Source organism: Cupriavidus sp. YAF13 (assembly GCF_052113425.1).
Lineage (GTDB): Bacteria > Pseudomonadota > Gammaproteobacteria > Burkholderiales > Burkholderiaceae > Cupriavidus.
The window spans coordinates 1-114,918 of sequence record NZ_JBFRDD010000018.1 but is presented as its reverse complement, the minus strand read 5'-3'; the positions used below and the strand labels follow the sequence as shown (position 1 = coordinate 114,918).

The 114,918-nt window shown below is 64.8% G+C and carries 102 protein-coding genes and 3 pseudogenes; 56 read left to right on the top strand and 49 right to left on the bottom strand.

Annotation, left to right across the window (positions count from 1 at the left end; genetic code table 11):
• Positions 1-60 precede the first annotated feature (60 nt).
• The 12 genes from flgB (at position 61) to AB4061_RS16720 (ending at position 13,184) form a co-directional block, all read left to right on the top strand.
• Positions 61-471 (top strand): flagellar basal body rod protein FlgB, encoded by a 411-nt coding sequence (flgB, locus tag AB4061_RS16775; protein ID WP_416051536.1) that lies wholly within the window; start codon positions 61-63, stop codon positions 469-471.
• A 7-nt stretch (positions 472-478) separates the two neighbouring features.
• Positions 479-886, top strand: a complete 408-nt coding sequence (flgC, locus tag AB4061_RS16770) for a flagellar basal body rod protein FlgC (protein WP_006162655.1) — start codon at positions 479-481, stop codon at positions 884-886.
• Between the two features lie 14 nt (positions 887-900).
• On the top strand, positions 901-1,572 hold the full coding sequence (locus tag AB4061_RS16765; RefSeq protein WP_441635665.1) for a flagellar hook assembly protein FlgD: 672 nt from the start codon (positions 901-903) through the stop codon (positions 1,570-1,572).
• A gap of 56 nt (positions 1,573-1,628) precedes the next feature.
• Positions 1,629-2,870: a flagellar hook protein FlgE gene (gene flgE / locus AB4061_RS16760; protein WP_441635663.1), complete on the top strand. Its 1,242-nt coding sequence runs from the start codon at positions 1,629-1,631 to the stop codon at positions 2,868-2,870.
• A gap of 50 nt (positions 2,871-2,920) precedes the next feature.
• Positions 2,921-3,664, top strand: coding sequence for a flagellar basal-body rod protein FlgF (gene flgF / locus AB4061_RS16755; RefSeq protein WP_416051539.1), 744 nt, complete (start codon positions 2,921-2,923; stop codon positions 3,662-3,664).
• Between the two features lie 51 nt (positions 3,665-3,715).
• Positions 3,716-4,501, top strand: coding sequence for a flagellar basal-body rod protein FlgG (gene flgG / locus AB4061_RS16750; RefSeq protein WP_043356996.1), 786 nt, complete (start codon positions 3,716-3,718; stop codon positions 4,499-4,501).
• A gap of 2 nt (positions 4,502-4,503) precedes the next feature.
• Positions 4,504-5,181, top strand: coding sequence for a flagellar basal body L-ring protein FlgH (gene flgH, locus AB4061_RS16745; protein WP_370564869.1), 678 nt, complete (start codon positions 4,504-4,506; stop codon positions 5,179-5,181).
• Positions 5,182-5,195: 14 nt separating this feature from the next.
• Positions 5,196-6,329 carry a flagellar basal body P-ring protein FlgI gene (locus AB4061_RS16740; RefSeq protein WP_416051540.1) on the top strand — a complete coding sequence of 378 codons (1,134 nt, stop codon included), beginning with the start codon at positions 5,196-5,198 and terminating at the stop codon, positions 6,327-6,329.
• 2 nt (positions 6,330-6,331) lie between these two features.
• Entirely contained in the window at positions 6,332-7,354 is a 1,023-nt protein-coding gene (flgJ, locus tag AB4061_RS16735; RefSeq protein WP_441635660.1) for a flagellar assembly peptidoglycan hydrolase FlgJ, read from the top strand.
• 215 nt (positions 7,355-7,569) lie between these two features.
• Entirely contained in the window at positions 7,570-9,483 is a 1,914-nt protein-coding gene (flgK, locus tag AB4061_RS16730) for a flagellar hook-associated protein FlgK (protein WP_441635658.1), read from the top strand.
• Positions 9,484-9,520: 37 nt separating this feature from the next.
• Positions 9,521-10,753, top strand: coding sequence for a flagellar hook-associated protein FlgL (flgL, locus tag AB4061_RS16725; protein WP_441635657.1), 1,233 nt, complete (start codon positions 9,521-9,523; stop codon positions 10,751-10,753).
• A gap of 625 nt (positions 10,754-11,378) precedes the next feature.
• Positions 11,379-13,184: a methyl-accepting chemotaxis protein gene (locus AB4061_RS16720; protein WP_441635655.1), complete on the top strand. Its 1,806-nt coding sequence runs from the start codon at positions 11,379-11,381 to the stop codon at positions 13,182-13,184.
• Between the two features lie 143 nt (positions 13,185-13,327).
• Here AB4061_RS16720 and AB4061_RS16715 read toward each other — a convergent pair whose 3' ends face one another.
• The 4 genes from AB4061_RS16715 to AB4061_RS16700 all read right to left on the bottom strand — a co-directional run bounded on the left by AB4061_RS16715 (position 13,328) and on the right by AB4061_RS16700 (position 15,187).
• The gene (locus tag AB4061_RS16715; RefSeq protein WP_441635653.1) at positions 13,328-13,489 is read right to left on the bottom strand and encodes a hypothetical protein; all 162 of its coding nucleotides are present in this window, start codon (positions 13,487-13,489) and stop codon (positions 13,328-13,330) included.
• Positions 13,490-13,515: 26 nt separating this feature from the next.
• Complete coding sequence (locus AB4061_RS16710; RefSeq protein WP_441635651.1) at positions 13,516-13,890, bottom strand: hypothetical protein; 375 nt, start codon at positions 13,888-13,890, stop codon at positions 13,516-13,518.
• An 89-nt stretch (positions 13,891-13,979) separates the two neighbouring features.
• Positions 13,980-14,168: a hypothetical protein gene (locus AB4061_RS16705; protein WP_441635649.1), complete on the bottom strand. Its 189-nt coding sequence runs from the start codon at positions 14,166-14,168 to the stop codon at positions 13,980-13,982.
• Positions 14,156-15,187: a phage tail tube protein gene (locus AB4061_RS16700; RefSeq protein WP_441635647.1), complete on the bottom strand. Its 1,032-nt coding sequence runs from the start codon at positions 15,185-15,187 to the stop codon at positions 14,156-14,158. Before AB4061_RS16700 ends, AB4061_RS16705 begins: the two co-directional genes overlap by 13 nt.
• Positions 15,188-15,372: 185 nt before the next feature.
• Here AB4061_RS16700 and AB4061_RS16695 point away from each other — a divergent pair, with 185 nt between their 5' ends.
• Entirely contained in the window at positions 15,373-15,558 is a 186-nt protein-coding gene (locus tag AB4061_RS16695; RefSeq protein WP_441635646.1) for a hypothetical protein, read from the top strand.
• Between the two features lie 131 nt (positions 15,559-15,689).
• On the opposite strand, the gene AB4061_RS16690 is transcribed toward AB4061_RS16695, so the two are convergent.
• Positions 15,690-16,511 (bottom strand): hypothetical protein, encoded by an 822-nt coding sequence (locus tag AB4061_RS16690; RefSeq protein WP_441635644.1) that lies wholly within the window; start codon positions 16,509-16,511, stop codon positions 15,690-15,692.
• Positions 16,512-16,769: 258 nt separating this feature from the next.
• A complete protein-coding gene (locus AB4061_RS16685; protein ID WP_441635642.1) occupies positions 16,770-17,852 on the bottom strand; it encodes a hypothetical protein in 1,083 nt (360 codons plus the stop codon).
• A 486-nt stretch (positions 17,853-18,338) separates the two neighbouring features.
• On the opposite strand from AB4061_RS16685, the gene AB4061_RS16680 reads away from it, so the two are divergent.
• The 3 genes and pseudogenes from AB4061_RS16680 to AB4061_RS16670 form a co-directional block, all read left to right on the top strand.
• Complete coding sequence (locus AB4061_RS16680; protein ID WP_441635640.1) at positions 18,339-18,485, top strand: hypothetical protein; 147 nt, start codon at positions 18,339-18,341, stop codon at positions 18,483-18,485.
• 181 nt (positions 18,486-18,666) lie between these two features.
• Positions 18,667-19,098 carry an SMI1/KNR4 family protein gene (locus tag AB4061_RS16675; protein WP_441635638.1) on the top strand — a complete coding sequence of 144 codons (432 nt, stop codon included), beginning with the start codon at positions 18,667-18,669 and terminating at the stop codon, positions 19,096-19,098.
• A 716-nt stretch (positions 19,099-19,814) separates the two neighbouring features.
• Positions 19,815-20,003: pseudogene (locus AB4061_RS16670) on the top strand (integrase); the annotation flags it as partial.
• A gap of 118 nt (positions 20,004-20,121) precedes the next feature.
• On the opposite strand, the gene AB4061_RS16665 reads toward AB4061_RS16670, so the two are convergent.
• Entirely contained in the window at positions 20,122-21,348 is a 1,227-nt protein-coding gene (locus AB4061_RS16665; protein ID WP_441635636.1) for an FAD-dependent monooxygenase, read from the bottom strand.
• A gap of 139 nt (positions 21,349-21,487) precedes the next feature.
• On the opposite strand from AB4061_RS16665, the gene AB4061_RS16660 reads away from it, so the two are divergent.
• Positions 21,488-22,405, top strand: a complete 918-nt coding sequence (locus tag AB4061_RS16660) for a LysR family transcriptional regulator (RefSeq protein ID WP_441635634.1) — start codon at positions 21,488-21,490, stop codon at positions 22,403-22,405.
• Positions 22,406-22,804: 399 nt separating this feature from the next.
• Here the strand turns inward: AB4061_RS16660 and AB4061_RS16655 are convergent, their stop codons facing one another.
• The 3 genes from AB4061_RS16655 to AB4061_RS16645 all read right to left on the bottom strand — a co-directional run bounded on the left by AB4061_RS16655 (position 22,805) and on the right by AB4061_RS16645 (position 24,880).
• A complete protein-coding gene (locus AB4061_RS16655) occupies positions 22,805-23,284 on the bottom strand; it encodes a hypothetical protein (RefSeq protein WP_441635632.1) in 480 nt (159 codons plus the stop codon).
• 490 nt (positions 23,285-23,774) lie between these two features.
• The gene (locus tag AB4061_RS16650; protein WP_441635631.1) at positions 23,775-24,554 is read right to left on the bottom strand and encodes an SDR family oxidoreductase; all 780 of its coding nucleotides are present in this window, start codon (positions 24,552-24,554) and stop codon (positions 23,775-23,777) included.
• Positions 24,554-24,880, bottom strand: coding sequence for a nuclear transport factor 2 family protein (locus AB4061_RS16645; protein ID WP_441635629.1), 327 nt, complete (start codon positions 24,878-24,880; stop codon positions 24,554-24,556). The genes AB4061_RS16650 and AB4061_RS16645 overlap by 1 nt, the downstream gene beginning before the upstream one ends.
• Before the next feature lie 90 nt (positions 24,881-24,970).
• On the opposite strand from AB4061_RS16645, the gene AB4061_RS16640 reads away from it, so the two are divergent.
• Positions 24,971-25,309: a winged helix-turn-helix transcriptional regulator gene (locus tag AB4061_RS16640; RefSeq protein ID WP_441635627.1), complete on the top strand. Its 339-nt coding sequence runs from the start codon at positions 24,971-24,973 to the stop codon at positions 25,307-25,309.
• Positions 25,310-25,801: 492 nt separating this feature from the next.
• Here AB4061_RS16640 and AB4061_RS16635 read toward each other — a convergent pair whose 3' ends face one another.
• Positions 25,802-26,704 carry a LysR substrate-binding domain-containing protein gene (locus tag AB4061_RS16635; protein WP_441635625.1) on the bottom strand — a complete coding sequence of 301 codons (903 nt, stop codon included), beginning with the start codon at positions 26,702-26,704 and terminating at the stop codon, positions 25,802-25,804.
• Positions 26,705-26,840: 136 nt separating this feature from the next.
• Here AB4061_RS16635 and AB4061_RS16630 point away from each other — a divergent pair, with 136 nt between their 5' ends.
• The 4 genes from AB4061_RS16630 to AB4061_RS16615 all read left to right on the top strand — a co-directional run bounded on the left by AB4061_RS16630 (position 26,841) and on the right by AB4061_RS16615 (position 31,142).
• Complete coding sequence (locus AB4061_RS16630) at positions 26,841-27,368, top strand: cysteine dioxygenase (protein ID WP_441635623.1); 528 nt, start codon at positions 26,841-26,843, stop codon at positions 27,366-27,368.
• Between the two features lie 38 nt (positions 27,369-27,406).
• Positions 27,407-28,417: a uroporphyrinogen decarboxylase family protein gene (locus AB4061_RS16625; RefSeq protein ID WP_441635621.1), complete on the top strand. Its 1,011-nt coding sequence runs from the start codon at positions 27,407-27,409 to the stop codon at positions 28,415-28,417.
• Positions 28,410-29,474: a Bug family tripartite tricarboxylate transporter substrate binding protein gene (locus tag AB4061_RS16620; protein ID WP_441635619.1), complete on the top strand. Its 1,065-nt coding sequence runs from the start codon at positions 28,410-28,412 to the stop codon at positions 29,472-29,474. Before AB4061_RS16625 ends, AB4061_RS16620 begins: the two co-directional genes overlap by 8 nt.
• Positions 29,475-29,873: 399 nt before the next feature.
• Entirely contained in the window at positions 29,874-31,142 is a 1,269-nt protein-coding gene (locus AB4061_RS16615; RefSeq protein ID WP_441635617.1) for an alginate lyase family protein, read from the top strand.
• Between the two features lie 187 nt (positions 31,143-31,329).
• Here AB4061_RS16615 and AB4061_RS16610 read toward each other — a convergent pair whose 3' ends face one another.
• The 3 genes from AB4061_RS16610 to AB4061_RS16600 form a co-directional block, all read right to left on the bottom strand.
• On the bottom strand, positions 31,330-31,773 hold the full coding sequence (locus tag AB4061_RS16610) for a GNAT family N-acetyltransferase (protein WP_441635615.1): 444 nt from the start codon (positions 31,771-31,773) through the stop codon (positions 31,330-31,332).
• 515 nt (positions 31,774-32,288) lie between these two features.
• Positions 32,289-32,720 carry a GNAT family N-acetyltransferase gene (locus tag AB4061_RS16605; RefSeq protein ID WP_441635613.1) on the bottom strand — a complete coding sequence of 144 codons (432 nt, stop codon included), beginning with the start codon at positions 32,718-32,720 and terminating at the stop codon, positions 32,289-32,291.
• A 90-nt stretch (positions 32,721-32,810) separates the two neighbouring features.
• Positions 32,811-33,128: a hypothetical protein gene (locus AB4061_RS16600; protein ID WP_441635611.1), complete on the bottom strand. Its 318-nt coding sequence runs from the start codon at positions 33,126-33,128 to the stop codon at positions 32,811-32,813.
• A 363-nt stretch (positions 33,129-33,491) separates the two neighbouring features.
• On the opposite strand from AB4061_RS16600, the gene AB4061_RS16595 reads away from it, so the two are divergent.
• The 6 genes and pseudogenes from AB4061_RS16595 to AB4061_RS16570 all read left to right on the top strand — a co-directional run bounded on the left by AB4061_RS16595 (position 33,492) and on the right by AB4061_RS16570 (position 41,483).
• Positions 33,492-33,902 carry a hypothetical protein gene (locus AB4061_RS16595; RefSeq protein ID WP_441635609.1) on the top strand — a complete coding sequence of 137 codons (411 nt, stop codon included), beginning with the start codon at positions 33,492-33,494 and terminating at the stop codon, positions 33,900-33,902.
• 810 nt (positions 33,903-34,712) lie between these two features.
• A complete protein-coding gene (locus AB4061_RS16590) occupies positions 34,713-35,054 on the top strand; it encodes a hypothetical protein (RefSeq protein ID WP_441635607.1) in 342 nt (113 codons plus the stop codon).
• A gap of 316 nt (positions 35,055-35,370) precedes the next feature.
• A pseudogene (locus AB4061_RS16585) lies at positions 35,371-35,484 on the top strand (H-NS family nucleoid-associated regulatory protein); the annotation flags it as partial.
• 477 nt (positions 35,485-35,961) lie between these two features.
• Entirely contained in the window at positions 35,962-39,360 is a 3,399-nt protein-coding gene (locus AB4061_RS16580; RefSeq protein ID WP_441635605.1) for a bifunctional diguanylate cyclase/phosphodiesterase, read from the top strand.
• A 50-nt stretch (positions 39,361-39,410) separates the two neighbouring features.
• Positions 39,411-39,989, top strand: a complete 579-nt coding sequence (locus AB4061_RS16575) for a glycine-rich domain-containing protein (RefSeq protein WP_441635603.1) — start codon at positions 39,411-39,413, stop codon at positions 39,987-39,989.
• A gap of 93 nt (positions 39,990-40,082) precedes the next feature.
• Positions 40,083-41,483 carry a hypothetical protein gene (locus AB4061_RS16570; RefSeq protein ID WP_441635601.1) on the top strand — a complete coding sequence of 467 codons (1,401 nt, stop codon included), beginning with the start codon at positions 40,083-40,085 and terminating at the stop codon, positions 41,481-41,483.
• Between the two features lie 68 nt (positions 41,484-41,551).
• Here AB4061_RS16570 and AB4061_RS16565 read toward each other — a convergent pair whose 3' ends face one another.
• The 10 genes from AB4061_RS16565 to AB4061_RS16520 all read right to left on the bottom strand — a co-directional run bounded on the left by AB4061_RS16565 (position 41,552) and on the right by AB4061_RS16520 (position 53,973).
• Complete coding sequence (locus AB4061_RS16565) at positions 41,552-42,790, bottom strand: hypothetical protein (RefSeq protein ID WP_441635599.1); 1,239 nt, start codon at positions 42,788-42,790, stop codon at positions 41,552-41,554.
• A 106-nt stretch (positions 42,791-42,896) separates the two neighbouring features.
• Positions 42,897-43,340, bottom strand: coding sequence for a hypothetical protein (locus AB4061_RS16560; RefSeq protein WP_441635597.1), 444 nt, complete (start codon positions 43,338-43,340; stop codon positions 42,897-42,899).
• 13 nt (positions 43,341-43,353) lie between these two features.
• Positions 43,354-44,676, bottom strand: a complete 1,323-nt coding sequence (gene pgaC, locus AB4061_RS16555) for a poly-beta-1,6-N-acetyl-D-glucosamine synthase (RefSeq protein ID WP_441635696.1) — start codon at positions 44,674-44,676, stop codon at positions 43,354-43,356.
• Positions 44,677-44,711: 35 nt separating this feature from the next.
• Complete coding sequence (gene pgaB / locus AB4061_RS16550) at positions 44,712-46,757, bottom strand: poly-beta-1,6-N-acetyl-D-glucosamine N-deacetylase PgaB (RefSeq protein WP_441635595.1); 2,046 nt, start codon at positions 46,755-46,757, stop codon at positions 44,712-44,714.
• 6 nt (positions 46,758-46,763) lie between these two features.
• Entirely contained in the window at positions 46,764-48,809 is a 2,046-nt protein-coding gene (gene pgaA, locus AB4061_RS16545) for a poly-beta-1,6 N-acetyl-D-glucosamine export porin PgaA (protein WP_441635593.1), read from the bottom strand.
• 1,013 nt (positions 48,810-49,822) lie between these two features.
• Positions 49,823-50,566 (bottom strand): acetoacetyl-CoA reductase, encoded by a 744-nt coding sequence (gene phbB, locus AB4061_RS16540; RefSeq protein ID WP_441635591.1) that lies wholly within the window; start codon positions 50,564-50,566, stop codon positions 49,823-49,825.
• A 147-nt stretch (positions 50,567-50,713) separates the two neighbouring features.
• Positions 50,714-51,271, bottom strand: coding sequence for a phasin family protein (locus tag AB4061_RS16535; RefSeq protein ID WP_441635589.1), 558 nt, complete (start codon positions 51,269-51,271; stop codon positions 50,714-50,716).
• 730 nt (positions 51,272-52,001) lie between these two features.
• Positions 52,002-52,136 carry a hypothetical protein gene (locus AB4061_RS16530; protein ID WP_441635587.1) on the bottom strand — a complete coding sequence of 45 codons (135 nt, stop codon included), beginning with the start codon at positions 52,134-52,136 and terminating at the stop codon, positions 52,002-52,004.
• A gap of 69 nt (positions 52,137-52,205) precedes the next feature.
• Positions 52,206-52,880 carry a M24 family metallopeptidase gene (locus tag AB4061_RS16525; protein ID WP_441635585.1) on the bottom strand — a complete coding sequence of 225 codons (675 nt, stop codon included), beginning with the start codon at positions 52,878-52,880 and terminating at the stop codon, positions 52,206-52,208.
• Positions 52,881-53,055: 175 nt separating this feature from the next.
• Positions 53,056-53,973 carry a LysR family transcriptional regulator gene (locus AB4061_RS16520; RefSeq protein ID WP_441635583.1) on the bottom strand — a complete coding sequence of 306 codons (918 nt, stop codon included), beginning with the start codon at positions 53,971-53,973 and terminating at the stop codon, positions 53,056-53,058.
• A 161-nt stretch (positions 53,974-54,134) separates the two neighbouring features.
• Here AB4061_RS16520 and AB4061_RS16515 point away from each other — a divergent pair, with 161 nt between their 5' ends.
• The 7 genes from AB4061_RS16515 to AB4061_RS16485 all read left to right on the top strand — a co-directional run bounded on the left by AB4061_RS16515 (position 54,135) and on the right by AB4061_RS16485 (position 61,888).
• Entirely contained in the window at positions 54,135-55,340 is a 1,206-nt protein-coding gene (locus tag AB4061_RS16515) for a pyridoxal phosphate-dependent aminotransferase (protein ID WP_441635581.1), read from the top strand.
• Between the two features lie 42 nt (positions 55,341-55,382).
• Entirely contained in the window at positions 55,383-56,357 is a 975-nt protein-coding gene (locus AB4061_RS16510; protein WP_441635579.1) for a Bug family tripartite tricarboxylate transporter substrate binding protein, read from the top strand.
• A gap of 35 nt (positions 56,358-56,392) precedes the next feature.
• Positions 56,393-57,091 (top strand): RraA family protein, encoded by a 699-nt coding sequence (locus AB4061_RS16505; protein WP_441635694.1) that lies wholly within the window; start codon positions 56,393-56,395, stop codon positions 57,089-57,091.
• A 243-nt stretch (positions 57,092-57,334) separates the two neighbouring features.
• Positions 57,335-58,612, top strand: a complete 1,278-nt coding sequence (gene hpnI / locus AB4061_RS16500) for a bacteriohopanetetrol glucosamine biosynthesis glycosyltransferase HpnI (RefSeq protein WP_441635577.1) — start codon at positions 57,335-57,337, stop codon at positions 58,610-58,612.
• Complete coding sequence (hpnJ, locus tag AB4061_RS16495; protein WP_441635575.1) at positions 58,609-60,030, top strand: hopanoid biosynthesis associated radical SAM protein HpnJ; 1,422 nt, start codon at positions 58,609-58,611, stop codon at positions 60,028-60,030. Before hpnI ends, hpnJ begins: the two co-directional genes overlap by 4 nt.
• 17 nt (positions 60,031-60,047) lie before the next feature.
• Positions 60,048-60,902 carry a hopanoid biosynthesis-associated protein HpnK gene (gene hpnK / locus AB4061_RS16490; protein WP_441635573.1) on the top strand — a complete coding sequence of 285 codons (855 nt, stop codon included), beginning with the start codon at positions 60,048-60,050 and terminating at the stop codon, positions 60,900-60,902.
• On the top strand, positions 60,899-61,888 hold the full coding sequence (locus AB4061_RS16485) for a lysylphosphatidylglycerol synthase domain-containing protein (RefSeq protein WP_441635571.1): 990 nt from the start codon (positions 60,899-60,901) through the stop codon (positions 61,886-61,888). The genes hpnK and AB4061_RS16485 overlap by 4 nt, the downstream gene beginning before the upstream one ends.
• A gap of 69 nt (positions 61,889-61,957) precedes the next feature.
• Here AB4061_RS16485 and AB4061_RS16480 read toward each other — a convergent pair whose 3' ends face one another.
• The 6 genes from AB4061_RS16480 to AB4061_RS16455 form a co-directional block, all read right to left on the bottom strand.
• Positions 61,958-64,039: a 3-hydroxyacyl-CoA dehydrogenase NAD-binding domain-containing protein gene (locus AB4061_RS16480; RefSeq protein ID WP_441635569.1), complete on the bottom strand. Its 2,082-nt coding sequence runs from the start codon at positions 64,037-64,039 to the stop codon at positions 61,958-61,960.
• A gap of 113 nt (positions 64,040-64,152) precedes the next feature.
• The gene (locus AB4061_RS16475; protein ID WP_441635567.1) at positions 64,153-65,355 is read right to left on the bottom strand and encodes an acetyl-CoA C-acyltransferase; all 1,203 of its coding nucleotides are present in this window, start codon (positions 65,353-65,355) and stop codon (positions 64,153-64,155) included.
• A 32-nt stretch (positions 65,356-65,387) separates the two neighbouring features.
• Positions 65,388-67,145, bottom strand: a complete 1,758-nt coding sequence (locus AB4061_RS16470) for a long-chain-fatty-acid--CoA ligase (protein WP_441635565.1) — start codon at positions 67,143-67,145, stop codon at positions 65,388-65,390.
• Positions 67,146-67,201: 56 nt separating this feature from the next.
• Complete coding sequence (locus AB4061_RS16465) at positions 67,202-68,539, bottom strand: MFS transporter (RefSeq protein ID WP_441635563.1); 1,338 nt, start codon at positions 68,537-68,539, stop codon at positions 67,202-67,204.
• Positions 68,536-69,210 (bottom strand): alpha/beta fold hydrolase, encoded by a 675-nt coding sequence (locus AB4061_RS16460; protein ID WP_441635562.1) that lies wholly within the window; start codon positions 69,208-69,210, stop codon positions 68,536-68,538. Before AB4061_RS16460 ends, AB4061_RS16465 begins: the two co-directional genes overlap by 4 nt.
• On the bottom strand, positions 69,207-70,142 hold the full coding sequence (locus AB4061_RS16455) for an alpha/beta fold hydrolase (protein WP_441635560.1): 936 nt from the start codon (positions 70,140-70,142) through the stop codon (positions 69,207-69,209). The genes AB4061_RS16460 and AB4061_RS16455 overlap by 4 nt, the downstream gene beginning before the upstream one ends.
• A gap of 241 nt (positions 70,143-70,383) precedes the next feature.
• Between AB4061_RS16455 and AB4061_RS16450 the strand changes: the two genes are divergently transcribed.
• The 8 genes and pseudogenes from AB4061_RS16450 to AB4061_RS16415 all read left to right on the top strand — a co-directional run bounded on the left by AB4061_RS16450 (position 70,384) and on the right by AB4061_RS16415 (position 78,909).
• The gene (locus AB4061_RS16450) at positions 70,384-71,568 is read left to right on the top strand and encodes an acyl-CoA dehydrogenase family protein (RefSeq protein WP_441635559.1); all 1,185 of its coding nucleotides are present in this window, start codon (positions 70,384-70,386) and stop codon (positions 71,566-71,568) included.
• 20 nt (positions 71,569-71,588) lie between these two features.
• Positions 71,589-72,221, top strand: a pseudogene (locus tag AB4061_RS16445) (acyl-CoA dehydrogenase family protein); the annotation flags it as partial.
• 15 nt (positions 72,222-72,236) lie between these two features.
• A complete protein-coding gene (locus AB4061_RS16440) occupies positions 72,237-72,773 on the top strand; it encodes an acyl-CoA dehydrogenase family protein (RefSeq protein WP_441635692.1) in 537 nt (178 codons plus the stop codon).
• Between the two features lie 438 nt (positions 72,774-73,211).
• Positions 73,212-74,168 carry an ABC transporter permease gene (locus AB4061_RS16435; RefSeq protein WP_043356856.1) on the top strand — a complete coding sequence of 319 codons (957 nt, stop codon included), beginning with the start codon at positions 73,212-73,214 and terminating at the stop codon, positions 74,166-74,168.
• On the top strand, positions 74,168-75,112 hold the full coding sequence (locus AB4061_RS16430; RefSeq protein ID WP_441635556.1) for an ABC transporter permease: 945 nt from the start codon (positions 74,168-74,170) through the stop codon (positions 75,110-75,112). The genes AB4061_RS16435 and AB4061_RS16430 overlap by 1 nt, the downstream gene beginning before the upstream one ends.
• 46 nt (positions 75,113-75,158) lie before the next feature.
• Complete coding sequence (locus AB4061_RS16425; protein WP_441635554.1) at positions 75,159-76,835, top strand: ABC transporter substrate-binding protein; 1,677 nt, start codon at positions 75,159-75,161, stop codon at positions 76,833-76,835.
• 72 nt (positions 76,836-76,907) lie between these two features.
• Complete coding sequence (locus tag AB4061_RS16420) at positions 76,908-77,891, top strand: ABC transporter ATP-binding protein (protein ID WP_441635552.1); 984 nt, start codon at positions 76,908-76,910, stop codon at positions 77,889-77,891.
• Complete coding sequence (locus AB4061_RS16415; protein WP_441635690.1) at positions 77,878-78,909, top strand: ABC transporter ATP-binding protein; 1,032 nt, start codon at positions 77,878-77,880, stop codon at positions 78,907-78,909. The genes AB4061_RS16420 and AB4061_RS16415 overlap by 14 nt, the downstream gene beginning before the upstream one ends.
• Positions 78,910-78,969: 60 nt before the next feature.
• Here the strand turns inward: AB4061_RS16415 and AB4061_RS16410 are convergent, their stop codons facing one another.
• The 11 genes from AB4061_RS16410 to AB4061_RS16360 form a co-directional block, all read right to left on the bottom strand.
• Positions 78,970-80,199: a TetR/AcrR family transcriptional regulator gene (locus AB4061_RS16410; RefSeq protein ID WP_441635550.1), complete on the bottom strand. Its 1,230-nt coding sequence runs from the start codon at positions 80,197-80,199 to the stop codon at positions 78,970-78,972.
• A gap of 110 nt (positions 80,200-80,309) precedes the next feature.
• Positions 80,310-81,779 (bottom strand): amidase, encoded by a 1,470-nt coding sequence (locus AB4061_RS16405; RefSeq protein ID WP_441635548.1) that lies wholly within the window; start codon positions 81,777-81,779, stop codon positions 80,310-80,312.
• On the bottom strand, positions 81,776-82,012 hold the full coding sequence (locus tag AB4061_RS16400) for a hypothetical protein (protein ID WP_441635546.1): 237 nt from the start codon (positions 82,010-82,012) through the stop codon (positions 81,776-81,778). The genes AB4061_RS16405 and AB4061_RS16400 overlap by 4 nt, the downstream gene beginning before the upstream one ends.
• Positions 82,005-82,700, bottom strand: a complete 696-nt coding sequence (locus AB4061_RS16395) for an RraA family protein (RefSeq protein ID WP_441635544.1) — start codon at positions 82,698-82,700, stop codon at positions 82,005-82,007. Before AB4061_RS16395 ends, AB4061_RS16400 begins: the two co-directional genes overlap by 8 nt.
• 29 nt (positions 82,701-82,729) lie before the next feature.
• Positions 82,730-83,515 (bottom strand): SDR family oxidoreductase, encoded by a 786-nt coding sequence (locus tag AB4061_RS16390; protein WP_441635542.1) that lies wholly within the window; start codon positions 83,513-83,515, stop codon positions 82,730-82,732.
• Between the two features lie 21 nt (positions 83,516-83,536).
• Positions 83,537-84,352, bottom strand: coding sequence for an aspartate dehydrogenase (locus AB4061_RS16385; RefSeq protein ID WP_441635540.1), 816 nt, complete (start codon positions 84,350-84,352; stop codon positions 83,537-83,539).
• 41 nt (positions 84,353-84,393) lie between these two features.
• Positions 84,394-85,275 (bottom strand): polysaccharide deacetylase family protein, encoded by an 882-nt coding sequence (locus AB4061_RS16380; RefSeq protein ID WP_441635538.1) that lies wholly within the window; start codon positions 85,273-85,275, stop codon positions 84,394-84,396.
• A 63-nt stretch (positions 85,276-85,338) separates the two neighbouring features.
• Positions 85,339-86,307 (bottom strand): TMAO reductase system protein TorT, encoded by a 969-nt coding sequence (locus AB4061_RS16375; RefSeq protein ID WP_441635536.1) that lies wholly within the window; start codon positions 86,305-86,307, stop codon positions 85,339-85,341.
• Between the two features lie 43 nt (positions 86,308-86,350).
• Positions 86,351-87,361 (bottom strand): ABC transporter permease, encoded by a 1,011-nt coding sequence (locus tag AB4061_RS16370; RefSeq protein WP_441635534.1) that lies wholly within the window; start codon positions 87,359-87,361, stop codon positions 86,351-86,353.
• A gap of 10 nt (positions 87,362-87,371) precedes the next feature.
• On the bottom strand, positions 87,372-88,337 hold the full coding sequence (locus AB4061_RS16365) for an ABC transporter permease (RefSeq protein WP_441635532.1): 966 nt from the start codon (positions 88,335-88,337) through the stop codon (positions 87,372-87,374).
• Positions 88,324-89,886, bottom strand: a complete 1,563-nt coding sequence (locus AB4061_RS16360; protein ID WP_441635530.1) for a sugar ABC transporter ATP-binding protein — start codon at positions 89,884-89,886, stop codon at positions 88,324-88,326. The genes AB4061_RS16365 and AB4061_RS16360 overlap by 14 nt, the downstream gene beginning before the upstream one ends.
• Before the next feature lie 173 nt (positions 89,887-90,059).
• Between AB4061_RS16360 and AB4061_RS16355 the strand changes: the two genes are divergently transcribed.
• The 9 genes from AB4061_RS16355 to AB4061_RS16315 all read left to right on the top strand — a co-directional run bounded on the left by AB4061_RS16355 (position 90,060) and on the right by AB4061_RS16315 (position 99,144).
• Positions 90,060-91,010 carry a LysR substrate-binding domain-containing protein gene (locus AB4061_RS16355; protein WP_441635529.1) on the top strand — a complete coding sequence of 317 codons (951 nt, stop codon included), beginning with the start codon at positions 90,060-90,062 and terminating at the stop codon, positions 91,008-91,010.
• A gap of 246 nt (positions 91,011-91,256) precedes the next feature.
• On the top strand, positions 91,257-91,802 hold the full coding sequence (locus AB4061_RS16350; protein WP_441635527.1) for a RidA family protein: 546 nt from the start codon (positions 91,257-91,259) through the stop codon (positions 91,800-91,802).
• 104 nt (positions 91,803-91,906) lie between these two features.
• Positions 91,907-92,677, top strand: a complete 771-nt coding sequence (locus AB4061_RS16345; RefSeq protein ID WP_441635525.1) for an ABC transporter ATP-binding protein — start codon at positions 91,907-91,909, stop codon at positions 92,675-92,677.
• Complete coding sequence (locus AB4061_RS16340; protein WP_441635523.1) at positions 92,674-93,960, top strand: ABC transporter permease; 1,287 nt, start codon at positions 92,674-92,676, stop codon at positions 93,958-93,960. The genes AB4061_RS16345 and AB4061_RS16340 overlap by 4 nt, the downstream gene beginning before the upstream one ends.
• A gap of 17 nt (positions 93,961-93,977) precedes the next feature.
• Positions 93,978-94,649 (top strand): DUF3299 domain-containing protein, encoded by a 672-nt coding sequence (locus tag AB4061_RS16335; protein ID WP_441635522.1) that lies wholly within the window; start codon positions 93,978-93,980, stop codon positions 94,647-94,649.
• Between the two features lie 305 nt (positions 94,650-94,954).
• Positions 94,955-95,857 (top strand): NAD-dependent epimerase/dehydratase family protein, encoded by a 903-nt coding sequence (locus tag AB4061_RS16330; RefSeq protein ID WP_441635520.1) that lies wholly within the window; start codon positions 94,955-94,957, stop codon positions 95,855-95,857.
• A 739-nt stretch (positions 95,858-96,596) separates the two neighbouring features.
• A complete protein-coding gene (locus AB4061_RS16325) occupies positions 96,597-97,685 on the top strand; it encodes a LacI family DNA-binding transcriptional regulator (RefSeq protein ID WP_441635518.1) in 1,089 nt (362 codons plus the stop codon).
• 106 nt (positions 97,686-97,791) lie between these two features.
• Positions 97,792-98,097, top strand: a complete 306-nt coding sequence (locus AB4061_RS16320) for a hypothetical protein (protein WP_441635516.1) — start codon at positions 97,792-97,794, stop codon at positions 98,095-98,097.
• A 192-nt stretch (positions 98,098-98,289) separates the two neighbouring features.
• The gene (locus tag AB4061_RS16315) at positions 98,290-99,144 is read left to right on the top strand and encodes a transcriptional regulator (RefSeq protein WP_441635514.1); all 855 of its coding nucleotides are present in this window, start codon (positions 98,290-98,292) and stop codon (positions 99,142-99,144) included.
• A 28-nt stretch (positions 99,145-99,172) separates the two neighbouring features.
• Here the strand turns inward: AB4061_RS16315 and AB4061_RS16310 are convergent, their stop codons facing one another.
• On the bottom strand, positions 99,173-100,171 hold the full coding sequence (locus AB4061_RS16310) for a tripartite tricarboxylate transporter substrate binding protein (protein WP_441635512.1): 999 nt from the start codon (positions 100,169-100,171) through the stop codon (positions 99,173-99,175).
• A 267-nt stretch (positions 100,172-100,438) separates the two neighbouring features.
• On the opposite strand from AB4061_RS16310, the gene AB4061_RS16305 reads away from it, so the two are divergent.
• The 3 genes from AB4061_RS16305 to AB4061_RS16295 all read left to right on the top strand — a co-directional run bounded on the left by AB4061_RS16305 (position 100,439) and on the right by AB4061_RS16295 (position 104,756).
• A complete protein-coding gene (locus AB4061_RS16305; RefSeq protein WP_441635510.1) occupies positions 100,439-100,879 on the top strand; it encodes a DoxX family protein in 441 nt (146 codons plus the stop codon).
• A gap of 51 nt (positions 100,880-100,930) precedes the next feature.
• Positions 100,931-102,538 carry an MFS transporter gene (locus tag AB4061_RS16300; protein ID WP_441635508.1) on the top strand — a complete coding sequence of 536 codons (1,608 nt, stop codon included), beginning with the start codon at positions 100,931-100,933 and terminating at the stop codon, positions 102,536-102,538.
• 154 nt (positions 102,539-102,692) lie between these two features.
• Positions 102,693-104,756: an NAD(+) synthase gene (locus AB4061_RS16295; RefSeq protein WP_441635506.1), complete on the top strand. Its 2,064-nt coding sequence runs from the start codon at positions 102,693-102,695 to the stop codon at positions 104,754-104,756.
• 57 nt (positions 104,757-104,813) lie between these two features.
• Here AB4061_RS16295 and AB4061_RS16290 read toward each other — a convergent pair whose 3' ends face one another.
• Both AB4061_RS16290 and AB4061_RS16285 read right to left on the bottom strand, forming a co-directional pair.
• A complete protein-coding gene (locus tag AB4061_RS16290; protein WP_441635504.1) occupies positions 104,814-105,332 on the bottom strand; it encodes a DUF3016 domain-containing protein in 519 nt (172 codons plus the stop codon).
• Positions 105,333-105,405: 73 nt separating this feature from the next.
• Positions 105,406-106,359 carry a LysR family transcriptional regulator gene (locus AB4061_RS16285; RefSeq protein WP_441635502.1) on the bottom strand — a complete coding sequence of 318 codons (954 nt, stop codon included), beginning with the start codon at positions 106,357-106,359 and terminating at the stop codon, positions 105,406-105,408.
• Positions 106,360-106,484: 125 nt separating this feature from the next.
• Between AB4061_RS16285 and AB4061_RS16280 the strand changes: the two genes are divergently transcribed.
• On the top strand, positions 106,485-107,732 hold the full coding sequence (locus tag AB4061_RS16280) for an MFS transporter (protein WP_441635500.1): 1,248 nt from the start codon (positions 106,485-106,487) through the stop codon (positions 107,730-107,732).
• A gap of 209 nt (positions 107,733-107,941) precedes the next feature.
• Here AB4061_RS16280 and AB4061_RS16275 read toward each other — a convergent pair whose 3' ends face one another.
• The 5 genes from AB4061_RS16275 to AB4061_RS16255 all read right to left on the bottom strand — a co-directional run bounded on the left by AB4061_RS16275 (position 107,942) and on the right by AB4061_RS16255 (position 114,687).
• On the bottom strand, positions 107,942-109,435 hold the full coding sequence (locus AB4061_RS16275; protein WP_441635498.1) for a carboxylesterase family protein: 1,494 nt from the start codon (positions 109,433-109,435) through the stop codon (positions 107,942-107,944).
• Positions 109,436-109,439: 4 nt separating this feature from the next.
• Complete coding sequence (locus AB4061_RS16270) at positions 109,440-110,777, bottom strand: MFS transporter (protein WP_441635496.1); 1,338 nt, start codon at positions 110,775-110,777, stop codon at positions 109,440-109,442.
• A gap of 18 nt (positions 110,778-110,795) precedes the next feature.
• Positions 110,796-111,941 carry a porin gene (locus tag AB4061_RS16265; RefSeq protein WP_441635494.1) on the bottom strand — a complete coding sequence of 382 codons (1,146 nt, stop codon included), beginning with the start codon at positions 111,939-111,941 and terminating at the stop codon, positions 110,796-110,798.
• 320 nt (positions 111,942-112,261) lie between these two features.
• The gene (locus AB4061_RS16260) at positions 112,262-113,194 is read right to left on the bottom strand and encodes a LysR family transcriptional regulator (protein WP_441635492.1); all 933 of its coding nucleotides are present in this window, start codon (positions 113,192-113,194) and stop codon (positions 112,262-112,264) included.
• A 113-nt stretch (positions 113,195-113,307) separates the two neighbouring features.
• Positions 113,308-114,687, bottom strand: a complete 1,380-nt coding sequence (locus AB4061_RS16255; RefSeq protein ID WP_441635490.1) for an MFS transporter — start codon at positions 114,685-114,687, stop codon at positions 113,308-113,310.
• Positions 114,688-114,918 lie beyond the last annotated feature (231 nt).

The following is a 114,918-nucleotide window of genomic DNA, read 5'->3' as shown; positions in this document are numbered from 1 at the left end:
AGATGGCACACCTGAAGAAGGTCGACCTTCGTTGCTCTCCCCCTCCAGCGAGACACAGACATGATTGACAGACTCGATGCGGCGTTGCGCTTCCAACAAGAAGCGCTGAGCTTGCGGACCCAGCGGCAATCGGTGATTGCCTCCAATATCGCCCACGCCGACACACCCGGCTACAAGGCGCGCGACTTCGATTTCTCCAGCACGCTGGCGCAAAGCGTCGAGCGCGGAAAGCAAGCCGAAGGCGTGTCGCTGTCCACCACCTCGGTGCGCCACTTGCCGGGCGTGACGTCTGCGTTTGCCGACAAGATGCAACTCGACTACCGCATCCCGATGCAGTCGAGCATCGATGGCAATACCGTCGAGATGGACACCGAGCGCGTGGCCTTTGCCGACAATGCGGTGCACTTCGAGTCCGGGCTGACCGTGATGAGCGCCAAGATCAAGACCATGCTGTCGGCCATCCAGCAGTGAGCACGCCATGCCAGCAATGAACATCTTCGAAGTCGCCGGTTCGGCCATGGCCGCGCAGTCGCAACGCATGAACGTGACCGCGTCCAACCTGGCCAATGCGGACAGTGCGGTCGGCCCTAACGGCCAGCCCTACCGCGCCAAGCAAGTGGTGTTCGGCCTTGCTGCCACGCCGGGCCAGAACGACGTGGGCGGCGTGCAGGTGGAGGGCGTGATGGAGGATCCGTCGCCCCCGCGCATGGTGCACAACCCCACGCATCCGCTCGCCAATGCCGACGGCTACGTCACGATGCCAAACGTCAACCCGGTGGAGGAGATGGTCAACATGATCTCGGCCTCGCGTTCCTACCAGGCCAACGTGGAAGTCCTCAACACCGCCAAGAACATGATGCTCAAGACGCTGACCATCGGTCAGTAAAACCGGGATACGCAATGACCACGACCTCTTCCACAAGCAGCAGCACCAGCGCTGCCGGGATCGCCAATACCCTGCAAAGCGGCAGCGCCTCCGCCGCCGACCTGCAGAACAGCTTCCTGACGATGCTGGTCACGCAGATGAACAACCAGGATCCGCTCAACCCGATGGACAACTCGCAGCTGACCTCGCAGCTCGCGCAGATCAGCCAGGTGAGCGGCATGCAGACCTTGAACACCACGCTGAACTCGCTGCTGTCGCAAGTCAGCGCGAGCCGCGCAATGGATTCGGCGGCGCTGATTGGCCACACCGTGATGGTGCCGGGCAATGCCACCACGGTGGCCAGCGGCGTGCCGGGCCAGATCGGCGTGGACCTGCCGGCGACCGCCGACGCGGTCACGGTCAGCGTGCTCGACAAGGACGGCAACGTGGTGCGCACCATCGACATGAAGGGCCAGACCGCCGGCGTGCACGACATCGCCTGGGACGGCAAGAACGACGCAGGCGTGGCGGTTGCCGACGGCGACTACAGCTTCAAGGTCGCCGCCACCGCCAACGGCAAGAGTGTCGCGCCGGTCGCGCTGGTCTACGGCAAGGTCAACAGCATCAGTGGCGACTCCACGGGCGTGCTGGTCGACATCGGCGGCGGCCGCACCGCGCCGGTCGACGGCGTTCGCCGCATTCTTTAATCACGTGGCCACGCGCGAGACGCGCCGGCAGGATGTCAGGTAACTAGGAGAAAATCATGGGTTTCGGTCAAGGGGTAAGCGGCATCAATGCCGCCGCATCGAATCTGGACGTCATCGGCAACAACATCGCCAACGCCAACACGGTCGGCTACAAGCAATCGACCGCGCAGTTCGCCGACGTGTACGCCGGCACCAAGATCGGCTTGGGCACGACCGTGAATTCGGTGGTGCAGTCGTTCAACCAGGGCAATATCGAATCGAGCGGCAGTGCGCTCGATGTAGCCATTACCAATGGCAACGGCTTCTTCCGCCTGACCGATTCCTCGGGCTCGGTCTTCTACTCGCGCAATGGCCAGTTCCAGCGCCAGCAGGACGGCAGCATCACCAACGCGCAAGGCCTGAAACTGACCGGCTACCCGGCTGGCACGACCGGCGGCGGCGCTGTGCAGCCGCAGCCGCTGGTGGTGCCGAACACCACGATGGCCGCCAAGGCGACCACCACCCTCGGCATCTCCTTCAACCTGAACTCCGGCAGCACCGTACCGACCACGCCGTTCGCCAGCACGCCGGCCGCGCTGCCGACGTCGAGCATGTACAACTACAGCTCCGGCGTCACTGTCTATGACTCGCTGGGCAACGCCAAGCAGCTCACCGCGTACTTCTCCACGGGCACGCCCGGCGCGGGCACGTTCCCGGCAGCGGGTGGCGGCGGCACCGACTGGACGATGAACCTGACCGATGCGGCGGGCAATGTGGTTGGCGCGCCGGTCACGCTCAAGTTCGACTCGAAGGGCACACTGCAGTCGCCGGCCGCCGGCGCTACCACCGCCATCAACATTGCCGCCGCCAACGGCGCGGCACCCCTGGCCATCGCGATGGACCTGACCGGCACGACGCAGTTCGCCGGCGCCAACGACACCAAGCCGCCTGTGCAGAACGGCTATACCGCGGGCAGCCTGCTGGGCTTCGCGATCCAGCCGGATGGCACCATCCTTGGCAGCTATTCGAATCAGCAGACGCAGGCGCTGGGCCAGGTCGTGATGGCCGGCTTTGGCAACGTGCAGGGCCTCAAGCCGGAGGGCAACAATGTGTGGTCCGCGACCGGCGCATCGGGCCAGGCCGTGGTCGGCGCGGCCGGCGGAAGCCTTGGCACGCTCAAGTCCAATGCGGTGGAGGCATCCAACGTGGACCTGTCCGGCCAGCTGGTCAGCCTGATCGTGGCGCAGCGCAACTACCAGGCCAACGCGCAGACCATCAAGGCGCAGGACACCGTCATGCAGACGCTGGTCAATCTGTAATGCGCAGCGTTGGCAAGACGAGCCGCACGGACAGGAACTAAAGGGACGCCATGGACCGCATGATCTATACCGCCCTGTCGGGGGCCAAGCAGACGCTCGACCAGCAGGCCGCGGTGTCCAACAACCTGGCCAATACTTCCACGCCGGGCTTCCGCGCGCAGGTCAACATGTTCCGCGCGGTGCCGGTGGTGGGGCAAGCCTCGCCAACGCGCGCATTCACGCTGGCGTCCACGCCTGGCGCCGACTTCAAGGCCGGCCCGCTGACCTACACGGAGCGCCCGCTGGACGTGGCGCTGCAGGGCAACGGCTGGCTGACGGTGCAGGCACCGGACGGCACGGAAGCCTACACCCGCGCCGGTTCGCTGCAGGTGTCGGCGGACGGGCAGCTGGTTACCAGTACCGGCTTGCAGGTGATGGGCGATGGCGGCCCGATTGCGGTGCCGCCTGGCGCGCAGGTCACCATCGGCAGCGATGGCACGATCACCGCGCGCGGCCCTGGCGAGACCTCCGCGGGCCTGGCCCAGGTGGGCAAGCTGCGGCTGGTGAATCCACCGCCCGATTCGATCGCCCGAGGCGACGATGGCCTCTTCCGGCTGCGCCCCGGCGCGCAGCCGCTGCAGGTTGACGCCAATATCCGCGTGATTTCCGGCGCGATCGAAGGCAGTAACGTCAACCCGGTCGAGGCGATGGTCGACATGATCGCCAACGCCCGCCGCTTCGAAATGCAGATGAAGATGATCCAGGGCGCTGACACCAACGATCAGCGCGCTAATCAACTGCTCTCGAATAACTGAACTTTGAATTGATGTGCTGCCGCGGCTCGCGGCAGCCTTGTGAGGACAAACATGATCCGCTCTCTCTGGATTGCCAAGACCGGCCTCGATGCGCAGCAGACGCAGATGGACGTGATCTCGAACAACCTGGCCAACGTCTCCACCAACGGCTTCAAGCGTGGGCGTGCCGTGTTCGAGGAACTGATGTACCAGACCGTGCGCCAGCCCGGCGCATTGTCTTCGGACCAGACCACGCTGCCGTCCGGCCTGCAGCTGGGCACCGGCGTGCGCCCCGTGGCTACCGAGCGGATCCATACCCAGGGCAATCCGCAGCAGACCGGCAACAGCAAGGACGTGGCCGTGATCGGCCAGGGCTTCTTCCAGGTCACGATGCCCGACGGCACCACCGCCTACACGCGCGATGGCTCGTTCCAGACCGACCAGAACGGCCAGCTGGTGACGTCCAGCGGCTTCGTGATCCAGCCCGCCATCACCCTGCCGGCCAACTACACGGCGCTGACGGTTGCACGCGACGGCGTGGTCTCCGTGACCCAGCCCGGTTCGAGCGCCAACGTGCAGGTCGGCCAGCTGCAACTGGCTACCTTCGCGAACCCGGCCGGCCTGGAGAGCCTTGGCGAGAACCTGTACGTGCAGACCGATGCGTCGGGCGCGCCGAACACCACGGTGCCTGGCCTGAACGGCTCCGGCACGCTCCAGCAGAACTACGTCGAAGCGTCCAACGTGAACGTGGTCGAAGAGCTGGTGAGCATGATCCAGACCCAGCGCGCCTACGAAATCAACAGCAAGGCCGTGCAGACCTCCGACCAGATGCTGCAGCGCCTCACCCAGCTGGGATGATCATGATTGCCTCGCTGACTCGCCTGGGCGCGCTTGCCCTCTGCTGCTTCGCGACAGGTTGCGCGATGATGCCGCGCGAGCCGCTGGTCCAGCTGCCGACCTCCGCGCGGGCAGAGCCGCGCGCGCTGGCGCCGGCGAGCGGATCGATCTACCAGTCGTCGTACGCGGGCAATCCGCTGTTCGAGGATCGCCGGCCGCGCAACGTGGGCGACATCCTCACCATCGTGATCAGCGAGAACGTCAACGCCAGCAAGAACTCCGGCACCAATGCCAGCCGCACGTCCAACAGCGCGCTGGCCTTCGATGCCGTGCCCAGGGCGCTTGGCGGGCTGTTCAGCAGCGCTCAGAACGCAACCATGAGCGGCGCCAATGCGCTCAAGGCCAGCGGCGGCGCCAGCGCCACCAACACGTTCAATGGCACCATCACCGTGACCGTGCTGGAAGTGCTGGCCAACGGCAACCTCATCGTCTCCGGCGAAAAGCAGATGGCCATCAACCAGGGCGCGGAATACATCCGCTTCTCCGGGGTGGTCAACCCGCGCACGATCACCGGCGACAACGCGGTGCCGTCCACGCAGGTGGCCGATGCGCGCATCGAGTACACCGCCAAGGGCTATATCGACGAAACGCAGAACATGGGCTGGCTGCAGCGTTTCTTCCTCAATGTTTCACCGTATTGATCACTGACCGCGTCATGTCCCTGTCTTCGTTCCCCGCCTCGCGCAGCCGCATCGTCCGCGCTCTCTTCCTGGCGCTGACGCTGGGCCTGCTAGCAGGCGCGTCGCACGCGGAACGGCTGAAGAACCTGGCTAACTTCCAGGGCGTGCGCGACAACCCGCTGGTGGGCTACGGCCTCGTGGTGGGGCTGGATAACACCGGCGACCAGACCATGCAGACGCCGTTCACCACGCAGAGCCTGACCAACATGCTCTCGCAGCTCGGCATCACTCTGCCGGCCGGCAAGAACATGCAGCTCAAGAACGTGGCGGCGGTGATGGTCACTGCCACGCTGCCGCCGTTCGCTCGGCCCGGCAGCCAGCTCGACGTGGTGGTGTCGTCGATGGGCAATGCCAAGAGCCTGCGTGGCGGCACCTTGCTGATGACGCCCCTCAAGGGGGCCGACGGCCAGGTCTACGCGATCGCGCAGGGCAATATGCTGGTGGGCGGTGCGGGCGCGTCGGCCAACGGCAGCAAGGTGCAGGTCAATCAGCTGGCGGTGGGCCGCATTGCCAATGGCGGCATCGTGGAGCGCGCCGTGCCGGCGTTCCAGCCCGAAGGCGGCATCCTGAACCTGGAGCTGCGCGAAACCGATTACGGCACGGCCGAGCGCGTTGTCGAGGCGATCAATCGCGCGATGGGTGGCGGCGTAGCCAGCGCGCTGGACGGCAGGGTGGTGCAGGTGCGCACGCCTGCGGCCCCGAGCGCGCGGGTGGGCTTCATGGCCCGCATCGAGAACATCGAGGTCACGCGCGCCAAGGCCGCCGCCAAGGTCATCCTCAATGCGCGCACCGGCTCGATCGTGATGAACCAGGCCGTGACGGTGGACGACTGCGCGGTGGCGCATGGCAATCTGTCGGTGGTGATCAACACCCAGCCGGTGATCAGCCAGCCGGCGCCGTTCAGTGGCGGGCAGACGGTGGTGGCGCCGGTTTCGCAGATCAACATGAAGCAAGAGGGCGGCGCGCTGCAGATGGTCAAGGCCGGCGCCTCGCTGGCCGCGGTGGTCAAGGGCCTGAACGCGCTGGGCGCGACGCCGGCCGACCTGCAGACCATCCTTGAAGCCATGCGTGCCGCGGGTGCGCTGCGCGCGGACCTCGAGATCATCTGATCATGTCAGCTAGCCGCGTGGCCGCACAGGCCGAACTCTCGCAACGCTTCGCCCTGGATACGCAAGGCTTTGAAGGCCTCAAGCAAAGCGCCCGTACCGGAGCCACCCCGGAGACGCTGCGCACCGCCGCGCGCCAGTTCGAGGCGGTGTTCACGCAGATGGTGCTCAAGAGCATGCGCGACGCCACGCCGCAGGATGGCCTGTTCGACAACGAGCAGACCAAGCTGTACATGTCGATGATGGACCAGCAGCTGTCTCAGCAGATGTCCACGCGCGGCATCGGCCTGGCCGACGTGATGGTGCGCCAGCTCGCGCGCGCCAGCGGCGCGGGCCTGCCGCCCGAGCTCGCCGGCGYGGCCGCCAAGCAGGCGGCCGTGCAGGCGGGCATGGACGACGCGGCCCCCGGCCTTGCGCGCACGCTGGACATGCGCAACGGCGACGCGGACGCGCCGCGTGCGGGCAGCGTGGTGGCCGGCACCAGCTGGAACCCCACCGCGGGCCTGCGCCAGTACCAGTCGCAAGACACCGGTGCCTGGCAGGGCGGCAATGCCGTGTTGCCGGAAGACACACCGGCCCACATCAGCGCCTTCGTTTCCCGCATGGCGGGGCCGGCGCAATCCGCGGCGCGCGCCACCGGCGTGCCGGCCAAGCTGATCCTGGGCCAGGCGGCGCTCGAATCCGGCTGGGGCCGGCGCGAGATTGCCTACCCCGACGGCAGCACCACCTTCAATGTCTTCGGCATCAAGGCGGGCGCCAACTGGAAGGGCCAGGTCGCGGAAATTACCACCACCGAATATGTCGACGGCCAGCCGCAGAAGGTGCGCGCGCGCTTCCGTGCCTACGGCTCGTACGACGAAGCCTTTGCCGACTACGGGCGCTTGCTGAGCAACAACCCGCGCTACGCCGAGGTATTGGCGGCGGCCACGCCGGACGACGCGGCGCGGGGCCTGCAGCGGGCCGGCTACGCCACGGATCCGGCTTACGGCGAAAAGCTGGTCCGCATCATGCGGAAAGTGCCTGTCTGAGCGCATGCCGCGCCCTGGCCGGGCGCACGCCGACCGGACGCAAATTGTCGGCGCCGCGCACTAAAGTCTCCTTGTACTTCTGCCGTTACTTACATCATTCACCGCCGTCCATGTCCGGCAGCGGCGAACCGGCATCGAAGGCTCCGCGAGCAGCGGCCACGGTGCACGGATCGCCCGGTTGGGCACACGGCAGCCACCAGATGCGGGGTTAGAGCATGTCTCTCTTCAATATCGGACTTTCCGGCCTGAACACGGCGCAGAACGCGTTGACGACGGTTGGCCACAATATCAGCAATGCCACCACGGCAGGCTATACGCGGCAGAACACCATCATTGCGTCCGCGGGTGGCCAGTACACCAGCAGCGGCTTTTACGGGCAGGGCTCCAACACGACCACGGTGGTTCGCGTCTATGATGAATTCCTGACGGGTCAGCTGCGCAACGCCCAGTCCGCCAGCGCCCAACTCTCGACGTACTCCGCCCAGATCGGCCAGATCGACAACCTGCTGGCCGACCAGAAGGGCGGCATCGCGCCGCTGATGCAGAAGTTCTTCGCCGCCGTGCAAGGGGTGTCGGACACGCCGGCGGATCCGGCCGCGCGCCAGAACATGATCAATGCCGGGCAATCGCTCACCGGGCAGATGCGCGCCGCCAATTCCTACTTCCAGCAATTGCGTGACGGCGTCAATACCCAGGTGCAGAGCTCGGTAACGCAGATCAACGCCTACTCCCAGCAGCTTGCCAAGCTCAACGACCAGATCACGCGGGCTACCGCTGCCGGCGGCGGCCAGCCGCCCAATGACCTGCTCGACCAGCGCGACCAGCTGGTCTCGCAGCTGACCCAGCTGGTCGGCGTCAAGGTGGTGCCGCAGGACAACACATATAACGTGTTCGTCGGCAACGGCCAGCCCCTGGTGATGGGTTCGAACTCCTATGACCTGAAGGCGGTGCAATCGTCGGCCGATCCCTCGCGTACCACGATCGCCTACACGCAGGCCAACGGCAACGTGACCGAGATGGACGAGAGCACCCTCACCGGGGGCTCCGTCGGCGGCTTGCTCAAGTTCCGCACCGAGTCGCTGGATCCCGCGCAGAACGCCATCGGGCGGCTGTCGGTGACGCTGGCCCAGACCTTCAACGACCAGCATAAGCTCGGCGTGGACCTGACCGGCCAGATCGGCGGCAACCTGTTCAAGCTCGGCACGCCCGTCACGCTGCCCAAGAGCTCGAATACCGGCACCTCGCTGGTATCGGCCAGCATCAGCAACACGTCGCAACTGACCACCAGCGATTACACGCTGACCTACGACGGCACCAACTACTCGCTCACGCGCATGTCCGACAACAAGGTCGTGGCTACGCAGGCGGGTGCTACCGCCACCTATCCGCTGACGCTGTCGGCGGACGGCGTGGACGTCAAGATCCCGACGGCGATGTCGGCCAATGATTCCTACCAGATCCAGCCGACCCGCAATGTGGCCGCAGGCATGGACATGGCCATTACCGATCCCGCCAAGATTGCCGCCGCGGGCCCGCTGCGCGTCAGTGCAGGCACCACCAACACCGGTACCGGCACGGTCAAGGTCAGCAATGTCGCGCAAGGCTTCAGCCTGCCCGCTACCACGATCACGGCCAAGTACAACGGCGCCAATTACGTCTTTACCGATGCGACTGGTGCACCGGTCGTGCCCACCAGCGGCCCGACCCCCAGCGGCACTGCCACGCAATACTCGTTCAACGGTGTCACGGTCAGCTTCGACGGCACGCCCAAGACCGGCGACACCTTCACGCTGGCGCCCAACCTGAGCGGCGTATCCGACAACGGCAACGCGCTCACGCTGGCCAAGCTGCAAACTACCAAGACCATCGGCGGCGTGTCGAGCTATAACGACGCCTTCGCGCAGCTGGTCAACGACGTCGGCAGCCGCGCCAAGTCGGTGCAGATCGCGTCGACGTCGCAGGACAGCGTCACTACCCAGGTGCAAACGGCGCAGCAAGCCGTCTCGGGCGTGAACATGGATGAGGAAACGGTCTCCATGCTGCGTTTCCAGCAGCTCTACCAGGCCAACGCCAAGGTCATCCAGACTGCCACCACGCTGTTCGACACCATCATCGGTATCGGCCGCTGATCGCTTCTGAAGACCCGGATCTCCTAAAGGAACAGACATGCGCGTTGCAAGCTCCACGCTCTACCAGCTCGGCCTGGCCTCGATGAACAGCCAGCAAGGCTCGTTGCTGCATGTGCAGCAACAGCTCGGCACCGGCCGCCGTATCCTGACCCCGTCCGACGACCCGGTGGGCGCGACCCGGGCGCTGGTGGTCTCACAATCCAGCTCGGTCAACGACCAGTACGCCACGTCCCGCAAACAGGCCAACACCAACCTGTCCATGGAGCTGAGCTCGCTCAACAGCGTCGTCACCACCGTCCAGAACATCCAGACGCTGGTGGTGCAAGCCGGTAACGGCACCATGAGCGCCGCCGACCGCGCCTCGGTCGCCTCGTCGCTGCAGGACTCATACAACCAGCTGCTCGGCCTGTCCAACGCCGACGACGGCAACGGCCAGTTCCTGTTCGCGGGTTACCAGTCGTCCACGCCGCCGTTCGCGAAGAACGGCAGCGGCGCGGTGGTCTATGGCGGCGATACCGGCCAGCAACTGCTGCAGGTCGACGTTGCCCGCCAGATGCCCACCAACGACAACGGCAACGCGATCTTCATGAGCGTGCAGTCCACCGCCACCTACGTTGCCTCCTCGCCCACCACCAATACGGGTACCGGCGAGTTCAGCGCGATCTCGGTGACGGATCCGACCAACGCGTTGTACGGCCACAGCCTCTCGCTCAATTTCGCCACCGATGCCGTCACCGGCAAGATGCAGTACCAGGTAATGGACCAGAGCGCCGCGCCGCCGGCCGCCGTGGGCGCCCCGGTGAACTATGTCGACGGCGCCGGCATCTCGGTCGGCGGGCTCTCGCTGTCGATCAAGGGCACGCCCAAGGATGGCGATGTCGTCAACCTGCAACCCGCGAAGCAAGCCGGCACCGACATCTTTGCCAACCTGCAAAGCGTCATCAATGCCCTGAAGCAACCGATCGTCACCGACACCGACCGCGCCACCCTGGCCAACGCGCTGGCCACGGCAAACCGGCAGATGGCCAACTCGCTGGACAACGTCAGCACGGTGCAGACCTCGGTCGGCTCGCGCATGAATGAGCTCGATGCGCTCGACACTATCGGCACCAACCGCGGGTTGAACTACAGCCAGACGCTGTCGGGCTTGCAGGACCTGGACTACTACTCGGCCATGACCGAGTACTACCAGCGCCAGACTTCGTTGCAGGCGGCGCAGCAGTCGTTCATGCAGATCCAGGGGATGAATCTGTTCAAGTACCTGGGGTAAGCGCGGGATTTCAGCGGCTGGTGAGTTGTTAGGAAACAATAAAGGTCATCGCGTCAGCGCAACAAAACCCGAAACTGTAAATCGCCCCAAGAGCCTTGTACCATAAGGTTCTTGGGGCTTTATTGCTTGGGACCCTCTGATGCCTCGGTATCGTGCTCAGCACTGAAGCGTTTGCGCTTGTAAGAGGTCCCGTTTCTGAGGCGTAGCCGCACAGCCTGTGCAGCGCCAGCGCGATTGCGCCCGTCCATCTCCCGAACGCATATTTTGAGCTGAGCACCCGTATTCTTCGAATACCCCCGAGTTTGCCGGCTGCCGAGTCAAAGGCGGAAAACGCTCGCGAGGGGTCTCCCGCCAACTCCAGCCCGTCGCCTTTGCACATCTGATACCCAGGGTACCGTCAGTCCCCCGGCCGCCCATCGCTCTACCCGAGCGAGGAACAGGTTCCACCCCACCCTCGGACCCAGCGTAGGGCACTCGCGCCGGTTCTTGCCGCCGGCCTAAAGTTACCCACTCGGTTGCCGTAGTTAGCTCTGTGGTACCTAAGACCGGCCGATGCCGTGGTCTCAGGCACCGCGATAATGCCGTACTCAGACCGACTCACCCAGGTAACTTCACTCTCTTCGGTATGACCGCATCCTCGCTCCGCACCCGCATCGCACTGATCATGTCCGCCACGGTTGTCGGCGCTCTCGCACTCTCGGGTGCCGCCACCTATGGCATCGTCCGCGCAAATATGACGGCAACAATGGAGAGCGACCTTAGCGCCATCGCCAGTGGCAACACGCTGGCGATCGAACAATGGGTCGCCGCCAAGGCTTTGGCCGTCAAGACTGCAGCGGAGGTCGTGGAGAAAGGCGACCCCGCTGGCTTGGTCAAGTTTATGGGTGATGCCAACGGCTTTCCCGTGACCACCATCGGGTGGAGCGACAAGTCATACTACTCGAGCAGCAGCACGACGCCGAAGGACTACGACCCCACCGCGCGCCCTTGGTACAAAGCGGCGCTGGCCGCGGGCAAGCCGACTGTGACCAAGCCGTATGGAGATGTCTCGACTCGAGTGCCATACGTATCCTTTGCGGCGCCACTCATCCGTGACGGTGCGGCAATCGGCGCCGTCAGCGGCGCAGTGCCACTGGACGGCGTGCGAGAAGTCGTGAAGGCGATACATCCAACGCCTTCGAGCTTGGCCTTCGTCGTAGCCAGGGATGGCCAGGTAATCGCCCACGCCGATGCGAATCAGATGCTAAAGCCGGTCAGCGAGGTGACAGCCGCACTGACGCCGGCCGCGCTCGAGAACCTGGTTCGGGCTAGTGCGCCGCTAGAAGTGGAAATCCAGGGCGTGCCGAAGCTGCTAAAGGCCCAGGCTGTCGCCGGCACCGATTGGTATCTGGTGATCGCGCTCGATAAGGCCGAAGCCACCGTAGGCCTGCGCCACGTCGTAAGCGCCATGGGCATAGCCTTGGTCCTGCTTACCCTGGCTGCGCTCGGCATTGCCACCTTCTTTACCGCAAAGGCTCTGCGCAGGCTCTCCAGCGTACGTGACGCGATGGATACCATCGGGACTGGCGGGGGCGACTTGACCCGCCGGCTGGATGTCGTGGGCAATGATGAGGTGGCACAGATATCCGCGTCGTTCAACGCCTTCGTAGAGAAGATCGGCGCCGTGTTGGTCGACGTGCGTGCCGGTGTGCAGGGTATGACCTCGGCAACTGGCGAGATCGAGGCAGGTAATCGCGACCTATCCCACCGCACAGAAGCCTCAGCCAGCAATCTGCAGGAGACCTCGGCAGCCTTGACCCAACTGGCATCGAGTGTGAAGCAGACTGCGGAAGCGGCCGAGCAGGCAACGCAGTTGGCGGCTGATGCCAGCGCCACCGCGGCGCGCGGCGGCGAAGTTGTCTCTGGCGCTGTGCGCATCATGGACGAGATCGCCAAATCGTCGGGGCGGATCACGGAAATCATAGGCGTGATCGATAGCATCGCCTTCCAGACCAATATCCTCGCGCTTAACGCGGCAGTCGAGGCGGCGCGTGCCGGGGAACAGGGCCGCGGCTTTGCCGTGGTGGCTGGCGAGGTGCGGACCCTGGCTCAGCGCAGTGCCACAGCTGCCCAGGAGATCAAGGGGCTCATCGAAAGCTCCGTAGCCAGTGTAAGCAGCGGCACCGAGCGCGTCCAGGCAGCGGGCTCGACCATGACCGAAATTGTCAAGGACATCGAGCACGTTCGACGCATCATTACTGAGATACACGGTGCGGTGAGCGAGCAGAACACAGGTATCGGACAGCTCGACCAGAGCGTGTCAGAAATGGATCAAGCCACGCAACAGAACGCTGCGCTGGTGGAGGAGTCTGCGGCAGCATCATCGATGCTTAATGATCAGGCACGGGAGCTCGCGCGAACAGTGGCACGATTTCAATTGCGCGAGGCATAGCACGGTTACGGGCGAACGCTTCGCCAAGGCGCGGGGCCAGAGTAGGAGCATACCGAGGGCAGCAGTGACGGCGCCGATGACGACCGGCCAGCCAATGAGTTTCGCCAGCGCAGCGCCGCCGGCAATGGAGGAGGAGGGTTCCATTACGCTCCCCGCCGGCTGGTGTGCATCGCCTTCACGATGGCGGCACAGGTCACGAGCGCGGCGTCGGTGGCGCGAGCCAGCAGGGCGGCATCGTGGCCGAACTCCTTGTAGGTGTTCTGGGCGAACGCGGCTACGGTCTCTTGGTATTTCGGGGAGTTCATGTGGCTCTCTTGTTACTTGAGGATGTTCACTTCGTGAGGAGCGTCAGGGCCTCCTGCTCGGTGATGGCAAGGTCGTACTTCGTCGCGAGCGACAAGGCGAAGTGCTGGGCCTGCGCTGGGCCAACGACCGCGAGTTGCGCGCGGTACGCTTCGACCTCGAAGCACTGGCGCCACTTACGGCTGAAGTGGTAGACCAAGCCGCTGCAGTCTAGCCAGCGCCAGAACTGCCGCACGTGGGCCTGCTCATGAACGATCAAGCCCGGCGATGTGCCCGGCCGCACTAGCACCAGCGGGCCAAGGCTGTAGGTGCCGACGAGGTCGTCTACTGTGCCGGTGACACCGGCGATGATGCGCCCGACGCCGGTCAGCGAGCCATCCGCAAAGCGCTCCATGCGCAGCACGCTGTCGCGGATGATCTCTGCCCCGATGTCGCCTTGCTTGTTGGCGACGTCGGTGTAGTCGATGAGGTGTCAAGACACACGTTGTTCACTTAGGAGTCAGACCATGGAAAAGTCTGCACCCTGAATAACCCTAGGGTGGGGTATTCGCGCAGCTTGTCCGCGTCGTGCAGGACTTCTGGGGGGATGGACTTGTGCAAAAGGTCCTCGTCGATCGACACATCGAGGCGCGGGTGGATAGCGCGCTTGACGAGCCGGCGAAGGTCGTTCAGGAAGTCCATGTCCGCCAGGATAGGCTGGATGGCCGGCTCCAGCGGGGAACTGGCATACGCGGAGCGCAGGTCCTGGTCGAGCGAGACATAGAAGAAGGTGGCGATGTCGAGATTGGCCTCATCGGAGCCGACCTGTTGGACCTGGGGTACCACTCGATCTGCGCGACCGAGATCGGCACTAGCTGCTTCGGCAAGCGACCCGTGTCGAGCACGAGTTCAAGCGAGCATGCGCCTTCGATGATGATCTCTTTGCCAAGCGCCTCAGACGTCGAGCGCAGCGAGCCCACCTTGGCGAAGCCGTCGGCGTAGTCGGGGATGACGTCGATCGGTGCGCCGCCTTCCCAGATTTGGCCGACGCCGGTAGCGGCGTTGTGCACGTCGAACGTTTGCGATGCGATAAGCGCGCCAGGCAGCGCGGTAGTAGCCGCGGAGATGGCGTCCTTGCCCATAAAGTCGAGCGTGCCGTTCGTCAGGGACTCCGACGCGAACTGCAGCGACAGCTTGCTGACCGTCTGACCGCGATACGTCAGGAACTGGACGATGTCGGCGAACGCCTTCTCCAGCGTGAACGACGGCTGGGTGACACCGTTGGTCAGGCGCGAGGTCTGCAGCACGGAGTTGGTCAGCGACGCGGCGACGGTGGCCGGGGTCGACGGGGCCAGCGTGATGACAGTTGCGGTCGGCGACACGGTCGACGACACGCGGAACAGCTTACCGTTGTTCGGGTCCGACGGCGTGCCGGTGGTAACGAAGCGGAGCCATTGACCCCGCTGCAGCGTGGTGACCGCCGAGTTGCCCGTCAGTGCCGCGGACGCGGTGATGGTGCCAGCCGCCATTGCAGCCGTGAACGTCGCGCCAACGCGCGCGGGGCCGTACGCCGCGAAGGTGCTCTGCAGCGCGGCTTCAATGAACGGGTCGTATTCCTTGTACTGCATGTGGAAGGGGACCGTATCGCGCAGACCAATGGCGCGGGTGCGCGGCGGGTTCTTGCCAATCGAGACGGCCACCGCATAGGGAGCGCCGCGCACGAACTCTTGGAAGTCGCCATGGTGCTGCTGGTCGGCATGGCCGTACCAGGAGCCGGCCTTGTCGGCCAGCTCGGCGTACTCGCTCGATGGGCTGTTGATGCCGATGTTCCAGTTCGCTGCCAGGTTGCCCGATCACTGCGGCGAGTTCTCCACCAGTTCACGAAACACCGTGACGGTGACCCGATATGACGCCGATCACCTTGCCCGAGACCTTCAACATCGACGACCTGCGCCGCACCGTGAACAACGTGGCCGCCACCGACCAGCGCAAGAACGGCGCTGGCTTTGTCAGCGCTCGCGCGGAAGCGCACAAGGCCGTCCTTCAGGCTTGTGCGCGCCAAGCCAAAGACTTCGCGCAGCGATGCGGTTGATGGTCGATGCGCTGTGAAATGAACAACCTGGTCTCCCTAAGGAGAGCGCAAGCGAATATCCCTGCCCGCGCGAGGCTGCCCTATTGCGGCAGAGCAGCCGATGCCGGATGCCTTTGTGAGGGAAAACTGGGCTACTTTACGGCCACTGTGGCTTGGGCGGAAGGGGCGGGAGCTTGTACTGAGCCAGGAGAGCTGCCGGCACCTTCCCCCGCTGCCTTGGCAAGATTGGCGGCCTTCTCTGTGTCTTTCAACTCCAGCTTCTTTGTGTTGACCGCGGCGAGCAGTTGCTCCGCGAGGCTTGCCATCTGGAGACCTTGCTGTCGGATTTTCTCGTTCTGCGCGGTGACGTCAGCTCGAAGCTTCGTTCGTTCTTGCTCATCTGTGGTGGCCGCTAGAGCGGCGGCGGCCTCATCACGTTTTGCAGCAGCAATCAGATTCTCAGATTTCTTCTCTTCGATTCTCTCTGCGATCAGCTTCGCATCGTTCTCAAGGGCCTTGTCAGAGCCAAGGCGGAGAGCAGTGTCAATGATCTTCTGGTAGAGCCCAACTATCTGCTCGGCCGAGAGCCTGTTGTTCTGAGCTACTTCACAGACACGGAAAAGAGCTTCACGCGAGAATTGGATCATCTGTGATCTCTCGGCCAGCTTCACTGCGCTGACGGCGAGATCTCCTTTCGCCTGAGGGGTGATATTCGCTGATGAGAGTTTTGCGTCCAAAGACGTAGCGAACGAGAGAGCGACGTCCGGGGCCGGCTCGGCGCAAGAGGTGGGGGAAGGGCTGGAGGTGCCGGCGGAGGAATGAGCAAAAAACGAGCCTCTTCGGCTCGCGTCGTAGTCAAACCAGTAGTTCTTGCTCGAATCCAATTCGTGGAGCCGGGCCGGCGGTGTAAATATCGAGCACCCGGAGATCAATGCAGTCAGAAGACCGCCAGCAGCTAAGGATGAGGTCCGCATTGGATTTGCTCCGTTCAGTGTGTGCTGGCAGTTTCGCGACTCGCGATGACTCGCAGTATCCGTGGCGCTGGGATGCCGACAACCCCACAGGAGTGGGGGAGGGAAGGAGGTCAGTTGTCCTTTTGCGATGCAACACACTTAGGAGTCAGCATGCATACCGACAAAGACGGCAAGCTGGATTCTGATGGAGTGGTTGAGTTGGCGCCGAGAGGCGCAAGCGATCGCTGCGCCGCCCAAACTAGCATCGCCAGCAATCAATCATTTTAATATCTGGGTGAAGCACTGATTCGTGTCGGGGTTGTATTGCACGGGATAGGGGCCACTCTTCAATTGGCATCCGTGGAGCACACCGATCTCGAATCCTCCCGACGATTTCGACGTCGCAGCGGAAAATTTGTCTCCAGAGGCAATAGTCCACTCCGTGTTCGCGCGTCGGCAGCCCGGGGTAGAGCACCAATGCGCCTTTACGGTGCTGGCGCAGCGATTCTGGATCTCGTAACGATAGTAGTACTTATCCTCAGGTCCTCGATGGACGCTCAAGCAGCCCGTTTGGGATGGAATGTTTGTGAACTCAGGCCCGGTGTTGCGGGGTTCCGCTCCAGGGGAGGGATTGGCACCTGACGCGACGGACGCATGTGCGCCATTCGAGCCATTCGCGCCATTCGCGCCATTCGCGCCTCGCGAACTTGCGGCGTAGGTGTTCTGACTCGTTGACGCCGTACCGGTGGTCGCGCCTCGTATCCCGGCAGCACCGATTGTGGCTGCGCGTGCGAGCGCGGCGGCATAGTCCACCGTCTTTCCCTGTGACATGGCTGCTTGCTCACGTTGTTCCGCTGCAAGGGCTGCATCTCCGTCTGTAGATTGCTTGGCGGCCTGCGCGGCGCCTAGTAGAGCCACGCGGGCTTCCAGTATTCGATTGCAATCGGGCAACGTTTTGCACTCCGCCTCGCTGATTCGGTCGTTGTAGCCGCCGGGTCTGCTGCGCCAATAACTAGTCAACTCGGCGGAAATGCCTTGGAAATAGTAGGGGTTGTGTTCAAGCTTGAAAGTGCCCTCTTTCGCGTCATACCAGGATTCCTGCTCCTGAACATTGCCATTGGAATCGAAGTAATGACTGCGAAGACGACCAACGCCAGATATCAATCCACCTGAGCATCCTCCGGACCATGAGGGCAGTTTCGGTGTCTGCTTGGCAGTCGGTGAGACGACCACAGCACAACCTTCGGCGGTTTGGACGGTCCCGGCCCGCGTTGGCGCGGGAAGGAGTCCCAGCACCAATACAGCCATGCTGAGCGAAAGCGCCGCAGAACTGCAACGAGATTCACCAATGAATTTCATCATTTCTCCTAGGGCTTCTGGACCCTTCTTCGAGGCCTAATAGGAAATAGGGGGCCGTGATTGTGCCGGTCCATCATTAAAAGTTGAGCAAGCCGCACCGAACGTACCAATAGGCTGTTCTCACGCAGTTCTACGGACCGTCGAATAAGCGTGACAAGGCCATTGTCGTGGACGGAATTGGACAGCATTCCGTGTCTGTCCCGCATCCCCCAAACAGGGGAGACGGCGATCGCGATATTCAATTGCCTTAATTTCATCCAGCAATTCTGGTTTCTGTGACAGCTCTTCGCTTGCCGAGGCCGAGGAGGCCGCTTTGAGTTTGCTCTGCAAGATCAATTTCAAACCGATGCCCCTGTAGTGGGCACAACCTAGGAGTAAGCGATGCGTGCATCTATTTCGAAGAGCACGGACAGGACTTCCTGTCGTGGACCGTGGACGACAACGGCACCGTAGTCGCCTGCGAACCGTTCCAACTGAGCATCTGGGGCGGTGCGCGCGTCCTCTACCCGCACCTGCTGCGCAAGCGGCCACCTCGTGGACTTTGTGCCGAAGTTCGGCGGCCCGGCCAAGACGCTCAACTATCCGGCCGAACTCAGGCGGTTCTACCGCGAGGACAGGAGCATGGCCAAACTGTGAGATGGCTGGCTCCGCATGGTTGTGGGTTCTGAGCACCCGCTTCCGATGCGCAAGGGAGTCGGTGTGTCGGTCTGTACGAGATCGCCGCAGGACCGGCTACCACCAACTAGGGACATTCGGGGCGTTCAAGAACGCCACCGCTAGGAAACTGGTTTCAATACCAAGACATATCTGAGCACCTATGGCATCACTGCGCGAACTTATAGAGCAGCATCCAGATCTATTGATGGGCCAGAAGAAGGAGACGGAAGCAGAGTTGCGGGCTGTTGAAACCGCGCTGGGGGTTCGTTTGCCGGAAGACGTGAGATGGCTGCTTCTGGCATGCGGGTACGGTCCTGTGCTTGCGATATCAAACATTCGGGAATCGACCACAGACACTCTCCGGTTCCGTGCTGCAGTCGGCATCGATCCTCGATACGTTGTGCTGAACGATATGGGGGATGCGGGCGTCGTGCTCCTTGACACGTCCAGTGAGTCTAGTCCCGTGATCTGGGCGGATTGGCGTGTCGCAGGGTGCCTGCAAAGCGTAGAAGCCCGCCCCGGGGATGCCGAGCTGTTTGAGAGCTTCGCAGCTTGGGTGCAGGACCGCGTCCTAGAGTTTCTCGAAGAGTGAGCGGCATTGTCTCCATGCGGCCAGGAGCGGTCGCTCGACCTCCTGACGCGGATCGTCGACAATCACGCAAGCGCGTGAATCCCGATCACCATTCTTATCGACCGAGGCAGGAGTTTCATGCACGAATTCCCGGCAAGGAGTCCCGAATCCGCGGACTATTACACGCTTTCGAAAGAGTTCTTCAAGGTCGTGCTATCCGAACTTGAGGTTATTCCAGATGCGGACGCTTGTGATGATTGAAACATATCGACTCAGGCTCATGTTCGAATGGGGCGGTGGTTGTATTTGGGCGGGGGACGACGCAACTCGTAGCACGTATGGAGTTGGTCCGATTGAGGACTTTCTGCCGCTAGCTGATGAGACACGTGGGAAGCTTGGGGAAATGACTGCTTGGCATGACCTATCGCTCAACTGGGAATACCCTCGAGATCCTGGGCCATGGGACGCGCACGAGTATGAGCGCTTTGAAGCGACTGCGATCGCGATGCGTGACCATCTTCAACGGGAACTGGGCGACCGCTTCGCTATCGTCTATGAGAGGTTGGGAGTTTATGAGAGACGCACCGAGAATCAGTAGCCCCGAGCACCCGGTCACCGGAACGCGAGCCTCCCCGCGAATGGCCGCTTCAGAGAACTGCAACTGTCCTTTGTGGGTCGGTTAGCGACCGCCCGAAGGAGCGCACACTGGATCTCCCTTCGATTGAAAGGAGATTGTCATGAAATCCGAGAACTTGACCACCGGTCATCGTATGCCCTGGAACAAGGGCAAACTTACCGGGCAGAAGCCCCCGTTGAAGCTTCGAGAGATCTGGGCGATTCGCACAAGGCTTCAGATGGCATCGAACATGCGTGAACTGGCAATGTTCAACCTCGCGATCGACAGCAAGCTGCGAAGAGCAGACATTTGCAACGATCCGTCTGCCAAAGGCCATCTGGTTCTGCTAGTGTGAAAGATACAGGCCAACAGTTCACCGCGAGGAGTCTCACTGCTGGAGACTCCAACCGTTGTTTAGTTTGGCGCGGTCATTCAGGAGCGTACAGACTGCTGACTCCGGCACCATCCACAGGCATGCCGCCTGCATGGAGTGGCATGGGCAATCCTTGCGCCCATCCCTCAGCCAATATCTGTACATCACGGACAGGATTGGATGCCTTGGCCCGCTCGTTGCGGATGCGACAGGTTTCTGGGTCAGTCGCAAATAGGGCGCGTGCAAAGATCCGTCCCTTTTCGGCCAGCTTGGTCGTCTTGGGACTGCGGATCTCTGTGAATTGCTGGAAGACTTCGTCCAAGCTACCGCCTGCGCCCTCCAGGCACCGAGCCAGATGCCATGCATCTTCCAGTGCCTGGCAGGCACCTTGCCCCGATGTCGGCAAATGCGCATGCGCTGCATCTCCAATCAGCAGCACATTTGCCCGACTCCATGCATGCAGTGGTTCCAGGTCATGCACCGCAATCAGCCGGATGGCACGCGCAGGCGTGGCCCGAATGATGCGGGCGACAGGCTCGGGCCATCCGGCGAACAGTTCCTCCATCTCCTTGCGCATTTTTGAGGTGGAGGTTTCCCCAGGCAATGGCCGCGCCTGCGCTGCTGCCCAGTAGAGCAAATCGCTCCGGATCGCCACGCATCCGAAGCGCTTGCCCGCCCCCCAGAAGTCCTGAATCGCGATGTCGTCGACCAGCGCACTTTGTCCCTGCGCCACGCCGATCCAGTTCACGAAGCCCTGGTAGATCGGCGTGTTGTCACCCGCAACAAATTTGCGCGCCACTGAATCCATACGGCCGTCGGCCCCGATGAGCAAGTCCGGGCGGATGCTCACGCCGTTCTCAAAATGGGCCACGGCCCTGCCATGGGCATCCAGATCAATGGCCGCCGCCCGGTGTCCGAACTCCACCGGGATGCCTGCCCGCGCCGCATGCTTCAGCAACACCTCCTGCAAGTCCCGGCGCAGCACCGTATGGGTCGGATACCCCATCATCCGATCCAGTAATGCAATGTCGACGCCTCCCAGAGCGTTGCCTGCGTCATCGTAGCGATGCGCTATCACAGGCCGGCCACCAACAGCCTCAATGTCTCGCAGCAATCCCAGTTCTTTCAGTACAAAGCCGGCATTGGGCCAGAGCGTCACGCCAGCTCCCATAGTTGCGGGCTCCGCCCGGCGCTCATAGACACGGGGACGGTACCCCTGCTTGTGCAAGGCTAGTGCCACGCTCAGCCCCGCAATGCCGCCGCCAAGTATTCCAATTTCCACGCTGAAGCTCTCCTTCTCAAGCTGTCCTGATGCACGGCCAAGAGTGACTCATCGGACAAGAAGGGCATCTTAGATTCCACCAACGCGGAGAGCTAGTGTGCAAAAATGGGTAGATTTCATACCTCAAACGGGATAATCAATGCGCGATGCACTCGATCTGAATACTGTCCGTGTCTACGCGGCAGTCGTCGATGAGCAGAGCTTCGCTGGCGCATCACGCCTGTTGGCCATGCCCTCGTCGAATGTCAGCCGCCACGTCGCAGCACTGGAGCGCAGACTCGGTGTACGCCTACTGGAGCGAAGTACCCGCCATCTGCGCATGACGGAAGCCGGCCGGCTGCTCTACGAGCGCGCAAAGCCCTTGCTCGACACCTTGCTCTCCACGGAGGAAGAGCTTGGCGTGGTAAAGCGCGAATTGCGCGGTCCTCTGAAGATGTGCATGCCTGGCGAAGCGCCAAGGCTGCTGGCTCCCATCCTCGCCGACTTCTGTAGCCTCCATCCCGGCATCGAGCTGGAATGCGATACCCGGATGACCGGACTGGAAGTGCTTCGAGAGGACGTCGACCTTTCTATCGTCTTCCATCGGGGTCATCAGGAGGACAGTGCCTTCATCACCCGCGAACTCGCCACACTGCCCAGCATCGTGGTCGCCGCTCCCTCCTTGCTTGCCAAGACTGGAATGCCACGCTACGTGCGTGAGCTGAAATCTCTGCCTTGCATCACCACCCTCAGTGCACTGAAGGGCCAGCCCTGGCAGTTTCAGGACGCTGCGGGCGAAATCGTCAAGGTGCCGGTCCGTAGCCGCTACCGCGTCAACAGCGGAGAACTGGCCGTGGCAGGCGCACGGCAAGGCATCGGTTTCGCGATTGTGGCGGCTTACCCATGTCAGGAAGATCTTGCCGCAGGCCGATTGCAAGAGGTGACACTGGACCTATGTCCTGCGCCGTTGCGATTGCTTGGTGCCTACAGCCACCGGCATTCCGTAACAGCGCGTGTGCGGGCATTGCTGGAATTAATTCAGATGAGGTTAGGCGAATTGGGCAACCTCGCGAGGTGAAATGCGCGATGCATCTGAATCGCCGAATGTCTGCAATGGGTCGGCAAGAGCCGACGCGCTCGCGACCGGCTGTGGTCCCTTCCGGCCAGTATGAGACGCTCGACCGCGTTACCAATATCGCCACCAACGAGAAAAGCCTATGAGCTCAGAATGAGGCCTGTATCGTGGCGACAACACAGGCCTGCTTGAAGAGATCACGAGACTAGGCCGCAGACTGCTGCGCTGCATGATCTCGCTGGATAACTCCCTCAATTTCGACCAGTTGACTTAGCTCGGCCATGAGCTTCGACGGGATAAAGACCATTGTGCCCCAGCCGGACAGACCGACAACGAGCCCGGTCCTGAGTAGCGCGCCTGCGACAGCGGCATAGTGCCCCTCATCTTGGAACTGCGACGGAATTAGTGCATGCCGTGTTCGCATGCTGACTTGGTTGGCAAATTCGTCATTGTCGGAGCCGAACCTTCATTGCGAACTTCCACAGCGAATCGTTCAAGGGTCCCGAGCAGAATGATCTCGTCTCGCCGCAGAGACGAGAGAAGATCAGCGTAGTAGAGAAACTCGTCGGAAACGATCGTGCTTCCCCGCACTTGGCCTGCAAAAACGGCGGCAAGTAGTCGCAAGTTGAGCCGAGCTGCGCCTTCCCGCGCGGCCTTGAGGTACCGATAGACGATCGCAGCGGACTCCTCCACCTCGGAATTGTTGAGCGTCTTTTCGCCGGCAGCCAATTCGGAAAGAAGGACTTCACGCGCCGCAGTGAGGCGCTTCGCGAAGATTGCGGATATTGCTACACCCGCCACATTGCCGCCGGGCACTGAAGCAGCAGAAAGCGCATCGCCGACGGCCGCTGCAACTGCGGAAACAACTAGTGGATTTTGCATGGCTAATTCCGGGGCCATTAGGCCGTGGCTTGATTGGGATGCCACAACGATATCACGCGTCCTTTCATTCTCTCGCCAACGAGAACACCCACCGGACTTCGAGGAAATCCAATGGGCATCTACGGCCTGCGTGCGATGGAGGATATGCGCATGGTAGCCTGCTGGCCCTTTTGTGCACAGGTGGGGAACGTCCGCTATTGGGAAACGCGAAGGGCCGTTCAGGGTCGACTCCTGCCGGCTGGCGCCGGCGTATGGACCTCTGGGCCGATCAGGCGCTTGACGGCTGCGGATTCAACCGGTCAAAGAAGATTTACGACTGCCCGCTCCCGGACCGAGAAGAGACGGTCGTCAATGATGCTGTGACCTTCGGCTCGTCGACCGTTGCGGCGATCGCGAACAGAAGCCCTGTTTCCCAGAAGAGGCTTGGTCGTGGCCGCCTGTCCGTAGGCAGACACGTTCGACACCAGCGCGGCCGGGCAAGCGGCTCAGATCACGCAGTCGGAACAGTTCCTCCGTCGATGACGTACTCAGTGCCGGTGATGGCGCTGGCGCGGCCAGAGACGAGGAAACCAATGAGTTCTGCCACTTCCCGGGGTGAGCATGGCCGGCCAAGAGGAATGCCGCCGAGCGAATCCATGATGATCTTGCGGGCGCCTTCCATGTCGATGCCGCGTTGTCGGGCGATCTCGGCAACGAGACCTGCGGCGGCATCCGTCTCGACCCAGCCCGGGGAGACACGCACGACGCGAACGCCCTTGGGACTGACCTCCTTGGACAAGGCTTTGCTGTAGTTTGACAGGGCAGCCTTGGCGGCGGCATAGGCAATCGTCGCTTCCGGCAACGGTAATTGCCGCTGGATCGACGTGACGTGGATAATGACGCCCGAACGCTGCTCGACCATCGAGGGCAACAGCGCGCGATCGATGCGCACTGCCGGGAATAGGTTCAGGCTCAATGCCTTGTTCCATTCATCGTCATCTAGCACGCTGAAGCCACCGGCCGGTGCAGATGAGCCGCCCACGACGTGCACGACTATATCGACGCCACCGAACCGCTCGAGCACGGCGTCGACAATAGCTTTACAGCCCTCGGCCGTCGTGATGTCCGCCCCGATGAACCGTTCTTCGGCAAGTTCATCGGGACGGGAACGCGCCGTCGTCAGAACGTTCGCACCTGCCTCGCGAAGGCGTGCGACGACGGCTTTGCCGACGCCTTTGGTTCCGCCCGTAACGAGCGCCCGAAGCCCCAGAAGTTCGGGTGCGGAGCTCATTAGCGAATCTCCAGCGACGCAATCCTGCCGCCGGCCAGGACGAACGTGTAAGTCAGCTCGACTGGGCTACCGGKGAATGTGCCCGTGAGTCGTGCGWGCATCGTCACWGTAGCGCCGTCCTGGGATACGTCCAACGGCTCAATGCTGTACYGGTACCTGGTTTTGCTGTCTTTCTTCCAGGCCTGGATTGCTTCCAGCCCCTTGATCGTGCGGCCTTCGTCCCGCACGACGGCATCGGCGGTAAAGCAGTTCGAGAGAGGGGCGGAGTCGGTGACGGTTTCCGCGAGCAGATAGGCATCCAGTGGCGGAGGCAGCATCATGTTCATCGGGGTTCACCTCAAMGTGAAGGTTTGCATGCCCCAATCATGGCGCTACAGTTACCGTATCGCAAGAACGCACAAAAAAGTAAGTARCCCTTGGCTAACCGAAAAAACTACACCCCCGCGACTGCCGCAATCGATGTCGAAGCCGCATTCAAGCTGCTGGAAGGCCGCTGGAAGCTGGTGATCCTGTTTCACCTCTTCGGTGGTCAGGTACAGCGCTTTTCGGACCTCGAGAGACTGATCCCCGGCATCACACAGAAGATGCTTGCCCAGCAGCTACGCTGCCTCGAAGCGGACGGCATCGTGAYGCGTACGGTCTATCATCAGGTGCCGCCGAAGGTGGACTACCGCCTGACTGATTGGGGCCAGGCGTTGTGCCCGGCACTGGATGCGATCCTGACATGGGCGGAGCGCCGTGAAGACTTTCCGTAGGCTGCGCCGAGCTTGTGCGGCTAGCAGCCTGTCATCCAGAACCCCAATTTCGCAAGTCGGCGACGTGGTCTCATCCGCGACTGTCTCATGTCGCGCCGGAACCTGACGGTCGTGAATCTCATTTGAGGGGCAGCACTGGGTCGGCAGCAGCCGATGACCGCCGTCGGTCCTCGAACGGTGAGCCGATGGCGGAGTTTGGCCATGAGCGGTCATTGGACTAACAGACGACTCGTAGCTGGCCTTATGTGGGCGATTCGAAGTCTGGGACCGTTCTGTTTTTGGGCGCGCCGCGATGATGCTGTATGGACCTACCGTATCGACAGGTCGGCAACCGTGTGTACGCGTGCCTGATGTGCTGATGAGCGTGCCCCATCGCTTGATGGCTGCCAGAGCGGAATAAGCCGGGACCGAACTCGACTTGAACGCGCGGAGCCGGTGGCTACCAGTTCCATCGCACGCCCAAGTTGCCGAAGATGCTGCGCGGCAGCGAGCTTACCCCGCCAGCGCGTCAGCCTGCTGGCCCAACTGCCGCAGCAGGGCACTCACATAAACTGCGGACGCGGCCGCATCTCGCCGCGTGCATAGCTTCAGTGGCCGCACCGCCCACTTCTCGCACAGCGTCAACACCCGCACGCCGTCGCAGTTGATCGACCGCAACACCGAGCGCGGCACCATGCCGACCCCCGCGCCCGAGCGCACCATTGCCACCACCGCTGCGAAGCCGGACACCTGGATGCGTACGTCCATGTGATGTCCCAGGGCTGCGGCCTTGCCCACCATGAAGGTATGAATGGCAGCCCCGCTCTGCAGGCTGACGAAGGGGCGGCTCAGGCAGTCCAGGAATGCTACTGACTGGCGCGCGGCCAGCGGGTCACCCTCGGGCACCACCATGACGACTTCATCCTGACGGTAGGGCAGGAACACAAGTTCGGGATGCTCGTCATCCCATGTGACCACGCCAACGTCGGCTCGCCCTTCGGCCACGGCGGCCACGATGTTGTGGCTGAGACGCTCGTCCAGGGAGATACGCACTTCCGGGTAGTCGCGCAGGAACGTCTGCAGATCCCCCGGCAAGAACGAAGCGATCGCACTGCTGTTAGCAAAGATCGTGACCTGCGCCCGGACTCCTTCGGCATAGGGAGCCAGGTTGGCGTGCATCTGCTCCAGCTCGGCAAGGCAGCGGCGGCAGTGCTCCAGCATGACCTGGCCAGCGCGTGTCAGCGAAACGCCGCGTGCCTCCCGCACGAACAGCCGGGTGCCCAGCGCTTGCTCCAATTGCTTGATGCGCAGGCTGGCCGACGAGGGCGCCAGGAAGCAGGTGGCGCCGCCTCGCGACACGTTGCCTGCGTCGGCCACTGCCACGAACAGTTTCAGGTCTATCAGACTGTAGTGCATAAGGTTTCGTATTTTACAAAAGCTGTTTTCCAAACATCTCGTTTGTTCCTCATTTCACTTAATGAAAGACTAAACGCCTTCAATGCGTTGTGTCATAGATTTTGTGAAAAACGAACTGTTACTGGGAAAAACCCCTATGTGCTTGACTCTGGAAACCGACAATCTGACCGCGCTCACCCGCGGGATCGACGCCGCAATGGCATTGCCGCCGGATCGCTTGCCCGGCGCGGTGCAACACGCCTTGCAGGCATCTTTCGCCGACGGTAACTGGCTAACGCCGGCACAGCGCCAGCCGGACCCGCAGCGTTATGCGCGCCACGTGCTGCAGGCCGACCCACAGGGACGCTATACGGTAGTGGTCCTGGTGTGGCAGGCCGGGCAGTTCAGCCCGGTGCACGCGCACCACACTTGGTGTGCACTGACGGTGGTTCAGGGAGAACTGCAAGAGCACTACTACACCTGCGACCGCCAGAGCCTGCGCGCCACGCCACTTCACTGGCAGCCGCGCGCCGTGGGCGCGGGCAGCAGCGGGACGGACGGCCTGGACCAGGTCCATCGGCTGGGCAACGCAGGCGCTGGTCTGGCGATCTCCGTCCACGTGTACGGCGTGGAGGCCGCGCGCGTAGCCACGGGCGTAAACCGAGTCCTCGCGCTGGCCCCCTGAATCCGCTGGATTGCGCAAACATCGAAGCGAGCAAACACATGCAGACCATGAATCATTGGCAGCGCATTGAAGCCGCCCTGTTGGGCGACGCCACCGACCGTACTCCCGTTGCGTTGTGGCGCCACTTTCCGGAGGACGACCTGGACGTGGACAAACTTGTGCGGCACACCCTGGAGTGGCAGCGAAAATGGGATTTTGACCTGGTCAAATTCATGCCACCGGGCACATACGGCGTAGAAGACTGGGGCGCTGTCACGGCGTACCAGGGCAGTGCCAACGGCGCGCGCGCGGTGGTGGCGTCACCTGTGCGAACAACGGAGGATTGGCTTCGAATCCGGCCGTTGGATGTAAAACAGGGCTCCTATGGCCGCCAGAACGAGGCGCTACGCGCAGCGGCACGGTCCTTGCGCGGCGCGGTACCCATTCTGCAAACCGTGTTCAGCCCACTAACCACGGCGCGCAAGTTGAGTACGGACAGGCTATTTGCTGACCTGCGCTGCGAGCCGGATGCGCTTGAGGCGGCGCTGCGGGTAATCACGGACACCACGATTCAGTTCGCGTTGGACTCGCTGGAGGCCGGCGCGCACGGCGTGTTCTTCGCAACGCAACTGGCGTCGAGCCGCATGCTGACGACCCAGGAGTATGAGCGATTCGGGAGCCGCTACGATCTGGAGGTGCTCGCTGCGCTGCGTGGCCACGCACAACTCAACATGTTGCACGCGCACGGCGACGACATCATGTTCGATCTCCTGGCGACGTATCCAGTCGACATGTTCAATTGGCACGACCGCCTGACCCCTCCAGGGCTGGAGGCGGCGGCGGCGCGCTTCACGCGCCTGCTGGTGGGTGGCTTGAACGAGCACGGCACCTTGCTTCACGGAAGCGAGCAGGATATTGCTGATGAGGTGCACAACGCAATAGCGCAAACGGACGGCCGCCGCCTGATAGTGGGTCCGGGCTGCGTTTTGCCAGTTGCGACGTCGGACACGGCGATACGCGCGGTGGTCCGGGCCGCGCGAGCGCCGCAGGAGCAAGCCTTGTATGCTTGACGCCGCCGCGAGCCGGCACCAACCAAGAATAGGGCGGCGCCGAATTGCCGCTTACAAAGATCAAGGAGACAACATGCGTCACATCCTGGCCTGCCTGGCCGCTGCGGTGGCCCTGGTTCCAAGTCTGCAGTCGTCCGCCGTGGCGGCGGACTGGCCCGACCCGTCCAAGCCCGTGCAGATCATCGTGCCCGCGCCGGGCGGTGGCGGAACGGCTGACACCCTGGCACGTGTGCTAGCCGAGCAATTGCACAAGCAACTCCACGCCACAGTCATCATTGAGAACCGTGGCGGTGCCAACGGTAATATCGGTGTCGGGATGGCCGCCGGGGCTGTACCGGATGGGTACAAGTTCCTGTTTTCGTGGGCAGGCACGCTGGCGGTAAATCCCAGCTTGTATGCCAAGCTGCCGTTCGATTCGCAAAAGAGCTTCACACCGGTGGCGCTGGTGGCCGATGTGCCCAATATCCTGGTGGTCAACAAGAGCCTGCCGGTCAAGAACCTGTCCGAGTTCATTGCGTTTGCCAAGGCCAACCCCGACAAGCTGAACTACGGCTCCACGGGCAATGGCAGTTCCATGCACGTGGCCGGCGAACTCTTCATGCGTGAGACCGGCACCCGCCTGATACACGTGCCGTACAGTTCGCCGGGTCAGGCTACCACCAATCTCCTCGCGGACGATATCCAGGCCATGTTCCAACTAGTGCCCGGCATCCTCGGGCAGGTCAGGAGCGGTAAGGTGCGTGCGCTTGCCGTCATGTCGAATCCGCGTTCGCTCGCCTTGCCTGACGTGCCGACCGCCGCCGAGCTGGGCCACTCCAATCTGATGTCTTCGACCTGGTTCGCAATGCTCGCTCCCCGCAACACGCCAGAACCCATCGTGATGCGCATGAATGCGGCACTGAACGAAGTGCTGCGCGACCCGGAGGTGATCCGCAAATTCACTGAGATGGGGGCAACGCCGTTGGGCGGCACGCCGCAGCAACTGTCAGCGCACTTGGCGGCCGAACTCGTGAAGTGGCGAGCGGTGGTGAGCCAAGCGAGTATCAAGATTCAGTAGGAGCGCGCTCAGGCATTGACCAGCATCCCGGGCCCTGCCTTCTCGCGCCGGGCTGGCTAGCCTAAGCCGACAAACTCCCAAGGGCAGGGTGCACGGATCTCAAGGAGGCTGCGAGCGTGCCTGGGCTTCTCCCACTACGTAAGCCGAATATATGCGTATAGACGTATGCGGTCCGTAAGCGACGCCTGTTAGATCGGTATGCGCAGAATCGGAATGATTCTTCACGGGATGACGGACGATTCTTTACGGCATGCTTACTGTCAACCGTAGCGTCGCGAGGACCGTTCATACGTTGCAAAGCGGCTTTCTCCCGGCGGCCCGTTCATCGTACGCCGGTTCCTGTTCGAATCCATACTGGTTCTTTCTCAGCAAGACCGGCGCAACCATTATCGGAGCCATATGGCATTTCGTCTGTCCTTGCGAGCAGCAGCCACGATTCCCGTTCTTTGCATCGTGATGCTTGGCGGGTGCATCGCCGCGACGCAGCACCATACCGACGTGACCGGTTCATATCAGTCACACACCGGCGCGCAACCGAAGCCTGCGCCCGGCGCCCGCATGGCCGGCGCACCTTTTGTTCACCCCGGCCTCCTGCATACGGAGAGCGATTTCACGCGCATGCGCGAGAACGTCGGCGCGCGGCGGCAGCCGTGGTTCGACGGCTGGCAACGCCTGGTTGCCAACCGGCATGCGTCGCTCGACTGGAAGCCGAATCCGCAGCCGGCCATCTATCGCGGACGTAACCCCGACCACGCAGAGAATTACGCCACGCTCTTCAACGATGCCGCTGCGGCCTACGCGCTTGCACTTCGGTGGAAGATCACCGGCGACGACACCTACGCGCAACACGCCATAGAAGTCCTGAATGCGTGGTCGCGCACGCTGACGATGATCGGTGGCAGTTCCGACAAGTTCCTGGCTTCCGGTATTTACGGCTACCAACTGGCGAACGCCGGCGAAATCCTGCGCACGTCCCCACTGTGGCGTGCCGACGATTTCCGGCGCTTCCAGTCGATGATGCTAGGCGTGTTCTATCCCATGAACCACGACTTCCTGGCGCGGCACAACGGCGCAAAGATCGACCACTACTGGGCCAACTGGGATCTCGCAAACATGGCATCCATGCTGGCAATCGGGGTCCTGACCGACCGTCACGACATCTATGCCGAAGCGGTCGACTATTTCAGGCATGGCGCCGGCAACGGTTCAATCGAACACGTGGTGTGGAAGCTGTATCCGGATGGGCTGGGTCAGGTGCAGGAAAGCGGGCGCGACCAGGGGCATACCATGCTCGATATCGCGCTGCTCGGGGCGTTCTGCCAGATGGCCTGGAGCCAGGGGGACGATCTTTACGGATATGACGACAACCGGTTCCTGCGCGGAGCGGAATACGCCGCCCGATACAACCTCGGGAAGGACGTGCCTTACACGCAATACACGAACAGCGACGTCACGCAGCCCGTCATCTCGCCGAATTCGCGCGGCGACGGGCGTCCGATCTGGGCACTCGTCTACAACCACTACGTTGTGCTCAAAGGGCTCTCCGCGCCGGACGTCGAGGCTTTTGCCCGCAAGGTCGCGCCGGAAGGCGGCGGTGGCGACTACGGTCCCAACAGCGGCGGCTTCGATCAACTGGGATATGGGACGTTGACATATACGCTTAAATGACGGCCAGCGTCTCAGGCAGATTATCCGGTACGGTGTGGCTGGCGTAACAGGAGGCGTGATTTGTGATCAGCGGTGACCGGCTGGCATCTTCCAGGGACGCAGCGCGTCGTAGTCGTCGGCGGTCTTCGCCCGTGGGCCGCCGTGCCAGTCAGGTGACTGCGTCGCCCGCGCTAGAACAGCGCCAGCACTAGTGGAACTCGCATCGCATGCAGAGTGCAGCCGTTTGCACGGCCCGCTGAAATGCACTTGAAGCCGTGACTTCCGGTGGTGCCTCTTCGGCAGGGATAAGGGAGAACCCCCAGCGCGCGAAATAGGCTGGGGCTACAGCAGAGAGGAGATAAGCGTCTCGCGCCTCGGTGCCGCGAGCTTTTATCAAGAGCGCCTCAACCAATCGGCTAGCGATGCCCCTCTCGCGGTATTCAGGCTCAACTGCTACCGAGCGGATTAGGATGGACTCTCCATGGCGCTCTGCCGCTGCGCAGCCAACGATGTGGCCATCACACAGGGCAACGTGGAAGGCTTCGATAATTTCGACAACATCCGTTGCAGGTAGCCTGCAGCGCTCAAGCAAAGCAACGATTTCCTGCAAGTCTAAGTGAGAGGCCGAACGTAGGTGAATCTCGGTCATCATGATGAAGTGACTCCAACTTGCGTTTCCTTAGGCTAAGAGAAGCCTGCGGCACGCTCTAGTAATACTGAAGGCATATGTTTGCCTTCTTCTTCACTTGGCAGCGCGATGGCCATGCGGCATCGTCGGCCGTCATGGAGGTGAGCCTATCACCGAACACGCGATCAGCTTGTAATCGATTGTGAGATTGCAGCCAGGGGCCGCAGGAAACAATGAAGTCACTCCGCAGTGCGGGGAAACGGAGACCCGCTACTGAGATGTAGGTGCGCCTTCCGAGCATCCAGAAATCCAGGGTATGTACGAGTTCATACCGCCATCGCCCGGCGTGATGCTGGCGGCAGCGTATCTGCGGTCGGTTTGGTAACAGGTGCGCGCGAACCCATGTACACGAACGGGTAAAGCGGAGCGGGGCCGCCCCATTCGCCCGCACTCTGACCTAGTGATGCGTACCGGCGCCCCACACTCTCCTACGCAGGCGCGTGCACGGAGAAAACTGGCGATGCATGTGGAAGCAGACGCTAGAGTGTGACCCTCATGACTGCCGCAGTGTTGGCACTGGTATTGGAGAATTCATGAGAAGCCAGCAATTCCAGGGGTATGGCCACACGGTCGACTGGCGTGAAGCCAAGTCGAGAGAAATAGCCCGCGGCAGTTTCAGTTCTGACCACCAGGGATTCGATACCGCGCAAACGCAAATCGGCCACCAGTGCGGAAACCAGAAGAGCGGCCAGACCTGCACGTCTTGCCCGTTCCGCCACGGCGACCCCTTGTAACAGGCCAACCTTGCCGCCAAGTTCTTCGATACCGGCGCACCCAAGAAGGCCAGTCCGGTCTCGGCTGACATGAAATTGCACCGCTTCGCTATATATTCCGCCAACGGACAGCGAGCACGACCGAAGCAATGCTTCCACATCACGAAGGTCTGCCTTGGTCGCACGGCGCGGCCTCATAGCGTTACCTGTCAATCCAATGCGTGATGACGAGCGCCTTGGCGTTCCGGCTGTTACTCACCAGCATAGCGCTCACTCATATTCGTCATCTTAGTCATCGTAGTCGTCATGCCAGCGTCGCCATTCGCGTCGACGCTCGCGCCATTCGCGTTCGCGCCAGCGCTGCTCCCGCCAGGCACGCTCCCGCCACGCACGGGCCCGCCAGTCGTCGTAGTAGTAGCCCGGGGCAACTACCACGGGCGGAGGCTCGATAACCACCGGCGCTGGCTCGTAGTAGATAGGGGGCGGGGTGATAACCGCTGGCGATGGGATACCGATGCCGATACCTACGTCCACTCGCGCTTGAGCAACGTTCGAGGCAAGTCCGGTCATCCCGGCCAGTATCAAAAGTGCTGCGACCCTTCGCATGGTTTACTCCGTTTCCTCTTACAGAGACTCTAGGCCGGCTTGGCTCAATGATGTATTAGCGGACTCGCAAAGCGGTGACTTTCTGTAACGCGATGTGGAGGCGCCTGGTGTCCACCCGGATTGGACGGTCTACGACACAGCCGCGCATCTTCCGCGTGGGACCGGGGTCGGAGTACACCAGATAGTCCAAGAACCAATCTGAGGGTGGAGACGCATCCGTCCACGCGCGCAACTTCAGCTCACCTGTTTCAGAACTTACGGATTGTCACGAGTTCTGAGTCAACTCAGCTCGGGACAGTACCGTTTTTACCGGTAAGCACGGCGCCTTGCCGAGTTGCTAAAAATTGTTCAGGAGTTCACGTCATGAAGAAGCTGTTCGCTGCTCTCGCCTCTGTAGCCCTCGTCGGTACTGTTTTCGCTCAGACTGGTGTTCCAGCTTCCGCGACTCAGCCGCAAGCAGGGGCGATGAAAAACCAGGTAAAGGTCGTCAAGGAAAAGAGAGCCACGCAGGCAAAAGCCGAAAAGGACAAGAAGGATGTCAGCGCGCAGGGCAACGTTGCAAAGGCTCAAGCCAGCACTGGCAAGGAAAAGGCTGACGTAAAAGTTGACGCCAATAAGTCCGTCGCCAAGGGCACCCACCACAAGGCGAGCAAGATGGGGGCCGCCAGTACCGAGGCCAGTAAGGCGAAGGCGGATGCTGCGAAACCGGAGGCTCAGGCCGACGCCGCGAAGGCTGCAGCCAGCGCCAGTGTAGACAAGACGAAGAAGCAGTAAGCTGCTCCCATCGAGCGGAGGGGGGTACGTTGCCATGGCGTTGGCCATCGCGACGAAGCTCGAGTGCAGGAGCCTTTTGGAGAGTGCCAGTCAGCTGGAAGGCCAGCCTGGCCTCTCCGCGCTTGTTCAATATGAGGGAAGTGCCATGAGAGCCTTTCTCGCATTGCTGATCGCCGCATCCACGCTGCTCGGCGGTTGTGTCGTGGTGCCATACGATGGCGGGTACCATGGTGGATACTATGGTCCATATGGATATTGGGGCCACAGGCACCACGGACACCATGGAGAAAACGACTAACGCGGAATTTGACGCCGTCGTTACATCCGAAACGCCAGCCATTCAGCCTAGACATCTGCTCGAAGACGACCGGGTGCCGCCAGCTCAGGGGCGGGGGCACGCCGAGCTTTCGCCGTGCCCCCGAGAAATCCATGGCAACCGTCCCAATCCCATGGCTCGCTAGGTTCTGACGGAGCACAAGCCAGCTTGACCTTTCACTTGTGCCTGCTCCTCCATGGAGCACGAGGCGGCTGGCGCGGCCCTCCACCTCAAGCCGGTCGGCGGCCAAAACTTCGGCACCAGTGTCAATTGCGACCTCATGCCCATCACCAGCTAGGTCTGGAAGATTCTCTTTCGCCGGCGCACGCGAGGCTATGGCGTTTGCCAGATACCTCGGCCAGCTTGACAGCCACCCACGCGCTATACCGATTGCAGATCACTTGCGACACTGCGGTTACAAATCCTTACGGAAATCGCGTAAAGATGACTGCCGCGAACCAGTACAGTTACGCTCGCCCAGAGTTGAGGAAGAAATGAAGCAGCTTGTATTGATTACGGCGTTCGGTGGCGCACTTCTCGCAATTGCCCCCGCTGCCCACGCGCGTGTAAATGTCGACATTGGCATCGGAATTCCCGGTGTCGTCTATGCCGAACCGGCGCCGGTCTATGTCGCGCCCCAGCCGGTGTATGTAGAGCCCCAACCGGTTTATGTAGCGCCCCGGCCCGTGTATGTTCCTCGCCCAGTTGTTGTCGCTCCTGCGCCCGTCTATGCGCCCTACTGGCGTGGGCGCGATGATGATGATGACGACCAGGGCGAGCGGCGGTGGCGCAGGCGTGGCCACCACGGACACGGGCGACACGGGGACGACGACTGACGGGGACCTGGTGAATCCAATAGGATAGGAGCGCCCCTCGGCGCGCGTTGTGCGAGCACAGGCGACGGTTCGGGTCAGGCCCATCGACCGGAAGTCCCGAATCATCTCCTCACCTTCGGGCACTGCCGTGAGGCTCGGCGCTTCTTCGGCAAGGTCTGTTGGACGCAACAAATCCTTTTCCGGAGCAGCGGCACTAGTGGCACGCCATCGTGCCTTGCGTCGATTTTGCGGCTAACGATGCTAGGGCGTACCTCGCCCCCAGGACCGGGAATCATGTCCGTGAATGTGATGTGCTTTACGGCCAGAACCCAAGTCATCCCTGCCGCCAAAGTATCAAGACCCGAAAACCGGTGCCACTTGGACGGGCCGCGGTCGAGCACCGGCCTGGCTTGGCAAGAATCGCGACAAATTTCTGATTGCAGAAGCGTGAGCGCAGGACGGAGCTATCCGCCGCTACTTGGCGCGCACGTGCCGCATTGACCGAGAAGCCGCTCAATCACCGGGTTGGCACCCGGGTGAAGCAGTGGGTCTTCCACATCGAGAGTGTCAACGCCTATGACTCCCAGCTAAAGGCTTGGATGGCACGTGTCAGAGGCCTGGCTGCCAAGAACCTGTCCTATTATCTTGGCTGGCGCCGCCCGTTGCCCATGCCGAGCGACGATAGCCTTTGCGCCCCCTCATGCTTGACTAAGCACATAGGGCGCAGCCCCCACTTAAGTGGGGTATCCGCAATCGCATTCGGCCTTGCCCCCGCTCCAATTTGGGATAACTTTGTAGACACAGGTAAAAGAACGCTGCGCGAGTCCGCGCGCCCCGGTGGCGGCGGCCCGGCAGCAGCCGGCTGACACCATCGCCGCTTGATCGCTTAGGTCTGCAGTCCACACGTCACGTTCCTGGGGGATATCGTGTGCGCAAGCTACTGACGCAATTGCTGCGTCCGATCGGACGCGTCAGTACGACCGTCATCACACTCGGCGCGCTGCTGCTCGGCCTGCTTAGCACGATCGTCGTGCATTCGCTTTACACAGAGCTGCTGGAGAGGGATGCGCGCCTGCGATTCAAGAGCGATACCGACGATATCGTCCAGCAGATCGATACGCGTATCCGGCTCTACACCGACGTCCTGGTAACCATGCAGGCGCTCTTCGGCGCTAGTGACGATATATCGCGCGAGGAATTCCGGGACTTCGTCAATGGCCTCAACCTGGAACAACGCTATCCCGGGTTCCAGACGCTCAACTACGCGCCCTATGTGCCGGCCTCCGAGCTGGCCAGCTTTGTCGCCAGCCAGCGCAAGGACCCAGTGCTGCGCGAGGCCGGCGTGGCGTTCTCTGTCCACCCTGCAGGGAAGCGGCCAGCCTATTTCGTGTTGACTTATGTCGAGCCGTTCCATAACAACCTGCCGTCGATCGGCATCGACATGGGGGCTGATCCGGGGCGCCTGGCCGCTCTCGAAAGAGCCCGTGACAGCGGGCAGGCAGTGAGCAGCGGGCGCCTGATCTTCAGCGAAGCCAAAGGTCCTCACGTCGGCATTGCCTTGCGCCTTCCGGTCTACAGAAAAGGCCAGCCGCTCGATTCACTGGAGCAGCGCCGCCGTGCCTATATCGGCTCCGTTGGTGCTGGTATACGAATCAGCGGGCTGCTTGGGGAGATCGCCGGCAACGAGCGCATGTATGGGACCCGTTTCGAACTGTACGACGCCGGGAAACTCGATGGCGAACCGGTACCGCCGTCCCCGGCGACTCTGCTGTACGACAGCGCCGGCGGCATGACGGCAACCGGCCCCGCCGTTGCCAAGGCGGCTAGCCAGGCCAGCGCCGCACGGCTTGCGGCCAGCGACGAGCCCTCCGCGCGCCAGCGGGCAAGCGTATCGGACGATCGTTCCTTCCAGCGCAAGGAGATGACACAGCCGTTTGGAGGGCRGCGCTGGCTCATTGTTTTCTCCGCCGACGCCCAGGCCATGGCGGGCCCGCAACGCTACCTGAAGCGTGTGGTGCTTGGGGCCGGGCTGATCATCACCGCACTGCTGGCCGGGCTGGCCTACGCGCTATCCAGTTCCCGGTCGCGAGCCCTGGCGGTGGCCGATGGCATGACGCACAGCCTGCGCGAGAGTCAAGAGGGGCTTGCCCAGGCGCAGCGGATCGCGCACCTGGGGGATTGGCGTCTCGACCTCGGGCGCAACGCAGCCTATTTTTCCCGCGAGATGGCCCGGCTGCTGGGTGTGCGGGCGCTGGATCCCACCCCCGACATGCTGCTAGGCGCTGCCGATCCTCGCTTTCGCGGCGTGTTGCGGCAGAGGATGCAAACCGCCTTGCGGGAGCGCGTGGCCTTCGAGCTCGAGTGCCCCTACCGCTCGTCACGTGGACGCATGGGTTGGCTTCACCTGATCGGCCATGCGCATGGACCAATGGGCACCGCCGTCCTGCGCGGTACCGCGCAGGACATCACCCAGCGAAAGCTCATCGAGCAGGCTCGCGCACAGGAGCATCTGGTTGCCTTGCATCTCGCCACCGTGTCTAGCGAAGCCGAAGTCCTGGAAAAAATCATCGGTACATTGGTTGCGGGAATGGAATGGGAGGCCGGTGCATTCTGGCCTTCGGAAGCAGGACGTGGCTTGGCGCTTGCGCCGGTTTGCCGGGCCAGAGCGCAAGAACTGGAACCTTGGCTGGCACGGCGGCCGGCCGACCCACAGGCAGATCAGGCAGATCAGGCAGACGTGCTGACGGAACCGCATTGGTATGCGGGCGGCGGTGCCATCGCGCGTTTGCCTCAGCATCGCTGGCTGGCCGACGCGAGCGTGCGAACCGTATTCGCTTTCCCGCTGCGCAAGGGCACGAGCACGATCGGACTGGTGGAGATGTATTCGCGCACCAGGCGTCCACGCGATCCACATGCGCTTGCCATGGCTAGCGCGATAGCTAGTCACACTGGCCACTTCCTGTTGCGTCGCCAGGCCGAGGAGACCCTGCGCTTCTTTGCCAATCACGATGCGCTCACTGGTCTGCCCAACAGGTTGATGTTCAAGAATCATCTCGAGAACAGCCTCGCTCGTTCCCGCTCCCGTCAACATCGTCTCGATATCCTCTTTGTTGACCTGGACCAGTTCAAGAGGGTCAACGACACAATGGGCCACAACGCGGGCGACGTCTTGCTGCGCGCCGTGGCAGATCGCTTTAGCGCGACGCTTGGCGAAGCCAACCTGATTGCCCGGCTCGGTGGCGACGAGTTTGTCGTACTGGTCGAGCCGGTCGACGACTTTTCCCTTTTGCACCGCATCATCAAGCGTATCCAGGCCGCGCTCGCATCCGGCTTTGTCGTCAATGGCAAGGAGCTGCAGGTGACGGCAAGCATCGGCGTCAGCTCCTTTCCTGAAGATGGCAATGACGCGCAGACGCTGCTCAAGCATGCCGATCTCGCCATGTATGCCGCCAAGCAACTCGGCAAGAACGGCTTCCAATACTATGTGCGCGAGATGAGCGTGACCTTGCAGAATCGCATCGACATGGAATCGCATCTGCGCAGCGCACTGGAACACAACGAGTTCGTGCTGCACTACCAGCCGCGCATCTCGCTGGACACCAATGCCTGTACCGGCGTCGAAGCGCTGATCCGATGGCACCATCCGAAGCTCGGCATGGTGATGCCCGCGGACTTCATTCCGGTTGCGGAGGAATGCGGGGCCATCGTGCAGATTGGCGCGTGGGTACTGCGTGAGGCCTGCCGCCAGAATGCGCAATGGCTTGCCGACGGCAATGCCCCGATACGCGTCTCGGTCAACCTTTCCGCCAGGCAATTCGCCGACAAGGACCTGAGGCAGGTCGTGCTCGATGCGCTGAAGCAAGCCGGCTTGCCAGGGTATCTGCTCGAACTCGAACTCACCGAAAGCATGGTCATGCGCGATGCCGAGCAAGCGGCGCGCTGGCTGTCGCGCCTGAAGCGAACCGGGGTACGGCTGGCCATTGACGATTTCGGCACCGGCTACTCCTCGCTCGCCTACCTGAGCCGCTTCCCGATCGACACCGTGAAGATCGACCGCTCGTTCATACGGTATCTGCCCGATAGCAGGAGCGATGCGCAAATCACGAGCGCAATCATCGGGCTAGGACATCAGATGGCGCTGGAGGTGGTGGCCGAAGGCGTCGAGAACGAGGATCAACTGGGCTTTCTTCGCCGCGAGGGCTGTGACGAAGTCCAGGGCTACTACTTTAGCCGCCCTATGCCGGCCGAGGACGTCACCGCGTTTCTCGCCGGCCATACCGTGCACGGTCTGCTGCCTGAACAGGGACCGCAGCCGATGCGCGCCTGATTCTGAATTCCGGCGCGCGCCCCAGCGTCAACAACAGGAGGGAACACATCATGACAGCGCAGAAACAGTCGATTGAACGGTCATGGCAAGCCATCGATGCGCTCGATTTCTCGAGGATCAAAGCCAAGCTGCTACATGGCAAGTCCACCCATTGGAGTCCCGAAGGCCTGGCCGATGCCGAGGCCGGCTACCGCAGGTTTCTCAAGCTCGCGGTAAAGTACCCCGACACTCCAGTGGTGCCCAGCGAACAGGTAGACGCGTTCTGGCACGCCCATATTGTCGATACCAGGCGCTATGCAAGCGACTGTGAGCACATCTTTGGCCATGTCCTGCATCATGACCCCTACGTTGGTATCGATGGCCCACAGGATGAAGCCCGCCTGCGCGCGCTGGCCGAGGCAAGTGCCCGACTTGGCGCGCGCGAGTTCGGGTTGAGACCGGCGACGGCGGCCTATTGTGCGGTCACAAGCGAGGCGAAGCCCGCGCTGGGAGCCGAGCCGGCAGACGCCAAGGCTGCGTACTGCGCAATCACCAATGGGACGCAAGCGGCGTACTGCGCGATCACCTCCGGAGTCGTTTCGTCCAGCGGTCGGGACGCGCCTTCTCCTGCGGGGCTGCCGCGTCACTGATGCGTTGCGAAGGGCCGCACCAACTGGCCGTAGGCGCATTCACGGCACCCCGACCACGTCCGGGAGGGGTGCCATTCTGTCGGAGACGATGCGATGATGGATTCATTGCTGTTCAGCAAGCCGTTCACCTTCCTGGCCTGCCCGCCGATTGCAGAGCTCAAAGAAGCCATCGATGCGCTTAACACGTTGCCGGGACACTCGCGCTGGCTCAAGGAGGAAAACGCCATCCGCCGCGATCATGTTCCGGCCTTCGTCGAGCAGAGCCGCCAGGCCCTGGAGGCGCTTGTACCGGGCCGGTCCTTCATGGTCGATAGCCTTGCCGATCGGATTCGGCATACACCACGGGTGCTGCAGGAGTTGCGCGATTACGGTCCGGAGGTGGCAGCCGCCGCTCACTCCTATTTCTACTGGCGCTATTCAGCCGACGTGCTCGGACGGGCGCAGGGCATTCCGCGCAGTGCGCTGGAACGTCAATTCGGCAGGGTGGCGGCACGCGATGGCTCTCACAAGATCATATGGGGCTGCCCGTGTTGCGATCATCCAGCGCGATACCAGGTCGATGGGCTACTTGCCAATCAGCGCCCGGCGCGCCAGGGCGGCTTTGCGCTTGAGTGCGATCACTGCGGGCATCAGGAGCGCGTGTATGCCGGATTCCTGCACTACGGGCGTCTCCAGTGCCAATGCGCTGCGTGCAAGAGCTATGTTGGCGTTCTTGCCTATGACATGGCCAGGGCTGCGCGAAAACTTGCCGAAAATATCGAGAAATACGCCTGGAGCCAAGCTGCCGAGACCCTTGCCGAGATCCAGGAGTACAAGGACGAGTCCCTGCAGATGCTCCAGCGCCGGGCTAGCCCATCACGCAATGCCGCTTCCTTCGCAGTCGAAGTCGCCTCCGGCAGGTACCAGTCGATGCCCGCGATTCTAACGAGCCTGGACCCTGGCCTGAAAGGTTGCATCGAGAAGAATCCCAGGGCTTGGGCGTTGTTGTGCGAACTGCTGCGCGAAGGCGTGGTTGACAACGAGTACCTCATTTACGAGGAAGCTGACCGCGAGCGCGTGGCACTGCAGCTGTCACTGCTAGAAGAGCCTTCCTCCCAAACGGAAGGCTTGCCACAGAAGAATCTTGAAACTCTGCTGCAAGGCTACCAGCCTGCGTCTCGTGAATCCTTTGCTGCGTGGCTGAAAGCAAGCATGCAGCTAAAGATTTTCACCGGCAAGTTCTGTACCGCGGTGGAGGTTACCTGGAAACCCAACGCGCAGCGCTGCGCGTTCATCGCGAGCAGCCAGGTGGAGCATGCCCGGCCGCTCACGCACGAGACGCCAGCAAGATCAGCCACGTCCTTCGTGCCGCCGTCAAAACACCTGCCTCATACGGACGCGGAAATTGAGGCAGTGACGCTACTCAGGTCGCTGGGGTACATTGTGATGGATCCCGCCGTCATTGAAGCACATGGCTACTCAAAACTGGAAGAAAGCACGCCGCTCAACAAGTAGCCCTGCGTAGCAGGCATCGGTGACCGATTCACCGCCAAGCTGGCCGCATTGCGCGGGCGGATACCTGCCTACCGGCACAGATCCGCGGCCGAGGGCGGCGTGGCCCGGCTCAAATCGAAATCGCTCTCTCGCAAGCCCACCGGCGTAAGCGAGACCCAATGCAGTATGGATGGCGAACGCACCAGCCCAAGGCTGCCTGCATAAGTCCATGGAATTGGCGATGGCTGGCTGCCGCGCAACTCGATGGTGCCGGCGGACAGCTTAAGGTGCAGCAGGCGGCCATCCGCCGCAGGCGCGTACGCCATGTCGCCGACCACGGTGATGCCGGCCTCTCGCACGCTTTCCGGCATGCAGGCCAGCGAGGCGCTCACCCTGCCGGCCTTATCCAGCAGATGCGCGAAGCCCTTGCCCAAGTCGGTGGTGCCGACCAGCAGGAAGCTGTCCAGGGCCGGGACATAGGCCACGCTGTAGGTGTAGTACTTCAGCTGGCCATTCAGTGTTTGCATGCCAGTCAGCACGCCGTCGGCGGGCCGATAGACGGCTGTCTTCAGCCTGGCGTGCGTCTCGCCGGGTACGAACTCCTGCCAGGCAAGCAAGGCCGTCTCCTTCGAGCCTGCAATCAATGGCCACCACTCGCGCTTGTTCGGCGCCACCCCGGTGCTTTGCAGCAGCCGGCCGTTGCCGTCATAGGTCTTGAGGTAGACGCCGTTCCCGGTGCCCAGGTTATCCACGCCGCCACCATCGATCCAGTCGTCCGAGTAAAACACCACGAAAGTATTCCCTACCGCCGTCACGTGGCCAGAGTGTCCACCAGACCAGACGTCGGTCGATTTTGCCGCCTGCGATTGAAGGCCCGTGCCGTACACACGATAGCGCTGGCTGACGCCGTTGGTGGTATTGGAGCCATCCTCAAAGGTCAGCATGATGCGGCCCGCGGCATTCTGCGCGACTGATACCGGCTCCTGCGCTTCCTTCTCGGCGACCAGTAGCCGGGGCTTGCCAAGACTGGCCTGGGCCGGGTTCCAATTGGCGACGTAGATGTCATGCGTCCAGTTGCGATCGCGATCCGGGCCGCGCGGCGGCAGGCCGGAGCTGCTGAAGAAGACGTAGGTGGTCTGCCCAGGCCCGCTTGCCGCGCCAATGCCATGCATAAAGGCGCGCCGATCGATCGCCGGGCGGACCTTGGCGGGCTGCCGGGTGTCAGCGCGGCTATTGTTCCTGCCTTCGTTACGCGCGCCCGCCGGCGCGCACAGCAGCGCACCGGCAAGCACTAGAGCAGCGCCACACATCATGGCGAGCGGACGCATGGTGACTCCACAGTTCCTCGTGACAATGCCAAAACCATTCAATGAGGACCTCGCGCGACAGCGGGCGGACCGCCAGCTGTCGCGCGAGGCCAAATCGCGGAGCTGCTCAGGCCAGTTCTTGCTGTAGCGGTGCAACGTGCGAGATCAGGCCGTCTTCATCGTGAAAAGCCACCAGGCGACGGCCCGTGCCCACCGAGAGCACCACATCCTTGGCCAGGTCGAGCGTCGAGATCGGCGCCACCCGGGCAGGCTGTTTCAGGTTGGACACGCTTGTCCCGAAGCGGCGCGCCAATGTCCACGCCGTGAGCGCCAGGCCTATCCCGAGAATGGTCAATGCATCGGGGATGACCTCCCTAAGCGAGAACTCGGTGCTTCCCGTGGAGGCCACGCACCAGTAGATGTAGAACGCCGCAGCTACCCAGATGCTGGCCACCAGCAGGGGCCGCGCCAGCCGATACCAGAGATATCGTCGGACGGCCTTTCCCGGCGCAAGGTGCTGCAGATACTGCCGCAAGGCCGTGCCGGATGTGTCAATGACAGGTTCTTTCATGTCTCACTCCTCCTCAAGAATGCTCTTCAAGCTGCCCGACAACGGGAGATGCGGGCGCAGGTGACCTTGGCGGCGAGGACGCGGGGGCGTCCTCGCGGATGCCGCGGTCGGGGCTGACCCACCTTGCCCGGGTGCGGCGCTGGAGCAACAGCACGCTGGGCAGGGCGATCACCGATGCGACCATGCTGATGTTCCAGAACGCGATCGGGTACCAGATCGTGTCAAGGAAGTAGCGCAGCAGCTTGGTGTCGTAGCAGCGATCGATGACGCAGCCGACCAGGATCTGCATGCAGCAGGTCATAAAGAGCAAGACGCCTGCCCCGCGCGGCATGCCGGAGAAGCGCCAGGCTTCGGGCAGATCGAACAACGCGGTCGCGGCCGTCATCACCAGGGTGAACAGCATGCAATAGGCCCAGATCACGCTGACCGTGTACTCGAGGAAAATCGGCCACATCATCGGCTTGTTCTTGGTGACGATGGGCGCCGCATACTTCCGCAGCACCTGGATGCCGCCCCGTGCCCAGCGCAGACGTTGCCTGAACAGGCCTTTGAACGTTTCCGGCATCAGGATCCAGCTGAGTGCGTGTGGCTCGAAATGCAGCCGCCATCCATTGACCTGCAGCTTCCAGCTGATATCAATGTCTTCGGTCAGCATGTCGGGGCTCCAGTAGCCCACGCCGCGCAGCGCGCTCTTGCGGAACATGCAGATCACGCCAGACACGGTCAGCAGGCGGCCATACATTTCCTGGGTCCGTTTGATCAGGCCCACGATCGACGAGAACTCGCCGACCTGCATGCGCCCCAACAGCGAGGTCCGGGTGCGGATGCGCGGATTGCCGGTGACTGCACCGACCCCGGCGTCCCGCAGGAAGTGACGCAGCATCCAGCCGATCACCTCGCGGTCGAGCAGCGAGTCGCCGTCGATGCACAGCAGGTACTCGGCATCGGTCAGCATTGCCGCGGTGGTCAGGCCAATGGCCTTGCCCTCGTTGCTGGCCTGGTGGATCACCAGCAATTGCGGATACTGATCGATCAGCGCATTCAGGATATCGCCGGTGGCGTCGCTGCTGCCGTCGTTGACGGCGATGATGTTGTAGTTCGGATAGCGCAATTCCGCCAGGTTCGCGATGACCTCGCGCACATTGGCTTCCTCGTTGAAGCAGGGCACGATCACCGACACCTTCGGGTAATCGAGCAACACATCCGCCCGTGTTTTCTTGCGCTCTTTTCTCTCGATCAGGAAGTAGTGAAGCAGGCCACCCGTCATCCATAAGTAGGACATGAACAGTGGGTAGTAGAAGACAAAATTCGAAAGCAGGCTTGCCATATTCTTCATCATCTTCCCCAACCTTGTTTTTATCGGCTCTTGGTCTAAACCTTCATGCCATTGCGCGGCCGCAGCAGGTTCTGCATGGACATGACATCCCGCAGCACCGCCAGGTCTGGCTGGTTCACCATGAACTGGTCGGGGCAGTAGCCGAGGTGCTTCACGCCAGCCATGCGCAGGCGCTGCATCTGATCGCGTAGCGCGGTGCTGGCGACCGGCGCCTGGGTACGGCCGTCGAGTGTCTGCAGCGCGAAGATGGTTTTTGGCAGCGCGCCCGGATGCGCCGCTACGGCCCGGACCAGGCCCTCCAGCCAGGGCGTCGAAGGCGGGCCGCCTCCGGCATCCGCGTAGGCCATCAGGTTGACGAAGTCGTATTGCGCGGCGAATGCATCGATGTCCTGGGCCAGGCGCATGCTCGCATCGGGACGCAGCACCGCATTGGCAGGCAGGCTGCGCACGGTCAGCACGTTGCCGCCGCCCTGATAGTCCTTGACCAGGTCGCCCAGTTGCCGCGTAAAGTCGATCAGGTACCGGAGCTTGGCGTCCGACCATCGTTGCAGCAGATCGGGGTTGGCGCGGATCGCAGCCAGTCCGCGCGGCAACCCCCAGTCCGCGTAGGCCGCAAGCGCCGCGTCGCTCGCGTCTTCGACATCGCTCAGGCTCGCGTCATCGCCAAACACGACGCCGTTCAGACTGGTGTATCTGCCCAGGTCGTAGTAGATATCGCGGATCACGTTGCGGGCGAGCGGGTCGAAGGGGCTGAGCCGTTGCCGCTGGCGCGGGTCGAGGGGCGTGGCCGGCGCGCCCGGCATCACCGCTACCAGCCGGGACGAAGCCGGATGGCCCGCGGGCAGCTTGTAGGCAAGCACCGGCAATGCCGCGTAGACCTGTACGCCAGCTCGGGTGATCAGCTGCCAGGCCGCGCGCGAGAACAGGTCGCTGCGCACCGGCATGTGGCGGTTGGGAAAGTAGAGCGCCTGGGCGGTGCCGCTGCCGTCGGGATCGTGAAACGCCTGCAGGTAGACCGACTTGGGCTCAAGATCCTTGATCCGGTCTATCAGCCGCGACAGCCTGGCCTCCTGGCGATCGGGGTTCGGATCGTACACCTCGTCGAGAGAGACGTTGACAACTCGTTCGACCGGCTGGTTATCGCCGCGATAGGCCGACTGCTGGCGGAACTGGCCCATCATGACACCTGCATCCCAGTCGTAGGAGACCAGCAGGCGCCTGATCTTGGTCAACGGCACCTCGGGCGTATTGGGCCCGTCGTCGAGGGTGAAGTGGACATTCATGCCCAGTTTGTGCGAAGCGCCGATCAGCGCCGCGTTGTACATGCCGTAGGGCCAGACCATCGAACGCACCCGAACCCCGGTTTTCGCCTGGATCATGTCTGAACACGTCTTCAGGTCACCACCGACCCGGTTTTCGTATTCCTGGTCGGTTTCGTAGCGTTTCAGGTCGGCATGGTAGCGGTGCGCGCTGGCCGCCGGTAGTTCGTTGCCCTGAGGATTGGCCACCGCACCGTGGTGCATGTCGTGCGTGTGCGAGGCGATCTCCACCAGGCCTGACTCAGCCATCTCGCGCAGGTTGTCCCAGCTCATGAAATAGCCCGGCGCCATCACCGACTTATGGCTGATGCGCACCGGCTCGTCCCGCGGCGTACCGGTCCAGCGCGACACCACGGCGACCAGGCCTGGGTAGTTGTACTGTTGCAAGAGCGGAAAGGCCTTGGTGTACTGGCTCTCGTAGGCATCGTCGAAGGTCAGCAGCACAGCGCGCGGCGGCAGGCGCGGGCCGCCGTTGCGCGAGGCAATGATCTGGTCGACGCTGACCGGGTGGAAGTCGTTGCCCTTGAGCCAGGCGAAGATATTGTTTAGCGTGGCAGTGCTGATCGCACAGGTATCTGCCACTGTTCCCACATCCGCACGCAGGTCGTCCCGGATGTCGTGAAACGCGAGTACGCGGAAGGTCAGCCCGTCGTCGCGATCCTGCGGCGGCAGCAAGGACAGCGCATAGCCGGCGTGCACGCTATTGGTCACCGACAGCGCGCCGGCGAGCCCGATGAATGTTCGGCGATTGAGCTTTTGCATGATGACCTATAGAGGGACGTTGAGGTTGAGGTAGATCAGCTTGGTTGTTTCCCGGTTGGAGTCGAAGCGTCTGCTGCCGATGCCGATGCCGTAGGTGAGCGAAGCCTTGCGGCCAAGCTGCCAGAATTGTTCGAGACGCGCTTCCCACAACATGCTGTCGCCAAAGCCGTCCTGCCGGTAGCCACCTGCGGTGACATACACGCGCTGGCTGAAGGACTTCTCGGCATAGCGCCACGGCGTCCATTGGTACATGGTGCGCAGTTGCGCGGTGTAGTCGCGGCGCGGATTGAAGTAGGCGGTGCCGTCCAGCGTATTGCTGGTGGTACCCACGTCGAGCCAGATCGCCACCTGGTGGCGCGGTTGGTTCAGCAGCCGCTGGTAGGCGGTGCCCTGCCACATCTGGTGAAAGTTGGTGTCGCTGTAGCGCGAGGCGCCGTACATCACATTGAAGTAGCGCGCATCGTCCTGCGAGTAGCGCGCCGATGCCGTGGCGGTGCGGCCTGTCACGCCGGCCTGGTAGGCCTTCAACGGCAACGCGTTGTCGTTGGAGTCGACACCCGCGCCAAAGCGCCAGTCATCATTGGGCTGGAAGGCGACCGTGCCGGTGCCGCCGGTCTTGCCCTGGCCTCCGGTGGACTGATGCAGCTCGGCGGCGGCTTCCCAGCCGTCGCGCCGGAAGTCGCCGCCGAGGCCGTTGCGTATGCGGCTGACGCTCTGGCCATCGCCGGTGTCGCCACGCGCCGTGTACTGGTGCGCGAAGACACGCCAGTAGTCGGCCATCGGCGACGAATAGAGACGGGTGTCAACACCCCAGGCATGATCCGCCAGCACTGCGTTGCCGCGCTCGCCAATGGCGTCGATGACCAGTTGCGGGCGCTCGTAGACACGGTACTCGCGCTGGAAGTTCTTGACGCTGTTGTTGTCGGGGAAATTGCCGTCGAAGGCCGCGGCGACCGCCTTCGCCTGATCGTACTGATGGAGTTGGAGGGCGGTCTTGCCGAGCCCCACCAGGCTTTCGATATCGCCGGGGTGGTCGGCCTGCGACTGCCGGTAGATGCTTTGCGAGGCGTATGGGCGTTCCAGCACCAGCGAACCGTCCGCGCGGGCGGTCAGCAGGGACGGATCGAAGGGGGCATCCTTGCGCAAGGCATCCAGTGCCTGGACGCCCTCTTTGACGTGATTGGTATAGAGGAGGTATTGCGCCTGCAGCTTCTTGACGTGGCCGTACTCGGGATTTGTCTTGTCCAAGTCTTCGGACAGCTCGGTTTGCGCCGGCGTGCTACGGGCCATCATCGAGACCAGTTTGAGCGCCGCCTCGTAATGTCCCTGGTCCAGGTAGGCAAAGAACAAGCTTTCCTGCACGCTAGGACGCGATAGCGCATAAGGCTCGGTAGTCTCCTGGATCGGCTCGATGACCGCCTGCAAGGCCAGTTCGTAGGCGCGCGAGGCAAGGTCGGGCTTATCGAGATAGGCGTAGGCATCGCCCGCGGCGGCATAAGCCGAGCCCGGCAGCGGCTCGTTGGCCAGCGAGAGCTGCTCGTATAGCGCGGTGGCCTCCTTCATGCGCCCGCGCACGGACAATGCCGTGAGGCGATCGGACTGGACCGCGCGCCGCACCCCGTTGTATTCGTCGTCGGCAGGAATCCTGTCTTGCAGTGCCTGGGCTGCGGCAAGCGCGGCGTCGGCGGGAACCAGGCGATCCTGGTCATTGGAAGCGATGGCTTGCTGCCGCGCCCACCGGATTTGCTGGGCAACCACAAGATGCTCCAGCAGCAGCAGATCCCGGCGCGCGAAGACATCCGGGCGTGCGGCGGCCTGTTCCAGCGCCAGTTTTGGGGAACCTGCTTCGGCCAGGGCGAAAATGCGCTCCCTGAGCCTGTCGTTCTCGCCCGCCGATGCGGGTTGCTCCAGCCCGGCCGGCGGCCGCACGCGCGGCATTGCCGGCTTTGCGGTCTCTGCCGCGCAATGCTCGCGGGCGAACAGCGCTAACAGCACGGCCGTGGTCTTGAGCGTGGTCCGCAATCGCTTGCGGCACTGCTGGGATGCGTTCACGTCTTGTTCCCCCGGAATGCCCTGCTGCAAACAAAACGTCTCCCTTGGCGTGCGGCATATCCTTGCCGGCACCAATGCGTGTAACCGGAGAGACGGACATCACACGGCCAACCTGATGGCCCTGTTGCAACGCAACGCGCCAATCCGGTCCACCGAGACATGACCTTGCTGAATCCGACCAGAAATCAAAGCGACCCCGGCGCTGCGCCGGTTGCGCCCTGTTGTTCCCATCCAATGCCTGTCGCGCGCGGCAGCGATCTGTGCTGCAGCGATGCGGCCTATGCCTCTGTATCTTCTCGTTCTGCTTTCGTCTGCCGCAAAAACGGCGGCTTCCTGCCAACCACGTCTCCAGGCGTACCCGTTGCGCCTGCCTTGATGCCTGCTTGGAGGCCGTTTCCAAAAGATGCTAGCGTCGTCGCGCGGGCCTTGCTCGCACCACTTGTACTGTCTGCGGCCGTGCGCCTAGCCAGAACCGCTTCGCTTCATGTTGAAACGGCACTCTTAGTGCTTGTGCGTCATTATTTGGTGATTGGGTGCTATTGCGACAGTCGCCAAAAGCACTAGAGGGACCAGCTGAAAGTTGGAGGTGACCTAAACCGGGAGACCGGCCCCGTGGCCCGGGTGCGGTACGAGGAGGGCGTAATGTGCGCCACGCCGCAAACCGGTGGGACTTCGGTGGGACTTATGGCGGATGGCTGCGAATGCTGCGCGTGTTTGGTCTTGTCGCGGCAATCCAGGGGGGGGAGCGCCATGGCAATCTCACATGCAGCGCGCCCTGCGGCTGTTGTGCGCCGCTTCAAGGTGTCGCCCGCCGACTATCCGGTGGAGGCCACCCACAAGCAACGAACGCAATATGTGATCTTCGAGACAGGACCCCTGGGGACAGGCATGCGCCGGCAGCAATGACCTGCGGCTGGCCCGCCCGGCAACGGCGCGGCCCTCTGTCACCCCCCTACGCAGTTGAAGGAGCGGGCCGAGACCCGCTGTGCAGCTTCGGTCTGCTTCTACCAGTGTCACTGCAGATGCTGGCCCCCATTGATCGCAATGTTTGCGCCAGTCAGGAAAGCCGCTTCACGCGAACATAGGTAGACAATCAAGGCCGCCACCTCCTCCGGCTTCCCCAGGCGGCCAACCGGGATTTGCGGGATGATCCTGGTGTCCAGGATCTCCTGCGGCACCGCTGTCACCATCTTGGTCGCAATGAACCCGGGAGACACGGTGTTGACCGTCACGCCGCTCTTGGCTACCTCGAGCGCCAGCGATTTCGTGAAGCCATGCATGCCTGCCTTGGCCGCTGCATAGTTGGTTTGGCCAAAGCCGCCTTTCGAGCCGATGATGGATGACACATTCACGATCCGCCCCCAGCCGCGCTTGACCATCTCGTCGCACACCGGCTTGGTCATATTGAACACCGAATCGAGATTCGTCCGCATGACCGAGTCCCAGTCAGCTTTTTCCATCTTCCTGAAGCTCGTGTCCCGCGTGATTCCGGCGTTGTTGATCAGAATGTCGACAGGACCAATCTCCGCCCGAATCCTCGCCACACCCAGCTGGCATGAATCGTAATCGGCCACGTCGACCGGAAAGGCATGGAATCGGCGTCCGCTTTCCCCCATCCGCGACAGCCAGCTGGCAACACCCGCGTTCCCCGGGGAGTGGGTCACAACCACCTCACAATCCGCTTCCAGCAGCCTGGTGCTGATGGCCTCTCCCAATCCCCCCATCCCCCCCGTTACCAGGGCTATCCTCGTCGTCATGATTTGAATCCTCCATACACTGCGTTGATGGCCAGGTCGTTGACACGGCCGTGGGAGCAGGTGGCCGAAGCCCAGCCTGCCGCTGGACATGGCCTGCGTTCGCAGCGGCCCCGCGAAGCGAAGGGGCCGCTGCGGCCATCGCGCGGCCTACTGCCGGACGGCTCGGGCAGCCGGTTGCTTCACTGACCTGGAGGCCGCTTCGGCCGCCGTATTAAAGCTGCTCTGCGCAACGTGCGCTGCCTGCTTTGCCGTCGACTGCATGGTCTCGTATAGCGTGTGGGTTGCATCGATTGCCGACTGCCAGGCGGCGACAGCCGCGCTGGAACCTGCTGGCGCAGCGCTCACCGCATTGTCAAGGAGACGCTGCACCCCGCGCTTGTTTTCCTCGTAGTGCGTTTCCGCCGCCTTGTCGAATTCGACCCGCGTCGCGGACGCGATTTCAAAAAATTGCAGGCGATACGAGAGCGCTTTTTCCGTCGCTTGCTTGAGCAACTCGATCTGCAATGCGAAAAATTCCTGGGGGTCCTTGACCGACAGGGCTTTGCGCGCGCCTTCACAAGTCTCGGATAGCGCGCCTTTCGTCGTCTCGATATTCAATGCAAGCAGCTTCTCAAAACCTTCGACAGCTTTGGTCGTCAGACCTGCCGCGGCGTCAATCATCGCCTTCTGCGCAGCCAGAACTTGCTCGGGGGACAGCTGAATCATCTTGCAGCTCCTTAGTGTGACCCACGCCCCGTGCCATCCCATGACAGCACGTTCGCGGCGGAGTCGCGTGAATTGAGCGGCGGCGTAACCGCGGAGGTTCCGGTGCGCAAGAGCCGAGTGCATGCCAGGCGCCTGCAGGCATCTCAGACGGGCGCGCTGCGCCCTTGTCGTGAGGCGGGACGTGCCAAATCCGCTCTGCGGGGGACACGCCTGAAGGCTCTGAGCCAGGCGTAGCCCTGGATTGTTGGCTGAGGCCGGCGAAAGCCCGGCCCAGGCCGTTCGAGGTCGAGCGCTATTGGTTTATGCATCCAGATGCGCCTTCTGAGTTCGCACCCAAAATAACCTCGATTGGCTTGAAACCACAGATCAGATACTTTAGATCAAATTTGTATACTCTGAGATTTAATATTTTAAATTCAGAGTTAATTAATCTTCACATAGAAGATATTTAAATAAATTACCCCCGGAAAGAGGGGATCGAGATCGCAAGGCTCGTTGCAATGCATCAATTGCCTGGGCGCCCGTTACATCGGTGCGACGTGGGCCGTGCCCTGGCTAACGGCGTAGGACCGCAGGCACCGGGTATCTCGCGGAGTCCGTGTTTGGCAAGTGCCTTCGCGAAGTGTCGATCGAGATCGTTTTCGAACAACGATTGCTCATGGGCCTGCATGGCTGCACGGCCGCCTTTCGCCAGGGCGTGCGCAAGAATGCCGGTGTCGGTATGCTGCGGTTAGCTGCCCCAGTCGGTATTGAGTTGCGGTAGCGCAAGCGCGGACATCGCGGCCAGGAACGCCTGCTGATGAAGCGCCACTGAGTCCGTCAGCGTGCCATCGATGTCCAGAACAAGAATGCGGTCAGTTGTCATGGTCAGGCTCTGGTTGGCAGGTAGCGCGCGTGTGGCATGCGAGAAACGCCCCTCCCGACACTGGGCTGGTTAGCTGGCTATCAGGATGTCTTCATAGAAGGCGCCGAATGGCTTGGTGGGATGGGCGATCTGGATCTCCAGAATCCACAGTCCGGTCTTGGGGCACAGTTCATTGTCTCCCAAGTCCCCCGCCCGATAGATCGCATGGGGGAAATCGGATACGCGGTGCCCCTTGATTTCGAGGTTGAGCTTCCAGCCCGCAGCCTCGGCCCTCTGCGCTGCATATTGGTATAGCGCCGGTCCGCCAAGGCCATCTTCACGCCAGCGCGCGCTGACTTCTTGCCAGAGGGTGCGCGCGGCCTCGGCGCAGGCATGCATCTCCGGGTCCTCCCCCACGACGAAGGTATCACCCGCATCGCCTTCATGATCGTCCCAGACAATGCCGAGGTCTATGAAGAAGATGTCATGCGCACCGAGAACATGATCCGGATCTATGCGCTCCTTGAACGTCTTCAGGGTGTTCCGGCCAAAGCGCACGATGATCTGATGCCAGATGCGCTGCATGCCCATCGCTTCGAGCGTGATGCGGGCAAAATCACAGGCCTGTTTTTCGGTCATGCCTGGACGAATGCCCGCGGCAATACGCTGGACCCCTTCGAAGGTCTTGTCCCGCGCGTATTGCATGGCGGGCAATGAGAATTTGGCCCCAACGGCTTCCCGATCCAGCCTTGATGTGCTTTCCATGAAAAATCCAGATGTCGTCATGATTCTGCCGAGTTGAGGCGGGCTGCGGTGCTCCCGCTTGATTTTCGAAATATATCATTGAATATAACGAGTGGGCATTACGACACTCCCGGTCATGCCGAATCGGTTTCTGCGAATCGAAGTGGTGGGGTGGCCGCTCCCGGACGCGATGCGCTCACCGCGCCACCGCGAGGTCATGCGGGCCGCGCGAGAAGTCGCACACAAGCCGGCTGACTTCAGCAATGACATCCAGCGCCGCACTGAAGGCATCGTCCCGGTACACCGCGCAATAGACCAGTGGCGGTGGCATGGGGTCGCTCTTGACCACGCGCAAGAGTCCTTGCTCGATATCCGCGGCGAAGTAGTCCAGGGCAAGCTGGCTGATACCGAGTCCTTCGATGGTCAGTGCTCTCAATACGGTCAGGCTGTTGGTGGCAAATACCTTCTTGAACTTGAATCCATGCTCCCGGCGCCAGGCGCCGTAGAACGTGTTCTTCGCGGACCCGATGGATTGCTCCAGCACCGGATACTGGGCAAATTCCTCGGGCTGCAGCGGCCTGTCGGGTAACGCGAGGGTGGGGCTTGCCATCCACAGGTCTTCCACGCGGCCCACCTCCACTGTCTTGTAGGCTTCGCCCCAGAACGTGCCCGGCAGGATCGCCAGGTCGATCTTGTTTGCCTCCAGGCCTTCAAACAGGTTCATGCCCGCATCCACCACAGGCTCCAGTTGAAGCTCCGGATGCCGGTTCTTCAGTTCCTTGAGCAGCCTGGTCAGCCAGGTCAGCGCGATGAGTTCGGTGACGCCGATGCGGTAGGTGCCGGTGAGCTTGTCGACCTGCCCGACCTCCGCATCGATCCGCTCGCGCAGCCGCATGGCTTCTTCGGCGAGGATCAGGAGCCGGCTGCCGGCATGCGTGGGCACGAGGCCCTTTGGCGTGCGGTGGACGAGTTGCACGCCCAGGACCGCCTCCAGTTCGCCGACACGCTTGGACATGGCCGATTGCGTTGCGTGGAGCTTGGTGGCCGCCGAACTGAAGGATGCATGCGTCACACAGAAGTAGAAGGCTTCCAGTTGCTTGAACGTCACAGACATTTGATTTCCCGATTCTGCGCAGCGACATATTCTCGCACCAACGATGCCATCGTCACGAAAAAATGGAATACCGGTGCAATCCGATTTCTCGTTTTGCCGGGCCGCTGCGGGGGCGGATACTTTCTCCCACGATCCCTTCCATCCTTCCATGGCCACGCCTCATGCTTCAGCTCACCGACCGACTCAACCGAATCAAGCCCTCTCCCAGTTCCATGGCGGGGCAACGCGTGCGAGAGCTCCGCGCGGCGGGGCGCGATGTGATCGGCCTCACCGCCGGGGAGCCGGACTTCGAGACGCCGGCCCACATCCGGGAGGCCGCCTGGGGCGCGATGCAAGCCGGCAAGACGCGCTACACCGATGTGGGCGGCACGGCCGAGCTGCGCCACGCCGCCGCGCAGAAGTTCAAGCGGGAGAACGGTCTCGACTATGCGGCCAGCGAGATCATCGTCAGCACCGGCGCCAAGCAGGTCATCTTCAATGCGCTCATGTGCACGGTGCAACAGGGCGACGAGGTCATCGTGCCCGCGCCATACTGGGTGTCATACCCGGATATCACGCTGTTTGCCGGTGGCGTGCCGGTGTTCGTGGCATGCAGGCCGGAGAACGGGTTCAAGCTCACGCCCGAGGATCTCGAGCGGGCCATCTCAGCGCGGACCCGCTGGCTGATCCTCAATTCGCCGAACAACCCCAGTGGTGCCGCCTATACCCGTACGGAACTGGTTGCCCTTGCCGAGGTACTGGAGCGTCATCCGCACGTCTGGGTGATGACGGATGACATCTACGAGCACCTCACCTACGACGGCGCCGCCTTTGTCACACTGGCGCAAGCCGCTCCGTCACTGAAGGCACGCACGCTGACGATCAACGGCGTCTCGAAGGCCTACGCGATGACGGGCTGGCGCATCGGCTACGCCGGCGCGCCGGCGCCGCTCATCAAGGCGATGGTGAAGCTGCAATCGCAAAGCACGTCCGGCGCCAATTCGGTGGCGCAGGCCGCGGCAATCGCGGCGCTGGATGGCCCGCAGGATTTCATCGCGGCCAACAAGGCGGTGTTCCAGGCGCGCCGGGACAGGGTCGTCGCCGCGCTCGGGCAGGTCGACGGCATTCACTGCCAGGCGCCGGCCGGGGCATTTTATGTCTTTGCGTCGTGCGAAGCGCTGATCGGCGCGCGCACACCGCACGGCTCGGTGATCCGGTCCAGCGACGACTGGGTCAACTGGCTGCTGGACTCGCAGGATCTCGCGGTATTGCAGGGTTCCGCCTACGGCGTCGATACGCACTTCCGGCTTTCGTTTGCCGCCAGCATGGCGCAGCTGGACGAGGGCTGCCGCCGGATCGAAGCCGCGGCCGCCGCATTGATTCGCTAGGCATCGCACGACCTTCCTTCACTCCATCCACCAGGGCGCACCATGAACTTTCTGCTGAAGTGTCTTCGACTCGCCGCGGCGGGCTTGCCGCTGCTTGCCACGGCTGCCCATGGCGAGCCCGCGTATCCCTCGAGGCCGATCCGCATCCTTGTGGGCTTTTCTCCTGGTGGCTCGAACGATATCGTCGCCCGTCTGCTGGCGCCCAAGCTGTCCGAGGCCCTGGGCCAGCAGGTGCTCATCGACAACCGCCCCGGCGCCGGCGGCAACATCGCTGCCGACACCATGCTGAAAGCGCCCGCCGATGGCCACACCCTGATGATCTGCACCACGGGGATGCTGTCCATCCAGCCGTCCTTGCAGAAGCTCAGCTACGATCCGCAGACCGACATCATTCCCGTGTCCCTGATCGCCAACACGCCGTACATCGCGCTGGTCAACGCGGCGCTGCCCATCCACAACGTCAAGGAACTGATCGCATATGCCAAGGCCAATCCGGGCAAGCTGAACTTCGCTTCGTCCGGCAATGGCACGGCGGGCCACCTCGCGGGCGAAATGCTCAAGCTGCGCGCCGGCATCAACATCGTCCACGTGCCTTACAAGGGCACGGGCCAGGCCATGACGGACCTGCTTGGCGGCCAGGTCTCGCTGATCTTCGACCAGCCCATCAGCTCCCTGCCGTACGCCAAATCCGGAAAGCTGCGCGTGCTTGGCGTGGCGTCGCTGCAGCGCCTGCAGTCGCTGCCCGACGTGCCAACCTTTGCGGAGTCGGGCGTGCCTGGGTTTGACCCCGTGGCGTGGACCGGGCTTTGCGCCGCCAAGGGCACGCCGGCCAGCGTGGTGGCGCGCTTGCAGCACGACGTGGCGCAGGTGCTGCGCCAGCCGGACGTGGCACAGCGCCTGAGCCAGGACGGCATGGAAGTGGTTGGCAGCACGTCGGATAAATTCCGCGAGTTCCTGGTCTCCGACAAGCGCAAATGGGTGGGCGTGATCAAAGAAGCCAACGTCACGCTGAATTGAAGGGACACGGCATGGAAATCGACATCGACATCGACATGAACATCGAGAGCAACCTGCCGGATATGGTCCGGGATTTCGCGCGTGTTCGCCCGGACCTGGTCGAGCAGGCGTCCCGGTTCGCCGCCTCGATCTTCGCGGATGTGGCGGGGCGCCGGGGCGGCATGCACGGGCGCATCGCACCGCTCGATCGCGCCAGCCGCTTCTGCGGGACCGCGCTCACGGTCGAAGTCCGGCCGGGAGACAACCTGATGATTCACGCCGCCATGGCGCTCGCAAAGCCAGGCGATGTGATCGTGGTGGACGGCAAGGGCGACCAGTCTTGCGCGCTGATGGGGGCCATCATGGCGAACCAGTGCAAGGCGCTTGGCGTGGCGGCGGTGGTGCTGGACGCGGCATCGCGCGACGCCGACGAGATTCGCGAGCTGGGCTTTCCGATGTATTCCGTGGGCACGAATCCCAATGGCCCCACCAAGCTTGTGCCCGGTCGCGTCAACCATCCGATCCAATGCGGCGGCGTTACGGTCAGGGCCGGTGATCTCGTGATCGGCGACGCCGATGGCGTGGTGGTGGTCGAGCGCGAAAAGGTGGCCGAGCTGATCGGGAAGGCGGCCGAGAAGGTGGCGGCGGAGCGCAAACGGATCGATGGCATCCGGTCCGGCCAGGCGTTGCGCCCGGCCTGGCTCGACGCGTCCTTGCAGGCGGCGGGCGTGCTCAAGGCGGGCGAGGCGCTCTGAGCGCAGCAGGCACTCTGGGTCTGTCCCAGGCCCTGGCCCGTCCGATATAAATAGAATTAACAAGAATTGTTATCAATATCTTTCTTGTCTAATTTAGGTACCCCACGTTGTCCCCATGCCATCAGCGATCTTACTAGTGGACGAAATAACTTCTGTGCGTCATATTTCCCCTTAATACTTCCTTAAGTATTCACGCTATACCGTACAACTTTAGTCAAATCCTTACTTTGAGGGCTGGCCGAAATGACGTTGGAGGGGCTCGCTGGTCCGGCAGTTGCATGGCTCGCGGCAGGATATGCCGTGGCGGCGGCGTGGATCAGCCGACGCGCCTCGCCCGGCCCGGCGCCCGCCTGCGAAGCCCCGGATAGCTCCAGCATCCGTCCGGTGAGCGTGCTCAAGCCGCTTTGCGGCGCCGAGCCGCATCTCTATGAAAACCTGGCCACGTTGTGCCGGCAACAGCACCCCGCCTACCAGATCGTGTTCGGCGTGCGCGCTGCCGACGATCCCGCCATTGGCGTCGTGGAGCGCTTGCGCGCCGATTTCCCCGCCTGCGAGATCGATCTGGTCATCGATCCCCGGGTGCATGGCAGCAATCTCAAGGCCAGCAACCTGATCAACCTCTGCGCCAGCGCGCGCCACGCATGGCTGGTGGTCGCCGATAGCGACATTGCCGTGGCGCCGGATTATCTGGCACGCGTTACCGCCCCCCTGGCCGATGCCCGGGTCGGTGTGGTGACCTGCCTGTATCGCGGCCATCCGGTTGGTGGCTTCTGGTCGCGCCTGGGGGCGGGATTTATCGACCACTGGTTCGCGCCTTCGGTGCGGATCGCCCACGCGGGCGGCTCCCGCAGTTTTTCCTTTGGCGCCACTATTGCGCTGCGGCGTGATGCGCTGGCCGCAATTGGCGGGTTTGAAGCGCTCTCCAATCGCCTTGCCGACGATTTCTGGCTGGGCGAGCTGGTTCGGCGCCAAGGGCTGGAGACGGTGCTGTCGGATGAAATGGTCACCACCGATGTGACTGAATCAAGACTTGTTGATCTCTGGGCGCATGAATTGCGGTGGATGCGCACCATCCGCTCGCTCAATCCGGCTGGCTTCGCCTTCACCTTCATCACGTTCACCTGGCCAATGCTGGCGCTGGCCGCCTGGATTTCGCCGCAGCCGCTAGTGCTGGCCGCGGTGGTGATGGGCGGGCTCGCACGCAGTTTCCTGGCTGGCGGCCTCGGCGCCACCCTGATGGCGCCGCTGCGTGATACTTTGCTGCTCGTGGAGTGGGCGGTAGCCCTGGCCGGATCGCAGGTGCGTTGGCGCGATCGGATATTGCCGGTGCGAGACCCTTCCGCGGCCGACGCGCCGCTGCAGCCGCGCGCGCCGGCGGCGCGTGCGGGCATGGAACCTTACCAGGGTGCTGGCGTAACGCTTCGCCCCCTTCCCTTGATGACGGAGGGGACGGACAATGGCGTGCCGGAACGCCAGTCGTCCCGTTCGAAAAACGGCTTGAATCCCCCGAGGCTGCTATGAAAACCTTGTTCCTCCAGGTGCCTTCCTTCGATGGCTTTGACGGTGGTGCCGGCTCGCGCTACCAAGCCAAGCGCGAAATCAAATCGTTCTGGTACCCGACGTGGCTGGCGCAGCCCGCCGCCCTGGTGCCGGGCAGCCGCGTGCTCGATGCGCCCGCCGACGGCCTGGGTGTGCAGGAAACGCTGGATATCGCCGCCGGCTATGAGCTCGTCATCATCCACACGAGCACGCCGTCCTTTCCCACCGATGCCAAGTTCGCGGAAGAACTCAAGGCACGCCATCCCGGGGTGATGATCGGCATGGTAGGCGCCAAGCCCGCCGTCGACCCCGGCGGCACGCTCGGCGCGAGCCCCGCCATCGATTTCGTGTGCCGCGAGGAATTCGACTACACCTGCCAGGAGGTGGCCGCCGGCAAGCCGCTCAAGGACGTGCTCGGCCTGAGCTACAAACTGCCCGATGGCTCGCAGGAGCACAACGGCCCGCGCCCGATGATCGAGAACATGGACGAGCTGCCTTTCGTGGCGCCCGTCTACAAGCGCGACCTGAAGATCGACAACTACTTCATCGGCTACCTGAAGCACCCCTACGTCTCGATCTATACCGGGCGTGGCTGCCGCTCCAAGTGCACCTTCTGCCTGTGGCCGCAGACCGTGGGCGGGCACCGCTACCGTACGCGCTCCCCGCAGAGCGTGGTCGCCGAGGTCAAATGGATCAAGGAGAACATGCCTGAGGTCAAGGAGATCATGTTCGACGACGACACCTTCACGGATTTCAAGCCGCGCGTGGAGGAGATCGCGCGAGAGCTGGGCAAGCTGGGCGTGACATGGTCCTGCAATGCCAAGGCCAACGTGCCCTACAGCACGCTCAAGATCATGAAGGAAAACGGCCTGCGCCTGCTGCTGGTGGGCTACGAGTCCGGCGACGACCAGATCCTGCTGAATATCAAGAAGGGCCTGCGCACCGATATCGCGCGCCGCTTCACCGAGGACTGCCGCAAGCTCGGCATCATCATCCACGGCACCTTCATCCTCGGCCTGCCGGGTGAAACGCGCGAGACGATCGAGAAGACCATCGCCTACGCCAAGGACATCAATCCGCACACGATCCAGGTCTCGCTGGCAGCGCCCTATCCGGGCACCACGCTATACCGGCAGGCGGTGGAAAACGGCTGGCTGGAAGACAACAAGGTGATCAACCTGGTCAACGACAAGGGCGTGCAGCTGGCCGCGATCAGCTATCCGCACCTGAGCAAGGAAGAGATTTACCACGGCGTGGAAACGTTCTATAAGTGCTTCTACTTCCGTCCGGGCAAGATCTGGGAAATCGTGCGCGAGATGCTGGGCAGCTGGGACATGATGAAGCGCCGCCTGCGCGAAGGGGTGGAGTTCTTCCGCTTCCTGCGCTCGCACGAGGCCTGACCCTGGCAAGCGATCCTGTGGCGTCCGATGATCCTGCGCGGCGTGCCCTGATCATCACCGCCGACGATTTCGGCCTGCACGGCGGCGTCAACGAAGCGGTGGAGCTGGCGCACCGCGATGGCGTGCTGAACGCCGCCAGCCTGATGGTGGGCGCGAGCGCGGCCGCCGACGCGGTGGCGCGCGCCAGGCGCCTGCCGCGCTTGCGCGTGGGCCTGCATGTGGTGCTGGCCGACGGCCCGGCCGTGCTGGCCCCGGCTGCCATTCCGGCGCTGGTGGACGCGCATGGCCGCTTCGGCTCGGCCATGGCGCGTGACGGCTTCCGTTTTTTCTTCCTGCCGCATGTGCGGCGCCAGCTGGCCGCGGAGATCCGCGCCCAGTTCGAGGCGTTCGCCGCCACCGGGCTGACGCTGGACCACGTGAACACCCACAAGCATTTCCATTTGCATCCCACCGTGTTGTCCCTGATCTTGCAGATCGGCCGCGAGTTCGGCCTGCGCGCCATGCGCCTGCCCAGCGAGCCTGCGGCGCTGCTGCTGCTGCGGCCCTGGCTGGCCCTGCTGCGCAGGCGGCTGGACCTGGCCGGCATTGCCCACAACGACTACGTGCTCGGCATCGCCAATAGCGGCGGCATGGACGAAGCCACCTTGCTGGCCGCGCTGGCGGCGCTGCCGGCGGGCGTGGGCGAGATCTACCTGCATCCCGGCGTGGTCTCCGGCGCCGAGGTCGCACCCAGCATGCATGGCTATCGCCATGCCGACGAGCTGGCCGCGCTGCTCTCGCCCCGCGTGCGCGAGGCGCTGGAGCGCACCGGTGTGCGCCGCGGCGGCTTTACCGACATCTTTGGCGCGCCCGGTGCCCTGGCTCCCGCATGAAGCGCCTGATCTACCTGACCGGGCTGTTGGGCATGCTGGCCCTGACGGCACTGGTGCTGCACGAAGGCGCGGCCGACATTGGCCGCATCGTTGGCCAGGCCGGCTGGCCGCTGCTGCTGCTGGTGCCCTTCCACGCGCTGCCGCTGCTGCTGGACGCGCAAGGCTGGCGGGTGTTGCTGACTTCAGCCGATCCCGATGAGTCCGCCGGCCTTGCCTTCCTGTGGTGGGTGGCCACCGTGCGCGAGGCGGTCAACCGGCTGTTGCCTACCGTGGGTGTGGGTGGCGAGCTGGTTGGCATCCGGCTGACCAGCTTGCGCATCACGGATACCACGGCAGTGACCGCCAGCATCGTGGTGGAGGTCATGGTGACGCTGTTCGCGCAGTACCTGTTCTCCGCGCTCGGCGTGGTGTTGCTGCTGCTGGCGCTCGGTGGCGGCGATGGCCAGGCCTGGGTGATCCTGGCGGGCCTGCTGCTGTCCTTGCCGGTGCCAGTGCTGTTTGCGCTCTCGCTGCGCCATAGCGCGCTGTTCGAGCGGCTGGAGGGTGCCGCGCGGCGCTTGTTCGGCACGGACCACCGGGTGGTCGCGCTGATCGACGGCGCCCGGCTCGACGCGCAGATCCGTGCGCTGAATGCGCGCCGCCGCGAATTGCTGGCCGCGCTGTGCTGGCAGTTCGCCGGCCTGGCCTTGGGCGCGGCGGAGATCTGGTTCGCGCTGTGGCTGCTGGGCCATCCCGTCCCGCTCTGGCAGGCGCTGGCGATCGAGTCGCTGACCCAGGCCGTGCGCCATGTGGCCTTCTTTGTGCCGGCCGGCCTTGGCGTGCAAGAGGCGGTGATGATGCTGCTGGGCCACCTGCTTGGCGTCGACCCGCAGGTGGCATTGTCGCTGGCGCTGGTCAAGCGCGCGCGCGAGGTGCTCTTCGGCATCCCGGCGCTGCTGTCGTGGCAGTGGGTGGAGCTGCGGCGCTGGCGGCGCGCAGCCGTGTAGCGGTGTAGCGGTGCATGCCCCCCGGCCGGGCCGGCCAAGGGGCGCATCAGCACGCAGCGCCGGAACTGCCTACTTCAGGTCGCTGAACTTCTTGCCCTGCGCAACCAGGTCCTCGAGCAGCTTGGCCGGCTTGAAGTCCGCGCCGAGCGTCGCCTGGAAGTTCTTCATGGCTGCCAGCACCTTGCCCAGCCCGATCGTGTCCGCATAGCACATCGGGCCGCCCCGGTACACCGGCCAGCCGTAGCCGTTGACCCACACCACATCGATGTCGGAGGCGCGGATGGCCTTGCCTTCCTCCAGGATCTTCGCGCCTTCGTTGATCATCGGGTAGATGCAACGCTCCAGGATCTCCTGCTCGGAGACCACGCGGCTGGTCTTGCCCTGCCTGGCGGCAAAGTCGCGGATGATCCCCTCGACCACGGGCGAGGGGATGGCATTGCGCTTCTCGTCGTAGTCGTAGTAGCCCGCGCCGGTCTTCTGGCCGCGGCGGTCCATCTCGCACAATATCTCGCGCAGCGTGGAGCTGCTGGATTTCTCGCGGATCCAGCCCAGGTCCAGGCCGGCCAGGTCGCTCATGGCGAACGGACCCATCGGGAAGCCGAAGTTGTACAGCACGCGGTCGATGTCCCACGGCAGCGCGCCTTCGAGCACGAGTTTCTGCGCCTCGCGCTGGCGCTGGGCGAGCATGCGGTTGCCGACAAAGCCCGGGCACACGCCCACCAGCGCGGCGATCTTGCCGATCTTGCGGGCCAGTTCCATCGACGTGCGGATGACGGGTTTGGAGGTCTTGTCGCCACGTACCACTTCGAGCAGCTTCATGACGTTGGCCGGCGAGAAGAAGTGCAGGCCGATCACGGATTCCGGCCGGGACGTGGCGGCGGCGATCTCGTTGACGTCGAGCGCGGAGGTGTTGGTGGCCAGGATGGCGCCTTGCTTCACGATCTTGTCGAGCTTGCCGAAGATGTCCTTCTTCACGTCCATGTTTTCATAGACGGCTTCGATGACCAGGTCGGCGTCGGCCAGCTGGCCGAGTTCCAGCGTCGGGGTCAGCAGCGCCATGCGCTTGTCGACGTCGGCGGCGGTGATGCGGCCCTTTTTGGCGGTGTTGTCGTAGTTGGCGCGGATGGTGCGCACGCCGCGGTCCAGCGCTTCCTGCGCGGTTTCCACGATCACGACGGGAATGCCGGCATTGAGCATGTTCATGGCGATGCCGCCGCCCATGGTGCCCGCGCCGATGATGCCAACCTTCTTCACGTCGATGACCGGCGTGTCGGCCGGCACGTCAGGCAGGTTCCAGACCTGGCGCGAGGCGAAGAAGTAGTAGCGCTGCGCGGCGGATTGCGTGCCGTTCATCAGCTCCAGGAAGAGCTTGCGCTCCACCTTCATGCCTTCGTCGAAGGGCAGGTTGACCGCCGCCTCAATGCAGCGGATGTTGTACTCGGGCGCGTCGAAGCCACGGAACTTGCGGGCGTTGGCGCGGCGGAAGTCGGCGAACAGCTCCGGCTTGCCGCGCGCGGCTTCCACTTTTTCGTTGAGGTCGCGCACCTTGCGCAGCGGGCGCTGCTCGGCGTTGACCTGCCTGGCGAAGGCAATGGCGCCGGCGCGCAGCGTGGCGTCCTCGGTCACCAGGTCGAACAGGCCCATCTCCGCCGCGGCGGCCGCGCCGATGTGGGCGCCCGAGGTCACCATGTCGAGCGCCTTGGCAGGGCCGACGATGCGGGGCAGGCGTTGTGTGCCGCCAGCGCCGGGCAGCAGGCCGAGGTTGACTTCGGGCAGGCCGCATTTGGCGGACCTGGCTGCCACGCGATAGTGGCAGACCAGTGCCACTTCCAGCCCGCCGCCCAGCGCGGTGCCGTGGATGGCGGCGACCACCGGTTTGGGCGAGCCTTCGATTGCGGCTTGCACGTCGGCCAGCGACGGGCCAACCGGCGGCTTGCCGAATTCGGTGATGTCGGCGCCGGCGATAAAGGTCTTGCCCGCGCAGGTCAGGACGATGCCCTTGACGTTGCTGTCGGCGATGGCGAGCTCGACGCCAGCGAGGATGCCGGCGCGGACTGCGGCGGACAGTGCGTTTACCGGCGGCGAGTTGAGCGTAAGGATGGCGATATCGCCTTCCACGGCGAGATCGGCGACTGCGTTGATGGCGGTCATGCGTGTGGACTCCAGTGTGTCAGTGTGTCAGTGTGTCAGTGTGTCGGTGTGTCGGTGTGTCGGTGTGTCGGTGTGTCAGTTCGGGTGGCTTGATGCGAGGGCTGGCGCCCGGCTCAGAAAATCTCGAACAGCCCCGCCGCGCCCATGCCGCCGCCGATGCACATCGTCACCACGCCGAACCTGGCGCCACGGCGCTTGCCTTCCAGCAGCAGGTGGCCGCTCATGCGCGCGCCGGACATGCCGTACGGATGGCCAATGGAGATCGCCCCACCGGAGACGTTCAGGCGCTCGTTCGGAATGCCGAGCGTATCGCGGATATGCAGGACCTGGCTGGCGAACGCCTCGTTCAGTTCCCAGATGCCGATGTCGCTCATCGACAAGCCGTGCTGCTTGAGCAGCTTGGGAATGGCGAACACCGGGCCAATGCCCATTTCGTCCGGATCGCAGCCGGCAACGGCCATGCCGCGGTACGCGCCCAGCGGCTGCAGGCCGCGGCGTTCGGCTTCCTTGCCTTCCATCAGCACCATGGCGGATGCGCCATCGGACAGTTGCGAGGCATTGCCGGCGGTGATGAAGCTGCCCTCGGCCACGCGTTGCCCGTTCTTGAAGACCGGTTTGAGGGCCTGCAGGTCGGCCAGCGTGGTGCTGGGGCGGTTGCCTTCGTCCTTGGCCAGCGTGACCTGCTTCTCGCTCACGGCGCCGCTGGCCTTGTCGGTGACCAGCATGGTGGTGGTGATTGGCACGATTTCCGCGTCGAAGCGGCCGGCTTGCTGCGCGGCGGCTGTGCGCTGCTGCGATTGCAGTGAGTACGCATCCTGGGCTTCGCGGCTCACGCCATAGCGCTGCGCCACGATCTCGGCCGTCTCCAGCATCGTCATGTAGATCTGCGGCAGTGTCTGCACCAGCTGCGGATCCTGCGCGCGGTAGCGGTTGATCTTGTCGTTCTGGACCAGCGAGATCGACTCCAGCCCGCCGCCCACGGCAACCTGCATGCCGTCCACGATGATCTGCTTGGCGGCCGTGGCGATCGCCATCAGGCCGGAGGCGCACTGGCGGTCCATCGACATGCCCGACACCGTGACGGGCAGCCCGGCACGCAGCAGCGCCTGGCGCGCAACGTTGCCACCCGTGGAGCCTTGCTGCACCGCGCAGCCCAGGATCACGTCGGCGATCTCCGCCGGGTCGATGCCGGCGCGCTGCACGGCGTGCGAGATGGCGTGGGCGCCAAGTTCCTGCGCCTGCGTGTTGTTGAAGGCGCCGCGATGGGCCTTGCCGATGGGCGTACGTGCGGTGGATACGATGACTGCTTCACGCATGGGAAGTCTCCTGCTGTGTGTTGAGTGAATGCCTAACCGTGGCGATGCGCAACGTCCTTGGCGATGGCCAGGAATGTCTCCAGGTCATCGCGGATCTGTTTTTTGTTGTACTTGCCTACGCTGGTCTTGGGGATGTCCCGCGTGATGGCGACGAGCTTGGGCAGCATCCACCTGGTGATCTTGCCGGTATCGACGCCGTGCACCTTCAGGAAATCGATGACGCTGTCCTCGCTGGCCTCAAAGCCGTTGCGCACGCTGACCAGCGCCAAGGGCTTTTCGCCCCATACCGGATCGGGCACGCCGACCACTGTCGCCTCGTGCACGAAATCGGCCATCGCGATCAGGTTCTCCAGCAGTACCGTGGGCACCATCTCCGCGCCGCTGCGGATCACGTCCTTCATGCGGTCGGCGATGGTGATATAGCCCTCGGCATCCACCTTGGCGATGTCGCCGGTGTGCAGCCAGCCGTCTTGCCACAGCTCCGCGCTTTTCTCGGGGTTGCGGTAGTACTGCCCGGTCGCCCAGGGCGCGCGCACCACGATCTCGCCGACCGTGTGGTCGTCCTGAGGCACTGGCTTGCCTTTGTCGTCGACGACCTCCACCTCCACGCCAAGAATCGGCAGGCCGGATTTGACCAGCACCGCATCGGTCTCGTCCCGCTCCAGGTGGACCATGGTCTTCTTGATGAACGAGCCAACGATGGTGGGCGCGGTCTCGGTCATGCCGTAGCCCGAACTCATGCGGAAGGTGGGGATCAGGGCTTCCAGCTTGCGCTTGAGCCCGAGCGGCAGCGCGCCGCCGCCCACGCTGACGCGCACCAGGCTGCTGAGGTCGTACTTGTTCAGGTCCGGGTATTCGAGCAGCATGGCCGCGATGGTCGCCACGATGCCCACCGACGTCACCTTCTCGCGCTCCACCAGCTCGCAGAAGCCCTGCACGGTAAAGGTCCCGTGCAGCACGATCTTCTGCGCGCTATAGACCGCGACGAAAGGTTGCCCCCAGCCGTGGATGTGGAACATCGGCGTATTCAGCAGCGGCACCGCGCCTTCGCCCAGCCGCGTGCCCAGGCCATCGGCAATGTCATGGTCCGGCGTGTTGCCGATGGCGAGCTGCGCCATCATGTGGATGGTTAGCAGGTAGAGCTGGCGGTGCGTGAAGATGGCACCCTTCGGCTGGCCGGTGGTGCCGGTGGTGTAGCACAGCGTGGCGTTCACGTCCTCGTGCAGGGCGGGCCACTCGATGGTCTCGGCCTGGCGGGCGATCAGCGTTTCGTACTCGATGATGTTGGGGATGCGGGTCTGCGGCAGCCCCGGCTTGTCCGACATATAGACCACCAGCTCGACCACATCCTTGATCTGGTCGTAGATGCCTTCCAGCAAGGGCATCAGGGTGTCGTCGACAAACAGGATCTTGTCCTGCGCGTGCCGGATGGTGTAGACGATGTGCTGCGGGGACAGGCGGACATTGATAGGGTGCAGCGTGGCGCCAATGCCCGTCACGCCGTAGTACAGCTCCAGGTGGCGGTGGGTGTTGAGCGCCATCGTGGCGATGCGCTCGCCAGGTTCGCCAGGCATGCCGGCTTGCACCTTGAGCTCGCCGCGCAGGCCGTTGGCCAGCTGCGCCACGCGGCGGTACCACTGCATCCAGGTAAAGCGGAAATACTCGCCGGTGGCGTGGTTGCGGTAGACAACGCCGATCTCGTTGGGGTACATCCGCACCGGGCGCTTCATGATCGTGGTGAGTACAAGCGGGTAGTGCGTGCTGAATTCCGGATAGGTCCTGAATGTCATCTTGTCTCCTGGTGATCTCGATGTTCCCGATGTTCCCGTTGATCCTGACGTTGGCGCTATGTGTTGCCCTCGCGCTGCGGCCGCGGGCGGCGGCGCGGCTCCTCCACCCGCAGGGCGAGCGCAAAGGCGATGCTCATGACCACCATGGCCGCGACAAACACCAGCGAGAAGCGCACCCCCTGCGCCAGCAGGCCGCCGAGGATCGGCCCGCACGCCATCATCGTGTAGGTGGCCGTATCGGACACGGCCAGCAGCATCGGGCGGTCGCGCCGGTTGCCGAACTCCAGCGCAAAATTGTCCGCGGACAGGAAGTAGCCGCCAAAGCTGGCGCCCAGCCCGCAGAACACCAGCAGGAATGCGCCCAGGCCATCGCAGAGCAGCAGCGCGGCGGTGGACAGCACCCACAGCCCGATGCTGCACAGGAACACCAGCCGATAGCCGTGGCGGTCGGCCAGGCGGCCCCAGATCAGGTTGCTGGTGGTCTGCGCCAGCAGGTAGGCAATGCTCAGGTAGCCCAGCGTGGCGCCCGAGAGCGGCAGATGGCTGCCAACGTAGATGGCATAGAACGGCACCGCCATCATGCTGAACGCCACCAGCGCGCGGGCCACGAAGAAGCGCACGTAGTGCTTGTCCGCACGCAGCAGCGCCGGCACTTCGCGCAGGCGCTGGCGAAAGCCCGACTGCACGCGCACATCGTGCAGCACCGGCTCGCGCATGCGGGTCAGCGCGGAGATGCCCAGGCTGGTAAGCACGAAGGCGGAGAGGAAGGTGGTGGCGTAGCCATTGCCGAACACATTGCCGCCAACCAGGAAGCGGCCGCCCAGATAGGCTACCGCCGCCGCGATCAGCCCGCCGAGGAAATTGCGGAACGCGCTCAGCGCGCCTCGCCGCTCCAGCGGAATGATCTTGGAGGTGAGGTAGTTGAAGGTGACGTTCTGCACGCCGTTGAACAGGCCGAACAGCAGCAGGAAGCCGGCGGCGGCGGCCAGCGCGCCGTCGCCCGAGAGCAGGAAGGCGGACAAGCCCAGGCCGAGGATCTGCAGGCGCACCAGCCAGCCCACCAGGTAGATCAGCGGCATCACGCGCTGGCGATGCTCGATCTGCGTGGCGCCCCAGATGGAGGACATCGCCATGCCGGCGTACTGCGCGCCAAGCACGCACCCCACCACCAGCTTGGAGCCGGACAGCAGGTAGATATAGGCCGGCACGAAGGTGGGGGCGGTCACCAGCCGGAAGCCGGTCATGCCCAGCATGCCGTGGATCAGGTAGGCGCGCGCGTTGCGTGGCAGGTGCTGCTGTACGTGGGCGCGGAAGCTGTCCTCCGCCTGTGCGTGCGCATCGCCATGTCCGGCATTTTTTCCAGGAGCGGCCTGCGCGGCGAGTTCCGCTTTCATGCCTGAGCGTCTCCACGCATCGCCGCTTGCGCCGCGTAGTGTCGCAGCGCCCGGTCCAGCTCGACCTGCTCCAGCGAGAGCAGTTCCGTCACCGCCTTCAGCCAGTCCGGGCGCTCGCGCGTGCACACGGAGACCGGCTGCGGCGTGTCAGAGTGCTGCGCGGCCAGCATCGCGTAGTTGGCCGCGTAGCTCGGCGGGCGCACGTCAGTTGCCAGGTCGGCGATGGCGTACGGGTCGGGCGGGCCGGCGCGCGTGGTATCCACCACCGGGATGTACGGATTGCGTGCGGCGGTGCCGCCACCGGCCAGGCCGGGGCCGTCGCGCAGGATGGCGCCGCGCACTTGCTCCGGGCGCGCGCCGGCCAGCAGCAAGGCGATATAGCCGCCCAGCCCGCGCCCCGCCACGGTCGACGGGCCCAGGTGCGCCAGTGCGATATCCGCATCCGCCATCAAGAACTCGCAGCTGTAGCCGCCGCCGCGCGGAATGTCCGAGAGCCCGTGCCCGGTGAAATCCAGCGCGTGCACCGTGCCGGGCCAGCCGGCGTACTCGGCCGGTAATATGTCCGGCGATCGCTCGCCCAGCCCGTGCAGCAACAGCAGCGCGGGCCCGCTGCCGGTCTTGAGCGGATGCAGGGCAAGGCGCAGGCGGTTGTGGCGCAGGTAGAGGGTCATGAACGGAGGAAGGGCAGGATGCGTTGCGCGGTCTCGTGCGGCCGCTCGATATGGATGAAGTGCCCGGTGTCGGCCATCACCTGCACCTGGGTCGAGGGCGGAAAGTATGGCGCCAGGTCGGCCGCGGTGACATCCCACCCCATCGGCTCGCGCTCCGTGCCGAAGATGGCCAGCATGGGAATGGGAAAGCCCGGCAGGCGGTCGGTCATCCAGCGCGCGCGCATGGGGCCAAAGCCGGAGGAGCCGATCACCGGGTCGAGTTTCCAGCGCCAGCCGTCCGCATCCTGCCGCGCGCCGAGCGCGGCCAGGTAGCACAGCCACGCATGGGCCAGCCGCGGGTTCATCCGGGCGCGCCGCCGGGCGAGTTCTTCAAGGGTGCCGGGCTTGCGTGCGAGGCCCGGGCTTTGCCGGCGCGTATCGAGCCAGCGCGTGATGATGGGCGCGGTCATCGATTTCTTGTCGCGCACGGCGCTGTCCGCGTGCGGATTGCGAAAGGGCAGGCCATCGATGGCGACGAAGCGGGTGAACCGGTGCGGCAGCGCCTGGATCGCATGCACCAGCAGCGAGCCGCCCTTGCTATGGCCGATTGCGATCAGCGGCTCGCGCGTGACCGAGTCGGCCACTGCCAGCAGGTCCCGCTCGTCCGCAACCCAGCTGTACAGGTCGGCATGCTCGGAGTCGCCGTGGCCACGCTGGTCGTAAGACACCACGCGGTAGCCGGCATCGGCCAGCAGCGGCGCGAAGACATCGAAGGTCCGCGCGAAATCCATGGCGCCATGCACCAGCAGGACCGGCGTGGCGTCGATTGCGCCCCACTCATGGACGGCGATGCGGATGCCGTCGGCGCTGACGGTGCGCGAGCGATCCGGCGCCCGGGCACCGGGAAAGGCAGGGATGGCACAGCGCGGCGCGCTGCTGGCTTCAGCCTCCACATTGTCTCCTGGTTGCGCCACACGGGCGCGGACCGGCTTGGTGTGCTTTCCGGTTTAGTGGTTACGGTATGTTTCCGGGAATGCTATCACATTGGTGGAAAATGCATGCTTGTGAGCAATGATGGGGTGCTTTGGCATGCTGCATCTCAGTTTTAGGAAATGGAGTATTGATGTTGCGGGGTCGGGCTTATATAACGAATCCAAATCAAAACAAGACAAGCCATAAAAACAGGAGACAAGCGTGGATGACCTGGAAACCTTCCGGCAGGAGGTACGTGCCTGGCTGGAAGCGCAATGCCCGCCCGAAATGCGGCAGCCCGTGCGCAACGAAGATGACATCTGCTGGGGCGGGCGCAAGTTCCGCTTCCAGTCCGAGGCGCAGCGGCTCTGGCTCGCGCGCATGGGGGAGAAGGGCTGGACGGTGCCGGAGTGGCCGCGCGAGTATGGCGGCGGCGGCCTCTCCCGCGAGCACGCCAAGGTGCTGCGTCAGGAAATGCAAGCGCTTGGCTGCCGTGTGCCGTTGCAAAGCTTTGGCATCTGGATGCTTGGCCCGGCCTTGCTCCGGTTTGGCTCGGAGGCGCAGAAGCGCGAGCATCTGCCCAGGATCGCCCGCGGCGAGATCCGCTGGTGCCAGGGGTATTCGGAGCCCAATGCCGGGTCGGACCTGGCCTCGCTGCAAACACGCGCGGACGAGCGCGACGATCACTTTGTCGTCAACGGCCAGAAGGTGTGGACTTCGTACGCCGACAAGGCGGACTGGATCTTCTGCCTGGTGCGTACCGACTTTTCGGCGCAGAAGCACACCGGCATCAGCTTCTTGCTGTTCGACATGGAAACGCCGGGCGTCACCGCGCGGCCCATCGTGCTGATCTCCGGCAAGTCGCCGTTCTGCGAGACTTTCTTTGACGATGTGGTGGTGCCGCGCGCCAACCTGGTGGGCGAGCAAAACGGCGGCTGGGCCATCGCCAAGTACCTGCTGACCTTTGAGCGCGAAATGATCAGCGGCATTGGCGGGCGCGGCCAGCGCCCGCCAATGGGCAAGCTGGCGCGCGACACGCTCGGCCAGAACGAGCGCGGCGAAGTCGACGCGCCCATGCTGCGCGCGCAGATCGCCACCTTCGAGATCGATGAAGCGGCGTTCGCCTTGGCGGGTGAGCGCGCACTGGACCTGGCCCGGCAGGGCGAGGGCATTGCCGCGTTCTCGTCGGTGCTGAAGTACTACGGGTCGGAGCTGAACAAGCGGCGCTATGAGCTGCTGATGTCGATTGGTGGCAGCGAGGCCCTGGAGTGGGAGAGCGAGCGCAGCAACGACGGCGCCACCGCGCGCGGCTGGCTGCGCAGCAAGGCCAACTCGATCGAGGGCGGCACGAGCGAAGTGCAGCTCAACATTGTCGCCAAGCGCTTGCTCGGCCTGCCCGGCGCCTGACGCCCTGACTCCACGCCAGAATGCTTAGAGGCCTACAGCCTCTTAGAGACCGACAGAGACCGACCATGGCTATCGTATTGAATCAGACCCAGGAGATGCTGCGGGACAGCGCCCTGGCATTCCTGCGCGAAAGCGCACCCATCCCGATGCTGCGCAAGCTGCGCGACACGCGGGACGACACGGGCTTCTCGCCCGCCCTCTGGCGGGAGTTTGCCGAGCTGGGCTTTGCCGGCGTGCTGATCCCCGAGCAGTACGGTGGCAGCGAGCTCGGCGTGGTGGAGGCGGGCGTCCTGATGGAAGCGCTTGGCCGCACGCTGGCCCCCACGCCGTTTTTCTCCACCGCCTTGCTGGGCGCTTCGCTGATTTCGCGGGGCGGCAGCGCCGCGCAGAAGGCGCATTTCCTGCCCGCCATCGCGGCCGGCGAGCACCTGACCGCGCTGGCGATCGACGAGGGCGCGGCGCACCGCCCGGAGCGCCAGGCGCTCGCCGCCGTGCAGCAGGACGGCGGGTTCGTGCTCAATGGCGCCAAGGTCTTCGTCATCGACGGGCATGTCGCCGATACGCTGATCGTGGTGGGCCGCACCAGCGGCAACGCCAGCGACCGCGATGGCGTCACGCTCTTCCTGGTGCCGCGCGGCGCCGATGGCGTTGCCGTGGAGCGCACTGTGATGGCGGACGCCCGCAATGCCGCGCGCGTGCAGTTCCGGGATGTGCGCGTGGCGGCGGACGCGGTGCTGGGCGAGACCGGTGGCGGCGCGGCCATGCTTGAGCACGCGCTCGATATCGCCCGCGCGGCGCTGGCGTCCGAGCTGGTTGGCATCGCCGACGAAGCCTTCGGGCGCACGCTGCAATACCTGAAGGAGCGCAAGCAGTTCGGCAAGATCATCGGCGAGTTCCAGGCGCTGCAGCATCGCGCCGCCCACTTGTTCAGCGAGATCGAAATCACGCGCGCGGCGGTGCTGCGCAGCCAGCAACTGCTCGACGGCGGCCCGGCGCAGCCAGTCGCGCTGGTATCCGCCGCCAAGGCGCGCGCCGGCGCCACGGCGATGCTCGCGGTGCAAGAGGGCGTGCAGATGCACGGCGGCATTGGCATGACCGACGAGTTCGAGATCGGTTTCTACATGAAGCGCGCCTGCGCCGCGCAGATCCTGCTCGGCGACACCAACTTCCACACCCAGCGCTGGGCGGCCTTGCGCGGCTACTGAGCGGCGCGCCGCAACGCACCATCCTCAACCGTCTTTGCAGGCCGTCCACGCGCAGGCGTGGGGCCTGCGCTCGCCCTCGCGTTGCGGGCCGCGCGTTTGCGCCGCACAAGCGGCCCGCAACGGCAGCGCCGACCTAGGTAAATCCACTAGGCATTCAGGGGTCAGTTCGGTTGTCATGGATTAGAACTCTGGGTATGCTGAATGGGCTATCTGCACAAACAGCAGCTCGGTGGAAGTCTCCCAGGGGTGTACCCCTGGCTCGCGCCAGATATCGCTTGATTTACGCGTCAAGCGATGATTGTCCGGTGCGTCAGGCGATCACGCGAAGCACCGAACAGGAGACGGCATGGTCGGGGCGGCATTCATTATCGTATATACGGTATCTTTTTTCAGGGCGCGCGGCGCGGCCTGGCCGGGCGTCACGGAAGCGGGCGCGCCATGAGTGCCTACATCCTGCGCCGCCTGCTGGCGCTGCTGCCCACGCTGCTGTTTGCCAGCCTGATCGTCTTTGTGATCGTACGCATGGTGCCGGGCGACGTGGTCGACCTGATGCTGAGCCAGAACGACATCAGCGCCGACACCAAGAGCCGCGAGGACCTGATCCGCGCGCTGGGCCTGGACCAGCCGATGTGGTTCCAGTACGTCCACTGGATCGGCAACATCGTGTTGCACGGGGATCTCGGCCAGTCGCTGTGGCAGGGTGAGCCGGTGCTGAAGATGGTGCTGGCGCGCATGCCCGCCACCTTCTCGCTGGGCGCGCTTGCGCTGTTCGTGGCGCTGTCGGTTGCGCTGCCCGTGGGCGTGCTCTCGGCGATCCGGCAGGACACCGCGGCCGACTACGTGGCGCGCTCGTTTTCCATCCTGATGCTGGCGGTGCCCAGCTTCTGGATGGGCACGATGATCATGGTGTTTCCTTCCGTGTGGTGGGGCTGGTCGCCCGAGGTGCGCTACGTTCCCTTCCTGGAAGACCCGCTCCAGCACATCAGCAACATGCTGGTGCCTGCCATCATCCTTGGCATGGCGCTGTCGGCCATCACCATGCGCATGACGCGCACGATGATGCTGGAGGTGCTGCGCCAGGACTACATCCGCACGGCCTGGGCCAAGGGCTTGAACGAGCGCCTGGTGATCCTGCGCCATGCGCTGCGCAACGCGCTGATCCCGGTGGTGACGCTGATCGGCCTGCAAGCGCCGCTGCTGATCGGTGGGGCAGTGGTGATCGAGCAGATCTTTGCGCTGCCGGGCATGGGGCTGCTCCTGCTGGACGCCGTGAACCAGCGGGACTATCCCGTGATCACCGGCGTGTTCCTGGTGGTTGGGGTGGCGGTCATGCTCATCAACCTGCTCGTGGACCTGAGCTACGGGCTGTTCGACCCGAAAGTGAGGCATCGCTGATGGCACGTCCAATCGCAAACGCCCCGGCGCTCAAGACGGCGCAAGCCTCTCATGCCGCCCATGCCGCGCAGCCCAAGTCCGGCCCCGGCCGGCTCGGGTCAGCCTGCGCCCTGGTGGGCCGCCTGTTCCGCGAGAAGCCGCTAGGCGCCGCCGGCGCGGTGATCTGCATGATCTTCCTGTTCTGCGGCGTCTTTGCCGACTGGCTGGCGCCGTATGGCGTCAACGAGATCAGCATGATGAAGCGGCTGCAGCCGCCTTCGTGGGCGCACCCCTTCGGCACCGACAACCTCGGGCGCGACATGCTCTCGCGCTGCCTGTACGGCGCGCAGCTCTCGGTCATCATCGGGCTGTCGGCCGCCACGCTGGCCACCGCCATCTCGGTGCTGATCGGCATCCTGAGCGGCTACCTCGGCGGCAAGTTCGACCTGATCGTGCAGCGCATGGTGGATGCGTGGATGAGCTTTCCCGACCTGGTGATCCTGATCGTGGTGGTGTCCGTGCTCGGCCCGGGCAGCTGGCAGATCATCGGCACGCTGGGCCTGCTGCTGGGCGTGGGCGGCTCGCGCATCATCCGCAGCGCGGTGGTCTCGGTGCGCGAGCACATGTATGTGCATGCCGCGCAGTCCATGGGCGCATCGACCGGCCGCATCCTCTGGCGCCATATCCTGCCCAACGTGCTGCCGCCCATCATCGTGCTGTTCACCACGCGCGTGGGCACCGCGATCCTGGCCGAGTCCGGCCTGTCCTTCCTCGGGCTGGGCGTGCCGCCGCCCGCGCCGACCTGGGGCGGCATGCTCTCGGGCAACGGCCGCACCTTCATGTTCCAGGGGCCCTGGCTGGCCTTGGCCCCCGGCATCTGCCTCACCGTCGTCGTCTATGCCATCAACGTCTACGGCGACGCGCTACGTGACCTGCTCGACCCGCGCATGCGCGGATCGCGCTAACCAACAACGGAGGATGACGATGGAGGGACGCGGCTTGAACCGGACAATGTCTTCAGTGGTGGCAGGCGTGGCGCTGGCGCTTGCCGCGGGCGCTGCCTGCGCGCAGGCCGAAGCGCCGAAGTACGGCGGCAATCTCGAGATCGGCTCCATGTATCCCACCATCTCCGCCCTGTCGTGGGACCTGGCGGACTGGAACTGGAAGCAGAACTACGACACCGGCCAGGTCTACGAACAGCTTTTCGTCGCCGACCTTTCCAAGGCCAGGCGCAATGGCGGCAAGTATCCGTTCCAGGCCGATGCGTGGCTGCCGGAGGATGCGATTCGCGGCGAGCTGGCCGAGAGCTGGAAGTGGGTCGACCCGCTGACGCTAGAAGTCAAGCTGCGCAAGGGCGTGAAATTTCCCGCCAAGGCGGGTGTGATGGAAGAGCGCGAACTGGTGGCCGACGACGTGGTCTTCAGCTACAACCGCCAGAACACCAGCGCCAAGAAGATCCCCACGTATTACGACCACCTCAACAAGGTGGAGGCAACGGACAAGTACACCGTGGTCTTCCGCTTCAAGGAGTTCAACGCCGAATGGGATTACCGCTTCGGCTGGGGCTACTACTCCGGCATCATGCCCAAGGAAGTGGCGGCCGCCGGGGCCGGCAACTGGAAGAACGTGAACGGCAGCGGGCCGTTCCTGCTGAGCAACTTCGTCCAGGGCACCGCCAGCACTTACACGAAGAACGAGCAATACTGGGATAGCGACAAGATCGCCGGCAAGGACTACAAGCTGCCCTTCGTCGATAAGGTCGTGCTGCGCACGGTCAAGGACGAGTCCACCCGCAACACCATGCTGCGCACCGGCAAGCTGGATGTGCTCGAGTCTATCCGCTGGACCGCGGTCGATGAGCTCAAGAAGAACGCACCGGCGCTCAAGTGGTCGCGCTGGCTGTCGACCAACGGCCAGTACGTGGCGCTGCGCGTCGATACCAAGCCGTTCAACGACCTGCGCGTGCGGCGCGCGCTGAACATGGCGGTCAACAAGCAGGAGATCGTCAAGCAGTTCTATGGCGGCAATGCCGAACTGTTCGCCTACCCGCAGCATCCGGACTACGCCGGCTACTTCGAGCCGCTGAGCGCCATGCCGGACTCGGTGAAGGAGCTGTTTACCTACAACCCGGACAAGGCACGCAAGCTGCTGGCCGAGGCGGGCTACGCGAAGGGCTTCACTTTCAAGGTGCAGGTATGCGCCTGCCAGCCGGAGCACCTGGAGCTGCTGCCGCTGATCGGCGCCTACCTGGAACAGGTTGGCGTGCGCATCGAGATCCAGCCGATGGAGTACGGCGCGTTCCTGTCGGCCATGACCACCAAGACCAATGCGCCCGGCTACCTGATGAGCAACGGTCATACCAACCCCACCACCACGATCCGCAAGAGCTTCGTGAAGGGCCAGGTCTGGAACGCCGCGCAGTGGGGCGACGCCAAGTACGAGCAGCGCGTCAACGAGGCCTTCCAGATGCGCGACCTCGGCCGCCGCCAAGAGGCCTTGCGCTCGCTGACCCGCGATGTGCTCGCGGATGCGCCGTATGTCTGGTTGCCGACCCCTTACGTGTACACCGCGTGGTGGCCCTGGGTGAAGAACTACAACGCCGAGCTGCGCGCGGGCGCGGTCCGTCCCGGCCCGATCTATGCACGGATGTGGGTCGACCAGGACATGAAGAAGAAGATGGGGTTCTGATTTCGTTACTCCCACCTTGCTCCATGCTTGTCCCACACCTGTCCCTAGCCCGTCCCTTTCAAGGAGGCCCGCATGACGCAGCCCATCTTGCAGGTGAACCAGCTGACCACGCGCTTTCGCACCGACCGGGGCGTGGTCACGGCGGTGGACCAGGTCTCGTTCGATGTCGCCCCCGGCGAGACCCTGGCCATCGTTGGCGAGTCCGGCTCCGGAAAGAGCGTGACCGCGCTATCTATCCTTGGCCTGATTCCCAGCCCGGCGGGCCGCATCGAATCGGGCGAGATCCGCTTTGACGGGCAGGACCTGCTCAAGCTCAGCCCGGCAAAAATGCGTGCGATCCGCGGCAACCGGATCGCGATGATCTTCCAGGAGCCGATGTCGTCGATGAACCCGGCGCTCACCGTGGGCAAGCAGATCGCAGAGCCGATCAACCTGCACCAGGGCATGCCGTGGAAGACCGCCCTGGGCATCGCCGGCGAGCTGCTTGGCAAGGTGCAGATCCCCGAGCCGCAGAGCCGGCTGGGCGCCTATCCGCACCAGTTCTCGGGTGGCATGCGCCAGCGCGCCATGATCGCCATGGCGCTGGCCTGCAAGCCGCAGCTGATCATTGCGGACGAACCCACCACCGCGCTCGACGTCACGGTGCAAGCGCAGATCCTCGACCTGCTCAAGGACCTGGCCAGCCAGTCCGGCACGGCGCTGGTGCTCATCACGCACGACCTGGGCGTGGTGGCCCGCTATGCCGATCGCGTGGCCGTGATGTACGGCGGCCGCATGGTCGAGACCGCCACCGCGCGCGAGCTCTATGGCCATCCCGCGCACCCTTACACGAGCGGGCTGATGGCCTCGGTGCCACGCATCGACGGCGATACCCGCCAGCCGCTGGTGCCGATCGACGGCCAGCCGCCTGACCTCACCGCGCTGCCGCCAGGGTGCGCCTTCATGCCGCGGTGCCAGCTCGCCACCGATCAATGCGGCCTGTCGCGCCCCGCGCTGCGTGCCGTGCGCCCGAATCACTTCAAGGCATGCTTCTTCCATGACCATGACCACCACTGAAGCGCGGGCAGTGCCCGCCGCGCGCCAGCACGGCAAGATCGGCGACGAGATCCTGCGCGTCGAGAACCTCAAGGTGCATTTCCCTGTGACCCAGGGCGTCTTCATCAAGCGGCAGGTGGGCTCGGTCAAGGCGGTGGACGGCGTATCGTTCACGCTCAGGCGCGGCGAGACATTGGGTCTGGTCGGCGAAAGCGGCTGCGGCAAGTCCACGACCGGGCTCGCCATCATCAAGATGCTGGCCGCCAGTGGCGGGCGGATCGCCTTTGACGGCGACGACTTCGCCACCTTCAGCAAAGCGCAGGAGAAAAACTTCCGCCGCAGCGTGCAAATGGTCTACCAGGATCCGTTCGGATCGCTGAACCCGCGCATGAAGGTCTGCGACATCATCGGCGAGCCGCTCGAAGTGCACGGCATGGCCAACGACCGCGAGCGCTATCGCGCCCGCATCGCCGAGCTGCTGCAGATGGTCGGCCTGCTGCCCTATATGGCGGACCGCTACCCGCACGAGTTCTCCGGCGGCCAGCGCCAGCGCATCGGCATTGCCCGCGCGCTGGCGGTCGAGCCCAGCCTGATCGTTTGCGATGAACCCGTCTCCGCGCTGGACGTATCGATCCAGGCGCAGGTGGTCAATGTGTTCATGGAACTGCAGCGGCGGCTCGGGCTGACCTATATCTTCATTGCGCACGACCTGGCCGTGGTGCGCCACATCAGCGACCGCATCGCCGTGATGTACCTCGGGCGCATCGTGGAGATCGCCAGGCGCGACGAGCTATATGCAAATCCCCGGCATCCCTACACCAAGGCGCTGCTGTCCGCCGTGCCGGTAGCCAGCGTCGAAGCCGAGGAAAAGCGCGAGCGCATCGTGCTCAAGGGCGAAGTGCCAAGTCCGCTGCACCCGCCGTCCGGCTGCCGCTTTCACCCGCGCTGCGCGCAGGCAACGCAGCGCTGCAGGGTGGAGGATCCGGTGCTCAGGGAGCGGGGGGATGGGCAGATGGTGGCTTGCCATCTGGAGGGCTGACACGGGAAGCGGGGCGCCAGGCGTCAGCACATCAAAGCACATCAAAGCGAATCCTGGCGCTCACTGCCCTGAAAATATCCCCAGGAACAAAGGCCGGATAAACAGATCCGCCGCATTCTCCCCGGATGCATCCGGCACCCACCGCCGCAACTCCACCGCGGCATTGATCATCCCGTTCACCTGCAACGAAGCAATCGACTGATCCAGCGCCCGGATCGACCCGTCCTGCATCCCTTGCACCAGGAACCGCGCAAACCGCGCCGATAGCCGGTTCATCGTCAGCATCTTCTCCTTGCGCATCTCCTCGGGCAGCGCGCCGTAGATAGTCAGCCGCAGCAACGGTCCCTGGCTGGAAAACTGATAGCTGACCAGCGCGCGCGCGATCGCGCACAGCTTGTCCCAGCCGGTGCCCGGGCCGTCCTCCACCCGCGACTGCGCATCGCGTATCACCGCGAACATGCGGTCGAAGCAGGCCGAGATCAGGTCGTCCTTGTTCTCGTTGTGGTGATAGAAGGCCCCCTTGGTGAGATTCAGCCGCGCGGAGATGCGATCGGCGGAAGCGCCCCGATAGCCCAGTTCGTTGAGCAGTTCCGTGGCGGCGCGCAGGAAGGCTTCCTGGGTGGTCTCGGCCAGCGGGATCGGCGGTGTCGCGGCAGGGGCGCCGTCCCATCGCGATGACGGTGACGCAAAGCCGTTGAGCAGGATATCCACGACGGTATCCGCCACCTTCGGATAGTCCTCCGGCTCATAGCGTTCCACCCATGTCATCGCGCCGCTGGTCAGCGACAGCAGCAGGTGCGCCGCCGCGCTCAGGGCGCTGCGTTGCGCGGGGTCCTTGGGGGTGTCGCTGCGCAACAGCTTGCGGATGCGCCGGAACATGTCCGTGTAGGCCGCGAAGGCGACGTCCGCGTGGGTGTCGGGCAGCGAGCGGATCTCGCGAAAGCTCATCAGCTCGGGGCGCTCGCCCGTTGCCGTCAGGGCCAGCCGCTGGAAGAAAAGCGCAATGAAGCGGCGCACCCTGGCCTGCGGCAGCGGCTCGTCGGCCGTAGCGTCGGCGATGCCCGCGATTTCGTCGATGGTGCGCATCAGGCACGCCACCACGAGGTCTTCCTTCTTGCGGTAGTAGTAGGTGATGCTGTTGGTGCTCAGGCCGACTTCCTGCGCCACGTCCGAGAGCGTGGCGCCGCGCAAGCCCTTGCGGTTGAACAGCCGGGCAGCGGCATCGAGGATCGCCTCGCGTTTCTCCACGTACCGGCGTGTCGGGCGGGCTTCCGCTGTTTCCTTGAGCATGAGGCGAGATATCTGCGATGGTTGGCCGGGAGCGCGGATTATAGAGGTGGCCTGCGCGGTTTTGGGGCTGTGCCGAGTCTACCATCGCGCCGCTTTGCCTTTTCAGAGGCTTACCCGTTGTCCGGCTCCGCCGCGATGCCGCCCGCTTCCAGGCCATTGAGCACGGGCTCGATACAGTGCCAGCTGGTGGCTTGCTGGAATGCGGCGCAGGCGTCAAGCAGGGTACCTTCGGCCCAAGGCCTGCCGATCAGCTGCAAGCCCACGGGAAGGCCGTCGGGGGTGAACCCCACCGGCAGCGACACGGCAGGCAGGCCGAGATAGCTGATGCAGCGGTTGGCCCGCAGTAGCGAGGTGGTCACGCGCACCGCTTGTGCGGCGTCGTGCGCCACGGAGGCGATGCGCGGCGTTGGCACGGCAACGCTAGGCGCCACCAGCACATCGCACGCCGAGAAGACGTGATCGACAAACCTGCGCAGCGCCAGCGGCCGGTAGGCCAGGGCGCGCGCGTAATCGTCGGGGCTGGCCGCCAGCGCCGTCTCCAGCCGCAGCCGCGTGGCACGGGCCAGGCGATCCGCGTGGCTACGCAGGCGCTGGCCGTGGAGCGCTATCGCTTCGCGCCACGTCACCACGGTAGCCGCGGCATCGCAGGCCTCGACGCCGGGCACGGTCTGGTCATGCAAGCTGGCGCCCAGCGATTCGAACGCTAGCAAGGCGCCGGCAATCACCGAGGCGCCGTCGTCATGCGCTACCTCGAAGAACGGGTGCCGGGCAACGCCGATGCGCAGGCCTGCCAGCGGGCTGCGGAGGCCGCTGAGGCGTTCGAACGTGGTGGCCCGCACCGCCGCAGGATCCAGCGCGTCGAGCACCGCCGCGCAATCCCTGGCGGTCCGGGCGATGATGCCGAGCGTGTCCTGTGACGGCGACAGCGGGACTGCGCCACGCGTGGCGATGCGGCCCCAAGTGGGCTTCAGGCCAACCACCCCGCACATCGATGCCGGAATGCGGATCGAGCCACCGGTGTCCGCCGCGATGGCGAACGGCACCGCGCGCGCCGCGACCGCCGCCGCCGCGCCGCCCGACGAGCCGCCGGTGATGCAGCGCGCATCCCACGGGTTGCGGCAGTGGCCGTAGTGATCGTTCAGGCCGGTGGCACCGTAGCTGAGCTCGTCGAGCGCGGTGGCGCCCAGGCCGATCGCGCCGGACAGGTGCAGGGCTTCGAGCACGGCCGCCGGCCTTCGGGCCGCCGCAGGATCGTCGACCAGGCCGTCGACCAGGTCGTCAATCAGGTCGTCGAACAAGGAGCCCGCGCGCGGCGGCCGGGCGGGGTCGGCCAGCACGTCCTTATGCGCGAACGGGATGCCCCAGAGGGGCGCCTGGGCAGCGCCGGCCACGCTGTGCGTCTCCAGTTCGATGGCGCGGGCGAGCGCGCCTGCGTCGTCCAGCGCGGCAAAGCAATGCGTGGCGGCGTGCGCCGCTGCGGCCCGCCGCAGGCAGGCTTGCACCAGCGTGGAGGGCGACAGGCGCCGGTGGGCCAGCGCCATGCGTAGCTCGGCAACGCTCAGGAGGGTGGGGTCGGTCATCGTGCTCCTAGCGCGGTGGCGCACTGCCGCAGCCAGTACGTGTACGGCTGTGGCTGCGCTGCGAACTCCGCGTCGCCCACCGGGAAGGCACGAACGGCTTGCAGCACCGGCGCGGCCGCTGCTGCGATCTCGCCGCAGCGGCGGTCATCCAGCCGCAGCCGGAGATCCGCCGCGCGCTGCATCACCTGCGCCGCCAGGGCTGCCAATGCTGCCAATGGCGCTAGCTCAGACATGCCCGTACTTGGCCAGCGCATCGGCCAGGCTGAGCCCTTGCTGCAGTTCCACGCGGATGCTGCGCTCCTGCTCGGTCAGGCGCTCCGCCTCGAGCAGCACGGTGTCCAGCACTTCGTGCGGGATCACCAGCACGCCGTCTTCGTCGCCCAGCACGAAGTCGCCCGGGCGCACCTGCACCCATTGCGAGGTCGCGCCGCGGATGCTCACCGGCACCTGCCATCCGTTGACTTTCCAGCGGGCAATCGACTGCACCGGCGTGCGGTAGCGCGCGAACACCGGGAACGCTTGCTCGGCGATCCAGCGGATATCGCGAATGCCGCCATCGATCAGCGAGCCAACGCAGCCGCGCTCCTTCATGCCAATGGCGATCAGCTCGCCGAAGTAGCAGACGCCTTCGCCGTCGCCGCTCCAGACCGTGACATCGCCGGCGGACACGCCCGCGCAGGCCTTCATCTTGTCCGGGTCGCCGCCGAGCGCGTACGGCGACATCTGGCCACGGATGGTGTAGGCCCAGCCGGCCAGCTTGCCGCCATTGGCGGGGAACGGCGTAAAGGCGGACGAGAGGCCCTGGTCGAACAGGCCGAGCGTGTCGAGCACGTCGGCAACGTTGGAGGTATCGACCAGCAGGAATCGCTGGCGGATCGTCTCGCGCTCGGTGGCGCTGCGGGCTACGTGGGTGGTTTCCATGCTGTGCTTCCTCGGGAGATAAGTGCTACTCAGATGCTCGGGATCATGCCGCCGTCGACGCGCACGACGGAGCCGGTGACAAAGGCGGCGCGCTCGCTGGCCAGGAAGGCCACCACGTCGCCGTACTCCTCGGGCCGGCCGTAGCGCCCGGCGGGAATCACCCCGGTGCTGGCCGCCACGATGTCTTCATAGGTCTTGCCCTCGCGCCCGGCGCGGGCTTCGTCCAGCGCGCGGATGCGGTCCGTGGCGATGCGCCCGGGCAGCACCACGTTGACGCAGATGCCGTGGGCGGCTACCTCGTTAGCCAGCGTCTTCGACCAGCCCAGCAACGCCATGCGCAGCGTGTTGGACATGCCCAGGTTGGGAATGGGCGCGATCACGCCGGACGAGGTGCTGGTGATGATGCGGCCCCAGCCCTTGCGCTTCATGGCGGGCAGCAACAGGTCCGTGAGATGCATCAGCGACAGCACCATCGATTCGAACTGCTTGCGCCACTGCTCCGGCGCGACTTGCGCGGCCGTGGAAGGGGGCGGGCCGCCCGAGTTGTTGACCAGGATGTCCGGGTCGCCCAGCGTGCTCCTGACCTGCTCCACCATGGCCGTCACGCTCGCCAGGTCGGCAAGATCGGCGCGCACGCCGCAGGCTTGCCCGCCGGCTGCGCGGATGCGGGCCACCGTATCGTCCAGTGCCTCCTGGTTCTGGTCCGATACGGCAACCACGGCGCCTTCCGCCGCGAGCGCCAGCGCGATGGCCGAGCCCAGCCCGCCGCCCGCTGACATGACCAGCGCGACGCGCCCCTTGATGCCTAGATCCATGTTGTCGCTCCTTGATGGTTTTCAGGTGCCCACGCGCAGCGGGCTGCGCAGCTTGCGCAATACGGCCAGCACGCTCTGCGCCGTGATACGCCCGGTCTTGGGGTTTTCCGTGGGAATGTTCTGGATGCTCATGGAGAACGACGCGGCATCGGAATCCACCACGATCTCGTGGGTGTTGCGCGTCAGCGCCGGGTCCGCCCAGATTTCCAGGTGGGTCTTGTCCGGGCCGACGCCGGCCAGCGCCAGCGCAACCACCACGTTGAGGTTGGCGGGGAAGCCCTTGGCAGCCTCGCGGGCGGTGCCGGAGAAGATCTGGATCGGCGCCGTCACGTCGTCGATGTTGATGTTGTTCTCCACCAGGAACGGCGCCCCAACCAGGCCGCGCACCGGCTTGCGCGTGATCATGCGCACGGAGTGGATGACGCCCTCCGATGCCGCCGTCACCGCATCCAGGCCCAGCAACGCGCCGGTCGGCACGATGATCTGGCCGCCGTGCTCGCGCGCCAGGTCCACCAGGTCCATGCGCTCAAGCAGCGCCCCGCAGCTCAGCACGATCATGGTCTTGCCCGCGCGCAGCACCGGCTCGGCGATCTCGCCGACGAGTTCCGCCGGCGCGCATTCGATCACCACGTCCGCCAGGCCGGCCAGCTCGCCAAGGCCGACGATGGCCACCTCGTTGCGCAGGCCTTGCAGCGCTTGCGCCGCCTTTTCCTTGTCGCGCACTGCCACTGCCGTCAGCCGCAGGCCGAAGACGCCGGCATCGAGTTGCTTGACGAGCTTCTTGCCGACCGCGCCGAGCCCGGCGATGCCGACCCGCAGTTCTTTGTCGAATGACATTGTGTGATCTCCTGTTTGATGAACTTGTTGTTTGGCCTGGCTCAGGCGTCTTGCGCCGGCAGGCCGATGTAGTGCTGCGCGATGGCGCCCGTGGTGGTCAGCCAGATCTGGTCGCGATGGCGCACGATGTGCTCCATCGCCCGGCGGAACTGCCGCAGCCGGTAGGGCTGGCCGATCAGGAAGGCGTGGATGGAGATGCCATAGACGAGCGGCTGCTCCACGCTTTGCTCCAGCATCTCGTCGAAGTTGTCGATGATGATGTCGGCGAACTCGCTCGCCGTGGCATCGTGCAGCGCGATGGCGGGGATATCGTTGACCTCGTGCGGGTAGGGAATGCTCAGCAGGCGGCCGCCGCGCGTGTTGATCCACACCGGCTGGTCATCCATCGGCCAATCGAGGATGTAGCGGTAGCCGGCCTCTTGCAGCAGGTCGGGCGTGACGTTGCTGGGATTGACGCCGGGGCTGAGCCAGCCCGCGGGCGGCTTCCCCTCGTGGTGGGCGATGGCCTCGGTCACCTCGCGGATCAGCTCGCGCTCCTCGGCTTCGGAGAAGTTGTTCTGCTGCTCCGAGTTGGTGCGGCCGTGGCCAAGGATCTCGTCGCCGCGTTTGCGCAGCGTGTCGATCACCTGCGGGCAGTGCGCATAGCATTCGGCGTTGAGCAGCACCGACAGCGGGATGCCGAGCTTGTCGCACAGCGCGATGATGCGCCACACGCCAACCCGGTTGCCGTACTCGCGCCAGCCCCAGTTGTAGGTGTTGGGGTGCGGGATGCCGGGCGAATAGGAGATGCCGCCACCGGTGTTGTAGGCGAAGTGCTCCAGGTTCAGGCACAGATGCACCGCGAGGCGCTTGCCGCCGGGCCAGTCGAACTGCGGGCGGTCGACGATGGGCGAATAGGGAAATCTGTCGTGAGAAGCAAGCATGGCGTTATTGACCTGGCTGGATGCGTGAGCTTGGGAAAGGCGGGATCGAATGGCGGCGCAGCGTCACGGACGGTAGTCCTTCGGCGCGGTCACCAGGGAAAGATCGAGCGTGGCGAGATTGTCGCGCGTGGCCAGGATGGACGGCGTGCGCACCACCGCTGTCGTGCCCTCCTTGCGGGCGGCGGCCACGGCCTGCCTGAGCGCCTCGCGGCCCTGCGTGACGATCTGCTGCACGGACGAGCAGGCCAGCTCGCCGTTCTGCAGCATCTGCTGCGCGGTGGGGCTGAGGTTGGAGGCACTGATCTTGACGCCCTCGCGGTGGACGGACTTGACCGCCAGCGCCGCGCCCGCCGCCGAGTCATCCACCGCGGAGTAGATGCCGTTGAGCTCCGGAAAGCGTTGCAGCCAGTCGTCCACCAGGTTGATGGCGCCGTTGCGCGTGACCGCGCTGCGCGACTCCGCCACCACCTTGATGCCGGGGTATTCCGCCTTGATGGTTTCCAGGAAGCCCTGGCGCCGCAGGTCGGCCCAGGTCTGCCCTTGCTGCTGGGAGATCATGCCCACCGCGCCCTTGCCGTTGAGCGCCTTGCCAAGGCACTGTGCCTGCAGGCGGCCCATGTCGTAGTGGTCCGCGCTGATCCTGGAGGCGAGCTTGTCGCTGTTGGGCACGCTGGAGAGCCCCACCACCGGGATGCCCTTGCCAATGGCATGCTCCACCGCACCGCGGATGGCATCGCCGTTGGTGGCGCCGACGACGATGCCATCGACCTTGCGCTGTACGAGGTCCTGCAGCTGCGAGATCTGGATGTTGACGTTGGCATCGCCGCCGGCGTTGAGCTTGACCAGCGCAACACCGAGCTTCTTCGCTTCATCTTCCACGCCGTAGGTCATGGAGATCCAGAACGACGATGACAAGTCCGGCGTGGCGTAGCCGATCGTCAGCGCTTTCTGCGCCATGGCCGGCCCGCATGCCAGCAGGGCGCCTGCCAGGACGACGGCGGCCCGCAGCCGGGGAATGCTGATTCGTTTCATGATTCAAGCTCCTGTTCGATGTCGTTGCAGTGAAGGTAAGCGTTCAGCCCTGGCGCGATCCCACCCTGCGCATCAGGTATTCGAGCAAGCCCGCGGATACGATGACCGCGCCCAGCACGATCTCGGAGGCAAAGGGCGAGGTGCCGAGCAGGTTCAGCCCGTTGAGCAACGCCTGGATGAACAGGGTGCCCACCATGACCTGCCACACGGCGCCCTTGCCGCCGCTAAGCGCCACGCCGCCGATCACGCACGCGGCAATGGCTTGCAGCTCCATGCCCGCGCCGTCGACCGCGACCGCTGCGCCGCTGCGCGCCAGCAGGAACACCGCCGCCAGCCCGGCCAGCGCGCCACACAGTCCATAGGCCAGCACGCCGGCGGTGCGCACGGGCACCCCCACCAGCAAAGCCGCATCGGGATGGCTGCCGATCATGTAGAACCAGCGCCCGAGTGGCAGGCGCGCGCACAGCAGCCAGGCCAGCGCCGCGACCGGTGCGGCCAGCCACACCATCGCCGGCACACCTAGCCATGCCGCGTAGGCCAGCGACTGGATCACCGTGCCGGGTGGCAGCGGCACCGCATCGACGCCACCGGAGACGATGGTCGATATCCCGCGCACGATCAGCGTCGCGCCCAGCGTGACGACGATCGGCTCCATGCGGCGGCAGGCGATCAGGTAGCCATTGCAGAGCCCCACCGCCAGCCCGGCGCCCATGCCCAGCAGGATGGCGGGCACTTCGCCGAACTGCGCGACGGTCTGGGCGATCACGATGGACGACAGCACCGCCACGGCGCCCACCGAGATATCGAAGCCGCGCGTGACCACCACCAGCATCTGGCCGAGCGCGAGCAACAGCAGCACGGCACTTTGCGAAACGATGTTGGCCAGGTTGTCCGAGGTGGCGAAGCCGGGCGAGATCGCGCCCATCACCAGCCACAAGCCCGCGCAGGCAAACAGGCCGGTGGATTTGCGCAGCGCGGGCACGGAGCGCGGCGAGAAAGCTGACAGGGCGGCGCCGGTGCGAGCCTGCAGGGACATCAGTCGTTGCGTGTTCATGTTCGTGCGCTCAAGAGGCGTTGGCGGGAAGGCTGGGCAGCGGGCGTGCGCGCAGCGAGCGGCCGCGCAGTTGCTGGAGCAGCACGGCCGCGAGGATCAGCACGCCAAGCAGGACGCTCTGGATATAGCTGGGGAAATTGACCAGCACGAGCGCATTGCCCACCATGGCCAGGATCAGGCAGCCAAACAGCGCGTGCAACGGGCCGCCCTTGCCGCCGGTGAGCGGAATGCCGCCGATGGCGCACGCGGCGATCGCCTCGAAGGGCAGGTTGGGATAGAGGTTGGGCTGGCCCGAGCCGAGCCGCGAGGTCAGCACCGCGCCGGCTATCGCCACCAGCACGGCATTGGCCAGATAGGCCTGCAGCACGCGCGGCTTCACCGCGATGCCCGCCAGGTGCGCGGCCTCCGGGTTGCTGCCCACCAGATACCATTCGCGGCCCGGCGCTGTGTAGCGCGTGAGCGCGCCCACAACCAGCAGCGCGGCGCCGGCCAGCCACAGCGGCAACGGCAGGCCCTGCCACTGTCCCCGGCCCAGCGCGGAGAAGTCCACGCTGGTCGGGGCATCCAGCGGCACGCCGCCCACCAGCACGCCGCACAAGCCGTGCACCGCAATCATGGTGCCGAGCGTGGCGAGAAAGGCGGGGATGCGCAAGACACCAACCAGCGTGCCATTGAGCGCGCCCAGGGCCAGCACCGCCAGCGCGCCGGCGGCAAACGCGCCACCCACGCCGATGGCCGGCATGCTCAGCACGGCCACCACGCTGAACAGCGCCACCCCGGAGCCCACGGAGAAATCCAGCCCGCGCACCACGATCACCAGGCCTTGTCCGATGGCCACCAGCAACAGCACCGCCAGCACGCGCGCCAGATTGAAGATGTTGCCGCTGGTGCCAAAGCGCGGCACCGCTATCACGCAGACCACGAACAGCGCCAGGCAGACCCAGGCCGATGCCGGCCACTTTCTAAGCCAGGCCATGATGTGCCTCCTCGCGCGTGGGTTGCAGGCTGTCATTGCAATCGCTGGCGCCGGTGGTGCACGCAATCACCTGCTGCAACGCCACCCCGCGCGCAAACACCCTGGCCATGCGGCCATGGCGCATCACCACGATACGGTGCGACAAGGCCACCACCTCGTCGATGTCGCTGGACGCCACGATCACGCACGCGCCGCGGCGCGCCGCGTCCACCAGCGCATCGTGGATGGCCTCGCGGGCGTTCACGTCGACCCCGCGCGTGGGCTCGATCACCACCAGCACCTTCAGCCCGGGCAGCAGCAGGTTGCGGATCACCAGCAGCTTTTGCTGGTTGCCGCCGCTCAGCGCGCTGACGTCCAGGGCCGGATCGCCCGGGCGCACCCGCAGCGACGCGAACAAGCGCTCGCTGGCGCCGACCTCCATCGCATCGGAGACGAAGAGATGATCCGAGATGGATGCGTAGGTGGAGGCTACCGCGTTGGCGGCGCAATTGAGCCCCGGGAAGATGCCGTCGCTGCTGCGGTCGGCCGGGATCAGCCCGACGCCGCCTTGCTTGAAACGCCGGCGCGACAGTGCCGTCAGGTCCAGCTCGTCGACCCGGATGGTGCCGGCGCTAGGGGGCCGGCTTCCGCTCAGCACTTCGCCCAGCTCGATTGCACCCGAGCCGATCAGGCCAGCCAGCCCGACGATCTCGCCTCGCCCCACCGACAGCGTGACGTCGCGCAGCAGATCCCCGCAGGCGATGCCCTCGACCCGCAGCCGCGTGTTGCCCACGGCCGGGAGCGCGCGCGCGGGGCGCTCGGCCACCGGCCCCACCATGGCCTCGACGATCTCATGCGGGGTCATGGCGGCCACCGGCGCCGCGTCCACCACGGTAACGCCATCGCGCAGCACGGTGATGGTGTCGCAGACCTGCTTGATCTCGCCCAGCTTGTGGCTGATGAAGATGATGCCCTTGCCTTCGTCCTTGAGGCGCGCGACAGCGGCGAACAGACGGTCGGCTTCATGCGCGTTAAGCGCGGCGGTCGGCTCGTCGAGGATCAGCACCTCGCACTTGCGCGCCACGCCGCGCGCGATCTCCAGCAACTGCCGCTCGGCCATCGACAGGCCGGACACCAGCTGGCGCGGGTTGAGCTCCAGCCCGATGCGCCGCGCCGTGTCCAGATAGCATTGCAGCGGCAGGCGGGCACCAGCGTGCAGCGCGCCGGCCCGGGCCACGTCGAACGCATGCAGGTTTTGTTCCACCGTCAGGTCCGGGAACACGGTGGCATGCTGGTACACGGGAATCACGCCGGCCGCGATGGCGTCGCGCACCGAGCCAAAGGCAACCGGCTGGCCGCGCAGCAGGATGGTGCCCGTATCCGGGCGCAGCGCGCCGACGAGCATCTTCACCAGCGTGCTCTTGCCTGCACCATTTTCGCCCATCAACGCATGCACCTCGCCGGGGCGCACGGTGAGATCGGCGCCGCGCAATGCGCAGGTCGCTCCAAATCGCTTGGAAAGACCGGATACCGAGAGCAGGGGGGGCTCCTCGCCGGGTGTGGTTGTCATGGGGGCTCCTTTTTTGGCGTTGTCTTTTGTCTGGGTCTTTGTTTTTTGCAGATGCTTTTTTTTCTTGCCTGAGAGGAATACTCGGCGTCGCGGATCTTTTCAGCAAACGACTTGATTGCACATACGCATGACTTATACTTATGCGTCCATCGCCCTCGCCCCCCAGGTGCCGCATGAAACGTTCGCTTCCTCCGCTGGTTTCGCTGCGCGCTTTCGAGGCCGCCGCGCGACACATGAGTTTTACGCTGGCCGCGGACGAGCTGTGCGTGACCCAGAGCGCGATCAGCCGGCACATCAAGAACCTGGAAACGCACTACGGGCTCAAGCTGTTCAACCGCCTGACGCGCGCCATCGAACTCACCCCGCAGGGCGCGCGCTTGTTCGACGTGGTGACGCGCTCGCTCGACCAGATCGAGACCGTTGCCCGCGAGCTCACCGGGGCCAGGAACTCGCGCAGCCTGCTGGTCAGCATCCTGCCCACGCTGGCGTCCACCTGGCTGATGCCGAGGCTGGTCAACTTCACGCAGGCGCACCAGGCTATCGAGATCCGGCTGATCACGTCGATCGATCCGGTTTCGTTCGATCGCGACAAAGTGGACGTGGCTATCCGTGTGGGCAAGCCGCCTGGCAAGCGGGCACGCAAGGGTGCGCCGCGCATCGACCTGGTGATGACGGACGAGTGGAAGGGCGTGGCCACGGAGCCGCTGTTTCCCGACAGCCTGGTGCCCGTATGCAAGCCTGGGCTGGTGAAAGGCCGGCTGCCCGCCAGCCCGGCCGCGCTGGCGCGGCTGCCGCTGATTCACACCGACTCCCGCGCGCATGCGTGGCCCGACTGGTTCGCCGCGCTGGACGTGCCCTACGCGGCCGGCGCGCAGGCCCTGCATTTCGGGCATTTCTTCATGTCGGTGCGGGCCGCCATCGAAGGCCGCGGCATCGCGCTGGTGCCTGATGTGCTGGTGGCCGAGGAGATCGCCTCCGGCAGGTTGGCCGTGCCGGTGCGCGAGCGCATCACCAGCGGCGGCGACTACTGCTTGCTGTACCGCAAGGAGCGGGCCGACGACTACGCCATCGCGGCGTTTCGCACCTGGCTGCACGCCGAGGTGGCGGCGATGCCGTCGATCTGAGCTGTCGTTGGCGCTGTCGATGGCGCTGTCGTTGGACCCACGTATGACCTCAAGGCATGCATGCGGCGCAAGGAGTCATTTGTCCGCGCACAGGGGCGGCTACTAGCATGGTGTCGTGACAATCGCGAGCGGGTTCGGTCTTTAGTGTTTCGTGTTCTGCGTCCCGCGTCCCGCGTTTGCACGGTCCGGCAAGGCAACGCCGCGTTGCCCGGATCCTCCTTGCTTGCATCTACCGACAGGCCCCCCATGCGCGCAACACGCTTGCTTTCGTGTATTTCCATCGCCACCCTCGTCGCTCCGGCACTTTGCATCGCCACGGCCAACGCCGCCGAGCAGATCGTCCGCCATCGCAACCCGGCGCACATGACCGAGCCCTGGGCGCGCGAGTTCGCCGAGGCGATCGAGATTCCCGCCAGCGCGGAGCAACTCGTGCTCAGCGGCGTGGGGCCCACGGTGGCGAATGCCTCCGCGCCGCCCGATACCGCGGCCTCCTATGGCGACACCGCGACCCAGACCCGCAACGTGCTCGGTCAGATCGAGCGCATCCTCAAGGACCGCGGCTACCAGATGGGCGACATCGTCTCCATGCAGGCGCTGATCGTGGCGGACCCGGCCACGGGCAAACCGGATTTCACTGGTTTCTCGGATGTCTATAACCAATATTTCGGGACCGGCAAGCAGCCCAGCGTGCCAGTGCGTACGCGCGCCGAAGTGTTGCGGCTGGTGCCGCCGGGGTGGCTGGTCGAGGTCACGGTCACCGCGAGCCGCGTGCCGGCGCGCCCGGCCAGGTAGACGCCAGGCCCGTCGCGGTGTGGATGCGGCCCGGGCCGCTTGCCATCCTTTGCCAGGTCACAGCATAATGCAACACTGTTGCATTATGCTTGGCGAGGTTCTGAATGGTGACTGGTATCGGCGAACGTGGCGAGGGCGGCAAGGCGAGCGGCGACGCCGTCATCGACCTGCAGGACATCGCATTCACCTGGCCCGCGCAGGCCGCGCCTGGCCTGCGGCTTGACCGGCTCCGGCTGGGCGCGGGCGAGCAGGTGTTCGTGTGCGGGCCCAGCGGCAGCGGCAAGAGCACCTTGCTGTCGATGCTGGCCGGCGTGCTGCTGCCACAGCAAGGCACCGTGCGCGTGCTGGGCACCGTGCTCGGCGCGTTGTCGGCCTCGCAGCGCGACCGCTTCCGCGCCGATCATGTTGGCCTGGTCTTCCAGCAGTTCAACTTGCTGCCGTACCTGTCGGTCGTGGACAACGTGTTGCTGCCCTGCCGCTTCTCGCCCGCCCGGCGCGAGCGTACGGCGGCACAAGGCGCGACGCCGGAAGCCGCCGCGCACGCGCTGCTCAGGCAGCTCGACCTGTCGCCGGCCCTGTGGCAGCGCCCTGTCACCCAGCTCTCGGTTGGCCAGCAGCAGCGCGTGGCGGCGGCGCGCGCGCTGATCGGCTGCCCGCAGGTGGTGCTGGCCGATGAGCCCACCTCCGCGCTGGACGCGCCGCGCCAGCAGGCCTTCATGGCGTTGCTGCGGCGCGAATGCGGCATCGCCGGCGCCAGCCTGGTGTTTGTCAGCCACGACGAGCGCTTGTCGGCGGGCTTCGCGCAGAGGTTGTCGCTGCCGGCGATCGACGCCACGGACGCCACGGACGCGATCCACGCGATGGAGCCGGCATGACGCTGATGCTATCGATGGCGGCGCGCAGCGCGTGGAACCGCCGCTTCAACCTGCTGCTGATGCTGCTGGCGATTGCCCTGTCCGTTGCCATGCTGCTGGGCGTGGAGCGTATCCGGCATGCGGTGCGGGAGAGTTTTGCGCAGTCGGTGTCCGGCACCGACCTGGTGGTCGGCGCGCGCACCAGCCCGGTCCAGCTGATGCTCTACACCGTGTTCCACCTTGGCGGGGCCAGCAACAACATGCGCTGGGACAGCGCCGAGCGGCTGGCGCGGCATCCGGCGGTGGCGTGGACCATTCCGCTCTCGCTGGGCGACTCGCACCGCGGCTTCCCGGTGCTGGCGACCACGGCCAGCTACTTCACCCACTACCGCTACGGGGACCGCCGTGTGCTGGAACTGGCGCAGGGCAGGATCTTCCCGTCGCTGTTCGATGCGGTGCTTGGCGCCGAGGTGGCGAGCCGGCTGGGCTACCGCGTGGGCGATCGCATCGTGCTTAGCCATGGCGAGGGCGGTGACGATGGCCCACAAGCCGATCATGCCAGCCATCATGAACATGCCGACAAGCCCTTCGTGGTCAGCGGCATCCTCGCGCGCACCGGCACGCCGGTGGACCGTACCGTGCATATTTGCCTGGAAGCCATGCAAGCCATCCACCTCGGCTGGGAGGGCGGCGTACCGCTGCCGGGCCTGGCGATCCTGCCGGAGCAGGTGCGCAAGTTCGACCTGGCGCCCCAAGGCGTGACGGGCGTGCTGGTCGGCCTGAAGCTGAGGTCGCAGGTGTTTGCCGTGCAGCGCGAGATTGCCGAAGACCCGCACGAGCCGCTGATGGCGGTGCTGCCGGGCGTGGCGCTGGACGAGCTGTGGCGGGTCATCGGCGTGGCCGAGCGCGCCATGCTGCTGGTGTCGGCGCTGGTGGTGGTGGTCGGGCTGGCGGGGTTGGCGTCCTCCATCCTTGCCGCGCTGGGCGAGCGGCGGCGCGAGCTGGCCATCTTGCGCGCCGTCGGCGCCCGCCCGCGCGACCTRCTGGCGATGCTGGCGCTGGAGGGGCTGGTGGTGATGGCCACAGGCGCCCTGCTCGGGCTCCTGTTGCTGAGCGCGCTGGCAGCGGGGCTTGGGCCCTATCTGGAAGCCACGTACGGCGTGGCCTTGCAAGCGGGCTGGCCCACGCCGGGCGAGTGGCCGCTGCTTGGCGCCGCAGTGGCCGCCGGCTTCTGCGTGAGCCTGCTGCCCGGGTGGCGCGCTTACCGCCTCAGCCTGGCCGACGGGCTGAGGCCGACCACATGATGCCCCGGACGCTAGGCATGACCCCACGTGTGCGACGCGCCTCGTTTGCGCTCACCATCATCGGCGTGGCCATGGCGGGCGCGGCGTATGTCTTCCGGCCGCCGTCCCCGCAAGCCAACGCGGATGCAGCCACCGCCGAGCCGCCCGCCTATGCGATAGGCGAGGCGCTGCGACCCGCGCCCGCCGCGCCCGCCGCGCCCGCCGCGCCCGCCGCGCCCGACCCCGCCTTGCGCGAGATCGGCTGGCAGGCCTTGCTGCCCAAAGGCTGGGATCCGCTGGCGCCATTCAAGGGCCTGCGGCTCGATGAACTGGAGGACGCCGATCCGCGCGCGCAGATCGCGCTATACAAAGCCCGCCAGTACTGGAAGAACGCACCGGTGGAGCCCTCGCTCGATGGCGCGGCGGTGCGCATAGCCGGCTTTGTCGTCTCGCTCGATGGCGAAGGCGAGGCGATCCGCGAGTTCCTGCTGGTGCCGTACTTTGGCGCATGCATCCATGTGCCGCCGCCGCCCGCCAACCAGGTCATCCACGTGCGCACGGACAAGCCGCTGGCGGGGCTGCGCAGCATGGACACCGTGTGGATCAGCGGGGCGATGCGGGTGGAGCGGGCGGACACCATGATGGGCTATGCCGGCTACGCCATGCCGGMGGCGAGCGTGCAGCCCTATCTGGCATCGCCGCGCCGTTAATCGGTGGCGTCGATCCGCTCGCACTGGCACGCGGATATCGGCGACGCGCGGCAGGAACGGGTCCTGATCGGCATCGGCATGGACGAATCCGCATTGCGCGCCACATGTCGCGTGCGCGCTGCCCATTCTTGCGCGGCAATCAAATATGTTCTGCACGCCGCACGGTTTTTCTCCGCATGGGTTGCGCGGATACTCGGGTCATGTTCATCCGGCCAGGGCCATCGCCTCACGGTCTCACGGCCTTACGGCCTCACGGCCCAGCCCCAATCCGGCGCGCTTTGCAAGCCCGCATCCAGGAGCATCCCATGCAAATCTTCATCACCGGCGCGGCCGGCTTTATCGGCGGCTCTGTCGCGGCTCACCTGATCGCCGCCGGGCATAGCGTGCGCGGCCTGGTCCGCAACCCGGCGCAGGCCGCACAGCTGGCCATGCGCGACGTCGTGCCCGTGCAGGGCACGCTCGACGACGCCGCCCTGCTGACGCGCGAGGCCGCGCAGGCCGACGGCGTGATCAACGCCGCCAGCAGCGACCACCGCGCCGCGGTAGAAGCGCTGCTGGCCGGATTGCGCGGCTCGGGCAAGCCGTTGCTGCATACCAGCGGCTCGAGCGTGATCGGCGACGACGCCGGCGGCAATGCCTTGTCGCCGCGCATCTTCGACGAACAGACGCCGTTCGTGGTGGAGCCGGGCAAAGCGGCACGCTACGCCATCGACCAGATGGTGCTGGCGGCCGCTGCGCATGGCGTGCGCAGCGCCGTGCTGTGCAACAGCATGATCTACGGCGTTGGCGCCGGGCTGCATGCCGACAGCGTGCAGATTCCGCCGCTGGTGGCGCAGGCCAGGCAAAGCGGCGTGGTGCGCATCGTCGGCGCGGGCGTGAACCGCTGGTCCAACGTGCATATCGCCGATGTGGTGGACCTCTATGCGCGCGTGCTCGACAGCGCGCCCGCGGGCGCCTTTTATTTCGTCGAGAACGGCGAGGCTTCGTACGCGGAGATCGGCGCCGCCATTGCCCGGCGGCTCGGCCTCGGGGCCGTGCAGGCCTGCTCAGTCGAAGCGGCCACGCCCATCTGGGGCGAGGGCCAGTCGCGCTACTCCTTCGGCTCCAACAGCCGCGTGCGCGCCCGGCGCGCGCGCTCGGAACTGGGCTGGCAGCCCCGGCATGCGTCGGTGACGGCGTGGATCGAGAACGAGATGCCGCTCGCCTGACGCCCGCCTGAAGCGCGGATTCATTCAGGCCATGGCCGCCATCGCTGCGCTGGACCGGGGCGGACGCTTGACCAGCCCGGAGGGGTTGGCGCCTGCCTGGGATTGAGGGCGGTGGGTTGGTTGCTGTATTTGCTGTAGTTGCCCGCGTAGATCAGCGCGCCCGGATAGATCGCGCGCAACGCTTGCCTGAACGCGGTCGCCATCGCCGGCGCGTCTTCCCAGTCCCCTTGGCGCGATGAAAGTTGCCCGCGCCAAGGCGGTCACGGCCTGAACCACTTCCTTCAGAATGCGCAGCCGGGGGCCGCCGCGATGGCGGCGGCCCCCGGCAACCCGCTGTCCTTGCATTTGTCCCACGACCGCCTATGATCTGTAAATCGATTTAGTAAATCGTTTTACGGAGACGCTTAATACCAAAGACCTAGTACCGAGCGCGGAGCCGAGGCAATCGTTGAGTCAGCCGAAGTGCAGCACGACGCGTCTCGCCGCTGGCTGGTGCCGTCCTCCCTGGCCTTGCCGCGCGTGCTGGCCATTAAGCCCAAAGGCTGGTGTCGGCGGCGCTCGCCATCCTGTCCGGGACGATCCTGGAAGGCGTGCCGGCGCTGGTCCTGTTCGGTCCGCCGCTCATGCCCGCTGCTCATGCGCACTGGGCAGCAGGCCGGCGTGCATCCGCTACACTTCGGCACGGTGATGCTGACGCCATGGCTACCCCGCCCGATGAAGCTGGCATGAGATCCCGATAATGGCAACCATACAAGATGTCGCCAGATTGGCGAACGTATCCGCGAGTTCCGTTTCCAATGTGCTCAATGGACGCACCGAACGGCTCAATCCCGCCACGTTCGAGCGGGTGCAGGAGGCCATCCGCGCGCTCGGGTTCCGGCCCAGCCAGGTCGCGCGCCAGCTCAAGACCGGCCGCACGCCGATGCTGGGGCTGCTGGTGCCGTCCACCGCCAACCCCATGTACGGCCAGCTCGCGCTGAAGATCGAGGCCGAGGCGCAGCGCCAGATCGGCTACCGCGTGCTGCTGGGCAATACCAACCGGGACCGGGAGCAGGAGTCGCGCATGCTCGACGACCTGCTCTCGTTCGGCGTGCACGGCGTGATCATCGTGTCGTCGCTCACCGACGAGCAGCATTTCCTGGCGGCGACCCGGCAGGGGCTGGCCATGGTCAGCTACGACGGCGGCGCCGACGCGAACATGCCGGCGCGCATCGATCATGTGGCGCCCGACAACTTCCAGGCGGGCCACCTGGCCGCGTCGCACCTGATCGAGCTGGGCCACCGGCGCATCGCCTTTGTCATGCCCGCCGGGCGCACGGTGAGCCGCGCGAGCAAGATCGCCGGTTTCCAGGCGGCGGTGAAAGAGGCCGGGCTGGGGGACGCGGCGGTGATAGAGTGCCCGCCCACCGCGCATTACGGCGATGCCGAACTGGCGGAACTGGGCCAGGTCCTGGCGGGGCAGCTGGCGCGGGCCAGCACGCGCCCCACCGGGCTCATCGCGGTCAACGACATGATGGCGATCGGGCTGATGTCCGGCCTGCACCAGGCGGGCCTGTCGGTGCCGGACGATGTCTCGGTGATCGGCATGGACGACATCGGCATGTGCTCGTACACCAATCCCGCGCTGACCTCGGTGGCCATGCCATTTGGCGAGATGGCGCAAGCCATGGTGCGGCGGGTCATGCTGCGGCTGGCGCAACCGGACGAAGCACCGATCCGCCTGTGCTTTCCCAGCGGGCTGGTGGTGCGCCAGTCCACCGCGAAGCCGCCTGCCGCCAACCGGCTGGCCGGCGCGAGCGCATCAATGCCAGGCGTGAGGCACGCATGACAAGCCCATGGCCGCGGTGGAAGCCCGCAGCCATGGACGGATGGAACCAGGCACGCCGTGCGTGGCCGTGGTTGTCACAAATCGACCTGAATCGTGGAGGAACGAGATGGTGCTCGACAAACCGGAACGCCGGCTGGCAGGCCCGGCCAGGACGTATATCGAGGCCGGATATGCCATCGAGGTGGATATCCTGGAGGTGGCGCAAGGCAGTTGGGGAGCGCTGGTCCGCCTGTCAAAGCTGGCCGACGGCCAGGTCCCCGCCGCGCACTTCATGCTCAACCGCACGTTCGAGGACCGCGCCATGGCGTTCTCGTACACGCTGGCGCTGACGCGCTCCTGCGTAGCGCAATTCGCACCGGCCTCCGCGACCGAGATTGCCGAGATGCTCAAGACCGGCAAGGCGGACCACTAGGATAGCGCAGGCTATCCAGCATGCAGCAGACGCGGCGCACCCGCACCACAAATGCCCGGAACGATTCGGCGCCAGCCCTGGCCGGCGCGGGATATCCGGCGAACGATCGCAACGGCACGCGCGGCCCCCCGGGCGCCGGCACGCTGCGGCAAGAGCTGAAGAGGGGACCCACCAGGCAATCAGGGGGGCAGCATGGAGAACACCACGGTGTTCACAAGGCAGGAACTAGACACTTACTTTGCTTCATATGTGGGGATGGAGGGGGGCAATCCGCGGGCCTCGGTCTGGTTTTGCGACAGGAGCCCGCATCCGTGGTCCGAGCACCTGAGCGCGCCACTCAAGCCGCGCCTGGCGCCGCTCGCCTGGGACGCGGCGTTTCGCGCCGCGCACCGCGCCAGCATGGGCAAATGGCTCAGCCACCAGCGCATTGCCCGCATCATGGCCGCTGCCCGCGCTGAGGTGCTGGGCTTGCGCGACGACGATGCCGATGCCGACTGGAAGCCCTATTACGAGCACCACCTGTACACCGCCTGCGGGGCCGAGTTCAAGCTCAACCTGTTTCCCCTGCCCATGCAGCTCGATGGCCTGACCCCCTGGTCCACGGTGTTCCGCGGCCAGCCGGCCCTGGTGCCCAAGGAGCGCTACCTGGATCTGTGCCGGCACGGCGGACGCTTCCGCTTCCTGGCCGAGATGTGCGCGCGCTGGCGGCCCAAGGTGGTGGTGTGCCTGGGCCACCGGCATACCGAGGATTTCGTCAACGCGTTCGCGCTGGACTACGCGGCGGTGCGGGACGAGAAACTGCAGCCCGCCGACCTGGTGAAATCACTGCGGGTGTTCACCCGCGACGACACCACCTGGATCATCTGCCCGGCGCTGGCCGGCCCCTCCGGGCTGACTTCCGATGTCTTGCTGAACGCCTTCGGCAAGCTGCTTGCCGCCAGCCTGGACGCGAGCGACTTCGGCGTTGTGCAGACCGGCCGCAAGGCCGTGGGCTTCAGGCCATGGCCACAGGCCGCGGCTTACCTGCAGGCCGAGCCCATGCGCTGACGTCGTCCCATCCTCGCATCGATTTGCATCAGTCCGCCTTGAGGCCGATCCGCAGGGCCAGCTTGGTCCATCGCGCGATATCGGCGTTCACCACCCGCTGGAACTCCGCCGGCGTGCTGTGGGTGGTGGCGAAACCCAGGTTCGCCAGGTTGGCCCTGACTTCCGGCCTGGCAATGACCCTGGCGATCTCCAGGTTGAGCTTCTGCACGACCTCGGGCGAGGTGCCCGCTGGCGCCAGGATGCCGAACCACTGGTCAACGTCGTAGCCCGGCAGGCCCAGTTCGCTCGCCGCCGGCACCTCGGGCAGGAACGGCGAGCGGCCACGGGACGTTACCGCCAGCGCGCGCAGCTTGCCGGTCTTGAGGTAGGGCAGGGTGTTGGTGAGCGTGTTGATGCTGACGTCCGCCTGGCCGCCCAGCACATCGGTCATGGCCGGGGCGCATCCCTTGTAGGGAATGTGCAGCAGATCGGTCCTCGCCGAGATCTTCAGCAACTCGCCCGCCAGGTGCTGCGGCGTGCCGTTGCCGCACGACGCATAGCTGGGCGGCTTGCCCGAGCGGCCGGCTGCGATCAGGCCCTTGAAGCCATGGATCGGGGAGTGTTCCGGCACAGCGATCACGGACGGCACCGACGCAAACGCGATGACCGCGCTGAAGTCCTTGCCTGGCTCGAAGGGCAGCTTGCGGAACACGCCGGGATTGATGGCGAAGCTGCTGTTGACCACCAGCAGGGTATAGCCATCCGCCGGGCTCCTTGCCACCAGCTCCGCGCCGATATTGCCGCTGGCGCCGGGCCGGTTGTCCACCACCACGGCCTGCCCGAGGCTGCGCCCAAGTTCCGTGCCGATCACCCGCGCCAGGGTATCGGTGCCGCCGCCCGGCGGAAAGGTCACTACCAGGCGGATTGGCCGCTGCGGGAAGTCACTGGCGGGGCTGGCGTTGGCATTGGCCCGGCCCGGCATGCCTGCCAGCGCCGCGCCAAGCAACGAGATCGCCGCGAGGCAGCGTACGACGGATGAGAATTTCATGTGAAGCCATCTTCGGATGACCGACATGATAGAGCAGCATGCGCGCACACATGGCGGCAGGGTGATTGCCGCGGCCGTGGGCGCCGGGCGGCTTCGGTTCCCTTCGTCCTGGCCCGGCCGCATCCTACAATCACATGGTGTGACGCCGTCGCGGCTCGTGGCCGGCAGGACGGCGGGCGGCGCGGCCTGTTCCGGTTTCACGCCTTTGCGGTTTGGCAAGTGAGTTGGCAAGCGAGTTGGCCACTTACCTATCAAGGGGATGCATCGATGGAATCGAGAAGCTCGTACCCCGGGATCTCCAGCGGCAATGGCCTGTCGCGCACCGGGTCCGTCATTGCGTGGATAGGCTTGCTGGGGCTCTGCGCGGCCTATCTGCAGGGCGGCATCAACAAGGCGCTGGATTTCCCCAGCGCCGTGGCGGAACTGGCGCACTTCGGCCTGGCGCCAGCGGCGCCCCTGGCGGCGGCCACCATCGCGCTCGAACTGGGGGCTTCGCTGATGATCCTGCTCGGCTTCTATCGCTGGGCCGGCGCGCTGGCGCTGGCGGTGTTCACCGCCTTTGCCACCTTTATCGCCAACCGGTTCTGGCTGATGGCGCCGCCGGAGCGTTTCATGGCGGCCAATGCCTTCTTCGAACACCTCGGCCTGGTTGGCGGCTTTGTGCTGGTGGCCTGGTACGACCTGCGTCACCGGCGCCATCGTGGCTAGCCGGGCGCGTCGCCGCGGCGGACCGCCGGCATTACTGGACCTGGAGCTGAAATGAGTCAGGAACTCTCCGGCGCCGCGCTGGCCGAGCCTGCGGGCGGGCCGTGGAGCCCCTTGCGCAACAAGGTGTTCCGGGCCGTCTGGCTAGCCACGCTGGTCTCCAATATCGGCACCTGGATGCATGATGTGGGCGCCGGCTGGATGATGACGTCGGTCAGCCCGTCGCCGCTGATGGTGGCGCTGGTGCAGGCCGCCACCACGCTGCCGATGTTCCTGTTTGCGCTGCCGTCCGGCGTGCTGGCCGATATCGTGGACCGGCGCAAATACCTGCTGTTTGCCCAGGCCTGGATGCTGGTGGTGGCGACGGCGCTGGGCCTGCTGGCGCTGGCCGGGCTGGTAACGCCGGCGGTCTTGCTGGTCGCCACCTTCTTGCTTGGCACCGGCGCGGCGATGAGCGCGCCGCCATTCCAGGCCATCGTGCCGGACCTGGTGCCCAAGCCGGAGTTGCAATCGGCGGTGGCGCTCAACTCGCTCGGGGTGAATATCAGCCGGGCGATCGGGCCTGCCCTGGGCGGCGTCGTGCTGACCCTGTTTGGCCCACCTGCCGTGTTCCTCCTCAATGCGGTATCGGTGGTGGGCGTGCTGTGGGTGATCTACCAATGGCAGCCCGCGCAGGCCGCACGGCGCTTGCCGCCCGAGCATTTCTTCCAGGCCGTGCGGGCGGGCCTGCGCTACGTGCAGGCGGCGCCAGTGCTGCAGGTGGTACTGGTTCGCGCAGTGGCGTTCTTTGCTTTCGGCAGCGCCGGTTGGGCGCTGTTGCCGCTGGTAGCGCGCAGGGAACTGGCGGTGGGCCCCGGTGGCTATGGGCTGCTGCTGGCGTGCGTGGGCGCCGGCGCGATCGGCGGCGCGCTGATGCTGCCGCGCTTGCGCAAGCTGCTCTCGCCCGACTGGCTGGTGCTGGGCGCCAGCGTGATCTTTGCGCTGGCCTTGTTCGCCATGTCGGGCATCAAGCGCTTCGCCCTGATCGCCATCGTGCTGCTGTTTGCAGGCCTGGCGTGGATTGTGGTGCTGTCCGTGCTCAATGGCGGTGCGCAGCGTAGCGCCGCCGGGTGGGTCAAGGCGCGGGCGCTGGCGGTCTACCTGCTTGTGTTCTTTGGTTCGATGGCGGCCGGCAGCGCGGTATGGGGACAGGTTGCCTCGCTAAAAGGCACGGCGCCGGCCCTGCAGGTGGCCGGCGCGGGCATGTTGCTTTTCGCCGCGCTGGCCATGCGCTGGCGGCTGGCCGATTCTCCCGACCTCGATCTCACCCCGTCGCCGCATCTTGCGGGCGCGCCGGTGCTTGACGAGACCGCGGGCGACCGCGGCCCCGTGATGATCAGCGTCGAGTACTACGTCGACAAGGCCAATGCCGCTGCGTTCCATGCCGCCGCCCGCGAGCTGCGGCGCGTGCGCCGGCGGGGCGGGGCGCTGTCATGGAATCTGTTCGAGGACATGGACGAGCCGGGGCGCTATGTGGAGACGTTCGTCATCGAGTCGTGGCTGGAGCATCTGCGCCAGCATGAGCGCTTCAGTGTGAACGACAAGGCGATCCAGGCCCGCGTCCATGCGCTGCACCTGGGGCCGGCGGCGCCCAGGGTCCGGCATTTCGTGTCTCCGCTTTAGCGAGCGCGCTGCATCGCTGTGCCCGGCTCATCCGAACACACTCCAGCACCGCCAGCCGCGCGCGTCGTAGAATTGCGCCATATACCGCACAACCTACTTCCCCGCCCGGCTTGCGCCGCAAGCGCTGCACCGCGCAGTGCAAGGATGATTTGACATGTCTGACACGAAGAACCCGTTCCTCAATATCTACGCCCATGGCTTTGCCCGCGTGGCCGTGGGCGTGCCGGTGTGCCGCGTGGCCGATCCGGCCTTCAATGCCGCCGAAACGATCGCGCTGGCCAGGGATGCCGCCAGCCAGGGTGCGGCGCTGGTGGCCTTTCCGGAGCTGGGCTTGTCCGCCTATACCTGCGACGACCTGTTCCATCAGCGCGCCTTGCTAGACGCCTGCGAGGCGGCCCTTGCCGCGATCGCCGCTGCGTCGAAGTCGATTGCCGCGACGCTGGTGGTGGGGCTGCCGCTGCGGGTCGAGCATCAGTTGTTCAACTGCGCGGCGGTGGTAGCCGGCGGGCGCATCCTTGGCGTGGTTCCCAAGACTTACCTGCCGAACTACTGGGAGTTCTACGAGGCGCGCCAGTTCAGTTCGGCCGATAGCGCGGTAGCCACCGAGGTGCTGCTATGCGGCAGCAAGGTGCCTTTTGGCGCCGGCCTGCTGTTCGAGGCGCAAGACGTGCCGTTCCTGCGCTTCCATGTGGAGATCTGCGAGGACGTGTGGGTGCCGATTCCGCCGTCGTCGTTCGCGGCGCTGGCGGGCGCGACCGTGCTGGTGAACCTGTCGGCCTCCAACATCGTGATCGGCAAGTCCGGCTACCGGCATCAGCTGGTCAGCCAGCAGTCGGCGCGCTGCCTGGCGGCGTACCTGTACAGCTCGGCGGGCAAGGGCGAGTCGTCCACCGACCTGGCGTGGGACGGGCAGGCGCTGATCTACGAGAACGGTGAGCTGCTGGCGGAGTCCGAGCGCTTTGCCGACAGCTCGCACCTGACCTTTGCGGATGTCGACCTTGAGCGCCTGTCGCGCGAGCGCATGCACCAGACCACGTTCGGCCACTCGGTGCGGCGCCATAGCGCGGAGGTGTCGAAGTTCAAGGTGATCCCCTTCGCCATGAACCTGGCGCTGGACAAGCCATTGGCGCTGCGCAGGACGGTGGAGCGGTTCCCCTACGTGCCGTCTGACGCGCGGCGGCGCGACGAGCGCTGCAGCGAGGTCTACAACATCCAGGTGCAGGCGCTGGTCCAGCGGCTGTCGTCCAGCGGCATCTCCAAGGTGGTGATCGGCGTCTCCGGCGGGCTGGATTCCACGCACGCGCTGCTGGTGTGCGCCAAGGCCATGGACCGGCTGAAGCTGCCGCGCACCAACATCATCGGCATCACCATGCCGGGCTTTGCCACCAGCGACCGCACGCTGCTCCAGGCGCGCAAGCTGATGGAGGTGGTGGGCTGCGTGGCCAAGGAGATCGACATCCGGCCAAGCTGCGTCGAGATGCTCAAGGACCTCGACCATCCCTACGCGTCTGGCAAGCCTGTGTACGACGTCACGTTCGAGAACGTGCAGGCCGGCGAGCGTACCAACCATCTGTTCCGCTTCGCCAATCACAGCCACGCCATCGTGATCGGCACCGGCGACCTGAGCGAGCTGGCCCTGGGCTGGTGCACGTATGGCGTGGGCGACCACATGTCGCATTACAACGTGAACGGCAGTGTGCCAAAGACGCTGATCTCGCACCTGGTCCGCTGGGTGGCGGAGACCGGGCAGATCGGCAATGCCGGCTCGGACGTCCTGCTCGACGTGCTTGGCACGGAGATCAGCCCGGAACTGGTGCCGGGCGACTCCGCCGACGCTCCCCAGCAAAAGACCGAGAACTTCATTGGTCCGTATGAGCTGCAGGATTTCAACCTGTACTACACGCTGCGGTTCGGCTTTGCGCCGACCAAGATCGCCTTTCTTGCCTTGAGCGCATGGGGCGAGCGCGACAAGGGCAACTGGCCTGACGGGCTGGACGCGGTGCGCAACGTGTACAAGCTGGCCGACATCAAGCGCAATCTGCGCATCTTCCTCGACCGTTTTTTCCGGACCAGCCAGTTCAAGCGCTCGTGCGTGCCGAACGGGCCCAAGGTGGGGTCGGGCGGCTCGCTGTCGCCGCGCGGAGACTGGCGGGCACCGAGCGATTCGGAGTCCGTGGTGTGGATGAAGGACCTCGACCGGGTGCCCGACGAGATTTGATGGCGCCGGGGTGGCTCTGGACTTTGGCTATCGCTCGATGACGTGCTCGTTGGTGTGCTAGTTGGCATGCTCGACCACGCGCTGGACGATGCGCTTGTCGAACCAGTCATCCAACATGGCCTTCTCATAGCGTAGCGGGTCGCTGCTCGCGTAGGTGTTGACCGACATCAAGAAATTCATGTCGACGAGCCGGTCTTCGCCGCTGGCCAGCACCTGGTCGCCCTGGCTCAGGGTGTAGCGCAGCGTCATGCGCGGCCAGGTGATGTCCCGCACCACGCGCACATCCTGGCCGTGGAAACGCAGCGGCTCGAAGCGGCCCGCCAGGTCGATGTCGAGTACCTCGATCTTGAGCGTGTCGCCCGGCGGCACCTTGCGCCCGGCCAGGCGCTCCAGGTGCTGGCTGATATCGTGCTCCACGGTGGCGAGATCTTTCTCGCTGGCGTACGCGTGGCTGTATGCGGCATCGGTGTAGCTTTCCGGGTTGAGGAAGGAGACGGAGAGGCGACCGCCGGGCGGCGCGGCAAGCGCGTGGATGCTAAACAGTGCCACGGCGGCAAGGCACAGGTCTTTACGCATTGCAACCTCCCGTTCCGTGACGAACCTATCGGGTTCGACTCCGGACGGGGAATGCTTGTTCCGGGCGGCGCATTCAGCCTGCCATGGTCGCCGGCACGCATTGCCGCATCGTCTCCACAAAGCGGCGCAGCTTGGCCGGATAAAAGCTCGCATAGGGATAGATCAGGTACATCGGCAGCGAGGAGGCTTGCCACTCGGGCACCAGGTGCAGCAGCCGGCCCTGTGCAATATCCTCGGCCATCAGCCAGGCCGATGCCACGGCCACGCCCAGGCCCAGCGCCGCCGCGCTGCGCAACGCATACAGGCTGTCGGTGCCCACGCGCGGGCGGAACGTCAGCCGCTGGCTCTCGCCCGTGACCGCATGGGTCAGCGTCACCTCGTTGCGATAGAAGGTGCGCAGGGAAAGCCAGGGCAGCATGGCCAGCTCGTTCGGGTGCGAGGGCATCGCCGAGCCTTGCAGCACGGCAGGGGCGGCAACAACGATGCGGGGCACCTCGGCAAGCCGGATCGCCACCACCGACGGATCGCTCACCTCGCCAACGTGGATGGCGCAGTCGATGCCGTCGGCAATGAACTCCGGTGTCCGGTCATACAACAGCCACTCCACCGTCACCCGCGAGTGACGGCGCAGGAACTCCGCCAGCGGCCCCACCAGCTGCTGCTGCCCGAAGGCATGCGGCACCACGACCCGTAGCGTGCCTTCGGGCTCGTCACCGGCGCCGCGCAGGTCCGCTTCGAAAGCCTCCCATCCCGCTACCAGCTCCTTGGCGCGCCCGAAGCAGCGCTCGCCATCCTCGGTGAGCTTCATTGCATGGGTCGAGCGCTGCAGCAGGCGCAGGCCAAGCGAGCGCTCCAGGCTTTGCAGGCGGCGGCTGATGGTGGGCTGGGTGGTGCCCAGTTGCGCGGCGGCCGCCGACAGGCTGCCGGCCTCCACGATCCGCACGAAGGTCTGCATCAGCTCTACGCGGTCGGCGGAAGGCGTGGAGGGGGTGGCTGGAGCGACTGGGGGGGAGGGCTGGGTTTTCATGGTTTCCGGCATGGCGGCCATTGGTCATGCGTCTGGCGTATAGCCATTGTGCGAAGTGTAGTACTACCACGTGCCGCGGGCCACCGGCAAACTCCGGCCATGTTTTCCACCTGAGGGCTAACGCAATGTCTTCCATTCAAGCTGCGCATACCACCGCTGCCGCGCACACCGCGCACACGGCGGATTCCCCTGCCACCGGCCTGCCCGCGCGGCTGGTCCTGCTGCTTGCCGCGGGCGCCGGCCTGGCGGTGGCGTCGCTGTACTACAGCCAGCCCATGCTCGGCGTGCTGGGCCCGGACATCGGCGCGTCCGATGCGGCGGTCGGCCTGGTGCCCACGCTCACGCAGCTCGGCTATGCGCTGGGCATCCTGCTGCTGGCCCCGCTGGGCGACCGCTACGACCGCCGGCGCATCATCCTGGCCAAGGCTGCCGTGCTCAGCGTCGCGCTGCTGGCCAGCGGCGCTGCCTCCGGCATCGGGCTGCTGCTGGCCACCAGCCTGGCGATCGGGCTGGCCGCGACGATGGCGCAAGACATCGTGCCGGCCGCCGCCACGCTGGCGCCCGAGTCGCACCGGGGCAAGGTTGTCGGCACCGTGATGACCGGGCTGCTGCTCGGCATCCTGCTCTCGCGCGTGCTCAGCGGGTTTGTGGCCGAGCACTTCGGCTGGCGCGTCATGTTCGTGATCGCAGCGGCCAGCATTGCGCTGATCGGCGTGGTGGCCGCGCGCGGCCTGCCGCGCTTCAAGCCCACCACCCATCTTGCCTACAGCGCGCTGCTGGGCTCGCTCGGCAAGCTGTGGCAGAAGCACGGTGCGCTGCGCCGGGCGACGCTGTCGCAGGGGCTGCTGTCGGTTGGCTTCAGCGCATTCTGGTCGACCCTGGCCGTGATGCTGCACGGCGCGCCGTTCCACCTGGGCAGCGCGGCGGCTGGCGCATTCGGCCTGGCCGGTGCCGCCGGCGCGCTCGCCGCACCGCTGGCGGGCCGCCTGGCAGACCGCAAGGGCCCGGAGCTCGTCACCCGCCTGGGCATTGCGTTGACCGCGATCTCGTTCGCCGGGATGCTGTTCTCGCCGCTGCTTGCACCGCACGCACGGCTGTGGCTGATTGGCGCCAGCGCGCTGGGCTTCGACCTTGGCGTGCAGGTTACGCTGGTCGCGCACCAGACCATCGTCTACGGCATCGAGCCTGGTGCCCGCAGCCGCCTCAATGCGGTGCTGTTTGTGGGCATGTTCGTGGGGATGGCAGCCGGCGCCGCGCTGGGCAGCGTGCTGCTGGCGCGCTGGGGCTGGATGGCGGTGACGCTGTTGTCTACCGCGACGGCCATCGGGGCGCTGGTGGTGCGGATGTGGCCGGGTGCACGGCTGGCCCGGTGATGGCTTGACGTTGCCCAACCGGAGACGAAAGGAGCCCCGCCAGCCTGGGAAAGGGCATGGCGGGGCGAAGGTACGGCGCCAGGGGCCACTCACGTACATGGACGAGTCTGGGACCAGGAGAAGGCCGCGAATGTCTGCCGCCACACAGAGCGGGGCGGGTATTGTCGGCCAGAGACGAGGTTGTCACTGGTTCCCGGACGGATCGCTACTCATGGCTGGCGCTCAGTGGCAAGCAAGGGATGCCACGGCTTCCAGGAGATGCCGGCATCCGCGATGTCCGCGATGCCCGGCGCGGCGACGTTGAAGGGCTGCCACGCAGCACCAGACAGCGTGGCTGGCTTTCCCGCCGTGACAAAGCTGGATATGGCCAGGCGGAATGCGGCGCCCACGTTCTCGAATGTCTCTTCGGGGATATTTGCAATCATGGGCGCATCAAGCCAGTCGCCGCGGTTCCCGAACAGGAAGGGCAGTTCCAGGCAGTGCGGGCTCATGAGGTTTGGCACGCGGCTCTGCACGCTGAACCGGTATGGATAGACAGGCTTGGCCGCGCCGGCGAGAGCGCTGGAGATCTCGCGCGCCGCGGCGCCGAACAAGCTGTATCCGCTTGCATCGACCAACTGGGTGTACGGCGTGTGGGCCGGGCGCGCGGCGGCAAAGGCCGCGTAATGCTTCATTGCGGCCGCCCCGAACCTGGTCTCGAACCAAGCCATGACCTGCTGCGCCGAGGCTTCCACCACCTCGGGCGCGGCTGCCATGAAGGCGGTACTCTCGTCAGCCGTAAAGCCTAGCAGGGACGCTGACACGTGCGCTTGCCTGGCCGCACGCGGCAGGTCGAAGAGCCAGTCGGGGACAAGGCCATCTTCCGCCACCGGCCGGAAGCCGACCGAGACTTCGCCGAACCTGGCGCGCGACCGCATCAACTGGCTTTGCGCGGCAAGGATGTCATTGACCGACAAGGTATCGATGTCTTGCGCGCCTGCGGCGTCGAGCAACGCGAGGCTCGTGCGATACGCGTCGTCCGGCGACAGCGGCGGCAGGGCCGGCAGGCTGAACATGGCGTTCCGATGGAGCAGCCCCTTTGACGCGGGGCTGACGCCAAGCAACCAGGCGTAGTAGGCCCCGGCCGACTGGCCGCCCACCGTGACGCGCGCCGGATCGCCGCCAAACCGGCTGATATGTTCCTGCACCCACTCCAGGGCGCGAATCAGGTCGCGAACGGCGCGATTGGCGCCGCGCGCATCGCTGGCATCGGTGAAATGACCCAGCGCGCCAAGCCGGTAGTTGACCGTGACCACGACCATCCCGCTTTCCCTGGCCATGCACTCGCCGTCATACCAGGCAGCGGTGCCACCGCCGGTGAGAAAGCCGCCGCCATGAATGAACACGAACACTGGCCGGCGCTCCGCATCCCGCGGCGCCCACACATTGAGGAGGAACGCGTCTTCGGACTGCGGGTTGCGGTCGATGCCGTTGCCCATGACCGTGGCCAGGCGCGAAGGCGCTTGCGGGAAGACCGCGCCGAGCGCGGTGGCATCGCGTTCGCCAGTCCATGCGGACGGCGGCGTCACCTCGGATAACCGGCTCCCAGGATGGGCTCGCTCGCCATAAGGCACCCCGCGAAATGCAAGGACGCCATCGGACGCCTCGCCACGGATGGCGCCGATGGACAAGGCCAACACAACGGATTTCTCTTTGACTGGCATTGGATCAGACTCCAGGTTCACGCAACTTGCGGATAAGGAACGGTACGATCACGGCGCACACCAGCACCGTGCCGCCGACAGCGGCGATGATCTCGGGCAGTCCCACGCCGGACTTGATCAACAGCCCGACAGAGCCCGCGCCCGCCAGCGATCCCACGCGGCCGAGCGCGCTGGCCCAGCCCGCGCCCACGGAACGTATCTGCGTGGGGTAGGCCGCAACCGCGACGGCGTTGAGCACGACGATGGGCCCGCTGATCAGGAAGCCCGAGCAGAACACGGCGACGGCGTACCCAGCCGTGGCATCGGGCGAGGCGATCAGAAGCGGGCTGGCGGCACCGGTCAGCAAGGCGATCCCAACAAGATTCAGCGGCGCGATGCGGCGGATGGCGAAGGCGCCCACCACCGCGCCGGCCAAGCCGCCAAACTGGAACAGGGACGCCGTCCTGGAGGCCATGGCAACGCTTTCCCCGGTACTCCTGATCAAGGTCGGGAGCCAGCTTGCGATGACATAGAAGCTGCCCAGTATCAGGAACATCAGCAGCCAGAGCAGCACCGTGGTTGACCGGTACTGCGTGCTGAAGAGCTGCGCCACGCTGCCCTTCGTGATCTCGGCCGGCGGCGCGGGAGCCTTGAACATCGCTGCGCCAGGCTGGGGCGCGCCCAGCTTGGCCAGGGCGGCGCATACCCGGCCCGAACCGGCCCCGGTCTGCACCAGGAACGCTGGCGACTCAGGCAACAAGGCAAGGATGGCGGGAACGAGCAGCAGCGGCCCGATGCCGCCGAGGAGAAACAGCCCCTGCCAGCCGATGCTGTCGATCAGATGCCCGGTCAGGAAGCCGGCCGCGGCTGAGCCGAACAGGAACCCGCAGAACACGCCGGAGAGCGCGGATGCGCGCCGGCGGGCGGGCAGCAATTCCGCCAGCAGCGCGGCAACGGCGGGCATTGCCACGCCGACGCCCACGCCGGTCATGCATCGCCATGCCACCAGCTGGAATAGCGACGCGCTGAACGCAGAGGCGAGGGTGGCTAGCGCAAACGCGAGCGTGCCGGCCACGAGCACAGGCTTGCGGCCTCGCGTATCGGCAACGCTTCCCGCGGTGATATAGCCGAACAGCAGCCCAAACATCCCCGCTGCGATGGCTGCGGAGATCTCGGCAGGCTTCGCGCTGAAATGCGTGGCGATCTGCGGCGCAATGAATCCAATGATGGCTGCATCGAAGCCCTCGAGCGCAACCACGGCAAAGCAGATGGCGATGATGCGGCGGCGGTGTCGATTGGGCGGGATGTTGTCGATCACCTCGGAGATGTCCAGGGGATCGACATGCAATGGGGGGTTCTTCATGGTAGGCGCGCGTCCCGCTCAGAATGCGTGTTCGACAAAGAGCCCGGACAGGACTTGCTTGTTGCTGTCCGACGGGCCGGCAGCGCCGTTGATGAAGGCCTTGGCGTCCGCGGTGCCCCCCGCCTTCTGGAACGCGGCTTGCAGGTAGACGTGGGTTCTCAGCGACAGCGCCTTGTCCAGTTTCAGCAGGATCTGATGCGCGTAGCGGTCCTGCAGCGCCGCATTGCCCTTCATGTACTGGTAGTGGAGGTTAATCGTGTAGCTATTGCCCACAGGCACGGTCGAGCCGGCGCCGAACGTGTCGATCGCGCCATTGGTGATCGCGTTTCTCACGCGGGTGTAAGACCCGGCAATCGTTGACTCGCCGATGTTCCACTTCGCCCCCAGCCCCATCGTCTGGAAGTGCGCGCGGCTGGTGGGCGTGCTGCTATCCCTGAAATCCGTATAGGCGACGGCGGCGCCATAGCGCGGGGTTTCGTAGAGTGCGCCGAGGCTATAGGTGCTTCCGTCGTTGATCGAGCTGGTGCGCTCGCCGAGGGCGTACATCGCGCCGAGCTTGAGCGGCCCGAATTGCCTGGTGTACTTGGCCGCGTTGGCCAGCGCTTCGCCGTTGGTCCGGTCGGCGTCGAACGAACCCGTGCGAGCCGGGCTGTAGACGCCGCCAAAATTCAGGAACGGCCCCTGCGGGCTGCCCCAGATGCCACCGAACCACGAGCCGCTGAAGCCGGGGATCGTCAGGAAATCGAACATGAAGTCCCGGGTGTATCCCAGGGCAAGGTCGCCGAGCGAACCGCGCAGGCCAACGATCGCATTGGTGTTGAAGAGCTGCCCGACCGTCTGGCCGTTATCCGCAAAGAACCGGCCGGCCAGCCTGAAGTACGCCGCCATGTCCGGCGACAACGTCTCGGAACCGTTCATGGCAATGTAGTTGGGCCGGTACGGGCCGGAGTCGACGCCATAGCGGGAAGCCCCTCCGACATTCGACGTCACCGTGGGGCCCGCCGTTACCAGGCCGCTGAGTGAGACACCGTCGGGCTGCGCGGCCGATGCACTTGCCGCGCAGCCCAGCGCGGTTGCTGCCAGGCTTGCCAGGAAAAGCTGGCGCAGATGAACTCGTGGAAATGCACTTCCCGTGATGGCAGACCTGCAGCCGTTCTTCCTCATTGCTTCCTCTTTTCGTGGTTTCGGTTGGAGCGCTCAGCAGAACAAGGTGGCGATCTCTCTGATATCCGGCGAAGACTTGCCGCGTGGGCGATGTCTTTAGCCTGCGACCGATACCGATGGTAGAGCGAAGGTGGAGCGGCAAGGCATGACGAATTTGAGAAGCATCATGCGTAGGTCGCATGGCCTGTGCCGGCGCTTCGAGGCAGGTGAAAGAGCGTGGCGGACGCGGGCCACGGCACGGGAAAACGCGGTGGCACCCGTGCGATGCGGATGATTTCCAAGGGGCGTCCGATTGCCCGCGCATGGGGCAAGCCGGAGGCTTAGTGGCTGCCGGCGTCCCAGGAGGATTCGACCACGCGCCGCAGACTGAGGATAAAGCTGCGCGTCTGCCGCGTGCTGGTCCGGTCGCGCCGCCAGATGGCCGACAGCGGGCCAAGACTGAGATTGAACGACAGCGGGAGGATGCTGATTTCGCCGCGCGCGGCCATGAAGCGTGCGGCGCTTTCTGGGAGTTGCCACAGGAAGTGGCCGTGCGACATCAGTTCGCGCCCCAGTTCCAGCGAGAGCGCGCCCACAATTTCCGGCGCCGGGAGACCGGCTTCCCGGATTTCATGCACCAGCATTTCCCGAAGGATGCTTCCCGGTGGCGCGGAGATCCAGGGGTACTGGACGCACGTGGCGATATCGACATCCTGCCTGGCCAGCGGATGATCCGGTGCGCACGCAAGCACGATGCCGTCATGCACCAGCGCGGCAGTCCGGTAGGTTTCCGCGCTCTGGCTTCTCGGGGCGCGGCTGATGAGCAGGTCGATCGCGCCGGCATCCAGTTTCTCGATCAGGGCCTCGTGCGATCCGACTTCCACCGTGATCTCCACGCGCGGATTCGCCTGCCGGAACAGGAGTATGGCCTCCGCCAGCGGCCACCGGCTGAACATCGAGAAGCAGCCCAGGATCATGTTGCCGAGATCGCCCCTGGCGATGGCACCCAGATCCGCCTCGGCCTTGTGGAAGTCGCTCAGGAGCAAGGCCGCATGGCGGCACATCGCGGCCCCGAGCGCGGTGGCCATCATGCCCTTCGCGGATCGTTCGAACAGCTTCCCGGCAACGATCTCCTCGACCTCGGCAACCGCCCGCGAGAGCCCGGACTGCGTCATGTGCAATTGCTCGGCGGCCTTGGACAGGTTTCCAAGTTCCGCGACGGAGAGAATGATCTCCAGATGGCGCGTCCGAAGCTTTCCGCGAAATGGGGTCATTGTTTGTGGACTTGAATGAACTTTCGGGATGCGCCCCTCGGCCGGGCAGCCCGGAGCGAATCGCGATCTTACCCGTCAGCGCWTGGGTGGCGGCGCTTGCGCCGCACGCCCCCTTACGATGTTGTGCGTGACCCCGCCACCAGCGCGATGGGTGCTACATGCTCCGTCTTGCCCTCGCCATGCTGCGCCGAAGCCGAGCGCCGATGATCGATCAGCAAGACTGCCATCATCGCGATCACCGCCGGAATGGCGATGGCCACGAAATTTTGCTGCAGCGGCAGCGACATGCCCACCAGCGCGCCGATCACGATCGGCGCCAGGATGGCGCCGCTGCGTCCGATGCCCGACGCCCAGCCAATGCCGGTCGCGCGGACCGCCATCGGATAGAACTGCCCGGCATAGGCGTAGGTGACGATCTGCGTGCCGATGGTCGATGCGCCGGCCAGCGCCACCAGCACGAACAGCAGCGCGGTGGGCACCGGGTAGCCCAGCAGTGTGATCGATACCGCGGCCAGGGCGTACATGCCCACCAGCACGTACTTGATATTGAAGCGGTCCGCCAGCCAGCCGCCGCCGATGGCGCCGATCATGGCGCCAAAGTTCAGCACCAGCACGAAGGTGAGCGCCGAGCCCAGGCTATAGCCTGCGCCGGCCATCATCTTGGCCAGCCAGGAGCTGAGCGCGTAGACCATGAACAGGCACATGAAGAACGCCACCCAGAACATCACCGTGGAAAAGCCGCGTCCGTCCTGGAACAGCTTGCCAATGGGTGCGTCGCCCGCCTTGTCGCCGGCGGGCAGCGCGAACTGGTCGCCGGGCTGGGGCCGGTAGCCTGGTTCCAGGCGGGAGGCGATGTGCTTGAGTGCATCGACCTGGCCCGATTTGATCAGGAAGGGCATGGACTCCGGCAAGGACTTCAGGATGACCGGGATCAGCAGCGCCGGCAGGCCGGCGGCAAGGAAGACTGATTGCCAGCCGTAGCTTTCAATCATGCCTTTGCCCAGTAGCGCGGCCAGCATGCCGCCCACCGAGTAGCCGCTGAACATCAGCGTGACCATGGTCCCGCGAATCTTGCGCGGCGAGTACTCGGTCATCTGCGCCACCACGTTCGGCATGACCCCGCCGATGCCCAGGCCGGCCAGGAAGCGCGTCACGCTGAATGTCACGGGATCGCTGGTGAAGCCGGCTGCCGCGGTGAAGACGCTGAACAACAGGATGCAGATGGCGATGGCGCGGCGCCGCCCGATACGGTCGGCCACGGTGCCCATGAAGATCGCGCCGAACATCATGCCGAACAGCGCGGCGCTGACCATGAAGCCGGCGCTGGTGGCGTCCACGCCCATGCCCTTCATGATCGAGGGCAGCGCGATGCCGACCACGGCCAGGTCATAGCCGTCGAAGATGATGATGAGGGCGCACCAGAGGAGGATTTGGGCGTGGAAGCGGTTGAAGCGGGCTTCGTCGGCTAGTTTGTGGATGTCGATATGGGGCATGGGGTGTCTCCGTTTGGGTTTTGTTTTTGTTGGGTGGGGTTGCAACTGCTAAATGTCAAAGGCAACTTCAACTGCAGTTTCACCTCCCCTGCGGGGCGGCGACCTACTTTTTTGTCTTGCCAAAAAAGTAGGCAAAAAAGGCGCGCCGGATGGGGCGACTACCCCCTCGGGATTCGGCGAAAAGAGCGGCCGGGACCCAAACTCGCATCGCCTTAAGGCGATACTCAGACA

Bases quoted from the DNA above. Each gene is read 5' to 3' on its own strand.
- AB4061_RS16325 (WP_441635518.1), top strand. From the start codon at position 96,597: ATGGCAACCATACAAGATGTCGCCAGATTGGCGAACGTATCCGCGAGT.
- flgE (WP_441635663.1), top strand. From the start codon at position 1,629: ATGGGTTTCGGTCAAGGGGTAAGCGGCATCAATGCCGCCGCATCGAAT.
- AB4061_RS16525 (WP_441635585.1), bottom strand. From the start codon at position 52,880: ATGGAAAGCACATCAAGGCTGGATCGGGAAGCCGTTGGGGCCAAATTC.
- AB4061_RS16425 (WP_441635554.1), top strand. From the start codon at position 75,159: ATGTCTTCAGTGGTGGCAGGCGTGGCGCTGGCGCTTGCCGCGGGCGCT.
- AB4061_RS16675 (WP_441635638.1), top strand. From the start codon at position 18,667: ATGGCATCACTGCGCGAACTTATAGAGCAGCATCCAGATCTATTGATG.
- AB4061_RS16765 (WP_441635665.1), top strand. From the start codon at position 901: ATGACCACGACCTCTTCCACAAGCAGCAGCACCAGCGCTGCCGGGATC.
- AB4061_RS16305 (WP_441635510.1), top strand. From the start codon at position 100,439: ATGGAATCGAGAAGCTCGTACCCCGGGATCTCCAGCGGCAATGGCCTG.
- AB4061_RS16390 (WP_441635542.1), bottom strand. From the start codon at position 83,515: ATGGATCTAGGCATCAAGGGGCGCGTCGCGCTGGTCATGTCAGCGGGC.
- AB4061_RS16315 (WP_441635514.1), top strand. From the start codon at position 98,290: ATGGAGAACACCACGGTGTTCACAAGGCAGGAACTAGACACTTACTTT.
- AB4061_RS16400 (WP_441635546.1), bottom strand. From the start codon at position 82,012: ATGTCTGAGCTAGCGCCATTGGCAGCATTGGCAGCCCTGGCGGCGCAG.
- AB4061_RS16655 (WP_441635632.1), bottom strand. From the start codon at position 23,284: ATGCAAAATCCACTAGTTGTTTCCGCAGTTGCAGCGGCCGTCGGCGAT.
- AB4061_RS16630 (WP_441635623.1), top strand. From the start codon at position 26,841: ATGTGCTTGACTCTGGAAACCGACAATCTGACCGCGCTCACCCGCGGG.
- phbB (WP_441635591.1), bottom strand. From the start codon at position 50,566: ATGACGACGAGGATAGCCCTGGTAACGGGGGGGATGGGGGGATTGGGA.
- AB4061_RS16290 (WP_441635504.1), bottom strand. From the start codon at position 105,332: ATGCGTAAAGACCTGTGCCTTGCCGCCGTGGCACTGTTTAGCATCCAC.
- flgL (WP_441635657.1), top strand. From the start codon at position 9,521: ATGCGCGTTGCAAGCTCCACGCTCTACCAGCTCGGCCTGGCCTCGATG.
- AB4061_RS16520 (WP_441635583.1), bottom strand. From the start codon at position 53,973: ATGTCTGTGACGTTCAAGCAACTGGAAGCCTTCTACTTCTGTGTGACG.
- AB4061_RS16300 (WP_441635508.1), top strand. From the start codon at position 100,931: ATGAGTCAGGAACTCTCCGGCGCCGCGCTGGCCGAGCCTGCGGGCGGG.
- hpnI (WP_441635577.1), top strand. From the start codon at position 57,335: ATGACGTTGGAGGGGCTCGCTGGTCCGGCAGTTGCATGGCTCGCGGCA.
- flgB (WP_416051536.1), top strand. From the start codon at position 61: ATGATTGACAGACTCGATGCGGCGTTGCGCTTCCAACAAGAAGCGCTG.
- AB4061_RS16360 (WP_441635530.1), bottom strand. From the start codon at position 89,886: ATGACAACCACACCCGGCGAGGAGCCCCCCCTGCTCTCGGTATCCGGT.
- pgaB (WP_441635595.1), bottom strand. From the start codon at position 46,757: ATGCAAAAGCTCAATCGCCGAACATTCATCGGGCTCGCCGGCGCGCTG.
- AB4061_RS16255 (WP_441635490.1), bottom strand. From the start codon at position 114,687: ATGCCCCATATCGACATCCACAAACTAGCCGACGAAGCCCGCTTCAAC.
- AB4061_RS16420 (WP_441635552.1), top strand. From the start codon at position 76,908: ATGACGCAGCCCATCTTGCAGGTGAACCAGCTGACCACGCGCTTTCGC.
- AB4061_RS16635 (WP_441635625.1), bottom strand. From the start codon at position 26,704: ATGCACTACAGTCTGATAGACCTGAAACTGTTCGTGGCAGTGGCCGAC.
- AB4061_RS16355 (WP_441635529.1), top strand. From the start codon at position 90,060: ATGAAACGTTCGCTTCCTCCGCTGGTTTCGCTGCGCGCTTTCGAGGCC.
- AB4061_RS16345 (WP_441635525.1), top strand. From the start codon at position 91,907: ATGGTGACTGGTATCGGCGAACGTGGCGAGGGCGGCAAGGCGAGCGGC.
- AB4061_RS16535 (WP_441635589.1), bottom strand. From the start codon at position 51,271: ATGATTCAGCTGTCCCCCGAGCAAGTTCTGGCTGCGCAGAAGGCGATG.
- AB4061_RS16410 (WP_441635550.1), bottom strand. From the start codon at position 80,199: ATGCTCAAGGAAACAGCGGAAGCCCGCCCGACACGCCGGTACGTGGAG.
- hpnJ (WP_441635575.1), top strand. From the start codon at position 58,609: ATGAAAACCTTGTTCCTCCAGGTGCCTTCCTTCGATGGCTTTGACGGT.
- AB4061_RS16260 (WP_441635492.1), bottom strand. From the start codon at position 113,194: ATGACCCCATTTCGCGGAAAGCTTCGGACGCGCCATCTGGAGATCATT.
- AB4061_RS16460 (WP_441635562.1), bottom strand. From the start codon at position 69,210: ATGACCCTCTACCTGCGCCACAACCGCCTGCGCCTTGCCCTGCATCCG.
- AB4061_RS16465 (WP_441635563.1), bottom strand. From the start codon at position 68,539: ATGAAAGCGGAACTCGCCGCGCAGGCCGCTCCTGGAAAAAATGCCGGA.
- AB4061_RS16430 (WP_441635556.1), top strand. From the start codon at position 74,168: ATGGCACGTCCAATCGCAAACGCCCCGGCGCTCAAGACGGCGCAAGCC.
- AB4061_RS16615 (WP_441635617.1), top strand. From the start codon at position 29,874: ATGGCATTTCGTCTGTCCTTGCGAGCAGCAGCCACGATTCCCGTTCTT.
- AB4061_RS16695 (WP_441635646.1), top strand. From the start codon at position 15,373: ATGACGCCGATCACCTTGCCCGAGACCTTCAACATCGACGACCTGCGC.
- AB4061_RS16385 (WP_441635540.1), bottom strand. From the start codon at position 84,352: ATGTCATTCGACAAAGAACTGCGGGTCGGCATCGCCGGGCTCGGCGCG.
- AB4061_RS16330 (WP_441635520.1), top strand. From the start codon at position 94,955: ATGCAAATCTTCATCACCGGCGCGGCCGGCTTTATCGGCGGCTCTGTC.
- AB4061_RS16660 (WP_441635634.1), top strand. From the start codon at position 21,488: ATGCGCGATGCACTCGATCTGAATACTGTCCGTGTCTACGCGGCAGTC.
- AB4061_RS16530 (WP_441635587.1), bottom strand. From the start codon at position 52,136: ATGACAACTGACCGCATTCTTGTTCTGGACATCGATGGCACGCTGACG.
- AB4061_RS16690 (WP_441635644.1), bottom strand. From the start codon at position 16,511: ATGCGGACCTCATCCTTAGCTGCTGGCGGTCTTCTGACTGCATTGATC.
- AB4061_RS16515 (WP_441635581.1), top strand. From the start codon at position 54,135: ATGCTTCAGCTCACCGACCGACTCAACCGAATCAAGCCCTCTCCCAGT.
- AB4061_RS16560 (WP_441635597.1), bottom strand. From the start codon at position 43,340: ATGAAAGAACCTGTCATTGACACATCCGGCACGGCCTTGCGGCAGTAT.
- flgG (WP_043356996.1), top strand. From the start codon at position 3,716: ATGATCCGCTCTCTCTGGATTGCCAAGACCGGCCTCGATGCGCAGCAG.
- AB4061_RS16575 (WP_441635603.1), top strand. From the start codon at position 39,411: ATGACAGCGCAGAAACAGTCGATTGAACGGTCATGGCAAGCCATCGAT.
- AB4061_RS16590 (WP_441635607.1), top strand. From the start codon at position 34,713: ATGAAGCAGCTTGTATTGATTACGGCGTTCGGTGGCGCACTTCTCGCA.
- AB4061_RS16375 (WP_441635536.1), bottom strand. From the start codon at position 86,307: ATGAAACGAATCAGCATTCCCCGGCTGCGGGCCGCCGTCGTCCTGGCA.
- AB4061_RS16505 (WP_441635694.1), top strand. From the start codon at position 56,393: ATGAACATCGAGAGCAACCTGCCGGATATGGTCCGGGATTTCGCGCGT.
- AB4061_RS16650 (WP_441635631.1), bottom strand. From the start codon at position 24,554: ATGAGCTCCGCACCCGAACTTCTGGGGCTTCGGGCGCTCGTTACGGGC.
- AB4061_RS16685 (WP_441635642.1), bottom strand. From the start codon at position 17,852: ATGATGAAATTCATTGGTGAATCTCGTTGCAGTTCTGCGGCGCTTTCG.
- AB4061_RS16285 (WP_441635502.1), bottom strand. From the start codon at position 106,359: ATGAAAACCCAGCCCTCCCCCCCAGTCGCTCCAGCCACCCCCTCCACG.
- AB4061_RS16720 (WP_441635655.1), top strand. From the start codon at position 11,379: ATGACCGCATCCTCGCTCCGCACCCGCATCGCACTGATCATGTCCGCC.
- AB4061_RS16380 (WP_441635538.1), bottom strand. From the start codon at position 85,275: ATGCTTGCTTCTCACGACAGATTTCCCTATTCGCCCATCGTCGACCGC.
- AB4061_RS16370 (WP_441635534.1), bottom strand. From the start codon at position 87,361: ATGAACACGCAACGACTGATGTCCCTGCAGGCTCGCACCGGCGCCGCC.
- AB4061_RS16310 (WP_441635512.1), bottom strand. From the start codon at position 100,171: ATGAAATTCTCATCCGTCGTACGCTGCCTCGCGGCGATCTCGTTGCTT.
- AB4061_RS16740 (WP_416051540.1), top strand. From the start codon at position 5,196: ATGTCCCTGTCTTCGTTCCCCGCCTCGCGCAGCCGCATCGTCCGCGCT.
- AB4061_RS16395 (WP_441635544.1), bottom strand. From the start codon at position 82,700: ATGGAAACCACCCACGTAGCCCGCAGCGCCACCGAGCGCGAGACGATC.
- flgH (WP_370564869.1), top strand. From the start codon at position 4,504: ATGATTGCCTCGCTGACTCGCCTGGGCGCGCTTGCCCTCTGCTGCTTC.
- AB4061_RS16620 (WP_441635619.1), top strand. From the start codon at position 28,410: ATGCTTGACGCCGCCGCGAGCCGGCACCAACCAAGAATAGGGCGGCGC.
- AB4061_RS16705 (WP_441635649.1), bottom strand. From the start codon at position 14,168: ATGGACTTCCTGAACGACCTTCGCCGGCTCGTCAAGCGCGCTATCCAC.
- AB4061_RS16625 (WP_441635621.1), top strand. From the start codon at position 27,407: ATGCAGACCATGAATCATTGGCAGCGCATTGAAGCCGCCCTGTTGGGC.
- AB4061_RS16435 (WP_043356856.1), top strand. From the start codon at position 73,212: ATGAGTGCCTACATCCTGCGCCGCCTGCTGGCGCTGCTGCCCACGCTG.
- AB4061_RS16485 (WP_441635571.1), top strand. From the start codon at position 60,899: ATGAAGCGCCTGATCTACCTGACCGGGCTGTTGGGCATGCTGGCCCTG.
- pgaC (WP_441635696.1), bottom strand. From the start codon at position 44,676: ATGAAGAATATGGCAAGCCTGCTTTCGAATTTTGTCTTCTACTACCCA.
- AB4061_RS16570 (WP_441635601.1), top strand. From the start codon at position 40,083: ATGATGGATTCATTGCTGTTCAGCAAGCCGTTCACCTTCCTGGCCTGC.
- AB4061_RS16480 (WP_441635569.1), bottom strand. From the start codon at position 64,039: ATGACCGCCATCAACGCAGTCGCCGATCTCGCCGTGGAAGGCGATATC.
- AB4061_RS16475 (WP_441635567.1), bottom strand. From the start codon at position 65,355: ATGCGTGAAGCAGTCATCGTATCCACCGCACGTACGCCCATCGGCAAG.
- AB4061_RS16415 (WP_441635690.1), top strand. From the start codon at position 77,878: ATGACCACCACTGAAGCGCGGGCAGTGCCCGCCGCGCGCCAGCACGGC.
- AB4061_RS16600 (WP_441635611.1), bottom strand. From the start codon at position 33,128: ATGCGAAGGGTCGCAGCACTTTTGATACTGGCCGGGATGACCGGACTT.
- AB4061_RS16320 (WP_441635516.1), top strand. From the start codon at position 97,792: ATGGTGCTCGACAAACCGGAACGCCGGCTGGCAGGCCCGGCCAGGACG.
- AB4061_RS16470 (WP_441635565.1), bottom strand. From the start codon at position 67,145: ATGACATTCAGGACCTATCCGGAATTCAGCACGCACTACCCGCTTGTA.
- AB4061_RS16405 (WP_441635548.1), bottom strand. From the start codon at position 81,779: ATGACCGACCCCACCCTCCTGAGCGTTGCCGAGCTACGCATGGCGCTG.
- AB4061_RS16365 (WP_441635532.1), bottom strand. From the start codon at position 88,337: ATGGCCTGGCTTAGAAAGTGGCCGGCATCGGCCTGGGTCTGCCTGGCG.
- AB4061_RS16270 (WP_441635496.1), bottom strand. From the start codon at position 110,777: ATGAAGAACCCCCCATTGCATGTCGATCCCCTGGACATCTCCGAGGTG.
- AB4061_RS16350 (WP_441635527.1), top strand. From the start codon at position 91,257: ATGCGCGCAACACGCTTGCTTTCGTGTATTTCCATCGCCACCCTCGTC.
- flgF (WP_416051539.1), top strand. From the start codon at position 2,921: ATGGACCGCATGATCTATACCGCCCTGTCGGGGGCCAAGCAGACGCTC.
- AB4061_RS16610 (WP_441635615.1), bottom strand. From the start codon at position 31,773: ATGATGACCGAGATTCACCTACGTTCGGCCTCTCACTTAGACTTGCAG.
- AB4061_RS16295 (WP_441635506.1), top strand. From the start codon at position 102,693: ATGTCTGACACGAAGAACCCGTTCCTCAATATCTACGCCCATGGCTTT.
- AB4061_RS16510 (WP_441635579.1), top strand. From the start codon at position 55,383: ATGAACTTTCTGCTGAAGTGTCTTCGACTCGCCGCGGCGGGCTTGCCG.
- AB4061_RS16440 (WP_441635692.1), top strand. From the start codon at position 72,237: ATGGCGGACGCCCGCAATGCCGCGCGCGTGCAGTTCCGGGATGTGCGC.
- AB4061_RS16275 (WP_441635498.1), bottom strand. From the start codon at position 109,435: ATGCCAGTCAAAGAGAAATCCGTTGTGTTGGCCTTGTCCATCGGCGCC.
- AB4061_RS16605 (WP_441635613.1), bottom strand. From the start codon at position 32,720: ATGAGGCCGCGCCGTGCGACCAAGGCAGACCTTCGTGATGTGGAAGCA.
- AB4061_RS16715 (WP_441635653.1), bottom strand. From the start codon at position 13,489: ATGAACTCCCCGAAATACCAAGAGACCGTAGCCGCGTTCGCCCAGAAC.
- AB4061_RS16565 (WP_441635599.1), bottom strand. From the start codon at position 42,790: ATGCGTCCGCTCGCCATGATGTGTGGCGCTGCTCTAGTGCTTGCCGGT.
- AB4061_RS16280 (WP_441635500.1), top strand. From the start codon at position 106,485: ATGTCTTCCATTCAAGCTGCGCATACCACCGCTGCCGCGCACACCGCG.
- AB4061_RS16265 (WP_441635494.1), bottom strand. From the start codon at position 111,941: ATGAGGAAGAACGGCTGCAGGTCTGCCATCACGGGAAGTGCATTTCCA.
- flgC (WP_006162655.1), top strand. From the start codon at position 479: ATGCCAGCAATGAACATCTTCGAAGTCGCCGGTTCGGCCATGGCCGCG.
- flgK (WP_441635658.1), top strand. From the start codon at position 7,570: ATGTCTCTCTTCAATATCGGACTTTCCGGCCTGAACACGGCGCAGAAC.
- AB4061_RS16595 (WP_441635609.1), top strand. From the start codon at position 33,492: ATGAAGAAGCTGTTCGCTGCTCTCGCCTCTGTAGCCCTCGTCGGTACT.